This window comes from Acidocella aluminiidurans (assembly GCF_055383125.1).
On record NZ_AP031589.1, the window covers coordinates 2,516,893 to 2,628,049 of the forward strand.

At 63.7% G+C, this 111,157-nt stretch carries 104 protein-coding genes, 4 tRNA genes, 3 rRNA genes and 3 pseudogenes (2 of these 114 running past the window's edge); 74 read left to right on the top strand and 40 right to left on the bottom strand.

Annotated elements, in window-relative coordinates; translation table 11 throughout:
• The 3 genes in view from leuS to holA are tightly spaced (each overlapping or abutting the next) and all read left to right on the top strand, a layout consistent with a single transcriptional unit that may run on beyond the window.
• Positions 1-1,451, top strand: partial view of a leucine--tRNA ligase gene (gene leuS / locus ACZ46S_RS12500; RefSeq protein WP_464061982.1) — the 3' portion only. It extends 1,111 nt beyond the left edge of the window; only the last 1,451 of its 2,562 coding nucleotides appear in the window; its start codon lies beyond the left edge, outside the window; the stop codon is at positions 1,449-1,451.
• Positions 1,435-1,947 carry an LPS assembly lipoprotein LptE gene (locus ACZ46S_RS12505; RefSeq protein WP_464061983.1) on the top strand — a complete coding sequence of 171 codons (513 nt, stop codon included), beginning with the start codon at positions 1,435-1,437 and terminating at the stop codon, positions 1,945-1,947. The genes leuS and ACZ46S_RS12505 overlap by 17 nt, the downstream gene beginning before the upstream one ends.
• Entirely contained in the window at positions 1,944-2,954 is a 1,011-nt protein-coding gene (holA, locus tag ACZ46S_RS12510) for a DNA polymerase III subunit delta (protein ID WP_464061984.1), read from the top strand. The genes ACZ46S_RS12505 and holA overlap by 4 nt, the downstream gene beginning before the upstream one ends.
• A 195-nt stretch (positions 2,955-3,149) precedes the next feature.
• On the opposite strand, the gene ACZ46S_RS12515 is transcribed toward holA, so the two are convergent.
• The 5 genes and pseudogenes from ACZ46S_RS12515 to mnmG all read right to left on the bottom strand — a co-directional run bounded on the left by ACZ46S_RS12515 (position 3,150) and on the right by mnmG (position 9,230).
• Positions 3,150-5,045, bottom strand: coding sequence for a methyl-accepting chemotaxis protein (locus tag ACZ46S_RS12515; protein ID WP_464061985.1), 1,896 nt, complete (start codon positions 5,043-5,045; stop codon positions 3,150-3,152).
• Between the two features lie 251 nt (positions 5,046-5,296).
• Positions 5,297-6,175, bottom strand: coding sequence for a ParB/RepB/Spo0J family partition protein (locus ACZ46S_RS12520; RefSeq protein WP_295742108.1), 879 nt, complete (start codon positions 6,173-6,175; stop codon positions 5,297-5,299).
• Positions 6,172-6,968: pseudogene (locus ACZ46S_RS12525) on the bottom strand (ParA family protein). Before ACZ46S_RS12525 ends, ACZ46S_RS12520 begins: the two are co-directional and overlap by 4 nt.
• Positions 6,952-7,524 carry a 16S rRNA (guanine(527)-N(7))-methyltransferase RsmG gene (gene rsmG, locus ACZ46S_RS12530; protein ID WP_464061986.1) on the bottom strand — a complete coding sequence of 191 codons (573 nt, stop codon included), beginning with the start codon at positions 7,522-7,524 and terminating at the stop codon, positions 6,952-6,954. Before rsmG ends, ACZ46S_RS12525 begins: the two are co-directional and overlap by 17 nt.
• On the bottom strand, positions 7,521-9,230 hold the full coding sequence (mnmG, locus tag ACZ46S_RS12535) for a tRNA uridine-5-carboxymethylaminomethyl(34) synthesis enzyme MnmG (RefSeq protein WP_464061987.1): 1,710 nt from the start codon (positions 9,228-9,230) through the stop codon (positions 7,521-7,523). Before mnmG ends, rsmG begins: the two co-directional genes overlap by 4 nt.
• Before the next feature lie 212 nt (positions 9,231-9,442).
• Here mnmG and ACZ46S_RS12540 point away from each other — a divergent pair, with 212 nt between their 5' ends.
• From ACZ46S_RS12540 to ACZ46S_RS12550, 3 genes are read left to right on the top strand one after another with little or no spacing between them, the layout of a single operon-like run.
• Entirely contained in the window at positions 9,443-10,039 is a 597-nt protein-coding gene (locus ACZ46S_RS12540) for a DUF1285 domain-containing protein (protein ID WP_464061988.1), read from the top strand.
• Positions 10,040-10,057: 18 nt separating this feature from the next.
• Complete coding sequence (locus tag ACZ46S_RS12545; RefSeq protein ID WP_295742123.1) at positions 10,058-10,615, top strand: NUDIX hydrolase; 558 nt, start codon at positions 10,058-10,060, stop codon at positions 10,613-10,615.
• Between the two features lie 50 nt (positions 10,616-10,665).
• Positions 10,666-11,748 carry a CCA tRNA nucleotidyltransferase gene (locus tag ACZ46S_RS12550; protein WP_464064286.1) on the top strand — a complete coding sequence of 361 codons (1,083 nt, stop codon included), beginning with the start codon at positions 10,666-10,668 and terminating at the stop codon, positions 11,746-11,748.
• A 56-nt stretch (positions 11,749-11,804) separates the two neighbouring features.
• Here the strand turns inward: ACZ46S_RS12550 and ACZ46S_RS12555 are convergent, their stop codons facing one another.
• The 3 genes from ACZ46S_RS12555 to ACZ46S_RS12565 form a co-directional block, all read right to left on the bottom strand.
• Entirely contained in the window at positions 11,805-13,697 is a 1,893-nt protein-coding gene (locus ACZ46S_RS12555) for a potassium transporter Kup (RefSeq protein WP_464061989.1), read from the bottom strand.
• Between the two features lie 110 nt (positions 13,698-13,807).
• Positions 13,808-14,917 (bottom strand): murein transglycosylase A, encoded by a 1,110-nt coding sequence (gene mltA / locus ACZ46S_RS12560; RefSeq protein WP_464061990.1) that lies wholly within the window; start codon positions 14,915-14,917, stop codon positions 13,808-13,810.
• Position 14,918: 1 nt separating this feature from the next.
• Entirely contained in the window at positions 14,919-15,593 is a 675-nt protein-coding gene (locus ACZ46S_RS12565; protein ID WP_464061991.1) for a Tim44/TimA family putative adaptor protein, read from the bottom strand.
• A gap of 127 nt (positions 15,594-15,720) precedes the next feature.
• Between ACZ46S_RS12565 and ACZ46S_RS12570 the strand changes: the two genes are divergently transcribed.
• Genes ACZ46S_RS12570 through ACZ46S_RS12585 form a run of 4 tightly spaced genes read left to right on the top strand, consistent with a single transcriptional unit; the run spans position 15,721 to position 20,190 of the window.
• Complete coding sequence (locus ACZ46S_RS12570; protein WP_464061992.1) at positions 15,721-16,251, top strand: histidine phosphatase family protein; 531 nt, start codon at positions 15,721-15,723, stop codon at positions 16,249-16,251.
• A complete protein-coding gene (locus tag ACZ46S_RS12575; protein WP_464061993.1) occupies positions 16,251-17,009 on the top strand; it encodes an N-formylglutamate amidohydrolase in 759 nt (252 codons plus the stop codon). The genes ACZ46S_RS12570 and ACZ46S_RS12575 overlap by 1 nt, the downstream gene beginning before the upstream one ends.
• On the top strand, positions 17,006-17,656 hold the full coding sequence (locus ACZ46S_RS12580) for a cysteine hydrolase family protein (protein ID WP_464061994.1): 651 nt from the start codon (positions 17,006-17,008) through the stop codon (positions 17,654-17,656). Before ACZ46S_RS12575 ends, ACZ46S_RS12580 begins: the two co-directional genes overlap by 4 nt.
• Positions 17,657-17,661: 5 nt before the next feature.
• The gene (locus ACZ46S_RS12585) at positions 17,662-20,190 is read left to right on the top strand and encodes a glycosyltransferase family 2 protein (RefSeq protein ID WP_464061995.1); all 2,529 of its coding nucleotides are present in this window, start codon (positions 17,662-17,664) and stop codon (positions 20,188-20,190) included.
• Between the two features lie 44 nt (positions 20,191-20,234).
• Here the strand turns inward: ACZ46S_RS12585 and ACZ46S_RS12590 are convergent, their stop codons facing one another.
• Complete coding sequence (locus ACZ46S_RS12590; protein ID WP_026438922.1) at positions 20,235-20,567, bottom strand: helix-turn-helix domain-containing protein; 333 nt, start codon at positions 20,565-20,567, stop codon at positions 20,235-20,237.
• Positions 20,568-20,667: 100 nt separating this feature from the next.
• On the opposite strand from ACZ46S_RS12590, the gene ACZ46S_RS12595 reads away from it, so the two are divergent.
• The 32 genes from ACZ46S_RS12595 to ACZ46S_RS12750 all read left to right on the top strand — a co-directional run bounded on the left by ACZ46S_RS12595 (position 20,668) and on the right by ACZ46S_RS12750 (position 46,428).
• Positions 20,668-20,958 carry an AsnC family protein gene (locus ACZ46S_RS12595; RefSeq protein WP_295742152.1) on the top strand — a complete coding sequence of 97 codons (291 nt, stop codon included), beginning with the start codon at positions 20,668-20,670 and terminating at the stop codon, positions 20,956-20,958.
• Positions 20,955-21,359 carry a DUF6362 family protein gene (locus ACZ46S_RS12600; protein ID WP_464061996.1) on the top strand — a complete coding sequence of 135 codons (405 nt, stop codon included), beginning with the start codon at positions 20,955-20,957 and terminating at the stop codon, positions 21,357-21,359. Before ACZ46S_RS12595 ends, ACZ46S_RS12600 begins: the two co-directional genes overlap by 4 nt.
• A gap of 147 nt (positions 21,360-21,506) precedes the next feature.
• Positions 21,507-22,826: a phage terminase large subunit gene (terL, locus tag ACZ46S_RS12605; RefSeq protein ID WP_464061997.1), complete on the top strand. Its 1,320-nt coding sequence runs from the start codon at positions 21,507-21,509 to the stop codon at positions 22,824-22,826.
• A gap of 20 nt (positions 22,827-22,846) precedes the next feature.
• On the top strand, positions 22,847-24,241 hold the full coding sequence (locus ACZ46S_RS12610) for a phage portal protein (RefSeq protein WP_464061998.1): 1,395 nt from the start codon (positions 22,847-22,849) through the stop codon (positions 24,239-24,241).
• The gene (locus tag ACZ46S_RS12615; protein WP_464061999.1) at positions 24,238-24,627 is read left to right on the top strand and encodes a hypothetical protein; all 390 of its coding nucleotides are present in this window, start codon (positions 24,238-24,240) and stop codon (positions 24,625-24,627) included. Before ACZ46S_RS12610 ends, ACZ46S_RS12615 begins: the two co-directional genes overlap by 4 nt.
• Positions 24,628-24,714: 87 nt before the next feature.
• Positions 24,715-26,037 carry a DUF4043 domain-containing protein gene (locus ACZ46S_RS12620; RefSeq protein WP_464062000.1) on the top strand — a complete coding sequence of 441 codons (1,323 nt, stop codon included), beginning with the start codon at positions 24,715-24,717 and terminating at the stop codon, positions 26,035-26,037.
• Between the two features lie 12 nt (positions 26,038-26,049).
• Positions 26,050-26,358: a hypothetical protein gene (locus tag ACZ46S_RS12625; RefSeq protein ID WP_008494737.1), complete on the top strand. Its 309-nt coding sequence runs from the start codon at positions 26,050-26,052 to the stop codon at positions 26,356-26,358.
• Positions 26,358-26,753, top strand: coding sequence for a hypothetical protein (locus tag ACZ46S_RS12630; RefSeq protein ID WP_464062001.1), 396 nt, complete (start codon positions 26,358-26,360; stop codon positions 26,751-26,753). Before ACZ46S_RS12625 ends, ACZ46S_RS12630 begins: the two co-directional genes overlap by 1 nt.
• A gap of 1 nt (position 26,754) precedes the next feature.
• A complete protein-coding gene (locus ACZ46S_RS12635; RefSeq protein WP_464062002.1) occupies positions 26,755-27,399 on the top strand; it encodes a hypothetical protein in 645 nt (214 codons plus the stop codon).
• Complete coding sequence (locus tag ACZ46S_RS12640) at positions 27,399-28,229, top strand: hypothetical protein (RefSeq protein WP_464062003.1); 831 nt, start codon at positions 27,399-27,401, stop codon at positions 28,227-28,229. The genes ACZ46S_RS12635 and ACZ46S_RS12640 overlap by 1 nt, the downstream gene beginning before the upstream one ends.
• A gap of 7 nt (positions 28,230-28,236) precedes the next feature.
• The gene (locus tag ACZ46S_RS12645) at positions 28,237-28,377 is read left to right on the top strand and encodes a hypothetical protein (RefSeq protein WP_008494732.1); all 141 of its coding nucleotides are present in this window, start codon (positions 28,237-28,239) and stop codon (positions 28,375-28,377) included.
• A gap of 3 nt (positions 28,378-28,380) precedes the next feature.
• Positions 28,381-29,934 (top strand): phage tail protein, encoded by a 1,554-nt coding sequence (locus ACZ46S_RS12650; protein ID WP_464062004.1) that lies wholly within the window; start codon positions 28,381-28,383, stop codon positions 29,932-29,934.
• Positions 29,935-29,949: 15 nt separating this feature from the next.
• The gene (locus ACZ46S_RS12655) at positions 29,950-30,378 is read left to right on the top strand and encodes a hypothetical protein (protein ID WP_008494730.1); all 429 of its coding nucleotides are present in this window, start codon (positions 29,950-29,952) and stop codon (positions 30,376-30,378) included.
• The gene (locus ACZ46S_RS12660) at positions 30,378-30,680 is read left to right on the top strand and encodes a hypothetical protein (protein WP_464062005.1); all 303 of its coding nucleotides are present in this window, start codon (positions 30,378-30,380) and stop codon (positions 30,678-30,680) included. Before ACZ46S_RS12655 ends, ACZ46S_RS12660 begins: the two co-directional genes overlap by 1 nt.
• 26 nt (positions 30,681-30,706) lie before the next feature.
• A complete protein-coding gene (locus tag ACZ46S_RS12665; protein WP_464062006.1) occupies positions 30,707-30,865 on the top strand; it encodes a hypothetical protein in 159 nt (52 codons plus the stop codon).
• Positions 30,862-31,548: a hypothetical protein gene (locus tag ACZ46S_RS12670; RefSeq protein WP_464062007.1), complete on the top strand. Its 687-nt coding sequence runs from the start codon at positions 30,862-30,864 to the stop codon at positions 31,546-31,548. Before ACZ46S_RS12665 ends, ACZ46S_RS12670 begins: the two co-directional genes overlap by 4 nt.
• Positions 31,548-31,733, top strand: a complete 186-nt coding sequence (locus tag ACZ46S_RS12675; protein WP_026438911.1) for a LysM peptidoglycan-binding domain-containing protein — start codon at positions 31,548-31,550, stop codon at positions 31,731-31,733. Before ACZ46S_RS12670 ends, ACZ46S_RS12675 begins: the two co-directional genes overlap by 1 nt.
• Entirely contained in the window at positions 31,723-32,697 is a 975-nt protein-coding gene (locus ACZ46S_RS12680) for a hypothetical protein (protein WP_464062008.1), read from the top strand. The genes ACZ46S_RS12675 and ACZ46S_RS12680 overlap by 11 nt, the downstream gene beginning before the upstream one ends.
• On the top strand, positions 32,698-33,240 hold the full coding sequence (locus ACZ46S_RS12685; protein ID WP_464062009.1) for a phage baseplate assembly protein V: 543 nt from the start codon (positions 32,698-32,700) through the stop codon (positions 33,238-33,240).
• Complete coding sequence (locus ACZ46S_RS12690; RefSeq protein ID WP_295744189.1) at positions 33,240-33,602, top strand: hypothetical protein; 363 nt, start codon at positions 33,240-33,242, stop codon at positions 33,600-33,602. Before ACZ46S_RS12685 ends, ACZ46S_RS12690 begins: the two co-directional genes overlap by 1 nt.
• Positions 33,603-33,609: 7 nt before the next feature.
• Positions 33,610-34,734 (top strand): baseplate J/gp47 family protein, encoded by a 1,125-nt coding sequence (locus tag ACZ46S_RS12695; RefSeq protein WP_464062010.1) that lies wholly within the window; start codon positions 33,610-33,612, stop codon positions 34,732-34,734.
• 1 nt (position 34,735) lies between these two features.
• Positions 34,736-35,392, top strand: coding sequence for a hypothetical protein (locus ACZ46S_RS12700; protein WP_464062011.1), 657 nt, complete (start codon positions 34,736-34,738; stop codon positions 35,390-35,392).
• A gap of 10 nt (positions 35,393-35,402) precedes the next feature.
• On the top strand, positions 35,403-36,656 hold the full coding sequence (locus ACZ46S_RS12705; RefSeq protein ID WP_464062012.1) for a glycine-rich domain-containing protein: 1,254 nt from the start codon (positions 35,403-35,405) through the stop codon (positions 36,654-36,656).
• Between the two features lie 10 nt (positions 36,657-36,666).
• Positions 36,667-37,149: a phage fiber-tail adaptor protein gene (locus ACZ46S_RS12710; RefSeq protein ID WP_295744178.1), complete on the top strand. Its 483-nt coding sequence runs from the start codon at positions 36,667-36,669 to the stop codon at positions 37,147-37,149.
• Positions 37,150-37,162: 13 nt separating this feature from the next.
• Positions 37,163-39,724, top strand: a complete 2,562-nt coding sequence (locus ACZ46S_RS12715) for a right-handed parallel beta-helix repeat-containing protein (RefSeq protein WP_464062013.1) — start codon at positions 37,163-37,165, stop codon at positions 39,722-39,724.
• A 43-nt stretch (positions 39,725-39,767) separates the two neighbouring features.
• Positions 39,768-41,924: a beta strand repeat-containing protein gene (locus ACZ46S_RS12720; protein ID WP_464062014.1), complete on the top strand. Its 2,157-nt coding sequence runs from the start codon at positions 39,768-39,770 to the stop codon at positions 41,922-41,924.
• Positions 41,925-41,928: 4 nt separating this feature from the next.
• Positions 41,929-44,070 carry a hypothetical protein gene (locus ACZ46S_RS12725; RefSeq protein ID WP_464062015.1) on the top strand — a complete coding sequence of 714 codons (2,142 nt, stop codon included), beginning with the start codon at positions 41,929-41,931 and terminating at the stop codon, positions 44,068-44,070.
• A 12-nt stretch (positions 44,071-44,082) separates the two neighbouring features.
• Positions 44,083-44,409 (top strand): hypothetical protein, encoded by a 327-nt coding sequence (locus ACZ46S_RS12730; protein WP_464062016.1) that lies wholly within the window; start codon positions 44,083-44,085, stop codon positions 44,407-44,409.
• Positions 44,402-44,914 carry a glycoside hydrolase family 108 protein gene (locus ACZ46S_RS12735; RefSeq protein WP_464062017.1) on the top strand — a complete coding sequence of 171 codons (513 nt, stop codon included), beginning with the start codon at positions 44,402-44,404 and terminating at the stop codon, positions 44,912-44,914. The genes ACZ46S_RS12730 and ACZ46S_RS12735 overlap by 8 nt, the downstream gene beginning before the upstream one ends.
• Before the next feature lie 11 nt (positions 44,915-44,925).
• Entirely contained in the window at positions 44,926-45,225 is a 300-nt protein-coding gene (locus tag ACZ46S_RS12740) for a hypothetical protein (protein WP_295744160.1), read from the top strand.
• Positions 45,226-45,248: 23 nt separating this feature from the next.
• Positions 45,249-45,560, top strand: coding sequence for a hypothetical protein (locus ACZ46S_RS12745; protein WP_464062018.1), 312 nt, complete (start codon positions 45,249-45,251; stop codon positions 45,558-45,560).
• A gap of 25 nt (positions 45,561-45,585) precedes the next feature.
• Positions 45,586-46,428 carry a hypothetical protein gene (locus ACZ46S_RS12750; RefSeq protein ID WP_464062019.1) on the top strand — a complete coding sequence of 281 codons (843 nt, stop codon included), beginning with the start codon at positions 45,586-45,588 and terminating at the stop codon, positions 46,426-46,428.
• A 43-nt stretch (positions 46,429-46,471) separates the two neighbouring features.
• Here ACZ46S_RS12750 and ACZ46S_RS12755 read toward each other — a convergent pair whose 3' ends face one another.
• Positions 46,472-47,023, bottom strand: coding sequence for a regulatory protein RecX (locus ACZ46S_RS12755; RefSeq protein ID WP_464062020.1), 552 nt, complete (start codon positions 47,021-47,023; stop codon positions 46,472-46,474).
• A gap of 226 nt (positions 47,024-47,249) precedes the next feature.
• On the opposite strand from ACZ46S_RS12755, the gene rpmI reads away from it, so the two are divergent.
• From rpmI to ACZ46S_RS12770, 3 genes are read left to right on the top strand one after another with little or no spacing between them, the layout of a single operon-like run.
• Positions 47,250-47,450, top strand: coding sequence for a 50S ribosomal protein L35 (gene rpmI, locus ACZ46S_RS12760; RefSeq protein WP_008494707.1), 201 nt, complete (start codon positions 47,250-47,252; stop codon positions 47,448-47,450).
• A gap of 14 nt (positions 47,451-47,464) precedes the next feature.
• Positions 47,465-47,833: a 50S ribosomal protein L20 gene (gene rplT, locus ACZ46S_RS12765; RefSeq protein WP_008494706.1), complete on the top strand. Its 369-nt coding sequence runs from the start codon at positions 47,465-47,467 to the stop codon at positions 47,831-47,833.
• A 55-nt stretch (positions 47,834-47,888) separates the two neighbouring features.
• A complete protein-coding gene (locus ACZ46S_RS12770) occupies positions 47,889-48,785 on the top strand; it encodes an EcsC family protein (protein WP_464062021.1) in 897 nt (298 codons plus the stop codon).
• Between the two features lie 75 nt (positions 48,786-48,860).
• On the opposite strand, the gene ACZ46S_RS12775 is transcribed toward ACZ46S_RS12770, so the two are convergent.
• Together ACZ46S_RS12775 and ACZ46S_RS12780 are read right to left on the bottom strand one after the other, a co-directional pair.
• A complete protein-coding gene (locus ACZ46S_RS12775; protein WP_035178977.1) occupies positions 48,861-49,226 on the bottom strand; it encodes an FKBP-type peptidyl-prolyl cis-trans isomerase in 366 nt (121 codons plus the stop codon).
• A 52-nt stretch (positions 49,227-49,278) separates the two neighbouring features.
• Positions 49,279-49,662, bottom strand: a complete 384-nt coding sequence (locus ACZ46S_RS12780) for a hypothetical protein (RefSeq protein WP_295744138.1) — start codon at positions 49,660-49,662, stop codon at positions 49,279-49,281.
• A gap of 214 nt (positions 49,663-49,876) precedes the next feature.
• Here ACZ46S_RS12780 and ACZ46S_RS12785 point away from each other — a divergent pair, with 214 nt between their 5' ends.
• The 3 genes from ACZ46S_RS12785 (at position 49,877) to ACZ46S_RS12795 (ending at position 52,488) form a co-directional block, all read left to right on the top strand.
• Positions 49,877-51,079 (top strand): pyridoxal phosphate-dependent aminotransferase, encoded by a 1,203-nt coding sequence (locus ACZ46S_RS12785; RefSeq protein ID WP_464062022.1) that lies wholly within the window; start codon positions 49,877-49,879, stop codon positions 51,077-51,079.
• A 334-nt stretch (positions 51,080-51,413) separates the two neighbouring features.
• Complete coding sequence (locus tag ACZ46S_RS12790) at positions 51,414-52,277, top strand: hypothetical protein (protein ID WP_464062023.1); 864 nt, start codon at positions 51,414-51,416, stop codon at positions 52,275-52,277.
• Positions 52,261-52,488, top strand: a complete 228-nt coding sequence (locus ACZ46S_RS12795) for a hypothetical protein (protein ID WP_464062024.1) — start codon at positions 52,261-52,263, stop codon at positions 52,486-52,488. The genes ACZ46S_RS12790 and ACZ46S_RS12795 overlap by 17 nt, the downstream gene beginning before the upstream one ends.
• Before the next feature lie 117 nt (positions 52,489-52,605).
• Here the strand turns inward: ACZ46S_RS12795 and ACZ46S_RS12800 are convergent.
• A tRNA-Ile gene (locus ACZ46S_RS12800) sits at positions 52,606-52,681 on the bottom strand.
• 126 nt (positions 52,682-52,807) lie between these two features.
• On the opposite strand from ACZ46S_RS12800, the gene ppa reads away from it, so the two are divergent.
• Positions 52,808-53,332: an inorganic diphosphatase gene (gene ppa / locus ACZ46S_RS12805; RefSeq protein ID WP_026438894.1), complete on the top strand. Its 525-nt coding sequence runs from the start codon at positions 52,808-52,810 to the stop codon at positions 53,330-53,332.
• Positions 53,333-53,401: 69 nt separating this feature from the next.
• On the opposite strand, the gene pstA is transcribed toward ppa, so the two are convergent.
• The 3 genes from pstA to pstS are packed head-to-tail and all read right to left on the bottom strand — an operon-like array spanning position 53,402 to position 56,287.
• Complete coding sequence (gene pstA, locus ACZ46S_RS12810; RefSeq protein ID WP_464062025.1) at positions 53,402-54,271, bottom strand: phosphate ABC transporter permease PstA; 870 nt, start codon at positions 54,269-54,271, stop codon at positions 53,402-53,404.
• On the bottom strand, positions 54,252-55,175 hold the full coding sequence (gene pstC / locus ACZ46S_RS12815) for a phosphate ABC transporter permease subunit PstC (protein WP_295745747.1): 924 nt from the start codon (positions 55,173-55,175) through the stop codon (positions 54,252-54,254). Before pstC ends, pstA begins: the two co-directional genes overlap by 20 nt.
• Positions 55,176-55,234: 59 nt before the next feature.
• Positions 55,235-56,287: a phosphate ABC transporter substrate-binding protein PstS gene (pstS, locus tag ACZ46S_RS12820; RefSeq protein WP_008494697.1), complete on the bottom strand. Its 1,053-nt coding sequence runs from the start codon at positions 56,285-56,287 to the stop codon at positions 55,235-55,237.
• A gap of 337 nt (positions 56,288-56,624) precedes the next feature.
• Between pstS and ACZ46S_RS12825 the strand changes: the two genes are divergently transcribed.
• The 10 genes from ACZ46S_RS12825 (at position 56,625) to ACZ46S_RS12870 (ending at position 65,932) form a co-directional block, all read left to right on the top strand.
• Positions 56,625-57,365: an acetoacetate decarboxylase gene (locus tag ACZ46S_RS12825; RefSeq protein WP_464062026.1), complete on the top strand. Its 741-nt coding sequence runs from the start codon at positions 56,625-56,627 to the stop codon at positions 57,363-57,365.
• 15 nt (positions 57,366-57,380) lie between these two features.
• The gene (locus ACZ46S_RS12830; RefSeq protein WP_464062027.1) at positions 57,381-58,166 is read left to right on the top strand and encodes a 3-hydroxybutyrate dehydrogenase; all 786 of its coding nucleotides are present in this window, start codon (positions 57,381-57,383) and stop codon (positions 58,164-58,166) included.
• Between the two features lie 115 nt (positions 58,167-58,281).
• On the top strand, positions 58,282-58,869 hold the full coding sequence (locus tag ACZ46S_RS12835; protein ID WP_464062028.1) for a D-sedoheptulose-7-phosphate isomerase: 588 nt from the start codon (positions 58,282-58,284) through the stop codon (positions 58,867-58,869).
• Positions 58,866-59,828 carry an NAD-dependent epimerase/dehydratase family protein gene (locus ACZ46S_RS12840; protein WP_464062029.1) on the top strand — a complete coding sequence of 321 codons (963 nt, stop codon included), beginning with the start codon at positions 58,866-58,868 and terminating at the stop codon, positions 59,826-59,828. Before ACZ46S_RS12835 ends, ACZ46S_RS12840 begins: the two co-directional genes overlap by 4 nt.
• Before the next feature lie 492 nt (positions 59,829-60,320).
• Positions 60,321-61,805 (top strand): 16S ribosomal RNA (locus ACZ46S_RS12845).
• A gap of 196 nt (positions 61,806-62,001) precedes the next feature.
• Positions 62,002-62,078 (top strand) — tRNA-Ile (locus tag ACZ46S_RS12850).
• A gap of 92 nt (positions 62,079-62,170) precedes the next feature.
• Positions 62,171-62,246, top strand: a tRNA-Ala gene (locus ACZ46S_RS12855).
• A gap of 512 nt (positions 62,247-62,758) precedes the next feature.
• A 23S ribosomal RNA gene (locus ACZ46S_RS12860) occupies positions 62,759-65,494 on the top strand.
• A gap of 176 nt (positions 65,495-65,670) precedes the next feature.
• Positions 65,671-65,785: ribosomal RNA gene (rrf, locus tag ACZ46S_RS12865) — 5S ribosomal RNA — on the top strand.
• Together the 16S, 23S and 5S rRNA genes with 3 tRNA genes alongside form the textbook arrangement of a ribosomal RNA operon.
• 70 nt (positions 65,786-65,855) lie before the next feature.
• Positions 65,856-65,932: transfer RNA gene (locus ACZ46S_RS12870), tRNA-Met, on the top strand.
• A gap of 140 nt (positions 65,933-66,072) precedes the next feature.
• Here the strand turns inward: ACZ46S_RS12870 and tnpC are convergent.
• The 3 genes from tnpC to tnpA are packed head-to-tail and all read right to left on the bottom strand — an operon-like array spanning position 66,073 to position 68,439.
• Positions 66,073-67,653, bottom strand: a complete 1,581-nt coding sequence (gene tnpC, locus ACZ46S_RS12875) for an IS66 family transposase (protein ID WP_464062030.1) — start codon at positions 67,651-67,653, stop codon at positions 66,073-66,075.
• Positions 67,654-67,663: 10 nt separating this feature from the next.
• Positions 67,664-68,020, bottom strand: a complete 357-nt coding sequence (tnpB, locus tag ACZ46S_RS12880) for an IS66 family insertion sequence element accessory protein TnpB (protein ID WP_464062031.1) — start codon at positions 68,018-68,020, stop codon at positions 67,664-67,666.
• The gene (gene tnpA, locus ACZ46S_RS12885) at positions 68,017-68,439 is read right to left on the bottom strand and encodes an IS66-like element accessory protein TnpA (protein ID WP_464062032.1); all 423 of its coding nucleotides are present in this window, start codon (positions 68,437-68,439) and stop codon (positions 68,017-68,019) included. The genes tnpB and tnpA overlap by 4 nt, the downstream gene beginning before the upstream one ends.
• 262 nt (positions 68,440-68,701) lie before the next feature.
• On the opposite strand from tnpA, the gene ACZ46S_RS12890 reads away from it, so the two are divergent.
• Together ACZ46S_RS12890 and ACZ46S_RS12895 are read left to right on the top strand one after the other, a co-directional pair.
• On the top strand, positions 68,702-69,016 hold the full coding sequence (locus ACZ46S_RS12890) for a type II toxin-antitoxin system TacA family antitoxin (protein ID WP_464062033.1): 315 nt from the start codon (positions 68,702-68,704) through the stop codon (positions 69,014-69,016).
• Positions 69,016-69,537 carry a GNAT family N-acetyltransferase gene (locus ACZ46S_RS12895; RefSeq protein WP_464062034.1) on the top strand — a complete coding sequence of 174 codons (522 nt, stop codon included), beginning with the start codon at positions 69,016-69,018 and terminating at the stop codon, positions 69,535-69,537. Before ACZ46S_RS12890 ends, ACZ46S_RS12895 begins: the two co-directional genes overlap by 1 nt.
• Position 69,538: 1 nt before the next feature.
• On the opposite strand, the gene ACZ46S_RS12900 is transcribed toward ACZ46S_RS12895, so the two are convergent.
• From ACZ46S_RS12900 to ACZ46S_RS12920, 5 genes are all read right to left on the bottom strand, one after another.
• The gene (locus ACZ46S_RS12900; protein ID WP_464062035.1) at positions 69,539-71,551 is read right to left on the bottom strand and encodes a UvrD-helicase domain-containing protein; all 2,013 of its coding nucleotides are present in this window, start codon (positions 71,549-71,551) and stop codon (positions 69,539-69,541) included.
• Between the two features lie 10 nt (positions 71,552-71,561).
• Positions 71,562-71,981, bottom strand: coding sequence for a DUF6508 domain-containing protein (locus tag ACZ46S_RS12905; protein WP_464062036.1), 420 nt, complete (start codon positions 71,979-71,981; stop codon positions 71,562-71,564).
• 72 nt (positions 71,982-72,053) lie between these two features.
• Positions 72,054-74,936: a site-specific DNA-methyltransferase gene (locus ACZ46S_RS12910; RefSeq protein ID WP_464062037.1), complete on the bottom strand. Its 2,883-nt coding sequence runs from the start codon at positions 74,934-74,936 to the stop codon at positions 72,054-72,056.
• On the bottom strand, positions 74,936-76,804 hold the full coding sequence (locus ACZ46S_RS12915; RefSeq protein ID WP_464062038.1) for a GmrSD restriction endonuclease domain-containing protein: 1,869 nt from the start codon (positions 76,802-76,804) through the stop codon (positions 74,936-74,938). The genes ACZ46S_RS12910 and ACZ46S_RS12915 overlap by 1 nt, the downstream gene beginning before the upstream one ends.
• Positions 76,801-79,803, bottom strand: a complete 3,003-nt coding sequence (locus ACZ46S_RS12920; RefSeq protein WP_464062039.1) for a BPTD_3080 family restriction endonuclease — start codon at positions 79,801-79,803, stop codon at positions 76,801-76,803. Before ACZ46S_RS12920 ends, ACZ46S_RS12915 begins: the two co-directional genes overlap by 4 nt.
• Before the next feature lie 210 nt (positions 79,804-80,013).
• On the opposite strand from ACZ46S_RS12920, the gene ACZ46S_RS12925 reads away from it, so the two are divergent.
• From ACZ46S_RS12925 to ACZ46S_RS12935, 3 genes are all read left to right on the top strand, one after another.
• Positions 80,014-81,459 (top strand): DUF6880 family protein, encoded by a 1,446-nt coding sequence (locus ACZ46S_RS12925; protein WP_464062040.1) that lies wholly within the window; start codon positions 80,014-80,016, stop codon positions 81,457-81,459.
• A gap of 119 nt (positions 81,460-81,578) precedes the next feature.
• Complete coding sequence (locus ACZ46S_RS12930; protein WP_464062041.1) at positions 81,579-81,992, top strand: MbcA/ParS/Xre antitoxin family protein; 414 nt, start codon at positions 81,579-81,581, stop codon at positions 81,990-81,992.
• Positions 81,989-82,708: an RES family NAD+ phosphorylase gene (locus ACZ46S_RS12935; protein WP_464062042.1), complete on the top strand. Its 720-nt coding sequence runs from the start codon at positions 81,989-81,991 to the stop codon at positions 82,706-82,708. The genes ACZ46S_RS12930 and ACZ46S_RS12935 overlap by 4 nt, the downstream gene beginning before the upstream one ends.
• Before the next feature lie 81 nt (positions 82,709-82,789).
• Here ACZ46S_RS12935 and ACZ46S_RS12940 read toward each other — a convergent pair.
• From ACZ46S_RS12940 to ACZ46S_RS12950, 3 genes are all read right to left on the bottom strand, one after another.
• Positions 82,790-83,738 (bottom strand): IS630 family transposase gene (locus tag ACZ46S_RS12940; RefSeq protein WP_464062043.1). Its coding sequence is split into 2 segments (ribosomal slippage): positions 82,790-83,395 and positions 83,397-83,738, totalling 948 coding nucleotides; the frame shifts between segments, so codons are not numbered across the junction.
• Between the two features lie 113 nt (positions 83,739-83,851).
• Positions 83,852-86,401, bottom strand: coding sequence for a cation-translocating P-type ATPase (locus ACZ46S_RS12945; protein ID WP_464062044.1), 2,550 nt, complete (start codon positions 86,399-86,401; stop codon positions 83,852-83,854).
• Entirely contained in the window at positions 86,395-87,495 is a 1,101-nt protein-coding gene (locus ACZ46S_RS12950; protein WP_464062045.1) for an AI-2E family transporter, read from the bottom strand. Before ACZ46S_RS12950 ends, ACZ46S_RS12945 begins: the two co-directional genes overlap by 7 nt.
• A gap of 129 nt (positions 87,496-87,624) precedes the next feature.
• On the opposite strand from ACZ46S_RS12950, the pseudogene ACZ46S_RS12955 reads away from it, so the two are divergent.
• Positions 87,625-88,319 (top strand): annotated as a pseudogene (locus tag ACZ46S_RS12955) (VIT1/CCC1 transporter family protein).
• Positions 88,320-88,577: 258 nt separating this feature from the next.
• Here the strand turns inward: ACZ46S_RS12955 and ACZ46S_RS12960 are convergent.
• The 5 genes from ACZ46S_RS12960 to pcaD are packed head-to-tail and all read right to left on the bottom strand — an operon-like array spanning position 88,578 to position 92,210.
• Positions 88,578-89,645, bottom strand: coding sequence for a 3-carboxy-cis,cis-muconate cycloisomerase (locus ACZ46S_RS12960; RefSeq protein WP_464062046.1), 1,068 nt, complete (start codon positions 89,643-89,645; stop codon positions 88,578-88,580).
• A gap of 4 nt (positions 89,646-89,649) precedes the next feature.
• Entirely contained in the window at positions 89,650-90,279 is a 630-nt protein-coding gene (pcaG, locus tag ACZ46S_RS12965) for a protocatechuate 3,4-dioxygenase subunit alpha (RefSeq protein WP_464062047.1), read from the bottom strand.
• A 3-nt stretch (positions 90,280-90,282) separates the two neighbouring features.
• Complete coding sequence (gene pcaH / locus ACZ46S_RS12970; protein WP_464062048.1) at positions 90,283-91,026, bottom strand: protocatechuate 3,4-dioxygenase subunit beta; 744 nt, start codon at positions 91,024-91,026, stop codon at positions 90,283-90,285.
• Positions 91,019-91,423: a 4-carboxymuconolactone decarboxylase gene (gene pcaC / locus ACZ46S_RS12975; RefSeq protein ID WP_464062049.1), complete on the bottom strand. Its 405-nt coding sequence runs from the start codon at positions 91,421-91,423 to the stop codon at positions 91,019-91,021. The genes pcaH and pcaC overlap by 8 nt, the downstream gene beginning before the upstream one ends.
• Positions 91,416-92,210 carry a 3-oxoadipate enol-lactonase gene (gene pcaD / locus ACZ46S_RS12980; RefSeq protein ID WP_464062050.1) on the bottom strand — a complete coding sequence of 265 codons (795 nt, stop codon included), beginning with the start codon at positions 92,208-92,210 and terminating at the stop codon, positions 91,416-91,418. Before pcaD ends, pcaC begins: the two co-directional genes overlap by 8 nt.
• A gap of 105 nt (positions 92,211-92,315) precedes the next feature.
• Here pcaD and pcaQ point away from each other — a divergent pair.
• Positions 92,316-93,253, top strand: a pseudogene (gene pcaQ, locus ACZ46S_RS12985) (pca operon transcription factor PcaQ).
• Here pcaQ and pcaF read toward each other — a convergent pair.
• Genes pcaF through ACZ46S_RS13000 form a run of 3 tightly spaced genes read right to left on the bottom strand, consistent with a single transcriptional unit; the run spans position 93,254 to position 95,803 of the window.
• Positions 93,254-94,456: a 3-oxoadipyl-CoA thiolase gene (pcaF, locus tag ACZ46S_RS12990; RefSeq protein ID WP_295739970.1), complete on the bottom strand. Its 1,203-nt coding sequence runs from the start codon at positions 94,454-94,456 to the stop codon at positions 93,254-93,256.
• A complete protein-coding gene (locus tag ACZ46S_RS12995) occupies positions 94,453-95,094 on the bottom strand; it encodes a 3-oxoacid CoA-transferase subunit B (protein WP_026440467.1) in 642 nt (213 codons plus the stop codon). The genes pcaF and ACZ46S_RS12995 overlap by 4 nt, the downstream gene beginning before the upstream one ends.
• Position 95,095: 1 nt before the next feature.
• A complete protein-coding gene (locus tag ACZ46S_RS13000; RefSeq protein WP_464062051.1) occupies positions 95,096-95,803 on the bottom strand; it encodes a CoA transferase subunit A in 708 nt (235 codons plus the stop codon).
• Positions 95,804-95,876: 73 nt separating this feature from the next.
• Between ACZ46S_RS13000 and ACZ46S_RS13005 the strand changes: the two genes are divergently transcribed.
• The 4 genes from ACZ46S_RS13005 to ACZ46S_RS13020 all read left to right on the top strand — a co-directional run bounded on the left by ACZ46S_RS13005 (position 95,877) and on the right by ACZ46S_RS13020 (position 100,300).
• On the top strand, positions 95,877-96,674 hold the full coding sequence (locus ACZ46S_RS13005; protein WP_464062052.1) for an IclR family transcriptional regulator domain-containing protein: 798 nt from the start codon (positions 95,877-95,879) through the stop codon (positions 96,672-96,674).
• A 10-nt stretch (positions 96,675-96,684) separates the two neighbouring features.
• On the top strand, positions 96,685-98,088 hold the full coding sequence (locus ACZ46S_RS13010; RefSeq protein ID WP_464062053.1) for an MFS transporter: 1,404 nt from the start codon (positions 96,685-96,687) through the stop codon (positions 98,086-98,088).
• Between the two features lie 470 nt (positions 98,089-98,558).
• A complete protein-coding gene (locus ACZ46S_RS13015) occupies positions 98,559-99,467 on the top strand; it encodes a Gfo/Idh/MocA family protein (RefSeq protein ID WP_464062054.1) in 909 nt (302 codons plus the stop codon).
• Between the two features lie 20 nt (positions 99,468-99,487).
• On the top strand, positions 99,488-100,300 hold the full coding sequence (locus ACZ46S_RS13020) for an IclR family transcriptional regulator (protein WP_464062055.1): 813 nt from the start codon (positions 99,488-99,490) through the stop codon (positions 100,298-100,300).
• A 9-nt stretch (positions 100,301-100,309) separates the two neighbouring features.
• Here ACZ46S_RS13020 and ACZ46S_RS13025 read toward each other — a convergent pair whose 3' ends face one another.
• Genes ACZ46S_RS13025 through ACZ46S_RS13045 form a run of 5 tightly spaced genes read right to left on the bottom strand, consistent with a single transcriptional unit; the run spans position 100,310 to position 106,000 of the window.
• Positions 100,310-101,995 (bottom strand): FAD-dependent oxidoreductase, encoded by a 1,686-nt coding sequence (locus ACZ46S_RS13025; protein ID WP_464062056.1) that lies wholly within the window; start codon positions 101,993-101,995, stop codon positions 100,310-100,312.
• Positions 101,992-102,807 (bottom strand): sugar phosphate isomerase/epimerase family protein, encoded by an 816-nt coding sequence (locus tag ACZ46S_RS13030; RefSeq protein WP_464062057.1) that lies wholly within the window; start codon positions 102,805-102,807, stop codon positions 101,992-101,994. Before ACZ46S_RS13030 ends, ACZ46S_RS13025 begins: the two co-directional genes overlap by 4 nt.
• Before the next feature lies 1 nt (position 102,808).
• Positions 102,809-103,630 carry a shikimate dehydrogenase family protein gene (locus ACZ46S_RS13035; protein ID WP_464062058.1) on the bottom strand — a complete coding sequence of 274 codons (822 nt, stop codon included), beginning with the start codon at positions 103,628-103,630 and terminating at the stop codon, positions 102,809-102,811.
• A gap of 27 nt (positions 103,631-103,657) precedes the next feature.
• A complete protein-coding gene (locus ACZ46S_RS13040; RefSeq protein WP_464062059.1) occupies positions 103,658-104,269 on the bottom strand; it encodes an NIPSNAP family protein in 612 nt (203 codons plus the stop codon).
• A gap of 3 nt (positions 104,270-104,272) precedes the next feature.
• Positions 104,273-106,000, bottom strand: a complete 1,728-nt coding sequence (locus ACZ46S_RS13045) for an FAD-dependent oxidoreductase (protein ID WP_464062060.1) — start codon at positions 105,998-106,000, stop codon at positions 104,273-104,275.
• 319 nt (positions 106,001-106,319) lie between these two features.
• Between ACZ46S_RS13045 and ACZ46S_RS13050 the strand changes: the two genes are divergently transcribed.
• From ACZ46S_RS13050 to ACZ46S_RS13065, 4 genes are all read left to right on the top strand, one after another.
• Complete coding sequence (locus ACZ46S_RS13050) at positions 106,320-107,570, top strand: ABC transporter substrate-binding protein (protein WP_464062061.1); 1,251 nt, start codon at positions 106,320-106,322, stop codon at positions 107,568-107,570.
• A 19-nt stretch (positions 107,571-107,589) separates the two neighbouring features.
• Entirely contained in the window at positions 107,590-108,459 is an 870-nt protein-coding gene (locus tag ACZ46S_RS13055; RefSeq protein ID WP_295740000.1) for a branched-chain amino acid ABC transporter permease, read from the top strand.
• The gene (locus ACZ46S_RS13060) at positions 108,456-110,957 is read left to right on the top strand and encodes a branched-chain amino acid ABC transporter ATP-binding protein/permease (RefSeq protein WP_464062062.1); all 2,502 of its coding nucleotides are present in this window, start codon (positions 108,456-108,458) and stop codon (positions 110,955-110,957) included. Before ACZ46S_RS13055 ends, ACZ46S_RS13060 begins: the two co-directional genes overlap by 4 nt.
• Positions 110,958-111,070: 113 nt before the next feature.
• Positions 111,071-111,157 carry the start of a carbohydrate porin gene (locus tag ACZ46S_RS13065; protein WP_295740007.1) on the top strand. Its footprint extends 1,197 nt past the window's final position, so only the first 87 of its 1,284 coding nucleotides appear in the window; the start codon lies at positions 111,071-111,073; its stop codon lies off the right edge, out of view.

A 111,157-nucleotide genomic window follows, 5' to 3' on the forward strand; every position in this document is an offset into this window, starting at 1 on the left:
ACAGCACCCCCGAGATCGGCAATAAGGCGCTGGATGGCGATGGCTTCATCGTCAATTCCGGCTTCCTCACCGGCCTGACCACCAAGGAGGCCAAGCCCCGCGCCATCGCGGAGCTGGAGGCGCGCGGCTTTGGCAAGGCGGTGCAGAATTGGCGCCTGCGCGATTGGGGCATTTCCCGCCAGCGCTATTGGGGCTGCCCGATCCCGGTGATCCATTGCGAGGCCTGCGGCGCGCAGCCAGTGCCGGCGGACCAGCTCCCCGTCACCCTGCCGGCGGATGTCAGCTTCGAGACGCCCGGCAACCCGCTGGACCATCACCCGAGCTGGCGCCACGTGAACTGCCCCGCCTGCGGCAAGGCAGCGACGCGCGAGACCGACACCTTCGATACTTTTATCGACAGCTCCTGGTATTTCGCCCGCTTCACCGCCCCGCGCGCCACGACGCCCACGGTGGCGGCGGCCGCGAAGGCCTGGCTGCCGGTGGACCAGTATGTCGGCGGCATCGAGCACGCGATTTTGCATCTGCTCTATGCCCGCTTCTTCACCCGCGCCATGCACAAGACCGGCCATCTGGCGGTGGACGAACCCTTCGCCGGGCTGTTCACCCAGGGCATGGTCACGCATGAATCCTACAAGGATGAAAACGGCGCCTGGCTCTACCCGGACGAGATCACCCGCACCGCCGATGGCGCGGTGCTGAAAGCCACGGGCGCGCCGGTGACGGTGGGCCGGGTGGAGAAAATGTCCAAATCCAAGCGCAACACCGTGGACCCGGGGGCCATTGTCGGCCGCTTCGGGGCGGATACGGCGCGCTGGTTCGTGCTCTCTGACAATCCGCCCGAGCGCGACGTGGAATGGACCGAAAACGGCGTGCAGGGCTCTTTCCGCTTCCTGCAGCGCCTGGCGCGTGTGGGTGAGGAGATCGCCAAATCCGGCAACGCGCAGGTGGAGGGCTATGGTCCCGAGGCGAAGAAGCTGCGCCAGCTGGCGCACCGTTCTATCGAGGCCGTGACCCAGGCGCTGGAAAGCTTCGCCTTCAACCTCGCCGTGGCGCGGCTCTATGAGCTGCTGAACGCCGTCGCCACCCCGGCCGAAGGGGCGGATATGCAGGCGGCGCGCTTCGAGGCGATGGAGATATTGGTGCGCCTCGCCAGCCCGCTGGTGCCGCATCTGGCCGAGCATCTCTTCGCCAGGCTGCGCCCCGGCGCCGGTCTGGCCGCCCAGCAGCCCTGGCCGAAGGCCGACCCGGCTTTGCTGGTGGTGGATGAGCTCACCGTCGCGGTGCAGGTGAATGGCAAGCTGCGCGGCACCATATTGGTGCCGGCGGGGGCGGGCGAGGATGTCGCCATCCCGCTTGCCAAGGAGGCCGTGGCGGGCACTATAGGCACGCAGACCATCGTCAAGCAGATCTACGTCCCAGGTAGGATCGTGAATTTTGTCGTCAAACCGTAAAGCCTTCGCCGCCCTCGCCCTGCTCGCCCTCTCCGGCTGCGGTTTCACGCCGCTTTATGGCGGGGCGCAGGGGGCGGCCGCCAGCGACAAGCTCGATAGCGTGTTCGTGCAGAACCTGCCCGAGCGCACCGGGCAGATGCTGCGGCTGAGCCTGCAGCAGCATCTCTACACGGATGGCCAGCCGGTGGCCGAGCATTACCTGCTCGCGGTGAATTACAGCATCGGCCAGACCGGCGAAGGCGTGCAGCAGGACAGCTCCACCAGCCGCACCCGCTTTGACGCGCGGGCGAGCTGGACGCTTTCCCCCATCGGCCATCCCGAACAGGTTCTGGCCTCCGGCAATGCCATCGCCGCGGATGCGCTGAACGTGATCGACCAGCAATATTTCGCCGCCAATCTGGAAACCGCCAAGGTGAACCAGACGCTGTCCGACGAGATTGCCGAGCAGATCACCGTGCAGCTCGCCGCCTGGTTCCGCACCCATCCTGCTGCATGAAGCTTGAAGCCAGCCGGGTCGAGGCGTTTCTGAAGGCGCCCAATGCCCGCCTGGTGCTGCTGCACGGGCCGGATGCCGGGCTGGTGGCGGAACGCGGGCTGGCTCTGGCGCGCAGCGTGCCGGGTGCGCTGAATGACCCGTTCCGCTTCGCCGAGCTTTCCAACCCCAGCCCGGACACGCTGCTGGCGGAGGCGACGGCGGCCTCGCTTGGCGGCGGAGAGCGCGTCGTGCGGGTGCGGGACGCGCATGAGCCGCTAACAAAATCGTTAGAATCACTAACTAAGTCGCCGCCCGACGCGCTGGTGATTCTGGAAGCCGGGGAGCTGACGGCGAAATCCAAGCTGCGCGGTCTGGCGGAAAAAGCGCCTGGGATTGTCAGCATCGCCTGCTATGCCATCGATGCCGGGCGCTTGCCGCACGTGATCACGGCGCGGCTGCGGGCCCAGGGGGTCAGCATCGACCAGGACGCCGCCGCCTGGGCCGCGCAAAATCTCTCCGGCGAGGAAGGCCCGCTCGGCCAGGCGCTGGAAATTCTGGTGCTCTATGCCGGGGCGGAAAAGCGGCTTTCTCTGGCGGATGTGTCGTCATTGCTGGCGGATGGCGGCGAAACTTCGGTGGGCGATGCGATCGACGCGGCGCTGACCGGCGATCTGGCGGCGACGGATAAGGCGCTGAGCCTGGCTTATGAGGAAGGCGCCTCGCCGGTGGCGCTGGTGCGGGTGCTGCTCTCGGAACTGTCCAAGCTGCGGCTGGCGGCGAGCGCCATGGCGCAAGGGGCTTCGGCGCAGGAGGCGATGGCCGGCATGCGCCCGCCGGTATTTTTCAAGCGCCAGCCGGTGGTGCAGAAAATGCTAAGGCTCTGGCCGCTGCGCGCGGTTGAGCAGGCCTTGCAGGCGGCGCTGGCGGCGGAAATCGCCTGCAAGACCACCCATATCCCTGACGATGATTATTGCCGCCAGACCTTGCTGGCCCTGGCCAGCCGGGCGCGCTCGGCCGGCCGGCAATAAGGCGTGACCCGCCCCGGCGCGCTTGGCCGGGCCGGGGACGCGAAGAGGCTGTTTGAAAAGCCACTCTGGCGGCCGCCAAGCGGCGATTTGCTGCGCTCCGGTGCTCACGTACCTCAAGTACGCTGCGCTCCAGTGCTCGCAAATCACCACTTGACGACTCACCATAGCGACTTTTGAAACAGCCTCTAAACTGCTCTAACTATGTACTTCGCCCGGAAGCGGGCGGAAATTCCCGGTGAGGATTTTGGCCTGGGCCTGTCCCTCTGGTTTTCCCCTTGCCGGTTGGGCGGTTTTTCCAGGTGCGGCGGTGATGTTGAACTGGGCGATCAACTGGTCCAGCTGCCCGGCATTCTCCGCCAAGGCGTGGCAGGCGGCGGTGCTTTCCTCGACCATGGCCGCGTTTTGCTGGGTGACCTGATCCATCTGCCCCATCGCCGCGTTCACTTCCGCCAGCCCCATCGATTGCTGGGTGGCGGAGCTGGAAATCTTTTTCACCATCTGATTCAGCTCCGCCACCTGGGTGACGATTTCGGCCAGCGCCGTCCCCGTTTCGCCCACCAGCCGCACGCCGGTTTCCACTTGCGCGCCGGAGGTCGAGATCAGCGTTTTAATCTCCTTCGCGGCTTCGGCGGAGCGTTGCGCCAGCGCCCGGACTTCGGTGGCGACCACGGCAAAACCCCGCCCCGCTTCGCCGGCGCGCGCCGCCTCAACCCCGGCATTCAGCGCCAGCAAATTGGTCTGGAAGGCGATTTCGTCGATCACGCCGATAATATTGCCGATCTGCCCGGATGAGGCTTCGATCTCGGTCATCGCTTCCACGGCATTGCGCATCACCGTTCCGGATTGGCTGGCCTTGTCATGCGCCTGGCCGACCACACGCAGCACGCGCTCCGCATCCTCGGCGGTTTCCTTCACGGTACGGGTGACGCCATCCAGCGCCGCGACGGTTTCCTCCAGCGCCGCCGCCTGATGTTCCGTCCGGCGGGAAAGATCGTCCGCCGCCTCCATCATTTCCGCCGTGCCGGCCCGGACATTGCCGACACTTTCGCCGACCGCCGCCATGGTGGCGCGCAATTGCTTCAGCGCGGCGTTGAAATCCGCGCGCAGGGATTCGTAATCGGCGGCGAAGACGGTATCGAGCGTCTGTGACAAATCCCCTGCCGCCAGCCGGCTCAGCCCGCCGCCGAGCCCGGCGATCACCGCCGATTGCTCGGCGGCGCGGCGTGCGGCCTCGGCCTCGGCGAGACGGTGCGTTTCCTCGGCCTGGCGCCGGATGGTTTCGGCCTCCGCTTCCAGCTTTCGCTTCTCGATGGCGTCGGCTTTGAAACTGGTGAGGGAGGTCGCCATGATGCCGAGCTCGTCATGCCGGTCGGTGGCGGGGATCTTGGTGTTGAGATCGCCGGCGGAAATCCGCTTCATCGCCTGGCTCAACCCGGTCAGCAGCCCGGAGATTTGCCGGCGCGCCGCAAATACCGCGACAAGGTACAGGCCCAGCAAGGGCAGGAATATGGCCGAGAGCGTGAGCAGATGGGAGATCATCATGCTGTCGACATCGTCGATATAGACGCCGGTGCCGACCACCCAATGCCATTCCGGCACCAGGAGCAGGGAGCTCATTTTAGGTTCCGGCGTCGCGCCGGCGGTGCGGGGCCAGACATAATGCGCGAAATAGACATGGCCCTCGATGGCCTGACGGAACATCTCGGGATTGAACAGCTTGCCCTTGGCGTCCGGCACGTTCATCCGGTTTTTGCCGATCAAGGATTTGAACGGAATCTGCAGCATCACGCCGTTGGTGTCATAGACGAAAATATAATTCGTCGAATCATAGCGGATGGCCCCGATGGCGGCCAACGCGGCTTTCTGTGCCTCTGGCGTGGTCATGCTGCCAGCCTTGGCCAGACCGACATAATATTCGGCGATGCTGGCCGCGGCCTCATCCATGGAGCGGATCTGGAATTTTTTCTCAGCCATCTCGGCATTGTAGGATTGGCGCAGAGAGACGGCGGTGCCGGAGACCATCAGCAGCAATGCAAAGGCAGAGAGCAGGTTGAACTGCCAGGTAATGGAGAGGCGGCGCAGAAATGACATGTCCAGTTCCTTCAAGCATGGTCGCGGCGCGGCGTGGGCGCAGACGGAGCATGACGGAACAGGCTTAAAAATCTGTTTAGAGCGGCTTCATGGCTTTGGCGGGGCGATGTTCCACGTGGAACATAGGGGCTTGGGTGGTGGTCGATGTTCCACGTGGAACATAGGAGGCTGGATGGGATGGAGATGTTCCACGTGGAACATAGGAGGTCGCCGGGCGGGCCGATGTTCCACGTGGAACATCGGCGGCGGCGTCAGTTGTTCAGCAACGCCAGGACGGTATCGAGCTGGTCGAGGTCCGAATAATGCAGGATCAGGGCGCCGCCCTGGCCATTGAATTTGACCTCAACTTTGAGGCCGAGTTTTTCGGACAGGCTGTCCGCCAGCGCGGCGATTTCCGCATTATCGCCGGTCGGCCGAGGGGCGCGGGTGGTTTCCTTGGGCGCGATGGACTGGCCGAGATTTTTCACCAGCGCCTCGGTCTGGCGTACCGAGAGGCCGCGCTTGACCACATCGTTGGCGGCTTTCACCGGGTCCGGATGCGCCATCAGCGCCTTGGCGTGGCCGGTGGAAATCTCGCCGTCCCGCAGCAGCCATTGCACCTGCGGCGGCAAGGAGAGCAGGCGCATGACATTGGTGATGTGCGAGCGGGATTTGCCGACGGCCTCGCCCAGCTTGTCATGGCTCAACTTGAACTCATCGGTGAGGCGCTTATAGCCCTCGGCCTCTTCCACGGGGTTGAGGTTTTCGCGCTGAAGGTTTTCCACCAGCCCGGCGGCCATGGCGTCCGCGTCCGACAGATCGCGCACCAGCACCGGCACTTCATGCAGCTTGGCGCGCTGGGAAGCGCGCCAGCGGCGCTCGCCGGCGATGATCTGGTAATGGCCGGCGACACCAGGCTTCGGGCGGACCAGAAGCGGCTGCAGAATGCCGCGCTGGGCGATGGAATCCGCCAGCTCCTGCAAAGCGGTTTCGTCCATTTCCTGGCGCGGCTGGAAGGGGCTGGGTTCCAGCATTTCAACCGGCAGGCGCTGCACGCCCGGCGCGTTCGGGCTGGCGGGCACCGCGACGGCATCGCCCATCAGGGCGGCCAGGCCCCTTGCCAGAGGTTTGCGTGTTTCCTTGCCGCTCATGCCAACTCCTTCCGTGCGCGCGCCCGGCGCAAAAATTCCGCCGCCAGGGACAAATAAGCCTGCGCCCCGGTGGAGCGGAAATCATAAAGCAGGACCGGGATGCCGTGGGAAGGGGCTTCGGTGATGCGGATATTGCGGGGGATGGCGGTTTCGAAGACCTTGTCTTTGAAATAGGTGCGGACATCGCCGCTGACCTGTTCGGAGAGGTTGTTGCGGCGGTCCGTCATGGTCAGCACGATGCCCTCGATTTCGAGTCTCGGGTTGAGGCTGCGCTTGACCATTTCCACCGAGCGCATCAGCTGCGAGATGCCTTCCAGCGCGAAGAACTCCGCCTGCAGCGGGACCAGTACGGCATCCGCCGCGGTGAGGGCGTTGAGGGTGAGCAGAGCCAGGCCGGGCGGGCAATCGATGAAGACGATGTCTGCATCGCAGCCTTTGGCCAGCGCGTCCGTGAGCAGGAAGTTGCGGCGCTCATGGGCGCTGAATTCCATATCCGCCCCCATCAGATCCGCGACGGCGGGGACCACTGAGAGGTTTTCGACATTGGTGGGGACGATGGAGTCCGCGAGGCTGACATCCCCGGCCAGCAGCGCGTAGCTGCCGCCATTGCGGGCCTCATGCTCGATGCCAAGGCCGGTGGAGGCGTTGCCTTGCGGGTCGATATCGACCAGCAGCACTTTCAGCCCCCCACCGCCAGCGCGGCGGCGAGGTTGATGGCGGTGGTGGTTTTGCCGACCCCGCCTTTCTGGTTGGCGATGGCGATGATGCGCGGTTTTTTATGCGGCTCCGGCATGGCGGATCTGGCTCACTTTCAGGATGCAGCTTTCGCCCCAGTCCGGGGCGGAAATATGGTCTGTTTCCATGTGCCAGAGGGGGGCGGCGAGCGTCAATTCAACTTCCACGCCTTTGCCTTTCGGGAACAGGCAAAACCCCTCGGGTTTCAGCAAAGGCGCCGCCAGGCCCAGCAATTTATCCAAGGGCGCCAAGGCTCTGGCGGTGATGAGGGACGCGGGTTCGACACGGGCGGCTTCGATGCGGCAATTGTGAATTTTTGCCGGTGCGCCGGTCTGGCGCGCGGCTTCCATCAGGAAGGCGGCCTTGCGGGAATCTGATTCGATCAGCTCGAACGGGACATTGCTGGCGATGCACAGCACCATGCCGGGGAAGCCGCCGCCGGAGCCGAGATCGATGGCGCGGTCGAGGTCTTTCGGCAGATAGGGAAGCAGGCGCAGAGAGTCCCGGATATGCCGGTCCCAGACATGGTTCAGGTCCGATTTGGAGACCAGGTTGATTTTCGGCGACCATTTCAGCACCAGATCGGCGAAGGCGCGGAGCTTGTCCTCATTCATGCGGCGCGGCCGGCCTTGCGCAGGGCGCCGAAGATGGCGCCCAGGGCGGCGGGGGTCATCGCCTCGATGCGGCCGGCGGCGGCGAGGGTTTGCGGGCGGGTGCGTTGCAGTTTTTCCCGCAGCTCGGCGGAGAGGCCGCCAATGGCGCTGTAGTCGAACGCCTCGGGGATTTTCACCGCCTCGTCTTTTTCGCGGGAGCGGATTTCGGAATTCTGCCGGGCGATATAGCCGGCATAGAGCAGGTCCGCGCGCAGGATATTGGCCGCCCTGCCCTCGCCTTCCGGCTTATTGTTGAAGCCGGCGATTTCGGCTTGCAGCGCGGCGAAGGCGGCTTCGCGTTCGCTGCCGACGCAGCCCCAATCCAGGCCTTTCTGGGTCAGGCGCAGCTCGGCATTGTCGGCGCGCAGCAGCAGCCGGTATTCGGCGCGGGAGGTGAACATGCGGTAGGGCTCGGTCACGCCTTGCGTCACCAGATCGTCGATCAGCACGCCGATATAGGCATCGGCGCGGGAGAGCTGAACCGCGTCCGCCCCCCCTGCCCGGCGCGCGGCATTCAGCCCGGCGATGAGGCCCTGGGCGCCGGCTTCCTCATAGCCGGTGGTGCCGTTGATCTGGCCGGCGAGATAGAGGCCGGGGAGCGCTTTCAGCGCCAAAGCGTGGTCCAGGGCGCGGGGGTCGACATAGTCATATTCCACCGCGTAGCCGGGGCGCAGGATTTTGGCTTGTTCCAACCCTGGAATGGTTTTGATCATCGCCTCCTGCACGGCCAGAGGCAGCGAGGTGGAGATGCCGTTCGGGTAGATCGTATCGTCATCCAGACCTTCCGGCTCCAGGAAGATCTGATGGCCGGGTTTTTCGGCGAAGCGCACCACCTTGTCCTCGATCGAGGGGCAATAGCGCGGGCCGCGCCCGGCGATGTTGCCGCCATAGACCGCGGATTGGTGCAGATTGTCGCGGATCACCTGATGCGTCGCCTCGGTGGTGCCGGTGATGCGGCAGGAGATTTGCGGGTTGGTGATGCGATCCGTGAGCGCGGAGAAGGGTTCCGGCGGGTTTTCGCCTCGATCCTCCGGCAGGCTCTCCCAATCGATGCTGGATTTGGAAAGCCGCGCCGGGGTGCCGGTTTTCAGGCGGCCCAAAGGCAGAGCCAGGCGGTGCAAATCCGCCGCCAGGGCGCGGGAGGGGGCGTCGTCCACCCGCCCGCCGGGCTGCATGACGGGGCCGAAATGCAGCACGCCGTTGAGGAAGGTGCCGGTGGTGAGCACGGCGGCGGCGCAGGTGAGGCGCGCGCCGGAGGCGAGTTTGATGCCGGTGAGGATGCCCTCGCGCGTTTCCAGACCGGCAGCCTCACCTTCCAAAATGGTAAGGTTGGGTTGTGCGGCGAGCAGGGCCTGGATGGCGGCGCGGTAGAGCTTGCGGTCCGCCTGGGCGCGGGGGCCGCGCACGGCGGGGCCCTTGCCGCGATTCAGCAATTTGAAATGGATGCAGGCGGCGTCTGCGGCTTTGCCCATCAGCCCGTCCAGCGCGTCGATCTCGCGGACGAGATGGCCCTTGCCGATGCCGCCGATGGCGGGGTTGCAGGACATCTCCCCGATGCGCGCGGCGCTTTGGGTGATCAGGGCGGTGCGGGCGCCGAAACGCGCCGCGGCGGCGGCGGCCTCGGTACCGGCATGGCCGCCGCCTATGACGATGACATCGTAATCCATGCGCGGGGTTTAGCGAGTTTGCCTGAAAAACGCCAAGGCTTTCAAAGCCGCAAGAAAGTTTTGGGGTCGAATAAATTAAGGATTCATCAGATTGGCGCTGCGATCATGCGGAGATGTGTCTATTTCGTCGCGAAAAGGCTTGCCGGCGCGCTTGCCTCTTTGATCCGTTCCAGATGCAACCTATATCCGCTGGGAGAGAGGAGTGTGGTCAGGTGACGTATGAGGTGAAAGGGGGGCTGCGGCAGGGTGTGAGCGAGAGTGCGTCCGCACGTCCCATCGCCGATTGCGGGGATTTGCCCTTTCTGATCCGCCGCGACGGAACCTGGCTGTATAAAGGCAGCCCGATTACCCGCAAGCCGATGGTCTGCCTGTTTTCCACCGTGCTGACGCGCGACGAGGAGGGCCAGTATATTCTGCAGACGCCGGCCGAGCGCGGCAGGATCGAGGTGGAGGATGTGCCGTTCCTGGCGGTGGAGCTGCAATGGAGCGGCGAAGGCCCGGCGCAGAGCCTGTGTTTTCGCACCAATGTCGATCAATGCGTGACGGCGGGGCCTGAGCATCGCATCCGCATCGCGCATGATTTGCTCAGTTGCGAGCCGACGCCCTATCTTCATATCCGCGATGGCAAAGGCAGATACCCGATCGAGGCGCGGATCAACCGCGCCACCTATTATGAGCTGGTGGCGCTGGCGGAGCCTGGCATCGTCAAGGGCCGCAAGGTCATGGGGGTGTGGAGCGAGGGGGTGTTCTTCCCGCTCGGCGATCTGCCGAATTGCTGTTCCGATGCGGAGTGCGATCTGGACGAGTGAGATCCGGGCGGTGTGGCGATGAAGGCCGCGCAGCTGAGACGGGCTTTTCCTGAAAATCTGGGCTTTAACGCGCTGGCTTTGGGGCGGTTGCGCCCGGCCGCGGTGCTGGTGGCGCTGGAGCCGGGGCGGGGTGTGTGGCTGACGCGGCGCAGCCGGCGGATGAGCACCCATGCCGGGCAGGTTTCGTTTCCGGGCGGCAAGATCGACGGGATCGGCGAGACGCCGGTGCAGGCCGCCTTGCGCGAGGCGCAGGAGGAGATCGGGCTCGATCCGGCCCAGGTGGAGCTGCTGGGGCGGCTGCATGACCATGCGACCGGGACCGGGTTTCACATCACCCCGATTGTCGGGCTGGTGCCCGAGGGGGTGGCGCTGCGCCCGGCCGATGACGAGGTGGAGGAGATTTTCGCCCTGCCCTTTTCCGTGTTGCTGAACGAGGATTACCCGCTGCGCCGGCAGGCGATGTGGCGCGGGCGGGAGGGCGCGTTCTGGGTGTGGCCGCATCCGGACCATGTGATCTGGGGGGCGACGGCGGAGATTTTGCGGTTGCTGGCGCTGCGGCTGCGGGGGGTGGCGTGATCGATCTGCCGGGCCTGGCGCAGCTTTGGGCGGCGCTGCCGGAGGCGCGGATGGTGGGCGGCGCGGTGCGCGACATGCTGGCCGGGCGGGCGGTGGCGGATGTGGATATGGCCTCGCCGCTGGCGCCGGAGGAGGTGATGAGGCGGGCCAGGGCGGCGGGGTTGAAGGCGGTGCCGACCGGGCTGGCGCATGGGACCGTGACGGTGGTGGCGGCGGGGCATGGGTTTGAGGTGACGACGCTGCGCCGCGATGTGGAGACGGATGGGCGGCATGCGGTGGTGGCCTTTACCGATGATTGGCGCGCGGACGCGGCGCGGCGGGATTTCACGATCAATGCGATGAGCTGCACGCAAGCCGGCGAGCTGTTCGATTATTTCGGCGGACAGCAGGATCTGGCGGCGGGGGTGGTGCGGTTTGTCGGCGAGGCGGCGGCGCGGGTGGCGGAGGATTATCTGCGGATTTTGCGGTTTTTCCGGTTCTTTGCGCGCTATGGGCGCGGCGCGGCGGATGCGGCGGCGCTGGCGGCGATTGCCCAGGGGCGCGAGGGGCTGAAACAGCTTTCGGCGGAGCGTGTGTGGAGCGAGGTGAAGAAGATTTTGGCCGCCCCTGCCCCGCTGCGCGCCGTGGAGCTGATGGGCGAGACCGGGGTGCTGGATGTGGTGCTGCCGGGGGCCAGGGTTGAGCGTTTGGCGGCGCTGCTGGGGCGGGGGGCGCCGGTGGAGCCGTTATTGCGGGTGGCGGCGCTGAGCGATGAGGATCTGGCGAAGCGGCTGAAGCTGAGCGGGGCGGAGGCGGCGCGTTTGGCGGCGTGGCGCTTGCCGTTGGGGGTTCGGCCGGGGGATGACGATGCGGCGTTGCGCCGGGCGTTGGCGGTGGCCGGGCATGAGGCGCTGACGGGGCGCAGCTGGCTGCAAGGCGGGGATGGGCCGGATTGGGACAGGCTGCGGGGGCGGCTGGCGGCGATGGCGCGGCCGGTATTTCCGTTGCAGGGGCGCGATCTGGCTGGGGTGGTGGAGGCCGGGCCGCGCATGGGTGAGGTGCTGGCGGCGGTGCGGGCCTGGTGGCTGGAAAGCGGGTGTGTGGCGGATAAGGATGCGTGTTTGGCTTTTGCCGAGACGCTACCCAAACCCTGAGGAGCAAAAGTTTTTGGGGGTGTGGGGACTTTTTTCAAAAAGTCCCCACGACTTACTTACACCGCGATCCGCACGCCCAATTCCACCACCCGGTCCGAGGGAATACGGAAGAATTCCGTGGCGGTGACGGCGTTGCGGGCCATGAACAGGAACAGCCAGCGGCGGATGAAGCGCAGTTTCGGCACCGAGGCCGGGACCACGGTTTCGCGGCCGAGGAAGTAGCTGGTCTGCATGGCCTTGAACTCGATCCCCTGCCCGGTCAGGCTTTCCAAAGCGCGCGGCACGTTCGGGCTTTCCATGAAGCCGTAATAGAGGGTGACTTTGTAGATGCCCGGCGAGGCTTCATCGAGATGCACGCGCCCGCCAGGGTCGGCCTGGGGGACGTCCAGGTTGCGGACGGTGACGAAGAAGACCTGCTCATGCAGCACCTTGTTATGTTTGAGGTTATGCAGCAGGGCGTTGGGCACGTAGTCGAGATTGCCGGTCATGAAGACGGCGGTGCCGGGGACGCGGACGATGCGCGATTGCGGCAGCCGGTTGAGGAAGGTGGCGAGCGGCAGGCTGTCCTGCATCCAGCGGGCCATGATCAGGCTACGGCCGCGCCGCCAGGTGGTCATGATCAGGATGATGCTGAGGCCGATGGCCAGCGGCACCCAGCCGCCTTCGAAGATTTTCAGCGAATTGGCGGCGAAGAAGGCGAAATCGACAATGCCGATGGCGCCGAAGACCAGGATGGTGGCCAGGCGCGACCAGCCGAACTGGCGGCGATAGACGAAGGCGGCCAGGGTGTTGTCGCACAGGAAGGTGCCGGTGACGGCGATGCCGTAGGCCGAGGCCAGAGCTTCCGAGGAGCGGAAGGTGAGCACCAGCAGCAGCACGCCGATGGCGAGGATGGTGTTGATCTGGGGCACGTAGATCTGCCCCTGCTCGCTTTCATTGGTGTGGCGGACCTCCATGCGCGGCAGCAGGCCGAGCTGCACGCACATGCGCGAGACCGAGAAGGCGCCGGTGATGACCGCCTGGCTGGCGATGACGGTGGCGAGCGTGGCGAGCACGATCAGCGGCACCTGCAGCACGTGCGGGGCGAGCTTGTAGAAAGGGTTGTCGGCGGTGTTGGGGTGGGTGATCACCAGCGCGCCCTGGCCGTAATAATTCAGGAGCAGGCAGGGCAGCACGAAGAACATCCAGGAGATGCGGATGGGGCGGCGGCCGAAATGGCTCATATCGGCATAGAGCGCCTCCGCCCCGGTGACGGCCAGGACGACGGCGCCCAGGGTGAGGAAGGCGATCTTGTCGTGCCGGATGATGAAGCTGGCGCCGAACCAGGGGTTGAGGGCGACCAGCACCTCAGGATGCTGGACCAGCTGGAACAGGCCGAGCAGGCCGAGGCAGAGGAACCAGAGCACCATCACCGGCCCGAAGGCGCGGCCGACCATGGCGGTGCCGTGGCGCTGCACCAGGAACAGCCCGGCGATGACGGCGATGGCGATGGGCAGCACGGCCTCGCTCATCGAGGGGGCGACGACCTCGATGCCTTCCACCGCGGAGAGGATGGAGATGGCCGGGGTGATCACGCCGTCGCCGAAGAACAGCCCGGCGCCGACGATGCCGATGATGCCGGCGGCGGCACGGGTGCGCTCGCTGCGGGCGACACGGCTGGCCAGGGCCATCAATGAGAGGGTGCCGCCTTCGCCGTTATTGTCGGCGCGCATGATGAAGGTGACATATTTCAGGGTGACGGTGAGGATCAGCGCCCAGGTGATCAGCGAGAGCACCCCCAGCACGTCCACCGCCTGCAGATGCGGGCCCTTGAAATAGGCGATACAGGATTGCAGGGCGTAGAGCGGGCTGGTGCCGATATCGCCATAGACGACGCCAAGCACGCCGATCAGCGCGGACATCTTGAGTTTTTCCGGCACGCCGCCGGAAGAGGTTGCGCTGGAAGTCATTCAGATTGTCCCTGTCGGCATTGTGCAGCCTGTAGCCGGTTGGCTGGCGCTGAACAAGCCAGGCGGGCGGGGGCCGCGCGGCCTCGGGAAAAAGGCCGGCGCGGGGCGCGTCATGCGGCGGGTTGGGGCTTGGGCAGCAGCAGATAGAGTGTCCCGGCCTGGCGCATCGAGCCGGCGATCTGCTCGGCATCGGCGCCGGCGCCGAAGAAGATGTCGGCGCGGTCCGGGCCGTGAATGCCGCCGCCAGTGTCCTGGATGATGGCGAGCTGGTCCATCGCGCGGCCGGTCACCGGGTCGGTGGTGGCGATGAAGAGCGGGGCGCCGAGCGGCAGGGCGCCTTTGTCCACGGCCACCGAGCGGCCGGCGGTGAGCGGCACGCCGAGCGCGCCGGGGGCGCCCTCATTCGCCGGCAGGTTGCCGAGCGGGCGCATGAAGACATAGCGCTGATTCTGCTCCATCACCTCGCGCGCCTGGTCGGGATGGGATTTCAGCCAGGCGGAGATGGTCTGGTAGCTGACATCGTCGGGTTTCAGCGCGCCCCTCTGCACCAGCACGCGGCCGATCGGCGTGTAGGGCTGGCCGTTCTGGCCATCGAAGCCGACGCGCAGGATGCGGCCATCGGGCAGCAGGATGCGGCCGGAGCCCTGGATCTGCAGCATGAAGGCATCGACCGGGTTGGTGACATAGGCGGTGACCGGCGCCTTGCGGGTGAGCGCGCCATCGTCAATCTCGGTGCGGGTCAGGTTGGCCAGGGCGGCGACCGGCGGCTTCGCGTAGAGCGGCACCTCATAGCCGGGGCGCTGGTTCTTGGAGCCGGGGAATTCCGGCTCGAAATAGCCGGTGACCAGCGCCTGGCCGGGGATTTCATAGGCCTGGAACCAGGTGGTGAAGAAGGCGCGGGCGGCGGCGAGATCGCCGGGGGGCACGGCCTTGGCGGCATTGCAGGCGGGCTGCCAGAGCCCGGCCTGGCCGGCGCGCTCCTGCGCCAGGCCGGTGCCGCCCAGGGCGCTGTCCGGCGGCATCAGCGCCAGCTGCTTGCAGCTGATGACGAAGCTGGCCAGGGCGGCTTCCTGATTATCCTGCTGCCAGCCGGGCAGGCTGTTCAGCGCCACAATGCGGCCGGGGGCGGCGTTGGGGCCGGTTTGCGCTTGTTGCTGGGGGATCGCACAGGCGCTGAGGGCCAGGGCGCTGGCGAAGGCGAGGGCGTGGCGGAGCTTCATGTTACGCGCTGCGGGCCGCGGCCAGGCGCCAGTTTTTATCCGGCCCGCGCAGCTGCCGCTCGAAGGTCCAGAGATCGCTGACATCGCCGGTTTCGGCGCTGCCGGGGATGGGGGTGCCGGACGGGTCCAGCTTCTCGTTGGTCTGGGTGGAGATGAAACGCACCACCACCCCCGCGAGATCGCCGCTGAGCTGGGCGTCCTCGATGCTGATCGAGGGGATGGATTTGATTTCGGTGCGCTGGCGCTCGCCGGCGGCTTCGCGCGCGGCGATGGCGGCGGTGAAGGTCTCGTACACGTGCGGGGTGAGCAGGGCCTGCAGCGCCGCGCGGTCGCCATTGGCGAAGCCGGTGACGATGGCGCGGAAGGCGGCCTCAGCCTGGGTGATGAAGTGCGGCGGGTCGAATTGCGGGTCGTTATTGACGATCTGCATCAGGCGCTGGCCGAGTTCGGAGCGCGGGTCCGGCACGTCGCGCCCGGTTTGCGGCGGCAGGGCCTGGCCCTCGATCACCGGGGCGGCGGCGCGGCCGGGCGGGGGCGATTGCGGCTTTTCGAAGCCGACGCGCTTGCCGAGCACGGAGCGCAGCCGCAGCACGAGGAAGATCGCGATGCCCGCGAAGATCACCAGGGCGACGGGATACCCGCCGAGCGATTGGAGTGCGTTATCGGCCACTGTCATCCTCTATTCATAGACCAGACTGGCGCAACCGGTTTCGCTGCGCAAGGAGGGGCGCCTGTTGGCGTGGGGGCAGACATATGTTGCAATGGGCCATCCCGGCAAGCCGGGCAAATTTGAAGGAAGTTTCATGTTCCTGCTCCGCCATGGGCAAAGCTATTTCAATCTGCATTTCACCGCGACCAAGCGCGACCCAGGGATCGAGGATCCGGAGCTGACGGAGCTGGGGCATCAGCAGGCCCGCGCGGCGGCGCAGGCGCTGCAAGGGGCCGGGATCACGCGGGTGATCGTCTCGCCCTATACCCGCGCCTTGCAGACGGCGGAGCCGTTTCTGGCGCTGCCGGGGGTAAAGGCCGAGGTGCTGCATGAGGTGCGCGAGCGCACCGCGTTCGTGTGCGATATCGGCTCGCCCCCTGCCCTGCTGGCGACGCGCTTTCCCCATCATGAGTTCGGGCATCTGCCGGCGCGCTGGTGGCATGAGGAGACCGAGAGCGAGGCGGCGACAGAAGAGCGCGCGCGGGCCTTCCGGGCGGCGATGGCGGCGCGGGAGGACCATGCGAACACCTTGCTGGTGAGCCATTGGGGGTTTCTGCTGGCGCTCACCGGGCGCTCGGTCGCGAACGGGGAATGGCTGGACTATGACCCGGCGGAGGGGCGTTGATGGGGCTGCTGCAGGCGGATGAGCCGCCGGTTTACGAGATTTTGCGTGAGGACGGGGCGAGCCCGTTTCTGCTCACCGCCGACCATGCCGGGCGTGCGATCCCGCGCGCGCTGGGGGATCTGGGGGTGGGGCCAGAGGATATGGAGCGGCATATCGCCTGGGATATCGGCATTGCCGGGGTGACCAGGCGCTTGAGCGCGGCGCTGGATGCCACCGCGATTTTGCAGAGCTATTCGCGGCTGGTGATCGATTGCAACCGGCAGCCGCATTGGGCCAGCGCCTTTCCGGAGGTGAGCGAGGCGACGCCCATTCCCGGCAATATCGGGCTGGATGAGGCGGGCCGTGCGGCGCGGCGGGCGGCGATTTTCGACCCGTATCACGGCGCGATCGGCCGGATGATCGCGGCGCGGCCGCGCACGGTTTATGTGGCGATGCATAGTTTCACCCCGGTATTTCTGGAAAAGGCGCGGCCGATGCAGGTGGCGGTGCTGTATAACCGCAATCCCCGGCTCTCCAAGGCGCTGGCGGATCTGCTGCGGGCCGAAGGGGACCTGGTGGTGGGGGAGAATGCGCCTTACCGGGTGAGCGATGAGAGCGATTACGGCGTGCCGGTGCATGCCGAGGGCAATGGGCTGGATTATCTGGAAATCGAGATCAGGCAGGATCTGATCGCGCAGGAGGCCGGGCAGGTTGAATGGGCGGCGCGGCTGGCGCGGCTGCTGCCTCCTGCCCTGGCATCGCTGGAGGCGCTGGCATGAAGGATTTTGGCCTGAGCCGGGATGTGCCGGTGGTGCCCGCCCAGACCGCGCTGCTGGTGATCGACGCGCAGAATTATATAATGGAGGATGGCGGCGAATATGCCGGCATCGACCCGGCCGAAAAGCAGGCGAAATACGGTTTCTTCTTCAAGGAGATGCGGGCGCGGGCGATCCCCAACATGCAGAGGCTGATCGCGGCCAGCCGCGCGGCGGGGATCGAGGTGATCTATACGGTGATGGCGGCGCTGACCCGCGATGGGCGCGATCTCAGCCTGGATTACAAGATTACCGGGTTTTTCTGCCATCATCAGAGCTGGGATGCGCAGGTGATCGAGGAACTGGCGCCAAGGGGCGATGAGATCGTGCTGGCGAAGGGCTCGTCCTCGGTATTCATTTCGACCCACATCCATTATCTGCTGCGCAATATGGGCAAGAGCCAGCTGATCATCACCGGCGCGCTGACCGACCAATGCGTGGATTCCGCCGTGCGGGATGCGTGCGATCTCGGCTATCTGGTCAGCCTGCCGGTGGATGCGGTGGCGACCCAGACCCAGGCCCGGCATGACAGCGCGCTGTTCAACAACAAGGGCTATTGCCGGCAGCTGACCACGCGGGCGCTGCTGGACGAAATCGCGAAGGCAGGGTGAGGCGAATGGCGCGCAAGATCGTGAAGGCTCCGGCGGTGCGGCCCGAGCGTCAGCTGCTTTGTTTTCTGGATGTGATCGAGACATCCCGGCTGGAAGGCTGGGCGGTGGATTTCGACAAGCCCGCCGAGAGCCTGAAGCTGCGGGTGATGATCGACGATGCGATCGAGGATGTGATCCTCTGCGATGGGCATCGCGACGATGCGCGGCTGGTCAACCAGGCGAATAGCCGGATTGGTTTCACCTATGACATTCCCGAGCGCTATTGGGACGGGGTGCGGCATCGCATGCGCTTTGTGACGCTGGACGGGGCGCTGCTGCCGGTGAGCACGCGCGCCGGCGGGGCGGTGGAGGAATATAGCTTCGTGCTGAGCAAGCCGGTGCGCTTGATGGCCACGGTGGATGGCATGGTGGACGGGCTGATCCAGGGCTGGGCGCTGCGGGTGGATGATGCGGCCGGCACCAAGCTGGGCGGGGTGCGGGTGCTGGTGACGCATGAGGGCCAGCCGATTGCCGAGCTGCTGGCGGACCAGTTCCGGGGCGATGTGGCGCAGGCGGTGGGCGGCGATGCGGCTTGCGGCTTCGCCTTCGCGCCGCCGCCGGCGCTGCGCCGGCGCGAGCAGGTGAGTTTGAAATTCTTTGCCCTGCCGGAACGCGAGGAGCTGACCGGCAGCCCGCTGGAGATCTCCTTCCCCGGGGATAATGCGCGCGAAAAGATCGAACAGCTGATCCAGCGCACGGATGAGCTGTTCAGCTTCGCTTATCATCTGAAGAAGGAGTTGAAGGCGGCGATCCCGCGGGAGCGTTATCTGCTCGCGGATTATCCGCGCTGGGCGCTGGAGAGCCGGCCGCTGGCCTTGCCCCGCGCCCGCGCCACATACGGGGTGCGGGATGTCTCCGGGGTGAAGGTTTCGGTGATCTGCCCGGTTTACCGGCCCGGCGTGGGCGACTTCCTGGCGGCGGTGGATAGCGTGAAGGCGCAGACCCATGAGAATTGGGAGCTGCTGCTGATCGACGATGCCGGCGGGGACAAGACGCTGAGCGCGGTGATGCGCGACCTGGCGGCGGCGGATGCGCGCATCAGGCTGATCGAGCGCAGGAAGAATGGCGGCATCGCGCGCGCGACCAATGACGGGCTGAAGGCGGCGAAAGGGGCGTTCATCGCGTTTTTCGACCATGATGATCTGCTGGAGCCGGGGGCGCTGGAGATCATGCTGCTGGCGCAGGCGGCGAGCGGGGCGAAGCTGCTTTATTCCGACGAGGACAAGGTGGAGCGCGGCGGGGCCTTCAGCGAGCCGCATTTCAAGCCGGATTTCAATCATCGCTTCCTGCTGGAGGTGAATTATATCTGCCATCTGGTGCTGGTGGAGGCGAAGACCCTGCGCGCGGCGGGCGGGCTGGATGCGGCTCTGGACGGGGCGCAGGACCATGATCTGCTGTTGCGGCTGGTTGAGGCGCTGGAGCCTGGCGAGATCCATCACGTGCCGGAGATTCTCTACCATTGGCGCAAGACCGCCAGCTCCACCGCGGCGGCCGGGACCGGAGCGAAGCCGAAGGCGGCGCTGGCCGGGGCGGCTTCGGTGGCGGCGCATCTGGAGCGGCGCGGGCTGCCGGCGAAGGTGAGCCCGCGCGGCGGGCTGACAATGTATCAGGTGGATTGGAAATTCCCGGCGGCGCAGGTGAAGGCGCAGGGTGTGTCGATCCTGATTCCGTATCGCGACCATGTCGAGATGACGCGCGAATGCGTGGAGGCGATCCGCGCGCATACCAAGGGTGTCACCTACGAAATTCTGTTGCTGGATAACTGGTCGACCAGCCCGGAGGCGGCGGCATTCGCGGCGGAGCAGGCGAATATCGAAGGCACGAAGGTGCTGCGGATCGCCGAGCCGTTCAATTATTCGCGGATCAATAATCTTGGCGTGGCGGCGGCGAAATATCCGTTCCTGCTGTTCCTGAATAACGACGTGTTTGTGGGCGAGCCGCGCTGGCTGCGGCGGATGCTGGATGAGGCGCTGGCGGATGCGGCGGTGGGCGCGGTGGGCGCGAAACTGCTTTATCCTGACGGGACCGTGCAACATGCCGGCGTGGTGCTGGGGGTTGGCGGCGTGGCCGACCACGCGTTTCGCGGGTTGGGCGGCGAGGCGCCCGGCTATATTGCCCACGCCATAACGGCGCAGGAGGTTTCGGCGGTGACGGCGGCCTGCATGTTAGTGCGCAAGAGCGCCTTCCTGCAGGTGGGCGGCTTCGATGAGCATGAGCTTTCGGTGGCGTTCAACGATGTGGATCTCTGCGTGAAGCTGCGCCAGGCGAAACTGAAAATCATTTTCATGCCGGATTCAGTCGCGGAGCATCGGGAAAGCATCAGCCGCGGCGATGATTTCGACCAGGCCAAGCTGGCGCGCTTCATGTTTGAGAATGAAGTGATGCGTCAGCGCTATGAAAACGTTTTACCGTTCGATCCTTATTACAACCGGAATTTTTCACGGGAGAGCGGCGTCTACCGCGAGTTGCGGTTGTTGCGGCCGGGCGAAGGCTGAGGGCGTTGGGTTGAACTGTACCGATTTGACACAAATCGGAAAGTTCAGCTGCGCGCCAGCCGGCGTGCGGTGAGCAGCAACATGCGTCGGTCCTCGGCCGAGCAGGCGCGGTAGAGGCGCATCAGGGCCAGCTCGTCCCCGACCAGGGAGCCGGTTTCCCCGGAGACCAGATAGCCCAGCGAGGTGTTGAGAACCTTCGCGATTTTCTCCATGTTTTCTCGAATTTGCCCGGCGCGGTCGGTCTCCCACTGGGCGATGGCCGAGCGGGAGACATTCAGTTTCGCGGCGAATTCATCTTGAGTCATGTTGGCGGCGAGACGCAACGCCCTGATCCGTGCCCCGACTGTTTCAGCGGGAAGCTGCTTCTTTGCTGGCATAGAGACACTCTAACAGGATGACGCCCAAACTCAATGTTAGTATTTCTTGACATAAAAAGTTAGAGGTAATAACAACACGCAACGACCAGAGGAGGACGGGATGCCATTGCCGAGACTATGGAAACCTGAGGCCGACCAGGTGATTTGCGAGATGCGCGGACAGGGCGCGACCTGGGCTTCGATTGGGAAGATCCTGGGATTGTCGCGCAATACCGTGATTGAGCGGGGGCGGCGGTTGCGCGCGGCGCTGCCGCCGCGTGCACCGCAAATGCCTCGCAACCGCGACGAGGAGGGGCTGGATGACCCTAACCGGCCGCCCTTGCGCGCTGGCCATCCGTTAACCTGGGGATTGCTGACCGATGAGCCTTATCCGCAGGGAGATGAGCGATGATGACGGAAGGTGAGATCATCGCGCGGCTGGAAGAGGCCGGGGCGACGGTGCTGGCGATGCCGGGGCGGGGCTATTCCACCGGGCTGCGCACGACCCGGCTGGAGGTGGTGCATACCGCGCTGGATGCCTATGGCTGGCAGACCCCGCGGCTGCGCGCCCCGGCCCCTGACGCGGCAGCACTTGGCCGGATGGATGAAGCGTTTTCCTGGCTCGCTTTCATTCCTGAGCAGAAATATGTGATCCGCAGAATTGTCGGGGCGCGGGCATTGGTGCATCCGCTGACCGGGCGGCATCTCTATCCCTGGCGGCGGCTGGGAGAGATGCTGGGGGCGGACCATAAATCCATCCAGCGTTGGCATAGGCAGGGGATCGGGATGATCGCGGCGACCGGGATTAAATAATTTTTCTAACATTGCGTTATTTTGTTATTGCCCATCCGCCCCGTTTTGGATTAGGAATGTTTATATACTGGTTATCCGAAACAAGGCGGGGCCTTCATCGAACAGCAGAGCGAGGCGGCGGGGTTTCTGGGCTTCGCGCGGCGTGCGATGGAGGAGCTGGAGCAGAGGCCGGCAAAGCATCATCAATGGCTGATCGGCCATTTGCAGGATGTGGCGGATGGCGGATGCGACCGGCTGATGGTGCAGATGCCGCCGGGGGCGGCGAAATCCACTTATGGATCGGTGCTGTTTCCGGCCTGGTTTCTGGCACGGCAGAAAAACGCGCAGGTGATCGCGGCGGCGCATACCGCCTCGCTGGCGCATTATTTCGGGGCGCGGGTGAAGGCGGTGCTGGCCCGGCACGGCGCGGCGCTGGGGGTGGAAATCGCCAGGGCGGCGAAAGCCGCCTCGCGGTTTTCGCTGGCGGGGGGGCAGGAATATTTTTCCGCAGGGGTGCGTGGGCCGATTACCGGGCGGCGGGCGGATCTGATCATCATCGATGATCCGGTGAAGAGCTGGGCGGAGGCGGAGAGCCAGGCGCAGCGGGACATGTTGTTCGACTGGTACCGGGCCGAGCTGACGGCGCGGTTGAAGCCGGGCGGGCGGATCGTGCTGATTATGACGCGCTGGCATGAGGATGATCTGGCCGGGCGGCTGCAGGCCACCGAAACGGGGTGGCGCTGTTTGCGGCTGCCGGCTTTGGCGGAGGCGGGCGATCCGCTGGGGCGCGCCCCTGGCGAGGCGTTGTGGCCGGAGCTGTTGAACGCGGATGCGCTGGCGCGCCGGCGCGCGGAAGTGGGCGAGCGTGCCTTCGCGGCGATGTATCAGCAGGCGCCGCAGGCGAAGAATGCGGGGCTGTTTCGGGTGTCAGGCATTGCCCGGCTGGCGGCGGCGCCGGAGGTGCGGTTGTGCGTGCGGGCCTGGGACCTGGCGGCGAGTTCTGCCGGGCTGGGGCGGCGGCCGGATTATACGGTGGGGTTGAAGCTGGGGCTGACCGAGGAGGAGCGGCTGGTGGTGCTGGATGTGCGCCGCCTGCAGGGCTCGCCAGCCGAGGTGGAGGCCGCGATCAAGGAGACGGCGCGGCTGGATGGGGCTGGGGTGGTGATTTCCTTGCCGCAGGATCCTGGCCAGGCGGGGGCGGCGCAGATTGCGCTGCTCTCTCGCGGGCTGGTGGGGTTTCGGATCATTTCCAGCCCTGAGCGCGAGGCCAAGCTGGTAAGGGCGATGCCGGCGGCAACGCAGGTGGATGCGGGGAATCTGGCTTTGGTGGCCGGGGGCTGGAATGACGCGTTGCTGGCGGAGATGCGGGAATTTCCGCATGGCGGGCATGATGATCAGATCGATGCGCTGTCGCGCGCGGTGAATAGTTTGGCAATTTTGGTGCCGCCGCCTGCCAGGCGGCTGAATGTGCCGTTGCTCAGCCGATAACGGAAGGGTTTGCACGCTTCATGTTCGATATGATTTGCAGCACCATGCCGGTGGATGCGGCGCTGCCGACGCGCGTGGCGCGGTTGCAGGCGCTGAAGCGGGTGTTGGATGGCACGCTTTATGACGATCTGCCCTATCAGTTTCACGAGGAGCGGAACGGGGCGGGGGAATATATTCCGCTGCGCTTGCGCCGGCCCTCGGTGCGCTACGGGCTGTGCCGGGTGGTGGTGGAGGATTCCGTGGCGCTGCTGTTCAGCGCTGGGCATTTTCCGACCATCGAGGCGCCGGAGGCGGCGTTGGGGCGGGTGCTGGCGGATATTTTCGCCGAGGCGCGGCTGAATGAGGTGATGATCGACGCGGCGTTGCGTGGGGCGGTGGGCTCGGTGGCGCTGCTGTTCCGGGTGCTGGGCGGGCGGGTGTTTTTCTCCGTGCTGGAGAGCTTGTATCTGACGCCCATCTGGCGGGTGGATGTGCCGGATGAGCTGGCGCGGGTGAGTGAGCGCTACAAGGTGAGCGGCGCGGATTTGCTGGCGCAGGGCTATGAGGATGTCGACCCGCTTGGGATTTACTGGTTTCAGCGGGTCTGGGATGCGCAGGAGGAGATTTGGTATCTGCCCTGCCCTGTCGATGATCCTGCTGCGACGCCGGTGAAGGATGAGGCGCGCAGCGTGGTGCATGGGTTGGGGTTCGTGCCGGTGGTGTGGGTGCGGAATCTGCCCGGTGGCGAAGGCATTGATGGGGCCTGCACGTTTCGGGCGGCGATCGAGACGAATATCGAGATTGACTACCAGCTTTCGCAGGCCGGGCGGGGGTTGAAATATAGCTCCGATCCGACGCTGCTGATCAAGGAGCCGGCGACCAGCGACAGCGAGATCGTGAAGGGTGCGGGCAACGCCTTGGTGGTTTCCGAGAAGGGCGATGCCAAGCTGCTGGAGATTGGCGGCACCGCGGCGGAGGCGGTGATTGCTTATGTGCGCACGCTGCGGGAGTTCGCGCTGGAAAGCGTGCATGGCAACCGGGCGAGTGCGGAGAAGCTGGCGGTGCCGCAATCCGGCCGGGCGCTGGAGATGATGAATCAGGGGCTGATCTGGCTCGCCGATAATTTGCGGATTTCTTATGGCGAGGGCGGCATTCTGGCGCTGGCGCGGATGGTGGTGAAGGCGTCCGCGCTGTTTGCGTTGAATGTGCGCGGCGCGCCGGTTGGGGTGCTGGATGAGACGCAGCGGCTGAGCTTGCGCTGGCCGCGCTGGTATCCGCTTTCGGCCGATGACCGGCTGAAGGAGGCGCAGGCGGTGGCGACGCTGGTGGGGGCGGGGCAGATGTCGCGCGAGACGGCGGTGCGCAGTGTGGCGGCGAGCCATCAGGTGAATGATGTCGAGGCGGAGCTGAATGCGATCGAGCAGGATGAACCATGAGCGATGATGTGAATGAGGGTGAGGCCTGGAAGCTGCGGGCGGAGGCGGCGGAGGCGGCGCTGGCCCGGGCGGAGGAGACGGCCAGGGCCAGGGTGGTGCAGGCGGAGTTGAAGGCGGAGGCGATCCGGGCGGGGATGATCGATCTCGATGGGCTGAAGCTGATCGACCCCGAGACTCTGCGGATGAATGAGGAAGGCGGGGTGGAGGATGCCCCTGCCTTGCTGGCGGATCTGAAGCGGGCGAAGCCGTGGTTGTTCGGGGCGGGGAAATCTTCCTCGGCGGCGGCGCGTGCGCCGCGGCCGGAGCCGCCGCGCCAGCGCCATGCCAATGAGATGAGCCGCGAGGAGTGGCTGAGCGCGCGCGCCGCGTTGCTGCGGCGGCGCTAACGAAACGTTATTTTTGATCGTTGCCTCGTCGCGCCTGGCGCGGCGGGCTTGGTGGTTCACGTCTGAAATCTGGAGATTTACGAGGCAATGGGGATTCAGAATTTCCCGGCTGCGCTGCAGCCGATCATTCAGCAGGGCTTTCTGGAGCGCGAGTTTGAGACCGCGCTGAAATCCAGGCTGGGCTATCGCATGATCGCCGATCGCGAGGAATTCGCGGTGGGGATCGGCGAGACGCTGACCAAGACAAGGGCGGGGTTGAAGCCGAGCGTGACCACGCCGCTGGCCGCCGCCAGCAACACCAATCTGGATAATGGGCTCACCTCCAGCAATTGGGGTGTGGAGCAATATACGATTTCGCTGAATTTCTATGCCGCGACGCAGGACCTGAATATGGTGACATCGCGCGTCGGCATCGCCTCGCAGTTTTTGCAGAATGCCGCGACCAATGGCGAGCAGGCGGCGCGCAGCCTGGATGAGCTGGCGCGCAACGCGCTGTTCGCCCCCTATTTCGGCGGCAATACCAGGGTGCTGACCACGCTGGGGGCGGCGGGGCCGAGCATCGAGGTGGATGATATTCGCGGCTTCCAGACCGTGTTCGTCAACGGCGTACAGCAGGCGGTTTCCGCCGCCAATCCGCTTTCGGTGAGCGTCGGGGCGGATCTTTATTCGCTGGTGGGGGTGGTGGCGGATGCGACCAATATTTCGAGTGCGCCGAACGGGATTTCCGGGCAGCTGAGCTTCTCGACCAATGTGAGCGTGGCGGATGGCGCCGCCGGCAATGCGGTGCAGGCGGCGACGGCGAGCCGCATCGTGCGTCCGGCCAGCCGGCTGACCACCGCGGCGCTGCAGGCGACCGACACGCTGGCGATGGCGAATTTGCTGGACGCCGTGGCGCTGCTGCGGCGCAATGCGGTGCCGACGGTGGATGGGGTTTATAATTGCTATCTGGACCCGGTTTCCGCCCGGCAGCTTTTTGCCGATGCGGATTTCAAGCAGCTTTTCCAGGGCGCGACATCGTCCAACGCGGTGTTCCAGCAAGGGATGGTGAGCGACTTTCTGGGCTTGCGCTTCATCACCACCACCGAAGCCTATGTGCAGGCACATCCTTCGATCACCGGGCTGAATGTGCGCCGGCCGATCGTGTGTGGGCAGGGGGCGCTGATTGAGGGCGACTTTGCCGGGATGGCGGCGGATGATGTGGCGCCGAAGGACAGCCTGGTGCAGGTGATCGACGGGGTGGCGATGGTGACGCGCGAGCCGATCGACCGGCTGCAGCAGATCATCGCGCAGAGCTGGTATTGGATTGGCGGATTCTGTGCGCCCTCCGACACCACCACCACGCCGACCACTGTGCCCACCGCCACCAACGCGAATTTCAAGCGGGCGGTGATGCTCGAGCATGTGGGCTGAGGAGGCGGCGCCATGGCAAGCGGTGCAACCCAACCTTTCCGCCCGGCCGGGACCGTCGCGGCCAGCGCCTCCACCAGTGCGGTGAATGTGGCGCTGGCGGGCGGCGGCCAGGCGGTGCTGGTTTATAATGCCAGTGCCGCCACCGCCTTCTTCCGGCTGGGCGGGGCCAGCGGGCTTTCCGCCAGCGGCAGCGATACGCCGGTGCCGGCGGGGGCAAGAATGCTGGTGGATGCCGGGCCTTTCGTGACCAACGCGGCGGTGCTGCTGAGCAGCGGCACCGGCACGGTCTATTTCACCCTTGGCGATGGGGATACCTACTGATGAGCGGCACCCTGCCCACCGGCTTCAGCGATGCGCAGAAGGCCGATCTCAGGCGCTTTTGCGGCTATCCGGCCTATGGCGCCGGGGCGGCGGGGTTCAGCTCCTGGCGGTTCTTTCAGGCCTACGGCACGCTGGAATACCGGATGAATAATCTGGCGCCGGCGGAGGTGGCGGTGAGCCTGCAATATCTCTCCACCCTGGCGACGCTGGAGGCGGCGATCCCGCCGACCTCCGATAATCTGGACACGGAGAGTGCCGCGGCCTGGACGCATAATGCCGATGAGCTGCGCGACCGCACCAATCTGTTCGATGGCTGGCGGCGCCGGCTGTGCGGGTTTCTGGGCGTGCCGCCCGGCCCGGCGCTGGCGCAGGCCGGCGTGACCTTGGTGGTTTGAGATGGACGGGGTGCGGCTGGCGGACCGGCTGGCCTATGGGGCGGGGCTGGCGGCGCGGCGTGTGGGGTTTCTGCATGACGCGTTTCGCCCGGCCGGGCCGGTGGCGCCGCTGGCGCTGGAAAACCGCTTCCTGCGGCTCTGCGTGGCGTTTGTGACCCAGGCGGGCAGCGTGGGGGAGCCGAGCGGGTTTGGGGTGCCGTATCGCCAGGCCTGGGCGGATTGGTCCTATCTGCGGGTGGGCGATTATCTGGCCGGGCCGGAGGGGATTGGTTTCATCGCCAGTATCGAGCCGCCGAAGCCGATGCTGGTGGTGATGGGCAATGGCGCGCTGACATTGGTGCGGCCAGGTGGGCAGACGCAGCCGGGTCTGACCGGCTATGGCGCCGTGCAGGTGGCGACGGAGACGCCCTTATTCACCGGCTTTCCCGCCAGCCTGCTGGCCGGGGGGCTGGGCGACCGCACGCGGGACGGGCTGCCCGATGATGGCCGGGTGCCGGGCTTTGTGGCGCTGCTGCCGGTTGTGGACGCGGTGGTGCCGCAGGTGGCGGATATTCTGATCAATGAGCGGGGCGAGCGTTATGCGCTGACCGGCATCGAGGCGGTTGGCGGCATCTGGCGGCTCTCCTGCGTACAGGCGGTGCGCTGATGGCGGATCTGGCGGATGTGGAGGCGGCGCTGGCGGGGGTGGCCGCGAATGCAGTCTATCCCAACGGCACGGCGGGGCCGAGCGTTCTCGGCGTGGACTGCAAGATTTATCGGGGCTGGCCGCTTTCGCCGCTGCTGGATGCGGATCTGGCGCAGGGCATGGCGCATGTGAGTGTGAGCGCCACCGAGACGCCGGCGAAGATCACCACGCGCTATCCGCGGATCTGGCAGACGCTGAGCCCGGCAAGCGGCAGCTTGAGCGTGGCGGTGAGCGGGGTGAGTGCGAGCTTTTCCGGCAGCTGCTCGACCGGTCTGCTGGCCGGGGTGCTGGTGGACGGGCAGAGCTATGCCTACGCGGTGCAGGCGAATGACAATGCGCAGACGGTGGCGAGCAATCTGGCGGCGCTGCTGCGCCAGGGTGGCTGGATTGTGAATTATGCCGCCAGCACCATCAGCGTGCCGCAGGCGGTAAGGTTTGTCGCACGGGTGGTGGCCGGCGCCGGGGCGCTGCAGGAAATCCGCAGGCAGATCCAGGAGATCAGGGTGGCGATGTGGTGCCCCTCCCCTGCCCTGCGCGATGCGCTGGCGCCGGTTCTGGATGCGGCGCTGATGGCGGATGAGTTTGTGGCGCTCGCCGATGGGTCCTCGGCGCGGATCAAATTCGCCAATACGCTGAGCAGCGACAATGGCGGCAATGCCGCACTCTACCGGCGCGACCTGGTCTATGCGCTCGAATACCCGACCACGCTGGCGCAGCAAGATCCGGCGATGCTGTTCGGAACCATGGCGGCCACCGTCAACACGGTTGTGCTGGGAACTTATCAAAGCTGAGGCAGACATGAATTTTCATCTGGTGGTGTTGAAGCCGTTTGGCACGTTCAAACGGGGCGATCTGATTACGGATGCCGCGACCGTGCTGAAGGTGCTGGGCGGCGGCAATGCGGCCTCGGTCGTGCGCGTGTTGGCGAAGGGGGCTTGAGGGATGCCGATTGTTCAGCAAGGGGCGATCAATACCACCGCCCTGGTGGTGCCGGATCTCTATGTGCAGATCGTGCCGCCGCAATCGCTGCTGTTGAATGGCGTGCCGACGGATATGCTCGGCGTGGTGGGCACGGCGAGCTGGGGGCCGGTGGGTGAGCCAACGGTGATTGGCAGCATGAGCGATTATGCCGCCGCCTTCGGGCCGGTGATGGCGCGCAAGCATGATATGGGCACCCAGGTGGCGACCGCCGTGCAGCAAGGGGCGGCGAATTTCCGCTGCGTGCGGGTGAGTGACGGCACCGATACCGCCGCCAGCCTGACCGTGCTGGGGGCGATCACCTTTACCGCCGTGCATACCGGCAGCACGGGCAATCAGCTGACCCTGACGCTCTCGGCCGGGTCCGCCGCCAATAGCTGGCGGCTGACGGTGGCGCTGCCGGGGCAGAGCCCGGAGGTGTTCGACAACCTCACCGGCAGCGGCGCGCAATTCTGGCAAAATCTGGCGAATGCGGTGAATAGCGGCAATGGCGTGCTGCGCGGGCCCTCGCAGCTGGTGGTGGCGAGCGCGCAATCCGTGCAGGCGACGCCGACGCCCGGCAGCTACCCGTTCGCGGGCGGCACGCCGGGCAGCGACGGCGCCAATGGCGTGACCGCGGCGACGCTGGTGGGCTCTGACACCGCGCCGCGCCTGGGCATGTATGCGCTGCGCGGCCAGGGCTGCGCGATCGCGCTGCTGGCGGATACCGATGATCCCACGCAATGGAGCGTGCAGATGGAATTCGGCCTGTCCGAAAGCGTCTATATGATCCTGACCGGGCCGGCGGGCGATACGATCGCCAACGCGGTGGTGGTGAAGGGCGAGGCGGGGGTGGATTCCTATGCCGCGAAGATGATGTTTGGCGATTGGATCTATTGGTTCGACCAGGCCAATGCGGTGATCAGGCTGGTTTCGCCGCAGGGTTTCGTGGCGGGGCGGCTGGCCAATCTTTCGCCGGAGCAGTCTTCGCTGAACAAGCCGCTTTATGGGGTGGTGGGCTCGCAGAAATCCGGCCAGCCGGGGAGTGCGACGGCGACGACCTATGCGAGCGCTGATCTCGCCGCGCTGCTCAGCGCGGGGATTGACGTGATCGCCAATCCGCAGCCGGGCGGGGCCTATTGGGGGGTGCGCGGCGGGCATAATTCGTCCTCGAGTGCTGCGGTGAATGGGGATAATTATACGCGGCTGACCAACTATATCGCCGCGACCTTGCAGGCCGGCATGGGCGGGTATGTCGGGCAGCTGGTGAACAGCACGCTGTTTCAGAAAATCCGTGCCACGCTGCTGGCCTTTCTGAACGGGCTGCTGCAGCAGGGGATGCTGGGCAGCACCGATGGCAGCACGCCCTTCGCGGTGATCTGCGATGTCAGCAACAACCCGCAGAGCCGCACGGCTCTGGGCTATGTGCAGGCGGATGTGCAGGTGCAGTACCAGGCGATCAACGAGAAATTCATCGTGAATGTGCAGGGCGGGCAGACGGTGCAGGTGAGCGTGCAGACCGTGCCGGTTTCGGCCTGAAGAGAGGGATGAGACATGCCGTTTAACACATTTTCCGTTGGCAGCGACTGCCAGATTGTGGTGATGGGGCCGTTCGGGCGGGTGGATCTGTCGCATGTCACCGGCTTTGAGGCGAGCCAGGTGACGCTGCCCTTGCGGGTGGACCGGCTGGATGGGGTGCAGCTGGGGGCGGAGCTGCCGAAGGGCTGGAATGGCAGCTTCATGCTGGACCGTGGGTCCTCCGCCGCCGATGATTTCATCGCGCAGATCGAGGCGGCCTACCTGAACGGGCAGAGCATCAATGGTGGCACGCTCTACCAATATGTGAATGAGCCGGATGGCTCGACCTCGACCTACCAGTTCAACAACGCCGTGTTCAAGCTGGCCTCCGCCGGGTTGTACAAGGGCGATGCGACGGTGACGCAGCGTTTGGATTTCTTCGCCTCCAGCCGGACCAAGGTGTGATGGCGCAGAGCGTGACGGATGCGAAGGGCCGGGTGATCGAGCTGCGGCGGATGGGCGTGCTGGAGCAGCTGCGGCTTTATAAGCTGCTGGGGCCGGAATTGTCCGAGAACCGCGCTTATATCGGGCTGGCGCGGATTGCCGCCGCGGCTGCCTGCGTGGATGGCGTGCCGTTACCGTTTCCGGGCAGCGAGGCGGGCATCGAGGCGGCGCTGGAGCGGCTGGATGAGGAGGGCGTGGCCGCCGTGGGCGAGGCGCTGCTTGCGGCTGAGCCGGCTGATCTGGCGGCCGTGGCGGGAAACTGAGCCGGCACCCTGGGCTAACGGATTGTTTGTATCTGGTGCGCTGCGGGGTGCCGTTCGAGATCGCGTTCGGGCTGGATGAGGCGGAGCGGCTGGCCTTCATCGTGACGATGGGCACGCTGGAGGGGCATCGCTTCGACTGGGCGGCGTTGCGCTGGCGGGACGAGGAGACAGGAGGGCGGGGATGAGTGATGTCGTGCTCTCTTTGGGCAATGTCGCGTTTCGCGACATGGAGGTGCCGGAGAAGATCCGCTTTGGCGGCCGGCAGCGGCTGGCGGTGCAGAATATCATCGGCGGCGGGCGGGTGGTTGGCGCGCTGGGGCTGGACGATGGGGAGATTTCATTCTCCGGCATATTCTCCGGCCAGGATGCCGCCGCCCGGGCGCAGCTTTTGGATATTGCCCGGGCGCAGGGCAGCCAGATGCCGCTGGTGTGGGGCGGGTTTTATTATCTCGTTGTCATCAGCAGCTTCGTGGCGGAATATCGTCGGCCGAACCTGATTCCGTTTGCGGTGAGCTGTGTGGTGGTGAGCGACCCGCTGGCGGATGTGGCGGCGGCGCTGCCGGTGGCGACGCTGATTGGCAACGACATCGCGGCCGCCACGGGGTTTGCCGGACAGGCGGGGCAGGTGCTGGCGGGGACGAGCCTGGCGGCGCTGGGGGCGGCGCAAGTCAGCATCGCCGGGGCGATGGGCACGGCTGGAACCGCTCTGGGGGAAGCCGGCGCGGCCCTGGCGGGGGCGGCGACGATTGTTGCCGGCGTTAACGCGCTGACGCAGATCAACGCCTGTAGCGGGCAGCTGGCCGGGTTGGCGGGGATGTCCGGCTATGTGAACCGGGCGGTGGTGAATTCGGCTCTGGAGGCGGTTTGATGCGCACGGTCATCGTTGTGGCGGGCGGCAATCTCTTCGCCATCGCCGCGCAATATCTGCAGGATGCGACACAATGGATCCGCATCGCGCAGGCCAACCAGATCAGCGATCCGGTGCTGCGCGGGGTGACGACCTTGGTGATCCCGGAACGCAACCCCTCGGCCGGAGGCGGCATTGCCGGTTGAGCAGCCGCGCGCGCGGGTGAGCCTGGGCGGGGTTGAGCTGGGCGGGGTGGTGGAGCTGGAGGTGGAGGCGGCCGGGTTGTACCAGGCCGGGCGCTACCGGCTGGTCTGCGCGGCCAGTGCGGCCGCCTTGCTGCCGCTGGCGATGGAAGGCGGCGCGCCGGTGCCGATCCTGCTGGAAATCGGCGCGGACGGGTTTGGGTTTGTGCCGCTATTGTCGGGGTTGGTTGAGACGCTCCGGTTCGATCTGGCGCGCAATGTGGCGGTGCTGCAGGGGCGCGATGAGACGGCGCTGCTGATCGATACCGAGATTTCCGAGAGCTTTGTCAACCAGACGGCCAGCGATGTGGCCTTGGCGGTGGCGCGGGCGCATGGGTTGGCGGCGAATGTGACGCCGACGCAGACGCTGATCGGGCAGTATTATCAGATCGACCATGCGCGCAGCGCGTTGACGGTGGGGGCGCGGGCGAGCACGCAATGGTCGCTGCTCTGCGGCCTGGCGGAGGCGGCGGGGTTCGCGGTTTCGGTGGTGAACGGCACGCTGAATTTCGGGCCGATGCTGAACGGAACGTCGCGGATGGTAACGGCGCGGAATTTTCTGGGGCTGGAGGTGGATCTGATCACGGCGTTGCCGGCCAGTGTCACGGTGCGGTCCTGGAACTGCCGGGAGAAGCAGGTGGTGACGCAAGCGGCGGGGAGCGGCAAGGCGACCAATCTGGTGCGCCCGAACCTGACCACCCAGCAGGCCGGGGATTATGCCAGCGCCTATTTGCAGAATGTACAGCGCCATGCGCAGCTTTTACTGGGGCGGATGCCGGGCGACGCCAGCTATGCGGTTGGCGATACGCTGCTGCTGAGCGGCACGCAGACCGGGCTGGATGGCAGCTATCAGGTGGCCGCCCTGCAATGGCGGCTGAATGACAGGGATGGGTTTGTGCAAAGCCTCAAAGCCTACGGGGTGGTGTGAATGGACCAGCTGCGGAATATGATCAAGGCTCATGCCGGGGGGCTGGACGGCATGGCGGGGACGCTCCGCTTCGGGCTGGTGGCCAGCTTCGACCCCGTCGCCTATGCGGCGAAAGTGCTGATCCAACCTGAAAATGTTCTGAGCGGCTGGTTGCCGGTGATGTCCTGCTGGGTGGGCAATGGCTGGGGGCTGGCGGCACCCTTGCCGCCGGGCACGCAGGTGCTGGTGCTGGCGCAGGAAGGCGATGCGGAGCAGGGCGTGGTGGCCGGCGCGGTATGGTCCGCGCAGGACAAGGCCACCGGCGCGCCGGCCGGCGAATTATGGTTGCTGCATCAAAGCGGCAGCGTGGTGAAACTCGCCAATGACGGCAGCATTCTGCTGCAGGCGCCGACGGTGAAGGTGCAGGGCAATCTTGTCGTCAGCGGCGATATTTCTGACCAGGGCGGCGCGCATGGCACGTTGGCCACGTTGCGCAACGCCTATGACGGGCACGAACACCAGGCGCCGAACGGCATGACCGGGCTGCCGACGGAGATTGTGTGATGGCTGATCTGGCCTTGCAGTTTGGCGGCGATCTGATGGTGAGCGCCTCGGGCGATCTGGCGACGCTCGATGATCAGGCGTTGGTGCGGCAGCGGGTTTTGCGTCGGCTGCTGACCAATCCCGGCGATTATATCTGGCAGCTTGGCTATGGGGCGGGGCTGGGGCAGTTTATCGGCCAGCCGGCGGCGTTGAGCCTGATGGCGGGGCTGGTGCGCACGCAGATGCAGCGCGAGCCGCAGGTGATGCAGTCCCCGCCGCCAACGGTTTCGATGAGCATGGCGGATGACGGTAGTGTCAATGCCACGGTTTCATATGTCGATGCCGCAACCGGGCAGACCGCATCGCTTTCATTTTCCATATAGGACGGACATGCGATTATCGTTGCAGAATTTCTCCACGCTGGTGGAGGGGATGGCGGCGTCTGTTCAGGGGGCCGCGGCGAATTTGCTGGATCTGACGGTCGGTTCCGTGCTGCGGGCGATTTTGGAGGCCAATGCGGCGCTGGCGCTGTGGATGCAATGGCTGATCGTGCAGACGTTGAGCGCGACCCGGTTGGCGACCAGTGCCGGTGCGGATTGCGACAGCTTCGGCGCGGATTTCGGGTTTACGCGGCTGCCGGCGACGGCGGCCAGCGGGGTTGTGATGGTGTCGCGATTTACGCCCAGCCTGCAGGCCTTGATCCCGGTGGGGGCGAGTTTCGGCACGGCGAATAATCAGCAGAGTTTTATTGTTGTCGCGGACAGCGGCAATCCGGCCTACAGCGCCACGCTCGGCGGCTATGTGCTGGCGGCGAATATCGCCGCGGTGAGCGTGACGGTGGTGGCCGCCATGGCCGGGCAGGCTGGAAATGTGCAGGCCGGGGCGATCTCGCTGTTGAGCGCGGCGATTGCCGGGGTGGATGTCGTGAGCAATCCGAATGCCTTGACCGGCGGGCTGGATGCCGAAAGCGATGCCGCGTTCAAGCAGCGCTTCGGCATGTATCTGGCGGGATTGTCGAAGGCGACGACGGTTTCGATCGCAAGCGCCATTGCCGGCATCATGCAGGGGTTGAGCTACGCGATTGCGGAAAATCTCGACCAGACCGGCGCGCCCCAGATGGGGTTTTTCGTGGTGACGGTGGATGATGGCACCGGCGCGCCGCCGGCCAGCCTGCTGGCGACGGTGCAGCAGGCGGTGGAGCAGGTGCGCCCGGTTGGAACGAGCTTCGCCGTGCAGGGGCCGGTGGTGACGCGGGCCGATATTTCTTTGACCTTGACCACGGACAGCCTGGCCGACCATCCGGTGGCGGTGGCCGCCGTGGCGGCGGCGCTGGCTGGTTATATCGCGGCGCTGCCGGTGGGCGGCACCTTGAGCTACACAAGGCTGGCGCAGCTGGTTTACGATGCTTCCAGCGCCATCAACAATATTTCCGGATTGCTGCTGAATGGCGGCACCGCTGATCTGGTGCCCGGCAGGTTCGGCGCGGTGCGCGCCGGCGTGATTGCGGTGGCCTGACATGATCGGCGATGTGTCCGATATGGCCGCCCGTCTCGCGCAGCTGCTGCCGACCGGCTGGTTTGCCGATGAGGCGCCCAATCTCGCCGCGCTGTTGAACGGGCTGGGGCAAGGCTGGGCGAATATCTACGCGCTTTTGCAGCAGGCGCGGGCGCAGTTGCGCATCGCCACAGCCAGCGGGGTGTTTCTGGACATCGCGGGGCAGGATTATCTGGGCGCGGCCCTGCCGCGCCGGCCAGGCGAGGCGGATGCGGCGTTCAGCACCCGGCTGCGCGCCGCACTGCTGGCGCCGCGCGCGACCAGGGCGGCGTTGAGCACGGCGTTGACGGTGCTGACCGGGCGCACGCCGGTGATTTTTGAACCGCGCAACCCAAGTGACACGGGCGGCTATAATCTCAATGCCGGATATAACAGCGCGGGCGGCTATGGCAGCCTGGCGATGCCCTACCAGTTTCTGTTGACCGCCTACCGGCCGAATACCCTGCCGGCCAACCATGCCGGCGGTTACGGCATCGGCCCCGGCGGCTATGGCGTGGCGCCGATGGCGTATAGTTCCGCGGCTGAGCTGGCCGGCAATGTCAGCGATGCGGAGATTTATCAGACGATCGCCGGCTTCATTCCGACATCCAGCATCGCCTGGACGCGGCTTACCAACTGAAGGCTCATTCATGGATCGCAACATCGTCTATCCCGGCAGCATTCCGCTCGATAGTGATATTCTCTCGACCAATCGCAATGCCATGGTGGGGCTGGCGGCGCTGAGTGCCGCGACGCTGGGTACCGGCACGGTGGTGGATGGGCTGGCTTGCACGCCGACCGTCCCGGCCTCGCTCGCGGTGGTGGTGGGGGCGGGCAGCATTACCCAGCTCTCCAGCGTGGATGCCACGTCTTACGGGTCCCTGGCGGCGGATCTGACCGATCAGATCGTCAAAACCGGGATCAATCTGCAGGCGACGAGTTTCCCCCTGGCGGCGCCGACGGCTTCCGGGCAGTCGATCAATTATCTGATCGAGGCGGCGTTCGCGGAGAGCGATGCCGATCCGATGGTGCTGCCCTATGTCAACGCCGCCAACCCGACCCAGCCTTATTCCGGCCCGGCCAATTCCGGCACCGCGCAGAACACGATGCGGGTGCAGCGCGTGCAGCTGCAGGTGAAGCCCGGGGCGGCGGCCTCGTCCGGCACGCAGACCACGCCGGCGGTGGATGCCGGCTGGGTGGGGCTTTATGTGGTGACGGTGAATTACGGGCAGACGGCGGTGACGGCGGCGAGCATCGCGCTGCTGCCGCAGGCGCCGTTTCTGTCCTACAAATTGCCGGCGCTGCGGCCGGGCTTTGCCAACCAGCAGGTCTTTACCGGGTCTGGCACGTTTGTGGTGCCGAACGGGGTGAGCGTGGTGAAGGTGACGGCGATCGGCGGCGGTGGGGCGGGCGGCTATCACAGCACCATGCCCAGCGGCGGCGGTGGCGCCGGGGCCCATGTCACCGGGATCATTTCCGGGCTGATTCCGGGCCAGGCGATTCTGGTGACGGTCGGGGCCGGGGGCGCTGCGCCGGGCGCGTATGGCAATGGCGGCAGCGGCGGCGCCTCGAATTTCGGCGGCTTCATCACCGCGGGCGGCGGCACCGGCGGCAATGGCGGCACCGCGACGAATTTCGCCAATGCCGGCGGCGCCGGCGGGCAGGGCTTTGGCGGGCAGGTGAATATGGCGGGCGCGGTGGGAACGGATTCCATCGTCGTTGCCTGCCGCGGTGGCGATGGCGGCGGTCCCGGCAATGGGCGCGGCGCCAGCGGGCCGCTCTCCGGTGTCGCGGCGCCGGGCTATGGCGGCGGCGGTGGCGGCGGCGGCTGTTCGGCCGGCGGTAGCCCGGTGGGTTCGCCGGGCGGCGGCGGCGGTGCCGGCATCGTGATCGTGGAATATTGAGGAGCTGGAGATGAGCACACAGGCAACGCAGCTCTGGCGGCCCTCCAATGCGCGCTATCTGCAGATTGACGGGTTTGTCGCCACACCGCGCGGCCCGCAAATTCCGCCACCGCAGCCTTTGGTGTGGCCGCAGAAAGACCCGGGCGACACGCTGGATTATGTGTTCGATCTGGCGCCGGCCCTGAGCGGCAATCCGGGCGATTCGATCAGCACGCTGAGCGTGACGGTGAGCCCGCAAAATCCAGGGGATTTGACGCTGGTTTCGGCGGCGGCGGATGGGCCGCGCGTCGTATTGTGGCTCAGCGGCGGCGTGGCGGGGACGGTTTATACGGTGACGGTGACGGCCGGCACCACGGGCGGGCGCAGCCTGGCGCGCAGCCTGGCTTTGCCGGTGGTGGCGCTGGCCAACATTCCCGCACCGGCGGATGCGCTGACAACGGCCGGCGGCCAGCCGCTGACCGACCCGACCGGCACCCCGCTCACCACCCTCTGAGAGAGGACAGCCTATGACCACGATTGGCCAGTTGCCGCTTGCGGCGTCGGTTTCCGACAGCGCGCAGGTTGCGATCTTCCAGAATAACCAGACCTTGTCGGCGACGCGCGCGCAGATGCTGGCAGGGACGCAGGCGGCGTTGAGCCTGCCGCAGAATACGCTGCTGGGCGGGGTGGGGCCGGGAACGGCGGCGCCGCAGCCCATCACTATCGGCGCCAATCTGGCGCTTTCGGGCAGCACCTTGTCGGCCACGGCGGCGCCCTTCGTGATTGCCGGTTTGCCCACGGGAACAGTGCCGGGGGCCAGCGATCTGGTGGCGCTGGGACAGGCGGGTGCCAACCAGGCGGTGTCCTACGCCAATTTTCTGGCCGGCATGGCGAATGTATCCGGCCTGCCGGCGGGCGGGCTGACGGCGACGGCGGCCGGGGGCAGCGTGGCGCGGACCATCGCGGCGCTGGCCGGCAATGCCGTGTCGATCGAGGATTATGGCGCGGTGGGCGACGGGGTGACCGACGATAGCGCGGCGCTGCTGGCGGCGATTGCCAGCGGCCATCCGGTGCGGCTGGGGGCGAAAACCTACGCGATCGCCGGGGAGACCGACATTACCGGCACCACATGCTGCCTGGTGGGCACCGCGGGGGTTTCGATTCTGAAGCGGCCCGCGCAATCCAGGACCGGAAGTGCCAGTACGGCGACCTGGCTGAATATCGCGGCGACGAATTTCTATGCCGATGGCGTGGTGTTCGATGCGAATGCGTCGATCACCGCCGATACGCTCGCGGTGGCGGTGCAGCCTGGCTGCACGCGCTCATTGATCACGCGCTGCAGTTTTCAGAATGCGCAGGGGCCGAATAACGGCAACGGCCTTACCTATCTGGCCAGTGATCCGACGCTGGTGGGGCATCATGTCGATGATTGCGAGTTCACCGGCAATGCCAATAACGGGCTGATGATTTTCGCGACCGATGGCATCAGCGTTACCAATTCGCGCGCATATGGCAATAAAAGTAACGGGATCTATGCGGACAGCCATGATCCGGCGTTTGTATTAAAGGTTCGCGCCCTGCAGATCGTCGGCAATAGCTGCTGGGACAATGCCGTTGGCATCCTGGTGGGTAATTTTGTCGCCAATAATGTGTTTACCCAGCCTTTCCTGTACGGCAATGCCAATCCTGACATTCTGGGCGCGGTGGTCGCCGGCAATAATTGTTATGAGAACGGCATCTACGGCATCTATGTCTCCGGCCGGAATATTCTCGTCTCGGGCAATTTGTGCGCCAATAACAGTACGGCGGTTGGGTTCGGGGCGGGGATTCTCTGCGATACCGGGTACTGTAAAATCTCGGGCAATATGATCACCGGCGCCACCGCCTTCGGGATCGATTGCGGCGGGTCGATCTATACCGAGGTCGACAGCAACTACATCAATGGCGCCTGGATGGGGTTGAATATCGGCGGCGGGCAATATTGTACCGCGCGGTCGAATTTCATTCAGGACTGCACCGGCGCGGGCATCGCCGTGCAGAATGTCGAAGCCGACGGTTCGGGGGATAATTTCGGCCTCGCCTGCACGGGGCTGTCGATCTGCGGAAACTGGATCAATTACAGTGGCAGCGTCACGGGGATTTTGATCCGGGATGCGGCGCAGAATACCCGGGTCGAGGACAATGTCATCATGGTCAATGCCGGCGGCAATCTGGCCACGGCGCTGTCGGCTTATACGGATTCGATCATCCTGCGCCGCAATGTGGTGAATTTCACCACGCGCTGGGCAGTGAATCCGGCGAGCGTGAATGGGGTTTATACGCTGACCGTGCCGGATCTGGCGGATGCGGTGAGCATCTCCCAGGCCAGCGCGCCTGTGGCGCAGATCCTGACCGCGCAGGGCGCGCTGGCGGCGGGGACGGTGACGTTCATAAAAGTCACCGCGCCGGGAGCGGGGTACACGACCGCGACGGTGACGATTTCGGGCACTGGCACCGGGGCGGCGGCGCGTGTCTGGCTGAGCGGCGGCAAGGTGATCGGCATTCAGATGTCGGCCTTCGGCAGCGGCTATGGCAGCGGCACCACCGCCACGATTTCCGGCGACGGCTCCGGGGCGACGGTGAGTGTGCAGGTGGGGTTGCCGAGCTGGCAGGACCGCGAGCTGACCGTGGATTGCCTGGCGGCGGTGAGTTTTGCGCCCGGCGGCAGCCCGCCTTTGAACAACTGGACGGGGACGACGATGACCGTGCCGGCGGGGGCGAGTGTCGATTGGGTCGGCATGGGGGCCGGCGGGTGGCGGGCGGCGCGGTTCAGCCAGAGTGATTATGTCTCGCCGAACGGCGATGGCAGCGTCGCGCTGAAATCCCGCGCCGGGGATGTTTCCCTGCATCCGGCCGGGAGCGGCATGGTGCGGATCATCTCGGATACCGAACCGACCGGGGCGGTGGAGCTGATCGGCCGGGGATCGCCACTGAATGTGGTGTCCGCCCCGGCGGGCTCGACCTTCCGCAACCTCAATGGCGGCGTCGGCAGCACCTTCTGGGTCAAGCAATCCGGCACCGGGAGCGGCAACTGGGTCGCTGTCGCCTGAGCCTTCACGGCCTGGATAAGGGCCAAATCACAAGGTCGTTTTCATGACAACGATTGCGCAACTCCCCTCGGCGGTAACCGTCGGGGCCAGCGATCTGCTGCCGATTTCGCAGAATGGCTCGGTTTATTCGGCGACCGTGGCGCAGGTGACGGCGAGCCTGCAGCCGCTGATCGAGGTCTCGTCCGGGGCGTTGCTGGGGCGGGTCAGTCTGGGCACGGGCACGCCGGAAGCGGTGGCAGTGGGGACGGGGTTGGCCCTCTCCGGGGGCGTGCTGGCCGCGAATGGCGCTGACCATGCAAGCTATCCGGTGCAGGCGGCGCTGGCGCTGACCGACGAGCTGGTGATCAACACCGCCGCAGGGCCGGGGTTGTTGCCGGTGAGCGCGCTGACCGGGCTGTTCAGTGCCGGACAGAATGTATCCATCACCGCTGGCGGCGTGATTTCCGTGAATGTGAGCGCCGTCGCGGGGCCGGTTGGGCCGATGGGGCCTGCCGGCCCGGCTGGCCCGGCCGGTCCAACCGGCCCGACAGGGGCCGCCGGGGCCGGGCTGCAGGGGCCGGCGGTCGGGACCGCCACCAGCAGCGTGAGCAGTGCCGATTATCTGCCGCTCTGGCAGAATGGCGCGCTGGCCTGGATCCCTTATGGTCAGTTGCTGGCGGGACAGACCGTGGATGAACTGCCCGCCGCCGCCCCGGCCACCGATGGCGATGAGCTGCTGGTGGCCCAGGGCAGCAATACGCTGAGCGTGCAGAGTTTCGGCTCGATCTGGACCTACGTGCAGGGCAAGCTGCCCAGCGTGCAGTCCGGCGTGGTGGAGCTGACGACGGCGACAGTGCTGGATTCGACCGCGCATAATCAGCGCGTGCTGGTGGCCAGCGCACCGCTGACCCTGACCGCGAATTTCGCGAATACCGGGGCTGGGTTCGCTTGCACGCTGATCAATCTCTCCGCCGGCGCGGTGACGATGGGCACCGGGATCAGGTCCGGCACGGGTGGCACGGTGTTGCCACCGGGGGCCTCCACTCAGCTGGTCGGCATCAGCTATTCGGGAGGCTCGACCGTCTGGTGGAGCGGCATCGTGTCCAACACGCCGACCATCACGGTGGGGGCGATCAGCGCGCCGGCCGCGAATACGGCCTTCGTGGTCGGCGGCGGGATTTTCAATGATGCCGTGACGGCGCTGGATTATTCGACGAATGGCGGCAGCAGCTGGACCGCCGCGCCGAGCCCGGTGATTTCGGCCAATGCCTACAGCTTCACGCTGCCGGGCCTGGCGGCGGGAACCTACACGGTGCAGGTGCGCGACCATGGCAACCAAAGCGTTGTTGGTGTGTCCAACAGCTTTACCGTGGCGGCGCCGACGATTGCCTTCACCACCATGCCAACGACCGGCCAGATCAACGCGGCGCTCAATATTGCCGGCACGGTTTCGCCGGGCGGGACGGCGGTGCAGGTTGGCTTGTCCAGCTCTGCCACTACGGCGCCGGGCAGCTGGAACAGTGCAACCGTCAACGGCACTGGCTGGAGCGCCAGCCTGACGCCGAGCGCGGCGGGGAGTTTCTATGTCTGGGCGCAGCAGACCGCCGATATCGCGGTTCAGGTGGTCTCCGGCGCGGTGAATGTGACCCAGGCGAGCCTGACGATTTCAGCGCCGGCCAGCGGGACGGCGGGGAGCGCGCTCAGCCTGTCCGGCGCCGTGACGCCGGTTGGGGATGCGGTGAATATCCAGCTCACCACCAGCAACAGCACGGTGCCGACCAGCGGCTGGGTGGCGGCGGCGAACAATGCCGGGGCGATTTCCGGCGCGCTGACGCCGAGTGCCGCGGGCACCTATTATGCCTGGGCACAGGACCCGAGCAGCGGCCTGACGGCGGTGTCCTCCGCGATTACGGTGACGGCGTCGGCAGCGGTGAGTTTCGGGTTCAATAATCCGGGCGGCAGCTATACGCATGGCTCTGGGACGATCGGGCTGAATGGCGCGATTTCCCCGGCACAGGCGGTCTCGGTGCAGGTGGCGCTGTCCACCTCGAACAGCACGGCGCCGACAAGTGGCTGGCAGGCTGCGTCGGTGATCGATTCCAATACGCTTTGGGCCATCTATTACACCAGCCCAGCCACGGCCGGCGCCTATTATGTGTGGGTGCAGACCACGGCCGGTGCCGCGACGGCGGTGAGCAGCTTTACCGTGACGGTGAGCTGAGCCGATGGTGATGTTGTTCAACCAGCCTGGCTCGCCTTTGATGTCGGGCTCGGGAAAGCGGGTGCTGATCGGTGCGTTGCCCGCCGGGGCGGTGCCGACAGGGTTGTTTGCCGGCCCCTACCCCAGCGCGATCAGCGGCTTGTCCGGGTGGTGGGATGCGGGGTTGCTGGGCAGCCTGTTGGATGGCAGCGGCAATCCGGTGGGCGGCAGCAACAGCGTGGTTGGCAGCCTTCAGGATAAATCCGGCGCCGGCAAGGCGCTGACGCCCTACCATGTCAGCGCCGACACCGCGCCGGTGGCGACGCTGGCGGCCCCTCGGGTGAACGGGTTTCTGGGCGCGGTGGGCGCGCCGGATGCCAGCATCGTGCATTACGGGCCGAGCCTGGATCCGGATTGGGGGCTGTCGCATCCCGGGCTGGAGTTTGGCGCCGGACAGGCCTGGACGCGCTACCTCGTCTGGACGCGGCCGAACTGGCGGCAGGGGACATATTATGTCGACCAGTCGCCGATCCCGCTGATCCATACGCTGAGTGGCGCGGGAATCACGATTTTGCAGGCGGATAGTGCTGAGGGCAGCAATCTGACCCTGTTTCCGACGGCGGCGAGCCCGACGGTGCTGACCGCAAACCTGGCGCGGCGCCATACCCATGCGGTGATCCTGCGTAACACGCCTGGTGTGGGGGTGGATGTGTGGCTGGATGGGGTGCAGGTGGCCAGCGCCGTCGCCAACCCGTTGCCCGCCAGCGCCCAGGCGCAGGTTTTGTGGCTGCATGACGCGACCATCCAGGGCAGCGCGCAATGCTGGTTTCATGAGGCGGCGTGCTGGGAGCGGGCTTTGTCCAGCACGGATATGCAGACATTGATTGGCGCCCAGGGGCGTTGGGTGCTGGGCGCGCGGCGGGGCGTTAATCTGCTGGTGATGGGCCAGTCCAACGCCGCCTGGTTCATCAATGCCGGCGGGCCGTTGGCGTTGGCGCAAGGTGTGGCCTGGTATCTGGGCGCCGCTTCCTATGCCTATACGGCGGAAATCTCTGGGACCTATCTCTCACCGGCGCGCTATTCGGTGATCTCTGGCCATCCGATCTCGAACTCCTCGCCGCCGCTGTTTCCGCCTGGGACGGGGAGTGGCACCTTCCTGACCAATCCGGGCGATGGATCGGATCCATCCACCTGGAGCGGTGGGCCGGATTTTGCCGCACTGAGCGCCTATCTCACCGGCGGTTCGGCGTTGGTTTCCAGCGTTGACGAGGCGGACATCACCTTCCTGCTTTGGCCCTGGAGCGAGCAGGACAGCACGATGCCGTATGCGAACAAGGCGCTGTATAAAGGCACCGTGCTGCGGCTGCTGGCGCTGACGCGGGCCTTGCTGGGACGCACGGCGGCGCAATTGCCGTTGCTGGTCTGGAACGCGATTCCCTACGAGACGGCGGACGGCGTGCAGATGGTGCGCGAGGCGATCGAGGATCTGGCCAGTGTGGCCGCGAATAATATCACCATCTTCGCGGCGCAGACGGCGGATTCGAACCCGCTGAATTCCACCTATGACGCGACCACGGGGCTGTTTAGCGGTGGCGATCCGGAACATCGCGACGAGGTGGATCTGCTGCGATATGGGCGGGTGGGTGCGCATGCGGCGGGGCGGCTGGCGATTGCGTCGGGCTGGAGTGATTCGATTCCGGCCAGCACCCTGCCCGCCGCCGGCCTGCCGGCGAAGGGCGGGCCGTTGATCTCGCATGTCTATCGCGCCTCCAATACTGAATTGATCCTGACGGTGACGCATGATTCAGGGGATGATCTGATCGTTCCCCTGCAGGCCTTGAATGGTGCGGGGTTTGCGGTGATGGATGGCGGGTCCGTTGCCAGTCCCGGGACGATCATCACCGCCGTGGCGGCGGCGCGGGTGGATGCGACGCATATTGCGGTGACGTTGGCGCAGGCGATCAGCAATCCCTCCGCCGCCGTGCTGTTTTTCTACCCTTATGGCAGCACGCAGATCGGCCGGGGCGATGCGGTGACGGATAACAGCGCGCTGCGTCCGCCGCCGACAAACTGGAATATCGCGAACGATCTGGGGTCGGGCTGGGCCATCAACATGCCGCTGCAGGCGACGACATATCCGATCACCTTGTCGGATGTGCCGGCCTGAAAAGGATCAGGAATGGATCAGGATTTGGTGGCGGCGCTGCGCGCCGATGTGGCGGGAATCAGGAATGATATCGGCGCCGTGAGGCAGGATCTGCGGATTCTCGAAGCCAAGGCGGAATCGCTGGAGAGTTGGCGGGTCCGTTATCTGGCGCAGGAGGATCTGGTGGTTGCGAAGATCTTTTCGAAAGTCGACGAATTGGTCGGCGGACTTGGCGATATGCGCGCGGATCTCGCGCGGATTCGCGGCGAGCGGGATGTGGAGCGGCGGCTGAGTCTGATGATCGTCAGCCTGCTCTCCGCGGTTTGTGGTGGTTTGGCGACGAGTTTGTTTCATGGATAATTTTGCCAGCTGTATTGCCTTCACCTTGCAGGCGGAAGGCGGATATTCCGCGAATGCCGCCGATCCGGGAAACTGGACCGGGGGAGCCGTGGGCATGGGCGTGTTGCGCGGGACGAAATGCGGGATCAGTGCCGCCTCCTATCCGGATCTGGATATCGAACATCTGACGCAGCCGCAGATCGAGGCGATTTACCGTCGGGATTATTTTGAAAAAATCCAAGGTGATCTCTTGGCATTGCCGTTGGCGATGGTGGCGTTCGATGCCGCGGTGAATGCGGGGGTGCGCCGATCCATCGTCTTTTTGCAGCAGGCTGGAGGGGTGCCGGGCGATGGCATTCTGGGCCCGCACAGCCTGCAGGTTTTGACCGCCGGACATGCCGGCACCCTGGCGCTCGAGGCGCTGGTGAGGCGGCTTGATTATTACGCGAAATTGCCCGGCTGGAGCGTGTTCGGCCTGGGTTGGGCGAGGCGCATTCTGCAGCTTGCCCGGATTGTTGGGGTGTGAAGGAGATCGGCATGAGTGTGAAAAATTTTCTGCAATCGCCGCAGAACCGGACCGGGCTGGCGATCTGGCTGGGCACGGCGATCACGGCGTTGATCCAGTGGGGTGTGCTGCATCAGCAGCTCCCGGCTGTGGATATTCTGGGGCTGGTGGTGGGGTTTTTGAAAATCGTCGAACCGGAGACGAGTGTCACCACGGCGCAGCTTGAGCAGGCGGTGAGCGATGTGAAGACGCTGCTGCAATCGGGCGATGTGACGAAGGTAGCAGCGGTGGCATCCGATGTTGGCGCTTTGGCGCATGAAATCTTGAAGTGAATCTCAAAACAGGAGAGTTGGCGATGAGCGATACGACGCAGATCAATGCGGGTTTGGCGGTGGCTTCCGTGGCGGGCGAGGCCATTGGCGGTGTGGTGGGCAATGAAGTTGCGGCCGGTGCGGCGGCGGCGGGTGCGGTGGTGAAGGCGGTGGTGGCGGATCAATCTGCCCATGCCTCGGCATTGGCGACGGCGCAGGATGCGGTGACGGCCTTGGCCTCGGCGGCGGCGCCGGCTCTGGCCGCCTTGCCTTCCGCCACCGCGCAGAAAGCAGTTGCCGGGCTGGGGCTGTTGCAGACCATTCTGGCCGAGCTGAAGGCGGTTTTCGCGCTCTGAGGCTGATGGGGTGGAGCGTGTGAGGATGACAGAGGCGCAGCGCGACAAGCTGGCGGGGTTCAGGGCGGCGTTGCGTGGCGCCCGCCACAGGGCCAGGGATGCGGGCGGGCGTTTGCATCGTCTGGCGCTGCGGGTCGGCGTGCAAATGCCGGGCGGGTTTGCGCCTGTGCGTCGCGCCGCGGGCCGGGTGCGCCGGCCGAACCGGCGCCGCGAGATGGATTTCGCCACGCTGGCCGTGCGGGCCTCTGCACCCGTCGGCTGGCCGAGGGCGTTGGGGATGGCTGGCATGGTGATGTCTGGAAGGCGTCAGGCGCTGGCGATGCAGAGGCGGGGCAGCGCGTTGCCGGGTTGGTTGCGCAGGGGCGTTGGGGGGCCGTCGGCCCGATCCTGGCCGGTGCCGCGTCCTGCGATCTGGCGTCCGGCTGGTGCCTGGCCTCCTATGTCCAGCCTGGCTTATGGAGTGGGGCCGGCCTTTGGAGATGGGGAATCGGCGGCTGGGCTCCGCTTTGCCCAAGGCCGGCCGATGGCGCCGGTGCCGCGCGGGCAGCGGCGGCGGCATTTCAGCGGGCCTGAGAGCGGGATGAAGAGCCCGCCGGGCAACGGGTTTGAGCCGATTCCGGACGAGGCGGCCATGCTGATGAGCGCGGATGAGATCCAAGAGGCGTTGTCACCACCCGGCTTGGGTCGTTCGGGATCGGTGGCCGCAACGCTTTCGCGGGTGAGGAGTCCGGTATGGATGGGCGGTTTGGAGCTGGCCGATGCGCTGGATGAGTATTTTTTCCAGCAATCCAGGTTGGCGCCACGGGGGGCGGCGTCGTTCGACCCACGTGTGAGTCCGCTTTGGGCCGGCCTTAAATTGCCTGGATAGGGTATGCGTCAGCCGCCGGTACGGAGACTGGTGCATATATTGTCTAAGGCAGATTTTCCAAGGATTTGATCAGCTGCTCCGCCTCTTCGCGCGGAAGGGACAGAGCCTGGCGGGCTGTTGCCTGGGTGAAGCCGCCACGGGCCATGGCGGCGAGGAGCTTGTCGCTGGGTGCCTCACCGAAGGCGCCGCCGCGGCGGCGGCGCAGAAAGGCGCAGGCGGCGGCGAGTTCGCGGTCGGGGTCGTCTGGCAGATCGGGCTGGTGCACCCCTTTGGCGGCAAGATGCGCCAGGGTTGCGCGCCTGGATTTGCCGGCACGGGTCAGCCGCCTGGCGCGGGAGGCGGCGAAGGCGCTATCGTCCAGCGCGCCCAGCGCCTTGAGCCGCGCCAGTACGCCCGGGATCGCTGCTTTCGCCAGCCGCGAAAGGCGCGCGATTTCGGTGGCATCCGCACCTTCTTCAAGGGCCTGTTTTTGCCCCCAGCGGTCGATGCGCCGGGACAGCACGCGGGCCAACCCGGCTTCCGTGGCCGCGTAGCGCGCCAAATGGTTCATCGCTGCCTCGTACAGGCTGTCGGCATCCGGCGGTTTTGCTGGCATTATGCGACTCTGCGCTGCTTTGCGCCTCTTGTCACGGGGCGCAACTGGCTCTATAGGCGCGCCTTCACCGTGGGCAGGCCCAAGGCGGAGTGGCGCGACTGCTCGGCTTTTCAGGCTTGTCTCGCGTTGAAGCGTGCGTGTCCGGGCCTTTAGGCATGCCTGGCCGCCGCCCCGATTTCCGGGACCCCGTGCCGCAAGGTGCGGGTTATGCGATCAGGAGACTGAAATGCCGAAGCTGAAGACCAAATCTGCGGTCAAGAAGCGCTTCAAGATCACCGCCACGGGCAAGGTTCTGGCCGGCCCGGGCAAGAAGCGCCACAACCTCTATGCCCGTTCTCAGAAGGCCAAGCGCCAGAACCGCGGCAGCCAGACCCTGACCCACGCTGACGGCCTGACCGTGAAGCAGTGGGCACCGTACGGTCTGTAAGGAGGAGATAGAAAATGGCACGTGTGAAACGCGGTGTGACCACCCACGCCCGCCACAAGAAGGTCCTAGAGCTTTCCAAGGGCTATGTTGGCCGGTCTTCCACCAATTATCGCATTGCGATGGAGCGCCTGGAAAAGGCCCTGCGCTATGCGTATCGTGACCGTCGCGTCAAAAAGCGCGAATTCCGCTCGCTCTGGATCCAGCGTATCAACGCTGCCGTGCGTGAGCATGGGCTGACCTATAGCCAGTTCATCTACGGCCTGAAGCAGGCTGGGCTGGAGCTGGACCGCAAGGTGCTGTCTGCCATTGCGTTCGATGATCCGGCGTCCTTCGCCGAGATCGTGCAGGCTGTGAAGGGTGTTTCCGCCGCCGCCGCGGAGTGAAATTTCCTTAAATTCTCTTGAGTCATGGCCAGGCTGAGCGCATCTCAGTCTGGCCATGATCGTTTTACCCCCCCTGCCCCAGAGCCTGGTCGATGAAACCGGCTTTTTGACCGAGTCCGAGCGTTGGCAGCTTTGGGAAGCGGCCGTGCTGATGGCTGATTCCAGGGGGCTGCTGGTCAGGCTCACCGCTCTGTTCGGCCGGCAGGTTGAGGGCGTGCAGGCGGCCATTTCGCAGATTGGCGCCAAATTTGGCGGCGAAACATGGGCCGGGCTTTCCGGCAAAATCCAGGATACCGTGGAAGACGTGCTGTGGAGCAGCTACAGCTACGCGACCTTCGGGCTGGATGCCGCGCCGCATTTCATTCGCCCCAAGGCGCCGCGCAAGAACAGGCTGCACCGGGCGGCGACCACGATGAGTGGCGTTGTCTCAGGCTTTGCCGGGCTACCGGGCGCGTTTGTCGATATCCCCTTCACCACCGCGACCATTCTGCGTTCCATCGCCGAGGTGGCACGGGATTCTGGAGAGGATCTGGCGTCCGAGGAGACGCGGCGCGCCTGCCTGGAGGTTCTCGCTTTCGGGAGCCCGAGCGAGACGGGGGAAGCGGCGGAGAGCGGCTATTGGGCGGCGCGGCTTGGGGTGAGCCATCTCACGATCAATCTGCTGATCCGCAGCGCGGCCGGGCGGTTTGGGCTGATTTTGTCTGAAAAGCTGATGGCGCAGGTGGTACCCGTGGCCGGGGCGGTGACGGGCGGGCTGCTGAATTACAGCTTCACTGATTATTATCAGAGCATGGCAAAAGTGCATTTCTGCCTGCGGGCTCTGGAGCGGCGCACCGGCGATAGCGAGGCGGTGCGGCTCTCTTTCGAGACGATGGTGCGGGCCGCCAGGGATCGCCGCCGTATCGGCCGACGCCGGCGTGGCGCGCCGACCATTTTGTTGCCGGCGCGCTGAATCAAAAGGGCGAATAGAGCGAGATGGGTTGACACCCACGCGCTCTATTTATGCTTTGGCGAGCAATTTCAGCGATTATTTGAAGCTGATCAGCTCGACATCAAAAATCAGGGTCGCGCCCGGCGGAATCACCGAACCGGCGCCGCGCTGGCCATAGCCGTGCTCCGGCGGCAGCAGCAGGGTGCGCTGGCCGCCCGCCTGCATGGTGGCCACCCCCAGATCCCACCCCGAAATCACCTGGCCGACACCCAGCTTGAAGGTGAAGGGCTGCCCGCGGTCGCGCGAGGAATCGAACTTGCGGCCCTTGGCGCCGTTCTCATCAAGCCAGCCGGTGTAATGCACGGTCACCATCTGGCCCTGCTTCGGGGTTTCACCCGTACCGACGACATGGTCCTCATACTTCACGCCGGAAGGGAGGGTGACATAGTTGGTTTCGGCCAAGGGGAGTTCCTTTCAAAAAAACGGGGCGGTGTTTGCCGCCCCGTTTGTTAGCTCAGTTCTTGGCCTGGTGAAAACCGGCGGCGTCCAGATCGGACTTGCAGGCATAGGCGCCGTGCTTGGTCTTGCCATACAGCTTGGAGGCGCTGGCATGGTAGCTCTTGCTGTGGCTCAGCGCGGTCCATTCCACTGTGCTGTTCGGGCAATGCGCGGCGGCGGCGCTGGCGGTGGAGAATTTCTCATCAGCCGGCAGGCCGCCGGCCTTGGTCTTCTCCTTGGACGCCTTCGCCATCGGGGAGGCGGAGTGGCTCATATTGTTGGGAGACATCGGCGCCATGGTGCCGGAATTGGCCGGGGCGGTCTGCGCCATCGCGGGCAGCGCCATGGCACAGGCGAGACCGACGGCGGGGAGCAGCTTGGCGAATTTGGTGACGGTCATTTTTGGTTCTCCTGAAAAGAAACACGCCATAGTCTCTTGGCTGGCGCGATAGGTGAGGCTCGTGACGAGATCCTTCCGGATCGTCCACGATTTCGCCCTATAAACAAATGTTTCGCGAAAAAGCGTGGCAGTTTTGCGGCAAAAGAGGTTTGCGCCGATGGCGGTGGAGGTTTAGGACTTTCGCCGGCTTCAAACTTCTTTGAGATAGAGACTTATGACCCTGATCGCCGACCGGCTGAACCGCATCAGCCCGAGCCAGACCATCGCCATCACCACCAAGGCGCGCGCGCTGAAGGCGGAGGGCCGGGACATTATCAGCCTCTCCGCCGGTGAGCCGGATTTTGATACCCCGGACCATATCAAGCAGGCGGCGATCAAGGCGATCAACGAGGGTGAGACGCGCTATACGGATGTCGCCGGCACCCCGGCGCTGCGCAAGGCGGCGGCGGCGAAGTTCAAGCGCGATAGCGGCATCGACTACAAGCCGGAAGAGATCATCGTCTCCACCGGCGGCAAGCAGGTGATCTTCAACGCCATGCTGGCCACCGTGCAGGCGGGCGATGAGGTGATCATCCCGACCCCGTGCTGGGTTTCCTACCCCGATATCGTGCAGCTGGCCGAGGGCAGCCCGGTGTTCGTCTCCTGCTCGCCGAATAACGGCTTCAAGATGCGCGCCGAGGATCTGGAAGCGGCGATCACGCCGAAGACCAAATGGGTCTTCCTGAACTCCCCCAGCAACCCGACCGGTGCCGCCTATTCCGCCGCGGATCTGCGCCCGATCTGCGATGTGCTGCTGAAGCATCCGAATATCTGGGTGTTCACCGACGACATCTATGAGAAGCTGACCTATGACGGCTTCAAGCCGGCGACCATCGTCGAGGTCGAGCCGAAGCTGAAGGACCGCACCATCACCATGAATGGTTGCTCCAAGGCGTACGCGATGACCGGCTGGCGCATCGGCTTCTGCGGTGCGCCGGTGCAGTTGATCAAGGCGATGGACAAGCTGCAGAGCCAGTCCACCTCCAACACCTCCTCCATCAGCCAGGCGGCTGCCGTGGCGGCGCTGGAGGGCCCGGAAGAGGCGCTGCACGAGATGGTGAAGGTCTATCAGGCCCGCCGCGATCTGGTGGTGGAGATGCTGAACCAGGCGCCGGGCCTGAACTGCCAGAAGCCGGAAGGCGCGTTCTACGTGTTCCCTTCCATGCAGGGCTGCATCGGCAAGACCACCGCGAAGGGCAAGAAGATCGAAACCGACGAGGATTTCGTGATCGCCCTGCTGGATGAGGAAGGCGTGGCCGCGGTGCATGGTTCGGCCTTCGTCTATCCCGGCCATTTCCGCATTTCCTACGCCACCTCCACCGAGGCGCTGGTGGAAGCCTGCACCCGCATCCAGCGTTTCTGTGCGGCGCTCAGCTAAGCTGACGCGAGTTTAAATAAAAAACGGGGCCGTGAGGCCCCGTTTTTTATGTCTGGTGCGCCGGGAGGGAATTGCCCCCCAACCAAACCGTTATGACGGGTGAAATTCGAGTTTTCGACATGCTGGGCGAGAAAGTAGGGTTGCGGCGGTTTGCACCGTTGATTGAACAAGTCGCCTAAGACGACTTTTGTTGGGAATAAATGCCCAAAACACGCTTCCTTATCCAACGAAAAACTAGATAATGCGGCTCCCCTTTGTTTTGACGAAGAATTGACTTGACGTCATACGAATCGCCCTGATTCGATCCTTTTAGCTTGAGAAATGGGTATGTGCTTTGACAATTGCCATCGCAGTGCAAGTTCATGATGGCGTAGTTTTAGCATCAGACAGCGCATCCACACTGATCGACACCGCCACGGGTGCATCAAATGGTATCGTCAATGTCTACAATAATGCGAACAAGATCTTTAACCTCGTAAAGGGTTTGCCCATTGGTGCTGTTACCTACGGAAGTGGCAGTATCGGCACATCTTCAATCTCCACCCTGGCAAAAGATTTGCGCCGCCGCTTTTCAGGTAAAGACAAAAGCCACACAGATTGGCATTTAAATCCAGACGCTTACACTATCGAAGAGGTCGCGATCAAAGCCAGGGAGTTTCTATATGAAGAGACCTACAAGGCTTTGCCCGGACCCGTACCGGGTATGTACACGGGCTTTCTTGTTGTCGGATACTCATCTGGCGCTGGTTTGAGCGAAGGTTGGCTAGTTGAACTGCGGGAAAACGACAGTCCAGCTCCGGTAAAAGTGATCGCTCAGGGTGACGCTAAAATTCAATGTGGCGGGGATCCAGAGGTTTTTAGCCGTTTAGTCTTGGGCCACAGTTTAAAGCTGCGCGACGCCCTGGTAGAGGGGGGAGTGCCTGAATCTACTGTGGATACTGTGTTAGCTGGTTTGCGCGCCAAAATGCATATTGGGTTAGTCGAGCATCCAATGCCAATTCAAGATGCAATAGAGTTGGCGGAATTCCTTGTTAACACGACTTCTACCTTTACGCGTTTTAAACGTGGTGCAGCAACTGTGGGTGGCCCAGTTGAAAGTGCCGCAATTACCAAGCATGAGGGCTTCAAATGGGTCCGCAGGAAGCATTATTTTAACAACACGCTTAACCCAGGAGGGTTACATGACGAAGCAGAGTAAAGATCTCCGGCAATTGTTGGTGTCTCCGAAAACGGACCAAATAAAGCGTGAAGACTACTCTCCTGCTGCTTGTGTCCCTGGAGAGTATCATTATCAATCGGAGCCGGTGAGTTCTGCTTCAACTACAGGGGGGCTGACCGATCTCGCCCTTGAAATGTCTAATTTTGCAGGTGAATTAGCAGGCCTTTCTGGGCGTTATGTGATATCATAATGCCTTTTTTGGTCAGTACGTCGGTTCAACAGGGGCCGCATTTAGGCATTTGTTGCCCCCAGACCGTGGATAGCGACCGTAGCACGGTTAAAATTATAAGCAAGTTATTGAATTTATTGGTGCGCCGGGAGGGACTCGAACCCCCAACCAAACCGTTATGAGCGGTCCGCTCTAACCATTGAGCTACCAGCGCATCCGCTGCCGCTTTTAAGTGGCGTTGCCGCGCCGTCAACCTCGCAGCGTTGCGAAATGCCGCAATCTGGCCAGTTGCGCCGCAGCAAGCTATATCCCAGCCGCCTTCTATCAGGGAGTTCTGGCAATGGATGTGAGCAAGCTGTCGCCCGGCAAGGATGTGCCGCACGATATCAATGTGGTGATCGAGATTCCGGCCGGGTCCGGCGTGAAATACGAGGTGGACAAGGAGAGCGGCGCCCTGGTGGTGGACCGCGTGGTGTTCACCCCGATGACCTATCCGGCCGCTTACGGCTTCATCCCCGGCACTCTGGCCGATGACGGCGACCCGGCCGACGCGCTGGTGCTGCTGCCCACCGCCGTGGTGCCGGGTGCCGTGATCCGCTGCCGCCCCATCGGCATGTTGGAGATGGAAGACGAGTCCGGCAAGGACGAGAAGATCGTCTGCGTGCCGCATGACAAGGTGCACCCGCTCTATACCGATGTGAAGGAGCTGTCTGATCTGCCCGCCATCACCCGCGACGTGATCAAGCATTTCTTCGAGCATTATAAGGATCTGGAAAAGGGCAAGTGGGTGAAGGTCACCGGCTTTGCCGACCGCGCCGCCGCCGAAGCCGCGATTTCCGCCAGCCTGGCCGCCGCGTCCAAGTAAAATGTCCGATAAAAAAGGCCCCTCCCGGTACGCCGGGAGGGGCCTTTTTTGTGTCCGTGTGTCAGCGTTTCAGTTGAATTTGGTCCGGCGCACGGTCAGGCGCACCCCGATATTGATCGCCAGCACCACCATCATCACCAGGAAGGCCGCCGCGAAAGCGAGGGCGTGGGATTTTGCGTCCGGCTGGTCGATGAAGGTCCAGATCACGTAGGTCAGATAGCCAACCGGCGAATGGGTGAAATGGCCGCTCCAGCCATAGTTGGACCAGCCGGCGGTGTAGATCAGCGGTGCCGTCTCGCCGACCGAGATCGCCAGCGCCAGCAGCGCGGCGGTGATGACGCCCGAGGCCGCCGCCGGCAGCACCACCTTGAACACCACGGTGGAGTCCTTGGCCCCCAGCGCATAGGCGGCCTCGCGCATGGTGTTGGGCACCTGCTGCAGCGAAAGCTCGGTGATGCGGGCCAGATAAGGCACGATCAGAATGGCCAGCGTGATTGCCGCGGCGGCGAGGGAGAAGCCCCAGCCGAAGCCGATGATCATCACGATGTAGGAGAAATAGCCCAGCACGATGGAGGGCGTGCCGGTCAGCGTGTCCGACATGAAGCGAATGACGCTGCCCAGCCGGTTCTTGCCATATTCGGAGAGATGGATGCCCGCCCCCACACCCAGCGGGATGGCGATGAGCATGGCGAATAGGGTGATCAGCAACGTGCCTTCGATGGCATTGAGCAGGCCGCCATTCGGCCCGGTGGTGTTCTCTGTGAAGAGATGCCAGGAAAAGGCCGAGAGGCCGCGCCAGGCGACGACACCGACGATATCGAGCAGCGGCGCGATCACCAGCACCAGCCCGATGCCGCAGAGAACCCAGCCGATCTGGCTGGTGATGATCCGGCGCAGCTCGTGCGCCGAGCGGGGGGATTTAAGCGCGCTTGCGGACACGGAGGGCTCCTGTCGAAAGAAGTTTGGCGCAGGCATTCACGCCCAGCGTGATGAAGAACAGCACCAGGGCGATTTCAGAGAGCGCCCGGACCGACATATTGGTGGAATCAGTCTGCGCGCTGTCCAGCTGGCCGGCGACGAAGGAGGCGATGGTGGAGATGGGCGAGAACAGCGAGGTGGGCAGGATGTTCAGCCCGCCGCCGGAGACCATCAGCACCGCCATCGTCTCGCCGAGCGCGCGGCCGAGCGCCAGGACGATGCCGCCGATCAGCGTGGTGCGGACCATCGGCATCATCGCCTTGGTCACCACCTCGAAATGGGTGGCGCCCAGCGCGAAGGCGGATTCACGGTTTTCCTTGGGCACCTGCAGCAGCGCGTCCAGCAGGGTGGAGGCGATGATCGGCGTGATCATCAGCGCCAGTACGATAGAGGCGGCGAGCAACCCATAGCCGCTGCCATTCGGCGCCAGATAATGGCCGATGAGCGGCACCAGCACCGCGATGCCCCACAGCCCGAACACCACGGAGGGGACGACCGCGATCAGCTCGACCAGCATGGAGAGGATCGGCCGGATCTTGGGCGAAACCACTTCCGCCAGGAAGATCGCGGCACCCATGGCCAGCGGCACGGCGATGAGAATGGCGATGGCAGAAGAGGCCAGAGTACCGACGATAAAGACCAGAATGCCGTAATTGGCGCCGGATGGAACCTGCACGCCGCGTACCGTGACCGGATCGCTGTACATATCGCCGAGATTCCAGCTGATCTGGGTCAGGAAATGCAGCCCGTTGAAGAAAATGGCCTGCCCGGAATAGATCACCAGAAACAAAACGACCGCGCAGAGCGCGGCGGGAATCAAGAGGCTGAGGCCAAGCACGGCAAGGCGGAAGGGGCGGAGTTTCATGAGTCACCCTTTGACGCGAAAACCCCCTCCCGGCCAGAGCCGGAAGGGGGCGAAAGGCATTACTTGATCTTCGCGATCTGAGCCTTGGAGAGCTCAACCACGGCCGGCGGCAGCGGCATGAAGTGCACCTTCTTGAGGAAGCTCATGCTGTTGCCATCGGTGATCGCCCAGGTCAGGAACTCGCGGACCGCCTTGGCGACGGCGCCGGAAGCCTGGTGGGTGTTGATGATCGCATACTCGTAATTCACGATCGGGTAGGCCTGCGCGCCCGGCGCGAAGATCATGGAGACGCGCTCATCGGCCGGGGTGCTGTTGGCGAAGCTGTCCGCGGCGGCGGAGATGGTCGCTTCGGTCGGCAGCACGTAGTTGCCGGCCTTGTTCAGCAGTTCGGCCTGGCCGAGGCCGGCCTGCGCAACCTGGTCGGCGAAGGAGACGCCGATATAGGCGATGGAGTACGGGTTCGCCTTGGCGGCGGCAACCATGCCCGGGTTGCCGTTGGCGCCCAGGCCACCGGCGACCGCCGGCCAGGACACGGAGGTGCCGAACTTGACGGTGGAACCCCAGCTGGCGTCGGAGTCAGAGAGGTACTGGGTGAAGATGAAGGTATCGCCCGAACCGTCCAGACGGTGGATGGGGATGATCACGTGGTCCGGCAGGGTGACGCCGGGGTTCGCGGCGGCGATCGCCGGGTCGTTCCACTTGGTGATTTTGCCGGTGTAAATGCCAGCCAGGATCGGGCCGGACAGCTTCAGATTGGTGATGCCGGGCAGGTTATAGTTGATGGCCTGCGACGCGATGGCGAGCGGGATGCTCAGCATGTTCGAGTGCGCCTTGACCATGGAGTCAGACAGATAGGCATCGGACGCACCGATATTCACCAGGCCCTTGAGGGACTGCGCGATGCCAGCGCCCGAGCCGGTGGAGGTGGTGGTGATGTCAGCGCCCGGGTGGCTGGCGGTGTAAGCCGGAACCCACAGGTTGAACAGCGGGTAGAGCAGGCTGGAGCCCGTCTCGACCAGCGGCACGGAGGTGGTGTCGGCCTTCGCCTGGACAGCGCCAACAGCGGCGGTAATGGCCAGCGCGGCGGCGCCGGCGCGGAGGAGGTTCATCATCTTCACGTTCGCGTTCCTTTTGTTCAGGCTCTTCTCGTCAGCCCAGCGTTTCGGTCAGCGTGGGAGAGCAACCCCCAGCCTCGCCTCGCAATAATTGAACATTGTGACAATGGCGACGGGCATTGCGTTGCAATTCTATGACATTTCCATCTGGTAAGGCGCGCTTGAACGTGGTCTGCTTCGCTCGCGTCGATGAGGACAGCCGCTTGTTCTGTGTTTGTTCGCTTGCGTTGACAGGTTGGTATGTCACGATCCCGTTGATGACATGGTGACAGAAACGTCATGTGAAATCACAGGCAGCTGTTCTACATAAACGTGACTTATTTGGAGGGTTTGCATGACGAGAGACGAAATTCTCAAAGCTACCTCGATGCCATTGGCTTCGCCCAGCTATCCCAAAGGGCCCTTCCGGTTTTATAACCGGGAATATCTCCTCATCCATTATGAAACCGATCCCGACATGTTGCGGGCCCTGCTGCCGGAGCCTTTGGTGCCGGATGGCAACGACGTCTATTTTGAATGGATGAAGATGCCGGATTCCACCGGCTTTGGCGATTATGAGGAAAGCGGTTGCGGCATCGCCGCTCTTTATAACGGCATTCCCTGCAATTACTCCGTCATGATGTATCTCGACGATGAAAGCCCCACCACGGGTGGCCGCGAGATCTGGGGATTCCCGAAAAAATACGGCATCCCCGAGCTGAAGACGATCCACGAAACCCTGACCGGCACGCTGAAATATGACAATGAACGCGTCGCCCTGGGCACGATGACATACAAGACCAAGCCGCTTGACCATGCGAAGGTGGTCGAGGGGATGAAGAAACTCAATGTCAATCTGAAATGGATTCCTGACGTTGATGGCAGCGCCAAGATCGCGCAGCTGGTTGGCTATCATCTTGAGGATATCGATCTGAAATTCGCCTATTCCGGCGATGCGCGGCTGCATTTGGTGCCGCATGCGAATTGCCGGCTGGCGGATCTTCCGGTGAAAAAGATCCTTTATGGCACTCATCTCTGCGCTGACTTGACCTTGCCCTATGGCAAGGTGCTGCATGATTATCTGGCGGAAAAGTAAGGAAGGACGCTCAAAATGGCTCTGAAGGATAAAGTCGCCCTGGTCACCGGCTCCACCAGCGGCATCGGCCTCGGCATCGCCCGGGCGCTGGCCGCCGAGGGTGCCGACATCATGCTGAATGGGTTCGGCGATGCCGGCGAGATCGAAAAGCTGCGCCAGGATCTGGAAAAAGAATTTTCCGTGAAGGTCCGGTACGATGGCGCCGATCTGAGCAAGCCGGACCAGGTCGCCGCGATCGTCAAGAAAACCCAGGATGAGCTGGGCAGCCTGGATATTCTGGTGAACAATGCCGGCATCCAGTTCACCGCTCCGGTGGAGGATTTCCCCGAGGCGAAATGGGACGCCATCATCGCCATCAATCTCTCCGCGGTGTTTTACGGCATGAAGGCCGCCATCCCGGGGATGAAGGCGAAGAAATGGGGCCGCATCATCAACATCGCCTCCGCCCACGGCCTGGTCGCCAGCCCGCACAAGGTCGCCTACGTGGCCGCGAAGCATGGTGTTGTCGGCGCCACCAAGGTTGCCGCGATCGAGACGGCCAATGACGGCATCACCGTCAACGCCATCTGCCCGGGCTGGGTGCTGACCCCGCTGGTGCAGAAGCAGCTTGAGGACCGCGCCAAGGACGCCGGCACCGATGTCGAGACCGAGAAGAAGAAGATGCTGCAGGAAACCCAGCCGATGCTGAAATTCTCCACCCCGGAGGAAATCGGCGCGCTGGCGGTGTTCCTCGCCTCTGACGGTGCGGCGACCATTACCGGCACGCCGATCTCCATCGATGGCGGCTGGACCGCGCACTGATCTTCCGCCGCGATCGAAGCGTCTTGCTGCAGCCGCCCGGTTCCCCGGGCGGCTGTGAGCTTTTTACGGGCTGGCGTATAAACCTCGCATCGACATCGTGGAGTGACTCTGGCCCATGCAGACCGACGAAAAAGCCCGATATGCCGCCATGCTGCGCCGGGGTGCCGAGCTGAAACTGGCCTTGGCCGAGCAGGCCGAGCCGGTGCTGGCGATTGTGGATGTGTGCGAGCGGGCGCTGCGCCAAGGCGGCAAGCTGATCTTCTGCGGCAATGGCGGCTCGGCGGCGGATGCCCAGCATTTGGCCACCGAGCTGGTGATCCGCCTGCGCGGCGCGGTGCCGCGCGCGAGCTGGCCGGCGATCACGCTGGCGCTCGATACCTCGGCGGTGACGGCGGCGGTGAACGATTTCGGCATCGACGAGATGTTTTCCCGCCCGCTGGAAGGGCTGGGCCGTGCGGGGGATGTGCTGTTCGGCATCACCACCTCGGGCAAATCCGCGAATGTTCTCGGCGCGCTCAAGAAGGCCAAGGAGATGGGCATCGTCTCTGTTGGCCTGCTCGGCGGCGATGGCGGCCCTGCCCTGCCCTTGTGCGACCTGGCAATCATGGTGCCGGATACCGAGACGGCGCGCATCCAGGAATGTCACATCGCCCTCGGCCATGCGATCCTCACCCTGATGGAAGACCGGCTGGTGCGCCAATGAAGGCGCTGGTCACCGGCGCGGCGGGCTTCATCGGCTTCCATATTTGCGAGAAATTGCTGGCCCGCGGCATCGAGGTGGTCGGGGTGGACGATCTCAACCCTTATTATGACATAAGGCTGAAACAGGCGCGGCTGGCGCGGCTGGGCCAGGGCTTCAGCTTCCACCAGCTGGACATCGCGGACCATGACGCGCTGCTGAAGCTGGGCGACGGGGTGGAGGTGATCTTTCATGTCGCCGCCCAGGCCGGGGTGCGCTACTCGCTGGAAAACCCGTTCGCCTATGCGTCCGCCAACCTCACCGGGCATCTCTCGATCCTGGAGCTGGCCCGGCAGACAAGTAGCGTGAAGCATCTCATCTATGCCAGCTCGTCCTCAGTGTATGGAACCGGCTCCACCCTGCCCTATTCCGAGCGCGAGCGGGCGGACCAGCCCTCTTCCCTCTATGCCGCGACAAAGCGCGCCGATGAGCTGATGAGCGCTTCCTATACCCATCTCTTCGGGCTGAAGCAGACCGGTTTGCGCTTCTTCACCGTCTATGGGCCCTGGGGGCGGCCGGATATGGCCTATTTCGGTTTCGCCGAGGCCATCACCGCCGGGCGTCCGATCACATTGTATGACGAAGGCGCGCTGAAGCGGGATTTCACCTATATCGACGACATCATCGCCGGCATCATCGGGGTATTCGAGCATCCGCCGGGCGATGAGCGGCGCCACCGCGTATTCAATATCGGCAATCACCGCGCCGAATATGTGCGTGACCTGGTGGCGCTGCTGGAAACCCATCTCGGCCGGAAGGCGATCACGGTCAGCCAGCCAAAGCCGGCCGCCGACCCGGTTGAGACCTGCGCGGATATCTCCGCCCTGAACGCGCTCTGCGGCTACGTGCCCTCGACCCGGCTGGATGAGGGGATCCCTCGTTTTGTCGAATGGTATCAAGGCTGGAAGCGCCATTCGGCCTGAGAAGTTGAGATAAAATATAATTAAATCAAGCATTTAAAACAAATATTCAATTTTCTTGAAAAACTTTGCCTGGTCGAGTTGACGGCCTTCGAAGGGTGGAATAGAAGCCCGTCCACCGCTGCGGTCTGCAGGCTTGATCTTCGGAACTTGGGCGGTTAGATTGGATGCCTTCGCGGCGGGATAAATTCCGCCGCTTTGTTTTTGATCTAGCTCTTTGACAATTGCATAGGCTGGGAAGGGATACGCTGGTGGCGTTTCCGGGGATTGGTTTTACTGATCTCTGCTGGGTGGTTTGACTATCCAGGTGATGATATGAGGGTCGGGTTAAGTTCTGTTTTTACCTCTGTCGTTTGGAAGCGTTGTCTTGTGTATTTCTTTTGAAATTACGTACAGAAACGCTTCGAATATTCTTGGTTGAAAGACTGAGGAACGACATGTTTGAGCAGGGCTTTCTTCATTTATATTTAGTGCCGGTTAGGCGCTGGGTAGGATGAACTTGAGAGTTTGATCCTGGCTCAGAGCGAACGCTGGCGGCATGCTTAACACATGCAAGTCGCGCGGTCAGCAATGGCAGCGGCGGACGGGTGAGTAACACGTAGGAATCTATCCTGGGGTGGGGGACAACAGCGGGAAACTGCTGCTAATACCGCATGATACCTGAGGGTCAAAGGCGCAAGTCGCCTTGGGAGGAGCCTGCGTCTGATTAGCTTGTTGGTGGGGTAAAGGCCTACCAAGGCGACGATCAGTAGCTGGTCTGAGAGGATGATCAGCCACATTGGGACTGAGACACGGCCCAAACTCCTACGGGAGGCAGCAGTGGGGAATATTGGACAATGGGGGAAACCCTGATCCAGCAATGCCGCGTGTGTGAAGAAGGTCTTCGGATTGTAAAGCACTTTTGGCAGGGACGATGATGACGGTACCTGCAGAATAAGCCCCGGCTAACTTCGTGCCAGCAGCCGCGGTAATACGAAGGGGGCTAGCGTTGCTCGGAATGACTGGGCGTAAAGGGCGCGTAGGCGGCATGTACAGTCAGAAGTGAAATTCCTGGGCTCAACCTGGGGACTGCTTTTGATACGTGCGAGCTAGAGTGAGGAAGAGGGTTGTGGAATTTCCAGTGTAGAGGTGAAATTCGTAGATATTGGAAAGAACACCGGTGGCGAAGGCGGCAACCTGGTCCTTAACTGACGCTGAGGCGCGAAAGCGTGGGGAGCAAACAGGATTAGATACCCTGGTAGTCCACGCTGTAAACGATGTGTGCTGGATGTTGGGGAACTTAGTTTCTCAGTGTCGTAGCTAACGCGATAAGCACACCGCCTGGGGAGTACGGCCGCAAGGTTGAAACTCAAAGGAATTGACGGGGGCCCGCACAAGCGGTGGAGCATGTGGTTTAATTCGAAGCAACGCGCAGAACCTTACCAGGATTTGACATGGGGAGGACCGGTACAGAGATGTACTTTTCCCGCAAGGGACCTTCCGCACAGGTGCTGCATGGCTGTCGTCAGCTCGTGTCGTGAGATGTTGGGTTAAGTCCCGCAACGAGCGCAACCCTCGCCTTTAGTTGCCATCATTTAGTTGGGCACTCTAGAGGAACTGCCGGTGACAAGCCGGAGGAAGGTGGGGATGACGTCAAGTCCTCATGGCCCTTATGTCCTGGGCTACACACGTGCTACAATGGTGGTGACAGTGGGAAGCTAGGTAGTGATACCGTGCTGATCTCTAAAAGCCATCTCAGTTCAGATTGTACTCTGCAACTCGAGTACATGAAGGTGGAATCGCTAGTAATCGTGGATCAGCATGCCACGGTGAATACGTTCCCGGGCCTTGTACACACCGCCCGTCACACCATGGGATTTGGTTTGACCTTAAGTAGGTGCGCTAACCGCAAGGAGGTAGCCTACCACGGTCGGGTCAGAGACTGGGGTGAAGTCGTAACAAGGTAGCCGTAGGGGAACCTGCGGCTGGATCACCTCCTTTCAAGGATATGATCCTGAGCATTGGCTGGCTTTTGCTGGCTGATTTGGGATTTTCCTGAAAAAAAGACCTAGATCGGATGATTTAGGCAACACATCCTGTCCGGATGTTGTCATGAAGCGCCATCAACGTATCCCTTTCCTGTAACAGCGGCGGTGTCGGTTTTTGTCGATACCAACCGATGCGGACTTTAGATCTCGGGCTAGTAGCTCAGTTGGTTAGAGCACACGCTTGATAAGCGTGGGGTCGGAGGTTCAAGTCCTCCCTGGCCCACCATGATTGGTGGTGGTGTTTGAAAGAACGCCATGCCTGCCGATGACGGAGCGGCTTGCTGCGAAGTCTGGATCGGCCAGGCCAGATACCATGCTGGGGATGTAGCTCAATTGGTAGAGCACCTGCTTTGCAAGCAGGGGGTCGTCGGTTCGATTCCGTCCATCTCCACCAGATTTGGTTGGTTGTGGTGAGCAGGGCTTGGCGGCCTTGCGCGGATGTCTGTTACAGGTAAGCACGAGTTTCGAGCTGATTTACCTTGTTCCTGAAAAGGTCAAGGCGAAGAGGCTTGGATGTTTGTTCCCAGCTGCAATGTCGGGAACGAATTTGTTCTTTGTCATGGTGAATAGGTTTTGGTGCATCTGGATGCGCGCATTGATTTTTGGGGTTTCGGCCTTGAGGATCGGTCCGGGCTTCTTGTGTTGGGTTGTCTGACCCGTGGAGAGCGTAAGCTTGAAGCGAGACACAAGATGGTTCGAGTGTTCAGTGCATGTGTGATCTCATCTGCCTAACAGTCAAACGCTGTTGGAAGTTGGGTTTGCCTGGTGAAGTTGTTTTGACGATTGCTGTACCTAGCGGCGATGTTGAGATGATGGAGGGTGAGCCGGAACGCCGATGGATGGTTCCTGTTTATGGTGGGTAGCGCGTTATTGTGTGTTCAATGCGATAGCGTGTGGTGAGAACGAATTGAACGACAAAAGGGCATTCGGTGGATGCCTTGGCACCAGGAGGCGATGAAGGACGTGGCACGCTGCGTAAAGCTTTGGGGAACCGCGAGCAGGTTTTGATCCAAAGATATCCGAATGGGGAAACCCCTCCGCAAGGAGATCTCTATCTGAATTCATAGGGTAGAGAGGCAAACCCGGGGAACTGAAACATCTCAGTACCTGGAGGAAAAGACATCAATTGAGATTCCGCTAGTAGTGGCGAGCGAACGCGGAGCAGGCCAGTGCCTCAAATGACGTTAGCAGAACGGTCTGGAAAGTCCGGCAATATGGGTGATAGCCCCGTATGCGAAGGCAACATTTGAGGACTTGAGTAAGGCGGGGCACGTGAAACCCTGTCTGAACATGGGGGGACCATCCTCCAAGCCTAAATACTCCCTGGTGACCGATAGTGGACAAGTACCGTGAGGGAAAGGTGAAAAGCACCCCGACAAGGGGAGTGAAAGAGACCTGAAACCGGATGCCTACAAGCAGTCGGAGCACCTTTTGGTGTGACGGCGTACCTTTTGTATAATGGGTCAGCGAGTTTCTGTTCGCGGCAAGCTTAAGTCGTTAGACGTAGGCGCAGCGAAAGCGAGTCTGAATAGGGCATTCAGTCGCGGGCAGAAGACCCGAAACCAAGTGATCTAGCCATGGCCAGGCTGAAGGTGGGGTAACACCCACTGGAGGGCCGAACCCACGCCTGTTGAAAAAGTCGGGGATGAGCTGTGGCTAGGGGTGAAAGGCCAATCAAACTTGGAGATAGCTGGTTCTCCGCGAAATCTATTGAGGTAGATCGTCGTATGTATGCCCTGGGGGGTAGAGCACTGGATGGGCTAGGGGGTCCCAAAGACTTACCAAACCTAACCAAACTCCGAATACCCAGGAGACTTGTACGGCAGACAGACGGTGGGTGCTAAGGTCCATCGTCGAGAGGGAAACAGCCCAGACCACCAGCTAAGGTCCCCAAATTATGGCTAAGTGGGAAAGGATGTGGGAATTCCAAAACAACCAGGAGGTTGGCTTAGAAGCAGCCATCCTTTAAAGAAAGCGTAATAGCTCACTGGTCTAATAGAAATCCTGCGCCGAAAATGTAACGGGGCTCAAGCCATATACCGAAGCTGTGGGCTTGGCATTAGCCAAGCGGTAGCGGAGCGTTCTGTAGGCCTGCGAAGGGATACGGGTGACCGGTCCTGGAGGTATCAGAAGTGCGAATGCTGACATGAGTAGCGACAAACAGAGTGAGAAACTCTGTCGCCGTAAGTCCAAGGGTTCCTGCGCAAGGTTAATCCGCGCAGGGTGAGCCGGCTCCTAAGGCGAGGGCGAAAGCCGTAGTCGATGGGAAACAGGTGAATATTCCTGTGCCTGCTAGAAGTGACGAATGCGAGATGTTGTCAGGTCTTATTGGATTGATCTGGCTTTTTAAGCATTCCAGGAAATAGCTCTAGCATATAGACCGTACCCTAAACCGACACAGGTGGACTGGTAGAGTATACCAAGGCGCTTGAGAGAACTATGCTGAAGGAACTAGGCAAATTACTCGCGTAACTTCGGGATAAGCGAGACCCAATTGTGGGCAACCATGATTGGGTGGCACAAAAGAGGGGGTAGCGACTGTTTAGTAAAAACACAGGGCTGTGCGAAGTCGAGAGACGACGTATACGGTCTGACGCCTGCCCGGTGCCGGAAGGTTAAGAGGAGGTGTGCAAGCACTGAATTGAAGCCCCGGTAAACGGCGGCCGTAACTATAACGGTCCTAAGGTAGCGAAATTCCTTGTCGGGTAAGTTCCGACCTGCACGAATGGCGTAACGACTTCCCCACTGTCTCCAGCGTAGGCTCAGCGAAATTGAATTCCCCGTGAAGATGCGGGGTACCCGCGGTCAGACGGAAAGACCCTATGAACCTTTACTGCAACTTTGCAGTGGTATTAGGAGAGTGCTGTGTAGGATAGGCGGGAGGCATTGAACCCGGGGCGCTAGCTCTGGTGGAGCCAACCTTGAAATACCGCCCTGAACTCTTCTGATATCTAACCGAATCCCGTTATCCGGGATCGGGACCCTGCATGGTGGGCAGTTTGACTGGGGCGGTCGCCTCCCAAAAAGTAACGGAGGCGCGCGATGGTGGGCTCAAGCCGGTCGGACATCGGCTGTTGAGTGCAATGGCATAAGCCCGCCTGACTGCGAGAGTGACAGCTCGAGCAGAGACGAAAGTCGGCCATAGTGATCCGGTGGTTCCGCATGGAAGGGCCATCGCTCAACGGATAAAAGGTACTCTAGGGATAACAGGCTGATCTCCCCCAAGAGTCCACATCGACGGGGAGGTTTGGCACCTCGATGTCGGCTCATCACATCCTGGGGCTGGAGCAGGTCCCAAGGGTTCGGCTGTTCGCCGATTAAAGTGGTACGTGAGCTGGGTTTAGAACGTCGTGAGACAGTTCGGTCCCTATCTGCCGTGGGTGTTGGAGGCTTGAGAGGATCTGTCCCTAGTACGAGAGGACCGGGATGGACGTACCTCTGGTGTACCGGTTGTCGCGCCAGCGGCACAGCCGGGTAGCTAAGTACGGAAAAGATAACCGCTGAAAGCATCTAAGCGGGAAACTTACCTCAAAACTAGGCCTCCCTGAGGGTCGTGGTAGACCACCACGTTAATAGGCCGGGTGTGGAAGCGCAGTAATGTGCGAAGCTAACCGGTACTAATCACCCGATAGAGTTCAACATCGTCTCACCAACCCCATAAGCAGCAATCATCCATCCGGACGAAAAGCTGATTTGGACAAAAGCAAACGAGATCACACAAAGCTGCTGATGACAAAGCGTTAGCGAAGTCTGAAGCAGCCAGCTCAAAAAAGCACCAAAACCTCAACCACGACAGCTTAAATTGATAGGCTGGACGACCTGGTGGCTTTGGCGGGGAGCCTACACCCGATCCCATCCCGAACTCGGACGTGAAAATCCCCAGCGCCAATGGTACTGTGTCTTAAGGCACGGGAGAGTAGGTCGCCGCCAGGTCTTCCAGCCTATCAATACCAAATAACAAAAACCGCCCAAGGGACACCAAGGGCGGTTTTTTACTCGGTGACGCGGGGTGGAGCAGCCCGGTAGCTCGTCAGGCTCATAACCTGAAGGTCCCTGGTTCAAATCCAGGTCCCGCAACCAGAATTACAAACGAAATCAACACACTGAAGCCGCCGCAAGGCGGCTTTTTGCTGTCCGCTGCACTAGGGCAGTCTTAGGGTAATTTAACTCGAAATCCCAAACCTGATGGCCTATGGTAAGCGTTGCTTTGAAACCCTTTGTCAGAATGATGCGGGCTGCTTCATGCGCCATGGCATGAGTTCGTCGATGCGAGCCTGGGGCCAGCCGTTGACGAGACGGGTGAGGAGTTCGGTAAGGTAGGCGTTTGGATCGACGGCGTTGAGCTTACAGGTCTCGACCAGTGAAGCGAGGGAGGCCCAGGTCTCCCCACCTTCATCGCTGCCGGCGAACAGGGCGTTTTTGCGCGAGAGAATCACTGGCCTGATCGCGCGCTCGACAGTGTTGGTGTCCATCTCGATGCGGCCGTCATGGAGAAACTGTTCAAGGCCCTCCCAATGGTTGAACGCATAGCGGATGGCTTCTGCGGTCGGTGCCCAGCTTGGGAGTTCCACGATCTGCTCGTCAAGCCAGGTGCGCAGATCGGCGACCAATGGGCGGCTTTGCGCCTGGCGGACGGCAAGCCGCTGGTCCGGGCTTTGGCCGCGGATACGAGCCTCGATGCGGTAAAGTGCCGTGATACGCTCAAGCATCTCCGTGGCCAGCGGTGCCGTTCCCTTCTTCGCCTCATCGTAGAACTGGCGGCGCAGATGGCTCCAGCAGAAGGCGAGCACCGGCGCAACCTGGCCGGCTTGCCTGACGAATGACTTGTAGGCGCCATAACCATCACATTGCAGGATGCCGCGATAATCGCCCAGCAACTCACCGGCGTAATGATGCGCCCGGCCGGGCGCATAGCGATAGACCACCGCCGGCGGATCAGTGCCGCCCCAGGGGCGGTCATCACGCGCGATGGCCCAGAAATATCCTTGCTTGGTGCGCCCGCGGCCGGGGTCGAGCACCGGCACCACCGTCTCATCGGCGAAGATGCGCGGTGAGGCCAGCACAATCTCGCGCAACCGTGTCACCACCGGCGCCACCTCCGCCGCGGCGTATCCCATCCAGAAGGCCAGGGTTGAGCGATCGATCAGAATGCCCTGGCGAGCCATCATCTGCGCCTGGCGATAGAGCGGCTGATGATCGGCATAGCGTGCCACCGCGATCTGGGAAACCAACGCCTCGGTCGGCAGCCCGCCTTCGATCAGGCGGGCCGGCGCCGGGTGCTGCACCACCACGCCCGCGCACGAACGGCAGGCAAATTTGGGCCGCCGCGTCACGATCACCCGGTACTGCACAGGCACCGCATCGAGCCGCTCTGTGCGGTCTTCACCAATCTCCACCATCGGCGCGCGGCAGCACGGGCAGGCGGTGTCCTCCGGCGCAAGCGTCACCTCAACTCGCGGCAGATGCGCGGGCAGCGCACCGCGACTGGCCCGCCGCTTCGCCGCACGCTCCTCGCGCAGTGCGGGGCGCTGCTTCTCCTGCTCGGCCTCAATCGTGGCGATCGCGGTCTCAACATCCTCCAGGCCGAGCTGCAATTGCGCCTCGGGCAGACGCTCCGATTTACGGCCGAACTGCAGCCGCCGGAGTTTGGCGAGCAGATGCTCAAGACGCTGGTTGTGAGCTTGCAGCGCGTCACGTTCGGCTTTGAGTTCGTCGCGTTCGGCCATCATCGCCAGCACCAGCGCCTGCAATGCAGCGGGATCGGTAGGCAGGCGCGGCGATGTCTCGGCGGCATGCGTCATGCCGTGAAGCTTACGCGATCCGCACCGGCGCCGGAATCCCCTTGGCGCCTTGCACCTTTGTCCAATCGATTCCGTCGAGCAGTGCGGCCATCTCCACCGGGGTGAGCCGCATCACGCCGTCGGCAACCGGCGGCCAGCGGAAATTCCCATCGCGCAACTGCTTCCAGATCAGCACCAGGCCGCTGCCATCCCAAACCAGAAGCTTCAACCTGTCGCTGCGCTTTGCACGAAATACCACGACCGTGCCGGAGAACGGATCCTCACCCAGCACCTCCGCGGCCAGTGCCGCGAGGCCGTAAGTCCCCTTGCGGAAATCAACTGGGCGCGTCGCGATCAGAATCCGCGTCCCCGACGGGATGCCGATCATGACCGCCGCCCTGAATTGCGCACCGCACGCAACACCATGGCGAGCTGATCTGCATCCAGATCCGGCGGGACACGCACAAGCGCGCCGGCAAGCTCAATCTCGACCCGCGATGCCTTCGGCCGCTCCACCGCGGCGTTCACCTCGGTCGCAACAATCGGCACAAAAGCCGGAACATCGCCAGCCTCCGCCTCGCCCACCAACACCATTCCAGCAAGGCGCGCCGCTCGCCGCCAGCCAAACAATTGTTGAGGACAAATCTGCCACCGCCGTGCCACCTCAGCAACGCGTCGGCCAGGCTCAAGGCTCTCCGCTACAATCCGTGCCTTCTCTGCCACCGACCATTGCCGCCGTCGGCCAGGTCCCGTCAGAACCTCAATCCGCCGATACACACCCTTCGCGTCGTCATTAACGTCGTCCATAATGATAGCTCGAAGCCTCCCACTCCAAGCCACCAAGGCAAATCAAGCCTCAATTGGGAAGAACGGCCGCAAAGCAACGCTTACGGCCTATGGTCGTGGTCTGCCAATGATCCTCAACCGGAGCGCGTTATGCGCAAGGGGGTGTCATGCCGACCGTCGAGCTGTTGGGTGGAAAGGTTCACCGGCAATCGCGGGGGCGCGGGCGGTGACGGCAGTGCTAGTCCGTATTGCATAATGCGCTACAATCAACTATATCCCGGTCATGACAAGAACCACCGCCATGACCGCCTCGCCCAAGCGCAAAGACCATCCGCTCTCGATGCGGCTGCCGGAAGGCGATATCGCGATTATCGACCGTGCGGCGGATTTGCGCGGGCGCTCGCGCACGGATTTTGTGCGTGAGGCCGCGGTGCGGGCCGCCGAGGAGGTGCTGATGGAAAGCACGCTGGTGCGCATGAGTCCGGAAGGGTTTGAGGCGTTCGTTCAAGCCGTCTCCGCCCCTGCGGCGCCCGTGCCGGAAATGGTGGCCTCTCTGCGCCGCAAGGCGCCATGGGAAAAAGATACCACGAAGCGTTGATGGGGGAGGTATTGCTCTCCGCGCCGGAACTTCTGCATGCCGGGCATGATGTATCCTCGTTCTCCTGCGGCAAGCCCTCCCTCGATCACTGGCTGAAGACGCGGGCGCTGTCCAATCAGCACAAAGGTTTCTCTGTGGTCATGGTGGTCCATGTGGCGGGCCGGGTGGTGGGCTATTACGGTCTGGCGCCAACAGCCGTTGTGCCCGCCGCGCTGCCGCGCGCGATCCGCACCGGTCAGCCGCCGAACCCGATGCCGTGCATTTTGCTCGGCCAGCTTGCCACCGACACGGCCTGGGCGGGGCAGGGGATTGGCGTTGGGTTGCTCAAGCATGCTCTAGCCCGCAGCGTGAATGGGGCCGCGCTGATCGGCGGGCGGGCGCTGATGGTCAATGCCATCGATGATGACGCCGCCGCGTTCTGGCGCCGTCGGGGGTTTATGCCCTCGAAAGACAATGCGCTCATCCTGTTCCGAGCGATCGGCGATATCGCAGCTTCGCTGGAGGTGGCCAGAGAGGTGTGACTTACGGCGTAAAATCGGCCAAATATTCGGATGCCGGCGTTGTGCCAGTCAACAGGAGGTGCTCCCGCGCCCGTGTGCAGGCAACGTAGAGCAGGCGCCGCTCGGTCTCGTAAATATCATCGAGTTCTGCTTCGTCCGCCGCATCCGCGACCCGTTCATCGAGCGGAAGAATGCCCTGGTCGCAGGCCATCACCACCACGGCTCGGAATTCGAGGCCTTTTGCAAGGCTCATGGGTGCTGTAACCGTATCTTCAGTTCCTGCAATTCCCATAATGGCTGCCCTTGCCCTGGGGACAAGCTGCGCCGTGCGGACAAATAGGCCAATTTCACGGGGTGCGATGCCCGCCTCAATCCATCCCCCAATTTTCGTGCGGACAAAGCCGGCTTCGGCTTCAGTACCGGCGAGTGTGTGCACCTCCGGTACCGGGCCATCGAAAACCGAAACGATTCCCCGCCGTTCGTCTTCGAGCCCATCGGTATCACGCAGTACCATCGGCAAAAGCCGGTCGGCGGCGCGCCTGATTTGCTGTGAGGTACGGTAGCAGACTTTGAGCGTGGATGAGCGGCCCCGAACATCCACGCCAAGGCTCGCCCAAGAATAAGGATGCTGGAAAATACGCTGCCCTACATCCCCGGCCAGGAACAAACCATCCGCCTTTGCCGGCGCGAGTGCTGCGAAGAATCTTAACTCGGCGGGGGCAAGGTCTTGTGCCTCATCGATGATGACGTAATCGAACGGCTTATGCTCCCGCTGGGCAAGTGCCGCCGCGAGGCCGGTGAAAACTTCCGCCCATGTCGTGTATCGTTCAACCGCCAGCGCCTCCCGTACGGCCTGGAACACGGGCCACATGCTGGCGCGTTGGTTGGGCCCGAGCCTGCTTTTCCGCCCCATGCGTTGAACCGTGGCATAGGCATCCGGCGAGTTAATACCCCAGGCATCGATGACGTTGGTCCATTCGGATAATAAAAACCGTTCCGAAAACCCCTTGAGATTCGCCCCGGCATCCCGCAGCCGCTCGCGCAGTACAATGTCCGATGCGATACGCGGACGCACGCCATGTTCGAGCTGGTACATCTGCTCGGCAATGCCCTGGAAGGATGCGGTGGTGATGCGTGGCACGATGCCGCCGGTTTCAGGCGCCAGCACCAGCAGCTTTTTCGCCATGGCATCGGCCAATGGCTGCGAGAAGCTGGCCAGCAGGATGCGCGCCTTGGGGTTTTCGCGTGCCAGCCGCACCGCGCGGTGCAGTGCCACGATGGTTTTGCCGGTGCCAGCCGAGCCCGCCACCCGTGCCGGGCCGGAGAAGCTGCGCGTGGTGAGCGCACGCTGGGAGGGGTGCAGAAACACGCCCCATTTTTCCCAAGGGTAAGAGAGTGCTTGCTCCAGCTCCTCCTGGTCGGCAATGGGCCTGATCCGCCGCAGCGCATCGGGATGGGTGAAGGGGGTTGCGGCGGCCGGGGCCGGGGTGGTCAGTCTGCCGGTTGCGGCATATTCCAGCAGGGCTTCGGCGGCTTCGGCGGGCAAGTGCTGGGCGAGGGCGAAGAATCCATCCTCCGTCGCGGCACGTACATCGGCCAGCCAGTCGGCTGGCACGCCAATGGAGAGCAGGGCATTGTCATCGAGACGGGCGAACAAAGCCGGAGCGGGCATTGCCTGTGGCGCCGCTGGGATAGGCGCCTCGGTCAGTTCACGCACTTCGACAATCTGAATGGCGCCGGTGCGCGGGTGCGCCTCTATCCGCCGCCGCTCCGCCCAGGCGTAGGCATCATCGTGATGCCCGACATAGGCAACCAGCAGGCTCTCCCCGGTTTTATGGATGATCAACCGCACATCGCGGTTGACGCGGGCGGACCAGAAATGCCTGTCCTTGCTTTTGTCGATCCGGTGCAGTTGCAGCCCGTTGCCGGAGGGGTCCATCTGCAAGTCGAATACGCTGGCTTTCACCGCCTTCTGGTCCTGGCCAGAGAGGCGGTTGAACGATGCGGTGAACGTTTCGGAGATGAGGAAGTTCACGTGTCGCCTCTCAAGGGGTTTTAGAAATAGGCTCACGATCGGCGAGCGCCTTCGCGCGCCGTACAATACGCAGCATCAAGCCGGAATTGAACGATTCCAACAACGAGCCATCAGAAAACCGCTCCTGCCGTATCAATACTGTGAGCAACTGGCAGACTTCCTCTGCAGTAGCATGTTCAATTGCGCTTTCTTCGTCACGCAATTGCATTGCTCTTTCTGATTGAGCCCACGTGGGCCAATCAAAGCCCGTCAACACCCACTTATTTCGGTATGCGGCGTCAAGCAAGGAGTCTACGATCGGGTCGTAGACGACATATGGCCATTGGCGAATTTCTTCCTCTGCTGCATTGTCGATAATCATCTCTCCCGCCTTGAAGCCTGGATCTTCAAGCAAGGGAAGGAAGGCGGCCAGCTCTGAAATTTTCTCCATGGCTAGACTTCCAGCTCATTATTCATACTTGAAACACCTTCATCACCTCATCACCAAAGTGATTAATCACCTTCACCGCGATGCGCCCACCCTCCGGGCGCGCGAAGGGCGGGAGGTGTCGCCGTAGAGCGTGGCCCAGGCATCTTCGTCAATCTCGGCTTTCAGCGCGGTTTTCAGGCTCTTGTATGGATCATTGGCGCCGAGGAAATAGGCGTGGCGGACGAAGAAGCTTTCCTCGTTATAATCCGTGTCGATGAACCAAGCGGCGATGCCCGATGTATCGTTCGAGCGTATGTCGCCCGTATTGGGGTCGAACACATCCACGCCGTTTACTTTCACGCGCAGTTCCGGCCCACCATCGTCAAGGATTTCCACATCCGGCTCGCCAAATACCACGAACATATTGCCGCGCCCGGTGTTTTTCAGCTCGTCGGACATATGCATGTCCGGGTTGATGCGCGCTTTGATGATGTTCAGGCTGCCGAGCTTGTCCAGCTCGGTGGAATGGGCATCGAAATTGAAGGCGCAGGCGATCAGCACGTCAAACCTTGCATCCGCCGCCTCGCGCGCGGCGCGCACCACGTCCTGGCGGCCCACCGTGCCATATTCCGGACCGATGAGAATGGCGGCGCGGCGCTCCGGCCCATTTTCGCCCTCGATGAAAATGCCGCTCGCGCCGATATACTGGCCGGGCCAGGGGGTGAGGCTTTCAAACACGATGCGGTCGGCCTTCTTCGCCTGTTTCACGCCTTCGGATTTCAGATAATCAATGACGATGCTGGAAAAATCCTGGCCCGCGCGGGTGGTGTCCGCAGGTGTGGCATCGCTGAGCAGTTCTTCTTCGCTGGCGGGCAGTACGCGGTGGGGCGAGAGGCTTTCCACAGTGAAGGGGCCGGCGACGCGCACGCGGGCATTGTCGGTATAGGGTTTATCGTAGAGATACTCCACATCCGCGCGGGCGGCGATGCTGGCATCAATCTCGCGCTGGCGGGCGATGCGAGCTTCCCACCATTTTTCATGCGCCGTGCGCGCGGTGGCGGCGGCTGTTGCGGGCAGGCCGCGGGGGATTTGCCATTCCTCCCATTTTTGCTTCAGCGCCGTGTTGAGCGTGGCGCGCAGTGGTTCCAGCACGGCTTGCCATTTTTCCCAAATCTCATCGATGAGCTGGTTGTTGGCGATGGATTTGAGGGTGATGTGCGGCACGCGCTCATACACAAAGCCTTGGCGGATGTCGTTCTGCACAGGTGTTTCCGGCGGCAGGCGCTTGGTCAGTTCGGCTTCCTTGGCGCGGCCTTCGCGGCTATCGGCCAGCAGATACCAGGGGTAGCGCGCGGCCATCAGGCGGGTGCGAGCCAAAGCGAGGGCGACGCGGCTGGTATCCATGGTGATCCAGCGCCGCCCCCATTGCTCGGCGACATAGGCGGTGGTGCCGGAGCCGCAAGTGGGGTCGAGCACGAGGTCGCCAGGGTCGGTGGCCATCAAGATGCAGCGCTGGATTACGGTGTTGTCTGTTTGTACAACGTAACGTTTCGGATCGCTGTTGGAGTATCCGGCACTTCCCGTATCCATCCACACATTGTTGATGCGCTTCGTACGATTGTCGTTAAATAACCGGATATAGTTTAGCTGGCTCGCCAGTCCATGTAACCTTCCAGCTCGGCCAAGAGTCTTTAGTCCGTCTGGGTTTGTCGTTTTCCAATGACGACCTTGTCCACAATCATACTTTTGTCCTCTGAATTCAAAATAACGCTCCTCAGGCTTGCCCGGGTCCTGGGACACAGCAAAACTCAACTGAGCGAGCATACGATTAGCGTCGGCTAAAATTTCCTCCTTTTTGTCTTTTCCCAGTCCAGTTACACAAGTCAGCAATCTATCAACTACATATTTATAGCTTGTAACTTCTGCGGCATCCTTCTCGACCAGAATAGGCCTGAATTTGATCAATTCTCGGTTTTTGCAAAAAAAAAGGATGAGGTCATTTTCAGTTGCTATTAGAGTATCTGGTCGGCCAGTCGTGGTTGAGTAGGATATTTGAGCGACGAAATTAGCTGAACCAAAAACCTCTTCCATTACAGCCCGCACGCGATGCGCGTTTTCGTCGCTAATCTGGACAAAGATCGAGCCGCTATCCGTCAGCAAATCACGCATCACGGTCAGCCGGTCGCGCAAGTATGTAAGGTAGGAGTGAATCCCGTCCTTCCAGGTATCGCGGAAGGCTTTCACTTGTTCCGGCTCGCGGGAAATATCGGTCTGTTTGCCGTCCTTCACATCGCGCGATTGGGTGGAAACCTGCCAGTTGGAATTGAATTTTATGCCGTAAGGCGGATCGAAATAAATGCACTGCACTTTGCCGCGCAAAGCCTCCCGCTCGGCCAGGCTGGCCATTACCTGAAGTGAATCACCCAGGATCATGCGGTTGGACCAATGCTGGTCGTGCTGGTAAAATTCCGCGCGCTGCTCCGGCGTGATGCCGTTGAAATCGGCGAACAGATCCGGCATTTCGCTCTGTGCCTCGCGCGTTTGCGCGGTGCGGCGCTTGAGGTCGTCAATGATCGCCTTGGGGTGGATTTTCTCCTGAATATAAAGCGGTGGCACGTTGACTACGAGGTCGGACCAGTCCTGCCTGTCCTTGCCGCGCCAGACCAGCTGCGCGTCAGACAAAGTGAGCGTGCCGGTGCGCGCCAGCTCTTCCATCTGCGCGTCAGATATGGTGATGCGCGCCCCGTTCCAGATGAGTTCCGGCTGTGAAGGCTCCTCCGCCGTGCGGGTCTGCCCTTCAGCCAAAGGCCGGGCGCGCGGGTAACGCACCGGCGGGCGTGGCGCAGAATCCTCATCGCGCTGGAAAAAGCTTTCCATCTCGGCGGTGGGAATGTTGCGCCGTGTCGCCGCCTCATGCTTCAGCGCGTCGATCTGTTTTGAGGATTGTTTGGCGGGGGATTTGGGAGCACGGGCCATCAGGCGGCAACCTCGCTCTCGGGAGCGTCGATCAGTTCAGCCTCACGTTCCTCATCGCTGTATCCGTCATCCGGATCGGGAGGAGCTACATCCTCGCGCACAGCGGATTTACCCATGGCCGCTTCGATCATGGAAAGCAATTTTTGGCGGCGAGCGTCGAAGAAACTCTGGAAATCGTCTGACTGGAGAAGGTTGACGTCGATAAAATGCGTATCGAGGATGGCGTTCAACTGCTCGGCGGCAATGGGCGGGTTTTGGGCGTTACCCTTTTCAAGCCTAGTCAAATAGGTGGACGGCGCTACGCCGCCGATGATGCGATTGGTGCTCGCAGACAGTGGCGTTTTGTTGATGATGCTATTGTAGGTTTCGGGAGCTATGCCTTGCTTCTTGCACCATGCTTCCGGGAAAATATGGTGGATATCGACATTTTCCTCGAAGAAGACGGTCTGATCGAAAGGCTGTCCTGAGCGGAAATCCTGTGCCCCGGCGCGCATGAGCAGAGCATTCACGCCTTTATAGGCGGCAGAGAGGCGGCTTCGGAGCGTCCGCAAGCGTTCTTCACGGAAATCGGCCCGTTCGATGGTCTGCGGCGTTGCCCCGCCATCCAGCCAATGCCCGATGTCGCGAATATCCTGAGCAAAGCGTGATTCAATCGCGGAGCCGTAGAGCTCACCGAAAACACCGCACCAGAACCATTGTGATAAACTCTGTCGGACCGACGCATTCTCCCACTTGCCATCGAGCTCAGCCAAAACCGCCGCCAGAGGTACAAGCTGGGTCTGATATGGCAGATCATGCGAGCGGAAAATCTTCAGGCTGTACAGGAATTTAGCAGCCCGCTTATACCCTTCCTCGACGCGATCGGCATATTGACGATAAGCAGAAAGCGGCAGTTGCAGAAGGCTGTTACGATTGGCGCTGATCGCCGGGGGCTCTCTGCCCTCCGCTTCGGCTGCTTCACGAACGGCTTTGGTGTGAAGAAGTGAAATCGCTTGCAGAAATTCAACGGGCTCAATTTTTTTCAGAACAGAGTGTTGCAATAGCCGTTCTCGGCGCACTTTCCAGTCGTCACGCAATTTGAAATCTTCCCCGGCATAAATGGCAGTGACGAGTTCGAATGCGTCGAGGGCCTTTCCGCCGGTATTTACCTTTTCAAACACGAGGCATACTGCAGCACGGCTGGTGTCCTTGCCAAGTGTGATGACCGGTACATCATAATCATTGAAATTCGTGATTACCGTCTTCGAGAACTGCGAGAACAGGTTCATGTGTTCCTTCCGGTCACTCCCCCCGTTCGCGGCCCAGCCGAAAGCACTTACGATCCAGCTCTGTGAGTCAAATATGCGGTCGATGGGGAAATAGAGAGCGGCAAACTCCCCCTCCTCATTCGAAAGATCAAGAACAATATCCCGCCCGTATTTTCCGCGGATGATACGGTCTTCAGGGACGGCAACAATTGCATCACTTCGTGAAATGGCAGGATCGAGCGCGGCTTTGATATCGAAATAAAAATGTAGGCGGGCTGGCCGCTTTCTTGTGGTCTGCGTCAGAACCGGAGCACGGGTTGACGTGGACTGGTAGAGGGACGTCATCCGTTGCTGGCCGTCCAAGAGATAGGATTCGAGACGCTTGCTCGCTGAAGGCGCGCCCTCGACTGGTCGAACGGCAAAAGCGACCTCGCCTGATGCGTCCAGCGTCATCAGAGCGCCGACAGGGAAGCCCTCCGAAATAGAGGCGAGCAGATCAATGATCCGGTCTTGATCCCATACCCATCCCCGCTGGAAATCCGGAAGCTGCATTTTTCCTTCGTGGCAATCCCTCATTAGGTCTTTGAGGGAGACGGGGTTCGTTTTGAACGACGTTGTCATTTGTTTGCCTCTATCAATCCATCGACCATCGAAGAGAAGTCATCTTCCATCAGCGCCCAATCCCGGAATTCGGCGAATTCCCAGCGGCCAAAGCCGCCCAGCGCGTTGACGCCCGGCACCCATAGCTCGTGCATGGTTTGCGCCTTGGCTTTGTCTGCTTCATCGCGCAGGCCTTTTATCTCCAGCACGAGGTTGAGGGGCGCAGCGCCGCCAGTGTCGAGCCGGACCAGGAAGTCAGGGGTGTAACGGCGCATGGTGCCGCCATCGAGATAGGGGATTTCAAACCCCAAAGCTTGGTTTTTGGCATAGGCCAGTACGCGTGGGTGGTTCTCCAGCGCCAGGGCCAGCGGCTGCTCCCATGTGCTGTCCAGCACCACGTGGCTGATATGGGATTTGGGCGGGCGGGCGCCGGTGGCCCAGCAGGGCTTGGTGGTGATGAAATTGACATGGCGGGTGGAGCCGCTGGGGTTGTACGGATCCAGCACGGCAAGCACCGGCTCGTCGCTGCCTCGGGTGAGGGCAAGGTCGATCTTGGCAGCGGCGCGGGCGAGCTGGTCCTCATACAAAATCGCGCCAATCGGCACGCCTTTGGTGACAAGGTAGCCGCCGTCCAGCCAGGCGCGGGCGAGGCGCTGGATTTGCGGGAACAGATGCTGCTTGGGAACGTTATCCTCATCGCGGAAATGCGCGTAGAGCAAGTATTTGGCGAGGTTGAAGCTGATCTCTGAGGGGCGCAGCCGCTCCAGGACTTTGGGCGTGATGGTCACCCCCGCGCCGACGATACCTTCCAGGACCACTGAGGTGGGGCCGATATCGGCGGGGGTGATTTCCAGCCGGCTATCCTCGGTGAATTTGGGTTCCAGCTTTTCACCCGGCAGCTCGCGCCGGTAGCCGCTGACGCGCGGAAAGGTAATCTCCAGCGCCGCGCGTTCCTTGATGGCGTGCACGCGGGTGAGCGGCTTGGGCTTGGTTGGCTTGGTTTTTTGCGGGGAGGTAGTGAAGTCGAACGGGATGCCCATGATGTCGGCATATTCAACGTCGAACAGGCCGGTTTCAGGGTTGATGTCATAAGATTGGCGGCGCAGGCCACGGCCCACCACCTGCTCGCACAAAAGCTGGGTGCCGAAGGCGCGCACGCCGAGAATATGGGTGACGGTGTTGGTGTCCCACCCCTCGGTCAGCATCGAGACCGAGACAACACAGCGTATCTGTTCACCCAGCCGGCCTGGGCGGCCGACCGTGTTCATCACCTCACGCAGCAGCTCGGCCTCGCTGGCCTCGCCCTGGGCGGCTCCGGCCCCCTCGCGGGTGGCAAGTTCGCGCTTGAACTGCGCGATTTCTGGTGCGGCGGCGGCGGCGAAGCCTTTATCCAGCGCCTCGCCAGATTCAATTTGGCGGGAATCGATCAACAATGTGCGGGGTTTGGGCAGGCGGCCGCCTTGGTCGTCATAATTGCGGAACAGTTCAAGGTGTCCGGCATTGAAGGTGGCCCGTTCACCGGCATCGGCGTCGCCACGCTCGAACCCGGCGATCCACTCGAATACCAGTTTCGAGATGGCCGTATTCTGGCAGACCACGATGAATACCGGTGGAACTTCGATACCCGCGCGCTGCCAGCTCTCGAACTCGCCCTCGTAATGGCTATAGAGGGCGTTGAGCGCGGTTTTGAGCGTATTGGGCAGATCGAACGGGCTGAGCTTGGCGGCGCCGGCGGCGGTTTTGGGTAAATGCTTGCCGATTTCCTTCCACAAGTCACGGTAGACGACAGTATCGGTCTGCACCAGATTGTCGGTGACTGGCACGCGCGGGAGTTTGACGATGCCGCTCTCGATTGCGTCAATCAGGCTGAAATCCGAGACAACCCAGGGGAAGAGGTAACCTTCAGGGTAGCCTGAGCCGCGGAGGAAGAAGGGCGTGGCGGAGAGGTCGTAAACCGCACGAACGCCTTTTGAGAGTCTACGCCCCAGCGCCTCGATACCGTTGATCCATAGGCGGGCGGCTTCCTCGTTCTCGGCGGCCTCCTTTTTGTCGTCACCTGTCAGCGTGCCCTCAGCGTCGTCGCCCACCTTGTGCCGGTAGCAATGATGCGCCTCGTCATTGATGACGTTGACGTGGGGGAATTTGAGCAGCTTACCGCAAGCGCGCTCAAGCATCTGGGTGTCGGTTTCAGTTGTCTTGACCGGCTCGGGCGCGTTGCCTTGCAGGAAGCTGCGCGCGACCTTGGGCAAGGACATGGTCTCGCGGTGCTGGAAGGCGTGATAGTTGGTGATCACGATTTCCGCGCGGCGGATATCGGGCAGCATTTCCGGGGGAACAAGCTCGCGGGTTTCGTAATAATTATCCGGATCGCTTGGCTGCAGCACGCGCAGGCGGTCCTTGATCGTAATACCAGGGGCGATGATGAGAAAGGCGCGCGAAAAATCTTTCGAATCCTTGCGCGCGGCGTTCACCGCCTGCCAGGCGATGAGCATAGCCATAACAGTGGTTTTGCCGCTGCCCGTCGCCATTTTCATGGCGAGCCGGAACAAAGCGGGGTTTGCCTCCTCGTTGGCAGCCGCGAGCCTTTCGATGAAAGATTTACCGGTACCGCGCTTTGGGGCCACCTCGGTCAGCCAGATGATTGTCTCTACCGCTTCGACCTGACAGAAAAATGGTTGGGGGCCGTTGAATTTGTGATGCCGCCAATGCTCCAGGAGCCGTTGGGTAACCGAAGTGACGCCCCATTTCGCCGGGTCCGGCTGGCGCCGCCACTCATCCACCTGGCGGCGGATATCGTTGATCAGCGGGTTTTCTTCGTAGGTTTCCAGCCCTAGCGACGCCTGGGTAGATGCGGCTCTTTTGCGCGCTGCAGGTACCGGGACGATGAAGCGTGACGGCCGGCGCCCGGCAAGGGGGGAGCCACCGACTGGCTGGCCTTTATCGTCGAGCGGATGGTGCCATTCTGGCGCCCGGTAGGGCGAATTAAGAATCGGCCGTTCGTAAAAGCTGCTTTCGGTCATCGTTTCGCCCCGCTCACCTGATTCCGGCTATAGCATCTGCGCCTTGGGGTCAATTTATGGGGGAGTGAGTCTGGCCAATTAAAGCAAACAGAATCAAATGCTTGTGTGGATATTTGGTGCGGTGTGGGCTCAAAATTTGTGCCGTGCCCGCATGGCTTGCCAAGTCAAAGCCGATCATGCCACGACAAGATAACATCGGATGGACATTGCATGGCCAAGACGACAACGCTGAACGCCAAGAACCTGGAAGCGCTCGGGGCGGAGCGTCTTGCCGCGCTGCTGATTGAGATCAGCACGGGTGATGCCGTGGCGAAGCGCCGGCTGCGGATGGAGCTGGCGGGAGCGCAAAGCCCTGCCGAGCTGGGCAAGGAGGTCCGCAAGCGGCTTGCGGCCATTGGCCGGGCGCGGAGTTTCGTCGATTGGCACGCCATCAAGCCCCTGGCGGTCGATCTCGAAACCCAGCGCGCCGCCATTGCCGGCGCCATCGCCCAGCGTGATCCGGCGGAAGCGCTTGACCTGCTCTGGCGCTTCATGGAGCTGGCCAACCCGGTGTTTTCGCGCTGCGATGACAGTAATGGCCATATCAGCCCGATTTTTCACCAGGCTTGTGAGGATCTTGGCACCATCGCCGTGCTGGCTAAGCCTTCGGCGCAGGCGCTGGCGGAGCAGAGTTGCAGGGCGTTGCTTGCCAATGATTACGGCCAGTATGATGGGCTTATCGCGGCCCTGGCCAAGGCGCTGGGGAAGGCGGGGCTGGACCATTTGAAGCAGCTCATGATCGATCTCTCCAAGCGGCCCGTAGAGAAACCTGCGGCGAAAGACCGCATCAGGATCGGCTATGGCTCGGCCGGGCCGATTTATCAGGATGAGATGGAAGAAAGTTCCCGCGTCAGCACCGTGAAACTGGCTTTGCGGGAAATTGCCGACGCCCAGGGGGATGTTGACGCTTTCATCGCGCAGTATGACGCCAAAACCCGCAAGGTGCCGGCCATTGCCGCCGAGATCGCCCAGCGCCTGCTGGCGGCTGGGCGGTTGAAGGAAGCCTGGAGCGCCATCGAGGCGGCTGAATCGCGCTCGCGTGCCCGGGAAGATTGGCTGGATTTTGAGTGGGAGGATGCCCGCATCGCGGTTCTGGAGGCGATGGGCCGTGCCACCGAGGCCCAGGATGCGCGCTGGCATTGCTTTGAGCGCGGGCTCTCGTCCTCGCATTTACGGGACTATCTGAAACGCCTGCCGGATTTCGACGATGTCGAGGCCGAGGATAAGGCGCTGGATCTTGCCAAGAAGGATAAGAATTTTTCCCGTGCGCTTAGATTTCTTATCTCGTGGCCGGATCTGAACCGCGCGGCGGCCCTGGTAATGGAGCGCAGGCGCGAATTGGACGGCGATCGGTATGAAATCCTGACCCCGGCATCTGAGGCGCTGGCGGGCAAGCACAAGCTGGCGGCCGTGCTGGTGCTGCGGGCGATGATCGATTTCGCGCTCACCCACAACCGTTCCAGCCGCTACAAGCACGCCGCCCGGCATTTGCTGAGCTGCGCCAGCCTGTCGGCCCAGGGGGAGGCGTTCGGGGGCTTGGAGCCGCACGATGCCTATGTGGCCCGGCTGCGGCGGGAGCATGGACGCAAGAACGCGTTCTGGAGCCTGGTGGCGTAAGGCCCGGCCCAGCGGTGTATAAGTCTGAGGATTGACTTCGCTAAGTGCCGCCAGGGAAGAGGAGTTATTGCCATATGGCGTTATATGTCGTATATATAGCCATATGACAGGAGCCGCTCATGTCTGTGCTTAGCCAGATCACTGTTGCGCCGAAGCCCTTTTCCCCTGCCCCGATCACCGATGAAGAGGCAGGCGCCATGTTCCGCGCGGCCTTGAACCTCTTCCGCCTATGGGCGGTGACAGACGACCAGGCCGCGATCATCCTCGATTTGCCCCGTCGTACCTTTGCCCGCTGGAAGGCAGGCGAGATTGGCCGGATTGGCCGTGACGGCAAGGCCAGGCTCTCCAACCTCATGGGGATCCACAAAGCCTTGCGGATCATTTTTAAGGAGCCGGCGCGCGGCTATGGCTGGATCAAAGCCCCAAATGCGGCATTTGGCGGCCGCTCGGCTTTGGATGTCATGCTCCATGGCGAATTAACCGATCTCATGCGGGTGCGGCATTATCTGGATGCGGCGCGTGGCGGCTGGTGATCGATCCGTCGATCGTCCCCATCTCGCCGGTTCATTGGGTTGGCGCCAGACGGATCATCCGCAGCCTGTATCCGCCTGTCGATTTGTTCGAGGATATCGCCGCTCCAGAAGATTGGCCCTTATTGATCGCCGCCGAGCAGAAGACCAATCCGCGCCTCATGGAAACCATCGGCGCCCTTGATCTGGTGCCCGTGACGCGGCGTGTTTCCGGGCCGGGGGCGAGCTACCTCATGGCCCCCTTCACGCATGTCAGCCCCGATCGGCCGAGCCGGTTCAGCGCAGGGGCTTATGGCGTGCTGTACGCCGCGCGGACATATGAGACGGCCCTGTTTGAAACCATTCACCACCACGCCCGCTTCATGGCACAGACCGACCAACTGCCTGGCTGGACCTCGCAATTCCGGGAGCTGGTGCTGGATATTCGGGCTTCACTCCATGACCTGCGGGCCGGGATTGCCGCGTTCCTGCCTGCGTTGGACCGGGATGATTACACCACGGCGCAACAACTGGCGGTGGCGTTGCGGGGCAGTGGATCTGAGGGGCTGGTCTACCCCAGCAGGCGCGACCCTGACGGTGTTTGTGTAGGGCTGTTTTATCCGGACCTGGCAACGCCGCCTTCGCAAGGGCGCCATCTTGATTATCACTGGGATGGTGCTCGTGTTGATTTGGTCCGTGATGCGGGGACAGGGGAGGTGTTTCGGCTGAAGGAATGCTGAAGGGGGCGGGAGCAAACGAGGGCCAGATCTGTGCGTCCGCCGTGAGGAACGGTGATTTCATTGATTTAGAATCTTCTGTGATTAGGTTGACGCATATCCTGCGTGTTTGAGGTAATTTGTGCATTCTTCTGGCGGGAAGTGATCGAGCAGTGACCCGATGCGCCGCCATGTGGCTTCGACGGTTCTCTCGGCGGCTTTTCTGAGTAGGGTTTTGAGCTTTGCGAAGACCTGCTCGATGGGATTGAGGTCTGGGCTGTAGGGCGGCAGGAAGAAGAGTTTGGCGCCGGCTTTTCTTATGGCATCGCGCGCTGTCTTGGCCTTGTGGCTGCCGAGATTGTCGAGGATGACGACATCGCCGGGGCGCAGCGTCGGCACCAGAAATTGCTCGACATAGGCGGTGAAGCTGCGGCTGTTGATGGGTCCATCGAGTACACAGGGCGCGGTAACCTTGTCGGCCCGCAGGGCGGCGATGAAGGTCAAGGTTTTCCAATGCCCGTGCGGCACCTTGGCGTGCAGCTTTTGCCCACGCCGGCAGCGCCCATGGGTGCGGGTCATGTTGGTTTTGGCCCAGGTCTCGTCGATAAACACCAGGCGAGACGCGTCAATTTTTCCCTGATACCGCCGCCAGCGCGCCCGCTTGAAGGCGATGTCAGGCCGGTCCTGCTCGGCGGGCAGCACGGTTTTTTTTGAAGCTGATGCCCTCAGCGCGGAAGAACCGCGACAACATGCCGGTGTCGGCGCGCACGCCACGCTCTTCCCACAGGCGCACGCTCAACGCCGCCAGCGTGATGTCGGCCTGCTCCTCAATGACCGCCAAAAGCCAGGCGCGCTCAGGCTTCACCTTCGAGGGCCGGTGGCCACCAGTGCCAGCGCTGCGTCGGTCACCAACCCGATGCAGGCGCTGAACCCATTTGATGGCAGACGATGCGCTCACGCCAAAACGCCGCGCCGCGGACCGGCAAGTCTCCTCACCGCTCTCCACAACCGAAATCACGCGTTCACGAAGATCAGAAGAATAAGCTCGGGGCATCAGCGCTGGCCTCCTCAACCAGTCCTAATCGTGAATCACATCAGCCCCGCGTCGGTAAAGAGATAGGATTCAAGCTATTCACAGAGGACTCTAGCCACCCGCAATGGCGCGGCTCAGCCCCGGTGCAGTCTCTGCCATGAGGCGATGGCCGCCATGTTCACGGCGAGGCAAGCGCCAGCAGCGAGACTCGCCACGGATAGATCGCGCGCGCTGAGCGGTGAAAAGCCAAATAGATGGCGCAGTTGCGGCACTGTGACGGCGGCAGCCAGGCCAGCGACGGCAACCGCCGTGACAATGCCCAGCGCGCGGTTCGGCCGGCGCAGTGCCGTAAGCCCCTTGGCGCCCAGCATCCTGTTGCTTACCACAAGGCCAAGATTACCTATCACCAACGTGATGAACGCCAAGGCGCGGCCGGCGCTCTCTCCGGCCGCGCCTTGTGCGCCGAGCAGGAAGATGAGCAATGACGCCGCCAGAACCACGCCGCCTTGCAGCAGCCCGCCGACGAGCAGGGCCAGATTGAACAAGGGCGCACCCGGCCGGCGCGGCGGGCGGGACATGCTGTCTATGTCCTCTTGTTCGGCTTCAAACACAATCGATGAAGCCGGATCTATGATCATTTCCAGGAAGACAACATGCACGGGCCCAAGCATCAGCGGCCAGCCGAGCAGCACGGGAATCAGGGACATGCCGGCAATCGGCACATGCACGGCGAGGATATAGGAAAAGGCGCGGCGCAGATTGGCGTCGATCCGCCGGCCGAGACGGATGGCCGCCACCAGGGAGGTGAAATCATCATCCAGCAGCACCAGCGAGGCAGCCTCACGCGCCACATCCGTACCGCGCCCGCCCATCGCCACACCGATATGCGCGGCTTTCAGCGAGGGGGCGTCGTTCACGCCGTCGCCGGTCATCGCGACAATCTCACCATTGGCCGCGAAAGCCTGCACCAGGCGCAATTTCTGCTCCGGCATCACGCGGGCGAAAACCCGCGTATCCAGCACCGCTTCGCGCAGCGCGGTGTCGTCCAGCCCCGCCATCTCGGTGCCGGTGAGCACATGGCCGGTTTGGATGCCGGCCTGGCGGGCAATGGCGAGGGCTGTCACCGGATGGTCGCCGGTCACCATCGCCACACTGATGCCAGCCTTCCGGCAAGCCGCCACCGCTTCCGCCACGCCAGGCCGCAACGGGTCGGCGAGACCTGCGAGGCCAAGGAAGGTGAAATCGAAATCATGCTGGCGCTCCGGCCAGCCTGGCTTGGCGTGAAGGCCCTTGGCCACGGCCAACACGCGCAGGCCGGCCGCCGCCATCTGCGCGACCTCGCGGCGCAGCGCGTTCAGCCCGGCTTCGTTCATATGGCAAAGATCGGCGATGGCCTCCGGCGCGCCCTTGGCGGCGATGACATGAGCGCCCTTGGCGCCGCCGCGCCAGCCTTGCGACATCGCCAGCATGTCCGGCTGCAACGGGTAGCTATGCGCGAGCACCCAATCGGCGTGCAGATGTTCCGTGCTGGCGAGCCCCTGCTGCCCGAGCCGGTGGAACGCCCGCTCCATCGGGTCGAACGGGTCCGGCCGGCTGGCCAGGATCGAAAATTCCACTAACTCATGGAAGGCTTCCGGCAGTGTCGCCGTGGCCTCGTTCACCTGCAAAATTTCCCCTCCCGCGGCCAGGCACGCCACGGACATGCGGTTTTGCGTCAGCGTTCCGGTCTTGTCCGTGCAGAGCAGCGTCGCCGTGCCTAACGCCTCAATGGCGGCGGCGCGGCGCGCCAGCACGTGCTGGCGCGCCATGCGCCAGGCCCCCAGCACCAGAAAGATGGTGAGAACGAGAGGAAATTCCTCCGGCAGCGTGGCCATGGCCAGGGTGATGCCGGCCAGCACGGCCTGCAGCCATTGCCCGTGCAGCAGCCCGTAGGCCAGAGCCAGCAGCGCCGAGGCGCCGATGCCGATCGCCGCGAACAACCAGACCAACCGGCGCATCTGCACCTGCAAGGGCGGAGGGGCCGATTCCACGCTGCTCAGCGAATGGCCGATGCGGCCAATGGCGGTGCGTGGTCCGGTGGCGATGACACGCGCCATGCCGCTGCCGCCCGTAATCAGGCTGCCTGCCCAAACGAAAGGCGCGTCCTCGCCGCCTGGCATGGCATCAGCCAGTGGCGGTGTGCGCACGAGCTTGCGCACGGGGACAGATTCGCCGGTGAGCAAGGCTTCATCCGCCTGGAGGGCGGCAGCCTCCAGCAACACCGCGTCCGCCGGCACGCGCTCGCCTTCCGCCAGCCCGATGAGATCGTCGACGACGAGTTGCCGGGCCGGGATGCGGATTTTCTCCCCATCGCGCCACACCTGCGCGTGCGGGCTGGCGAGTTCGCGCAGGGCCGCCAGCGCGGATTCCGTGCGGGCTTCCTGAACAACGACCATGACCACATTGAGCACGGCGAAGCCGAGCAGGATCAGCGCTTCGGCGAGGCTGCCCAGGAGCAGATAGATGAGCCCCGCCGCGAGCAGCAATTGCAGCATCGGCTCGCGCACCGCATCCCACGCGATGCGCGGCAAATGGCGGCGCTGGTCCTGCGGGAGCTCATTCGGCCCATCCTGGCGCAAACGCGCCGCGGCTTGGGCTGCTGTCAGGCCATGAGGAGGCGTTGAGCTGCCGGCGGCGCCTAGCATGAGCCAGACATTTCAGGCGCGGAGAGGATATCCGCGCGCTGCTGCGGCGCCGCGCCGAGGATGGCTTCGACATAGAGCACCTCGACGATGACCAGCACCAGCAGCATGAGCGGCGTGGCCAGCAGCACCGCCGAGATGCCAAAGAGAATGCTGAAGCCGACGGTGGAGAGCAGCGAAAGCACCGGCGGCAGCGCGGTGGCCTCGGCCTGCACCAAAGGCGTGATGAAATTGCCTTCGATGAAATGCACCCCGGCATACATGGCGATGACCCAGAGCGCATCGAGCGGCGATTGGGTGAGGGCGACAAGTGTTGCCGGCACCGCCGCCATCACCGCGCCGAAATAGGGGATGAAGGTCAGCAGCCCGCCGACCAGCCCCAGCGCAACCGGCGCTTCGATGCCCAGCGCCCACAGGCCGAGGCCGGACAGGATGCCGATCGTCAGCATCACGATGAATTGCCCCAGCAGCCAGCGCAGCAATACCTGCCCGATCTGCTCATAGAGTCTGGCCGCCACCGCGCGCTGCCCCGGCGGCACGAGGCGCAGGAGCAGGCGCCGGTAGAGTGCGGGCTGCGCCGCCAGATAGATGGCCACCAGAAAGACCAGAACGGCATAGCCGGCGGTCGTCACCGTGGATTGCACGATCACCGCGGCGGCATGACCGGCCATTCCGGTGACGTCGGCCGGGGCGATGCCACGCGCCTGGGTCAGGATATACGGGCCGTAAGGCTGCTGGCGCAGCCAGTCGAGCGCGATTTTGCTGCCCAGGGGAACCTGGCGGGCCAGCTCGCCGAATTGTCCGGCCGCGACGGTGCCAAAGAAGCTCAGCGCCGCCGCGAACGCCAGGAGGAAGACAAGCACAGCCACCGCCAGCCCGCCGGCCGGGCCGATCCTGGTCCATTTGCCGATTCCGCAGGCGGCGCGGCGCAGACCGATGGCGATGAGAACCGCGCCAAACAGCAACAGCCCGAGATCGGCCAGCCGCCATGCCGCCACCGCCAGCGCCGCAAACAGGGCGATGATGAGGACCCGCTTGGTGAAACAGGCAAGCCCGCCATCGTCTGCCGCCCGGCTGTTATCATGTGCCTGGTCCAATGGACGCACCTCACGATATGACCCGCGTCAGCAATGGCATGCGCGGGCCATCCATCACCTTGATTTAGCGCAACATGATTTCGCGGTTTATCGCTTATGCTGTGGTCCTGAATGGCGTAGGGTCTCAAAATGCAAAGCGCTCACACGGAAAACCACCTGATCGAGCGGACCGGCTGGCTGCGGGCCGCGGTGCTCGGCGCCAATGACGGGATCATCTCGACGGCGAGCCTGATTCTCGGTGTCGTCTCCGCTGGCGGCGGGCGTCACGAGGCGCTGGTGGCGGGTGTGGCGGGGCTGGTGGCCGGCGCCATGGCGATGGCGGCGGGCGAGTATGTGTCCGTCAGCTCCCAGGCCGATACAGAAGCGGCCGCTTTGGCCAAGGAACGCCACGAGCTCGCCACCGACCACGCATCCGAGCAGGCGGAGCTCGCGCATATCTATGAACAGCGCGGCGTGGATACGGCGCTGGCGCAGGAGGTGGCCCGCCAGCTCATGGCGCATGACGCGCTGGGCGCCCATGCCAGGGACGAGCTGGGCCTCTCCGAACACACCAGCGCCAATCCCATCCAGGCGGCTTTGGCGTCGGCGCTGACCTTCTCGGCTGGCGCGGCCGTCCCGCTCGTTCTCGCGGCCGCCATCGCGCTGCCATGGCTGATGGGGGCATTGGCCTCGGCGCGCTGCTATGCCTGGCCGTTCTCGGTGCCATCGGCGCCAAGGCCGGTGGCGCGCCGGTGCTCAAACCGGCGCTGCGCGTCACCTTCTGGGGGATTCTAGCGATGGCGGCCACCGTCGGAATCGGCCGGCTGTTCGGCACGCTGGCCTAGCAGGAAGTGTAAAATGCTAGAGCAATATGTGTTTAGGTTGACGCGCTAGCGTCAAAATAAACACATGAAATTGCTCGCTAAAACAAAACTTAGAGCATCAAGCTAAAAGCTTGATGCTCTAAGGGATCGCGTTCCTGGGATCAGGCCGGCGTGGTCTCGCGCGCGGGGATGAAGGTCGCAGGGGTGAGCCTGCTATCCTCGCGTGAGGTCCAGCAATCGGCCTCGTTAAAAACCCTGGGGTGAGCGTTCATTTACATCTCAGGCATGATCATCGCCGGGCTCGGTGCGGTCGATGAAATGCAGCCGCTTAATCAGCCCCAGCCCGGCTTGCAGCGCCGCCCCGCTGGCACAGACCAGCTGCGGCAGCACCAGCCATTCCAGCGTCCAGGCCGCCCCGGAGCGCTCATTCTCATGCACCAGCGCCTGGTTCAGCGTTCCCGCCAGCCCGCCGGCAAAGCGCGCCAGCGCCACCAGATGCTCCGCCGTCACCGGATTCACCTTATGCGCCATCGCCGAGGACGCGCCGCCCCCCTCGATCTTCAGCGCCCCATTCTCGCTCTGCGCCAAAATCGCCGCATCCTGGCCGATCTTGCCCAGCGCCCCGGCGATCATCGCCAGCCATTCGCCGAACTCTACGATAGTATCCCGCGCCGTGTGCCAGCAGGGCGCATCGCCCAGCCCCAGCCGCGCCGCCAGCCCGGCGGCGACAGCATCCGCCGCCTCCCCCAGTTCGGCCCGGTTGCCCACCGGCCCGCCGAGCTGGATCACCAGCAGACGCGGCGCCAGATCCGCCAGCCGGGCCAAGTGCCGGTGCAAAGGCTGAACCCAGCTGGCGATCTTGTCGCGCGCCAGGATCGGCAGAGCCGCCTGCATCCGGGTTTGCCCCATCAGCCGCACCCCGCCCTGCGCCGCGCTCAAAGATTGCAGCGCTGCGATCAACGCGGTCAGCCGTGCGTCGAAAATCTCCAGAACGCGTTTCAGGCGGCATGTCAGAGCTGTATCCGTAACATCCTGGCTGGTCGCGCCCAGATGCAGCGCCTTTTGATGCTCAGCCGGCAGCGTTTTTCGTAGCGCTGCGACAAACCCTGGCCCGAGCACCCCATCCTTGAACAGCCCAGCGCGCAACGCCGCCTCGTCCGGGGTGAAGGCCGCGCAGGCTTGCGCGATGGCCGCAGACGCGGCGGCGGAGATCATCCCCGCCTCGGCCTGGGCGGCGGCCAAAGCGGTTTCGAAATCCAGCATGGCGCGCAGCTCCGCCGCGGGGGCGAAGAGCGGCGCCAGCTCGGCATCGTCGGTCAGGGCGGCGGTGAAGGGCAGGGCGGTCATGGGCTCAGATATCGAAGAAAATCGTCTCTTTGTCGCCTTGCAGATGGATGTCGAAGCGATAGACCGGCACGCCATCCTCCTCACCATCCCGCGCCGCCACCAGCGTCGCCAGCCGTGCCTTCAGCTCGAAGCGGGTGAAGATCGGGTCCGCCTCGTTCGCCTGCGCCTCATCCGGGAAATATATCCGGGTATGCAGCCCGATATTGATGCCGCGCGCGACGATCCAGAGTGTCACATGCGGCGCCATCTTCCGCCCATCGATGAAGGGCACGGCGCCGGGCTTGATCGTCTCGAACCGGTAAATGCCGCTCACCCCATCCACGGGCTGGCGGAACCAGCCGGGAAAATGGGGGTCCGCCGCGCCGCGATGCTCGCCCCGGCCGGGATAAAGCCCGTCCGCATCCGCCTGCCAGAGCTCCAGCAGCGCATCCTTCAGCACCGCGCCGGAGCCATCGAAAATCTGCCCGGTGATGATGATGCGCTGCCCCTTGGCCTCGGCCGGGCAGGGTGCCAGGCCCAGATCCTGCGCATAGACATGGTTGATGCCGATGAAGTTCGGCGTGGTGCCGATATGCACATAGGGTCCGGCGGTCTGCGAGGGGCTTTCCTTCAGCCGGCTCAGCGATTGCACCATGGCTCAGTTTCCTTCCATGCGGTTTTCGAACATCGTCGAGCGGCGGCCGCGCAGCACGATGTCGAATTTATAGGCCAGCGTGTCCATCGGGATGGTCGCTTCGCGGTCCAGCGCCGCCACCAGCTGCTCCACCGCCGCCTTGTCGGGGATGCCCATGACGATCGGGCATTGCCAGATCATCGGGTCGCCCTCGAAATACATCTGGGTGATCAAGCGCTGCGCGAAGGCATGGCCGAAGATCGAGAAATGGATATGGGCCGGGCGCCAATCATTCACCCCGTTTGGCCAGGGATAGGCGCCGGGCTTGATGGTGCGGAACCAGTAGCGGCCTTCCTCATCGGTGATCGAGCGCCCGCAGCCGCCAAAATTCGGGTCGATGGCGGCAAGATAGCTCTCCTTCTTGTGCCGGTAGCGCCCGCCCGCATTGGCCTGCCAATATTCCACCAGCGCGCCCGGCACCGGCCTTGCATCCTCATCCAGCACCCTTCCATGCACGATGATGCGCGGGCCGATCGCATCGCCGGTGGTGGCGTAATTGCGGATCAGGTCGTTATCCAGCTCGCCCAGCATGGCATGGCCGAACACCGGCCCGGTCATTTCGGAGAGCGTGTTGTTGAGCGAGAGCAGCGCGTGTTTCGGGCTGCGCAGCACCGAGGTCTTGTAGTTCGGCGTGAGGGCCGGCGGATGCCAGGCGCGGTCGCGCTGATAGAACCCGCCATTATGGTTTGGCGCGGGGGCGTTACGCATTTCTGTCCTCCTTATTGGCCGCCATTTCCGCATAGGTCTGGGCGGCGATCTTGAATGCGTGGTTGGCGGCGGGCACGCCGGCATAGATGGCGACGTGCAGCAGCGCCTCCTTGATATCCTCCATGCTGGCACCGGTATTGGCGGTGGCGCGCACATGCATCGCCACCTCGTCATGATGGCCAAGGGCGGCCAGCAGCGCGATGGTGAGCATCGAGCGTTCGCGCAGCGCAATGGTGCCGCGCGACCAGACATTGCCCCAGGCGGCCTCGGTGATCAGCTCCTGGAAATCCGCGGTGAAGGGCGTGGTGTTGGCCACCGCCACATCCACATATTTGTCGCTCAGCACCTTGCGGCGCGTCTTCATCCCCTGGGTGTAGCGGGGGGAGGGGTCAGACATGCAAATGTTCCTCGAAATGCCGCGCCAGCAGCGCCAGCAAGGCGGCAGGCTGCTCGGCGGGGGGGATATGGCTGCAATTCTCAATCAGCGCGAAGCGCGCGCCGGTGATCAAAGCCGCCGTGGCCTGCACCAAAGCGGGCGGGGTGGATTGGTCGCCATCGCCGCAGACCACGAGGGTCGGGGTGCGGATGGCGGCGATTTTGTCGGTCAGATCCGCCGCGCGCAGCGCCGCGCAGGCGGCGGCGTAACCGTCATTCGGCGTGCCGCACAGCATCTGAATCCAGCCCTGCAGCTCCATTTGCCTTTCGGTATGGAAGGCGGGGGTAAACCAGCGCTCCATCACCGGCCCGGCGATGCTGGCCAGGCCGTGTTCCGTCACCGCCTTGATGCGGGCATTCCAGCTCTCATCATTGCCGATTTTCGCAGCGCTATCACAGATGACCAGGGCGGTGAGCCGCTCTGGCGCCTTGAGCGCGATCTGCTGGGCGATCAAGCCACCGATGGAGAGCCCGACAAAGGCGAATTTGTCCAAACCGAGATGGTCCGCCAGCGCCAGCGCGTCATCCGCCAGCATCTCGATGCTGTAGGGGCCGGGGGCGTTTTCCGAGAGGCCGTGGCCGCGCTTATCGTACAGCACCACCCGGTAGCGGCCAGAGAGGGCATGGGCGATTTCATCCCAGAGCCGGCAATCGGTGCCGAGCGAGTTGGCGAAGATGATCGCCGGGGCGTTGGCCGGTCCGCTCTCGCGCCAATGCAGCCGCACATTGTTCAGCTTGGTGAATGCCATGTTTCATTTCCTCCTGGGCGCGTGGCCCCGTTGCGATTGACTAAAATACTTTCAGAGTTTCATGTAAAATGAGATATTCCGCATGAAACATAACCTGGGGGTTATATGCCGAATCTGCGTGGCGAAGGGCTCGACCCCCGTATCAAGCTGCGTCACCTTAGCGTGTTTCTGGAAGTGGTGCGCACGGGCAGCGTGGTCCAGGCGGCTTCGGCGCTGGGGCTGACCCAGCCGGCCTTGTCCAAGACCATCGCCGAGCTGGAAGAGATATTGCAGGTCAAACTCTTCGACCGCGCCGGCCGCAAGCTGAGCCTGACCAGCTTTGGCGAGGTGTTTCAGCGTTATGCCGGCGCCAGCCTGACAGCGCTGAAACAGGGCATGCGCTCGATGGCGCAGGCGCGGGACGATCAGGCGGCGGCATTCTCCATCGGTGCGCTGCCCACCGTCTCGGCGCGCATCCTGCCGCGCGCGGCGGCGCGGTTCATGGCGCAGGGTCTGGGGTTGAAGCCGCGCATCGTCACCGGGCCGAACGGCTATCTGCTTTCGCAGCTGCGGCTGGGGGAGGTGGATCTGGTGATCGGCCGGATGGCGGAGCCGGAGATGATGCGCGGCTTTGCCTTTGAGCATCTGTATGAGGAAACCATCGCGCTGGTGGTGCGGCCGGCGCATCCGCTGCTGGAATCGCAGCGCTTCGATCTGGCGGCGATCAGCCAGTACCAGCTCCTGATGCCACCCCCGGCTCGATCATCCGCCCGACCGCGCAGCGTTACCTCACCGCGCATGCGCTGGGCCCGTTCGCCGGGGAGATCGAGACCATCTCCGATAATTTCGCCCGGGCCTATGTGCGGGCCTCGGATGCGGTGTGGATCATCTCGGAAGGGGTGGTGGCGGAGGAGCTGGCGCATGGGTTTCTGGCGAGGCTGCCGGCGGATACCAGCGCGACGCTGGGGCCGGTGGGGCTGACCACCCGCACGGATGTTCAGCCCTCTCTGCCGGCCCAGCTTTTCGCGCAAGCGGTGCGCGAGGCGGTGGCGGCGCTGGGGTGATCAGACCCTCTCCAGCGCCAGGGCCAGCCCCTGGCCGACGCCGATGCACATGGTGACCAGGGCGCGCTTGGCGCCGCGCGCCTCCATGCCATGCACCGCCGTCATCGCCAGGCGGGCACCCGAGCAGCCGAGCGGATGGCCCAGCGCGATGCCGCCGCCATGCGGGTTGAGATGCTCCGCCGCCGGGTTGACGCCGAGCTGACGCAGCGAGGCGATGACCTGCGAGGCGAAGGCCTCGTTGAACTCGATCAGATCGAAATCATTGATGGTCAGCCCGAGCTTCGCCATCAGCTTGCGGCTGGCCGGCACCGGGCCGATGCCCATCACATCCGGCTCCACCCCGGCCGTCGCCATGCCGAGGATGCGGGCGCGCGGGGTGAGGCCGTGCTGTTTCGCCGCAGCTTCGGAGGCGATGATCATCGCCGCGGCGCCGTCATTCACCCCGGAGGCATTGCCGGCGGTGACGGTGCCATCGGCGCGGACGATCGGCTTCAGCTTCGCCAGACCCTCCAGCGTGGTCTCGGCGCGGGGATGCTCATCGACGCTGATGCTGATCTCGCCTTTTTTGCTTTTCACGATCACCGGGGTGATCTCGGCGGCGAGATAGCCGGAGGCTTGCGCGGCGGCGGCGCGCTGCTGCGAGCGCAGGGCGAATTCGTCCTGCTCCGCGCGGGTGACGCCAAAGCGCTGGGCGACATTTTCGCCGGTTTCGGGCATCGAGGCGGTGCCGTACATCTGGTGCATTTTCGGGTTGACCAGCCGCCAGCCGACCACCGTGTCCTCGATCTTCATATCGCGGGAGAAGGGCGTGGCGGATTTCGCCATCACGTAGGGGGCGCGGCTCATGCTCTCCACCCCGCCGGCGATGGCGAGGTCGATTTGCCCGGTGATGATGGCGCGCGCGGCGGTACCGACCGCATCCGCGCCGGAAGCGCAGAGGCGGTTCATGGTGGTGCCGGGAATGCTCACCGGCAGGCCGGCGAGCAGGGCGGCCATGCGGGCGACATCGCGATTATCCTCGCCGGCCTGGTTGGCGCAGCCGAAGATCACCTCGTCGATCGCTTCCACATCCAGGCTTGGATTGCGGGCGATCAAAGCGGCGATGGGAATGGCGGCGAGATCGTCGGTGCGGGTGGTGGCGAGGCCACCGCCGAATTTGCCGATCGGGGTGCGGATGGCGTCGCAGATGAAAGCCGCGGTCATGCCGCCACCTTCACCGGCGCGGCGGTGCGGGCCTGCACATCCTCGGCGGTGATGCCGGGTGCCAGCTCCACCAGCGTCAGCCCGCCATTGATCTTGTCGCAGGCGAGCACGCAGATATCGGTGACGATGAGATCCACCACCCCGGTGCCGGTCAGCGGCAGGTCGCATTTTTCCTTGATCTTGGGCGAGCCATCCTTGGCGTTATGGTCCATCACCACGACCACGCGCTTGACGCCTGCGACCAGATCCATCGCCCCGCCCATGCCCTTCACCATTTTGCCGGGAATGGTCCAGTTGGCGATGTCGCCCTTGTCGGACACTTCCATCGCCCCCAGCACCGCCATGTCGATATGGCCGCCGCGGATCATCGCGAAACTATCCGCCGAGGAGAAGAAGCTGGAGCTGGGCAGGGTGGTGACGGTCTGCTTGCCGGCATTGATCAGATCCGGGTCGGCCTCGCCCTCATAGGGGAAGGGGCCGATGCCGAGCAGGCCGTTTTCGCTTTGCAGCGTCACGTTCACGCCCTCGGGGATATAGTTCGCCACCAGCGTCGGGATGCCGATGCCGAGATTGACGTAGAAACCATCCTGCAATTCGCGCGCGGCGCGGGCCGCCATCTGTTCACGGGTCCAGGGCATGTCAGGCGGTCTCCCTCTTGCGCTCGGTCAGTTTCTCGATGCGCTTTTCATTGATCGTGCTCTTGATGATGCGGTCCACATAGATGCCGGGCGTGTGGATATTTTCCGGGTCGAGGCTGCCGACCGGGACGATCTCCTCGACCTCGGCAATGGTGATCTTGCCAGCCGTGGCCATGTTCGGATTGAAATTGCGCGCGGTCTTGCGATAGACCAGATTGCCCGCCGCATCCGCCTTCCAGGCCTTGACGATGGCGAGGTCGGCTTTCAGCCAGGTCTCGCGGACATAGGCGATGCCATCGAATTCCTCGACCGGCTTGCCCTCGGCGACCACGGTGCCGACACCTGTGCGGGTATAGAAGGCCGGAATGCCCGCCCCGCCGGCGCGGATGCGCTCGGCCAGCGTGCCTTGCGGGTTCAGCTCCAACTCCAGCGCGCCGGAGAGATAAAGCTGCTCGAACAGCTTGTTCTCGCCAACGTAAGAAGAGATCATTTTCTTGATCTGCTTGTTGTTGAGCAGCATCCAGAGGCCGAACCCGTCCGCGCCGCAATTATTCGAAATCACGGTGAGGTTTTTCACCCCGGCATCCCGGATCGCCGGGATCAGGCTTTCGGGGTTGCCGGAGAGGCCGAAGCCGCCGGACATGATCGTCATCCCGTCAAACAACACGCCCTTGAGGGCGGCTTCAGGACTCGCGTAGATTTTTTGCATATTCCCTCTTGCGTCCAATCCCGGAATAACCGATTATCGGTTAAACTGTTCGTTAATCGGAGATATCGCGCCGATGGCTGAGGAAGTCAAGGAAAAAGCCGAGGCGCTCGACCCGCGCTTCATGACCTCGCTGGCGCGCGGGCTGGAGGTGCTGGCGGCGTTCGAGGGGCAGGAGGGGTTGAGCGTCACCCAGGCGGCGAAACTGACCGGGCTGCCGCGCTCGGCGGTGGGGCGCTGCCTGTTCACGCTGGAGCGGCTTGGCTATGTCGCGGCGGAGGGGACGAGCTACCGGCTCTGCCCCGGCGTGCTGCCGCTGGGCCGGGCCTTTCTGCTGGGCGACAGGCTGGCGCGGGCCGGCCAGCCCGTGGTGGAGGCGCTGCGCGACCGGCTGGGGGAATCCAGCTCGCTGGCGATGTTCGATACGCGCAGCCGGCACCGGGCGGTGCTGTATGTCTGCCGGGCGGAGACGATGCGGATCATCTCCGTGCCGCTGCTGATCGGCAGCATGTTGCCGAGCTACTGCACCTCCAACGGGCGGGTGTTGCTGGCCGCCCTCGCGCCGGATGCGCTGCGGGCCTATCTGGCGGGGGCCGAGCTGGCCGCGCGCACGGCCAAGACCCTGACCAGCGCAGACGCGCTGCAGGCGGAGCTGGCGCGGGTGCGCGATCAGGGCTGGGCGATGACGGATGGCGAGCTGGAGCCGGGCTTGCGCTCCATTGCCGTGCCGGTGCGCGGCCCGGATGGGCAGGCGCTGGCGGCCCTCAACCTCGCCACCCAATCCGCGCATCGCGACCAGGGCTGGCTGCTGCACACCGCCTTGCCGGAATTGCAGGCGGCGGCGGCGCATCTGGGGCGGGTGGCGTTCCGGTAGGGGGGTGAGGATGCAGCCCGGGCCGCCGCCGCGGATCACCATCCTGGCCCTGCTGGTGGCCGGGACGAATTTCATGGAAAATCTGGACGCCACGGCGATCACCCCGGCGGTGCCGCAAATGGCGCGAAGCTTCGCGGTGCGGCCGGTGGATCTGAATAGCGGCGTCAGCGCCTATATGCTGACCCTCGGCATCTTCATGCCGATCAGCGGCTGGATGGCGGAGCGCTTCGGCGCGCGCCGGGTGTTCGGGCTGGCGATCGCGCTGTTCACCCTGGCCTCGCTGCTGTGCGGGCTGGCGCGGGGGCTGGATGAGTTCGTGCTGTTGCGCATCCTGCAAGGCATTGGCGGGGCGATGATGACGCCGGTGGGCCGGCTGGTGGTGCTGCGGGTGACGCCGAAGGCGCGGCTGATCGATATTTTCGCGTGGCTGGTCTGGCCGGCCCTGGTGGCGCCGGTGCTGGGGCCGCCGCTGGGCGGGCTGCTGGTGGAGCATGGCGGCTGGCGCTGGATCTTCTTCCTCAACCTGCCGCTGGGCGCGGTCGCGTTCGGGCTGGTCTGGTGGCTGGTGCCGGATACGCGCGGGCCGCATCCGGCGCGGTTCGACAGGCGGGGCTTTCTGCTGTCCGGGCTGGCGCTGGTCTGTCTGCTGACGATGGCGGAATTGTTCAGCCGCGCGCTGATCCCCTGGCGCGAGGTGGCGGGGCTGGCCCTTGCCGGGAGCGTGCTGCTGGCCGCCGCCCTGCTGCATATGCGCAACCATGAAGCCCCCTTGCTGGATCTTTCCGTGCTGCGGGTGAAGAGCTTCGCGGTGACCATTCTCGGCGGCGGCCTGTTCCGGATGAGCGTGGGCGCGGTGCCGTTCCTGCTGCCGGTGATGTTCCAGATCGGGCTGGGATATGACGCGTTCACCGCCGGCACCTTGCTGATGGCGGTGTTCGCCGGAAATCTGCTGATCAAACCGGCGACGACGCCGATCCTGCGGCGCTTCGGGTTTCGCGGCGTGCTGATCGTCAACGGGCTGCTGAACGCGCTGGCGCTGGCCTGTTGCGCTGGGCTGGGGCGGTTCATGCCGCTGCCGGTGATCTGCGCGATTCTGTTTCTGGGCGGGGCGACGCGCTCGATGCAGTTCACGGCCTTGAATACCATCGCCTTCGCGGATGTGCCCCAGGCGCGGATGGCCGGGGCGAATACGCTGTTTTCCACCGCCGCGCAGCTGGCGATGGGGCTCGGCGTGGCGGTGGGGGGCATCGCCTGGCGGCTGGGCGAGGCGGTGGCGCCGGCGGGGCCCGCCTGGCCGTTCCGCATCGCCTTTCTGGTGGTGGCGCTGCTGGCGCTGCTCGGGGTGCTGGATTGCCTGTCCCTGCCGCGCGGCGTGGGGGCCAATGTTACCAAGGGAAAACCCGCGAAGGGGTGAGCGGATTGAGACCGCTGTTGGCTCAATTCGACGTCATCGCGCTCTAGCTTTCGTTTTGACGAGCAATTTCATGTGTTTAAATTGCCGCTGCCGCGTCAACCTAAACACATATCGCTTTAGCGCGAGGTTGGTTTATACAAACTCGCTATGATTATATTTTTGCTAGTAATTTCATATATTTGTTGTGATTCTTCCGGGTCAACCTAAACGCATATTGCTCTAACCGCGGAAGGCGCGGATGCGGGCTTTACCAAAGCGTGTGGCGGCAGTATATTGGAATTAAATTCCAACAAAGAACTACAATCAACAAAGTGAGGGGGTATGTCCGGTCTATCGATTGCAGTGTGCGGTGCTGGTGTTATCGGCCAGGCGCATCTCAGGCTGATTCAGGCGTTGCCGGCGGCGCAAGGGCGGCTGGCGGGGATTATCGACCCCGCCCCCAGGCCAAGGCGCAGGCAGCGGCGCTGGGGGTGCGGCATAGCGAAAATCTGGCCCAGGCGCTGGATGAATGGCGGCCGGATGCGGTGATTATCGCCTCGCCGAACGCGCTGCATGTGCCCATGGCGCGGGAATGTATCGCGCGGGATATTCCGGTGCTGGTGGAAAAGCCGCTGGCGGATGATGTGGCGGCGGCCTTTGCCCTGGCGCGGCTGGCGGCGGAGAAGAATGTGCCGCTGCTGGTGGGGCATTTCCGCCGGCATAATCCAGTGATGCGCGCGGCGCGGGAGCTGCTTGAACAAGGCGGGCTGGGGCGGCTGGTCTCGGTGAATGCCGATGTGACCGTGTGCAAGCCGGAGGCCTATTTCAACATTACCTGGCGTACCCAGGCGGGCGGCGGGCCGGTGTTGATCAACCTGGTGCATGACATCGATGCGCTGCGTTATCTGTGTGGCGAGATTGAGAGCGTGCAGGCGGTGACGAGCAATGCGGCGCGCGGCTTTGCGGTGGAGGATACAGCCGCGGTGCTGCTGCGCTTTGCCTCCGGCGCGGTGGCGACGCTGACCTTGTCCGACGCCACGCCCTCGCCCTGGTGCTGGGACCAGCTTTCGGGCGAGAACAAGGATTTTTCGCAGCATCAGGGGCAATGTTACCGGCTGTGCGGGACGGCAGCGGCGCTGGAGCTGCCTGGGCTGATCCGCTGGTATTATGCGGGCGGGCGGGGCTGGGCGAATCCATTGACCGCCGAAGCGCTGGCGTATCAGCCGGGGGACCCGCTGGCATTGCAACTGCAGCATTTCATCCGCGTCGCGCGGCGGGAAGAGGCTCCGCTTGTCTCGGGGGCAGATGGGGCGGCAACGCTGGCCGCGACAATGGCGGTGCTGGAGGCGGCGCGTACCGGCCGGGCGGTTAGACCCGCGCGCGATTGCCAGCATGTCTGAAATTTGGAAAGGATCAGAGCATGTCCTCCGTGCTCGACCGTGCCCTGAATATTCTGGAATGCCTGGCGCATAGCCCGGGTGGCTTGCAGCTTTACGTGCTTGCCGAGCGGCTGGATATGCCGCGAAGCGCTGCGCATAGGCTGCTGGCCGATCTGGCGCGGCTGGGTTATGTGGAGCAGGACCGCGTTTCGGAAATTTACCGCCTGACGCTGAAAATTTCGGCGCTGGGGCAGACATTTTTGTCCCTGAACGGGATTTTGGACATTGCCCAGCCGATTTTGGAGACTCTGGCGGACAAGGCCGGGGAATTGGTGCGGCTCTCCATCGTCAGCGATGAGCGGCTGACCTGGGTGGCCAAGGCGCAAGGGGCGCGGACCGGATTCCGTTACGACCCTGACGCGGGTGCGGAGGCGCATCTGGCCTCGACCTCTTCCGGCCATGCGTGGCTGTCCACCCTTTCCGATGAAGAGGCGGTGCGGCTGGTGAGCCGTCAAGGCTTTGGCGATGCGCGCGAGCTGGGGCCGAATGCGGTGAAGACCGTGCAGGCCTTGCTGACGCAGATCGAAATTGCCCGGCGGGATGGCTATGCGTTGGTCGTGGAAAGCTCCGCCCCTGGCCTCTCGGCGATTTCCAGTCCGGTGCGGACCCGGGAGGGGACGCGCACCATCGGCGTGCTGAGCATCGCCGGCCCGTCCATGCGTCTGCCGGAGGAGCGGCTGCGGCGGCTGGCGCCGGATTTGCTGGCGGCGGCGGCGGAGCTGTCGGCGGCCAGCCTCGGCTCCGCCTATTTTGGCGGCACCTGGCGGCTGGGCCAGGAAGCGGCGCCGGGCTGAGCGGTTTCGCTACAGCGCGCCGGTGAGATGGGTGGCGGCGGCGTAGGCGAAGGCGAGGCCCGGCCCGATGGTGATGCCCGGCCCCGGATAGACGCCCCCCATCACCGACTGCATATCGTTACCCACCGCGTAAAGGCCGGGCAGGGTGGTGCCGTCGCCCCGCATCACCTGGGCATATTCATTGGTGACCAGCCCGGTGGCGGCGCCGATATCGCCGGGCAGCAGCCGCACCGCATAAAAGGGCGCGGTGGCGAGGCGGCCGAGATTGGGGTTGGGGGCATGCGCGGCATCCCCGTTCACCCGGTGATACGCGGTGCTGCCGCGGCCGAATTCCGCATCCATCCCGCTCGCGGCATAGTCGTTCATCCGGGCGACGTTGGTTTGCAGCCCCTGCGCGTCGATGCCGAGCTTGCCGGCGAGGGCGGCGAGGCTGGGGGCTTCGACCAGATAGCCATCCGCCAGAAAGGGTTTCAGCCCGCGCCCGCCGGGGCGCACCATGCCCAGCCCGTATTTGCGCAAGGCGGTGGCATCCGCGATCAGGAAGGCCGGGATGCTGGGGCTGTGGCGATGCGCTGCGTACATGGCGCGGGTGAAGAGATGATAGGAGGTGGCTTCGTTGACAAAGCGCCGCCCCGCCGCATTCACCACGATGGTGCCGGGCTTGCCGCGATCGAGCACGAAATGCGGGAAGACGGCGATGCTGCCATCCGCCCGGCGGCGGGTGGAGACCGGGGCCCAGAAGGCATTGTCCAGCGCACCTTCGCCATAATGCGCGCCCAGCGCCAGGGCCATGTCGTGAATCCGGCCGGTATGGCCCGGCGCGCCGGGAGAAAACGCGGCGGTGGGCTGGGGCAGCATCTCCGCCCGGCGGGTGGGGTGGCGGTTGAAGCCGCCGGTGGCCATCACCACGCCGCGCCTTGCCGTGATGTCGTATATGCGGCCGTTCTGGCGCAGCTTGATGCCGGTGACGCGGCCGTTTTCGGTGAGCAGCGTTTCGGTTTCGGCCTGGGTGACGAGATCCGCCCCCGCCGCGTCCAGCGAGGCCAGCAGCCGGCCGATCAGCGCGTTGCCCATCACCAGCCGGGTGCCGCGACGATGGGTGAGGCGGTCTAGGCCGTAGCTTCCGATGAGTTTGGCGGCGTAGAGGAAGCTCTCCGCGGTTTTCGTCATCTTCAGCAGATGCGCGATATCGTCGCGGTCGATCATCAGCCCGCCGAGAATGGTGAATTCCGGGATGGGCGGGCGGATGAGACCCAGTTTTTTGCCAAGTTTGCGGCCATCGAAGGGCAAAGGTTCGAGGGCGCGGCCGCGCAATGTGGCGCCCTGGGCTTCCTGGATATAATCCGGGTGCAGGGGCCGGGCGCGCAATTGCACCTGCGTCTCGTTCTGCAGCCGGGCGATGGCTTGCGGGCCCCAATGCAGAAAAGCGTCGCGCATGGCGGCACTGGAATGGTTGCCGACGGTTTCATTCAGGAAGGTCCGGGCGTGCGCGATATCGTCCGGCGGCGCGCCGACGCTGGCGGCGAGCGGCGAGCCCGGCACCCAGATGGTGGCGGCGGAAAAGGCGCTGGTGCCGCCGAGATGTTCGGTGCGCTCCACCAGCAGGGCGGAGAGGCCATTCAGGCGGGCGAACAGGCAGGCGGCCATGCCGGCGGCGCCGGCGCCCAGCACGATGACATCGTAGGCGGATTTCATGCGACAGCCTCCTCGGCCAGTTTCTTCGAGGCGGTCAGGCAATCCTTCGCCCAGTTCAGCGGGCCGCGCGCCGGGGCGAGGCGGATATTGGGCATCTCGACACTCAACGGCAGATCGGCCGGCAAGGCGCGGAGCATGCCGGTAATGTCGATGCCGCCCGTGCCGGGGAGCAGCCGCTCCTGCCGGGCGGTGTGGATGAGGCCCTCGACCGTGGCGGGGATCTCCGCCGGGGCATCGCAGATCTGGCCGTAATGCAGCAGCCCGCGCGGGATTGCGGCCACGGCGGCCGGGCCGCCGGGGCTGCGGGCGTAATGCAGCGCATCCACCAGAATGCCGGCATTGGCGGGCTGGCCGGCCTGCGCCACCAGCCGGCGCGCGGCGGCGATGTCCGGCACCGCGGTCCAGGGCATGAACTCGATATCGGCGGTGAGGCGGCGCGCGGCGGCGGCGGCGCAGAAGGCGGCGTAGCTGGCGGCGAGGCGGGAGGGGTCGGGATCGTCCCCCGCCACCAGAACGGCGCGCGCGCCCAGCGCGGCGGCGGCGTCCAGAACGGGCAAAGCCGGTTCGAGCTGGAAATCCGGGCCGAGGCGGATGATCTCGACATCGAAGATCGCGATGCCGGTCGCCCGCAGGCGCGCGCGCGTGTCGCGCAGCAGCGCGGGGCTGGCGGCGAGATCGTGGAACAGGCCGCCAGGTGCGGCGGGGCGCAGCCGCAAGCCGGCATGGCTGTAGCCGGCGGCGGCGGCGGTTTCCACCAGCGCGGGCGGGGCCAGCTCCAGCAGGGTGAGATGGGCGAGGGAATAAGCACGCATCTCAGGCCCCCCGGTTTTCGTGGCCGGGCGGCGTGTAGAAATCCAGCATCAGCGCGCATACGCCGTTGAACATCTCCACCCCGGTGCGGGTCCGGCAGCCTTGCGCGCGGGCGGCTTGCAGGAAGGGGGTTTCCTCCGGGGCGGTGATCACGTCGGCCGCGACCATCGCGGGGGAGAGGCGGGTGGTGTCCACCGGCAGCGGGTCATCGGCGCGCATGCCGGCGGGGGTGGCGTTGACGACGATGTCGAACCCGGTGGGGTCGGCGCTGCCGGGGCAGGCGCGGCCATTGGCGGCGGGGGCGAGCAGGTTGAGCAGCGTCGCGCGCCGGGCGGGATTGTCGTCATGCACCGCCAGCGCCGCGACTCCGGCCTCCAGCAGCGCCAGCGCGATGGCGCTGCCCGCCCCGCCGGCGCCCACCAGCAGCACCCGCTTGCCCGCCGGCGCGCCGCCGCCGTCGATCAGCGAGGCGACAAATCCCTCGCCATCGAAAATATCGCCGTACCAGCCGCCATCCGGGCTCCGGCGCAGCACATTCACCGTGCGCAGCAGCCGCGAGCGCGCGGAGGTGCTGGCGCACAGCGTATAGAAGGCGAATTTATGCGGCACGGTGACGATGAGGCCGGCGAGGTTTCTGGCCAGCGAGATGCCGGCGACGAAGCCGGTGAGATCCTCCGGGGTGACGTGGAAGGGCACGACGACGCTATTCAGCCCGCGCGCCATCAGCCCGGCCGTCATCCCGGCGGGGGATTTCACCTGGGCGATCGGGTCGCCGACGATGCCGATGACCGCGCTGGCGCCGCTGAGCAAAGAGAGAGTGGTCATTTTGGATGTTTCCTTCGGTCGGGAGGCTCAGCGCAGCGGTGAGATGGCGGTGGGCACGTAGAGGCCCGCTTGCATCTCCGGCGTCAGCCAGACCGCGCTGCGCGGCGGCCAGACCCCGGCGGCGACCGATTCAGCCCGCCTGGCGAAGCGGGCATTGGCATCCGCGTAGGGCCAGATATGGGTGATGCGCGGCGTGCCATCCAGCCCGTAGAGCGCGATGGTGAGCGGGGAGATGGCGGTGCGCCCCGGCAGTGTCTCCGCCCAGCCCTCGAAGGTCGGCAGCAGCCCGCCAGGTTTCAGCACATAGCTGCGGATTTCGTAAATGGCGCCGAACATGCCCGGCGCCACGGGCGGCATGTTGGGGAAGGGGGCGTAGCTTTCCATCTCCAGCCGGGTGAGGAAGTCCGCCGCGCCGAACGGGTTGGCGGCGGTGAGGCCGCGCTGGCGCTCACGCAGCAGGTCGGCGTCGTCTTCGAATTCACGCAGGATGGCAAGCTTGTTGAGGCTGCCGACATCGCAGAGCCAGGCGCCGAGCAGACGGCCCTTGCCGTCTTTCATATAAGCCTCGGCCGCTTGGATGAATTTTGGCGCGCTGCCGATCTGGATGGAGAGGGTGGCGAGTTCGTAGCGTTTGCTCATGGTCTAACTTTCCTGATGATCGGCGATGAAATGCGCGGCGAGCCAGCCGAAGGTCATCGCCGGGCCGAGGGTGATGCCGCCGCTGGGATAATGCCCGCCCATGATGCTCGACATGTCGTTGCCGGCCGCGAACAGGCCGGGGACCGGCTGGCCGGCCGCATCCAGCACGCGGGCATGCTCGTCCGTGTTCAGCCCGGCGAAGGTGCCCAGGCTGCCGGGGACGATTTTCACCGCATAGAAAGGCGGTGTGGCGATGGCGGCGAGGCAGGGGTTGGGGCCGATCCGCGCATCGCCGCCGGCGCGCTGGAACGGGGTGCCGCCACGGCCGAAGGCACGGTCCTCACCGCTGGCGGCATCCGCGTTATGGGCGGCGATGCTGTCCGCCAGGGACGGCGCATCGATGCCGCAGGCGGCGGCGAGGGCGGCCAGGCTGTTGCCGCGCTTGAGATAGCCGCTGCGCAGATAAAAGCCTTTTGGCACCGGAAACGGTTTCACCGCGCCCAGCCCGTAGCGATGCAGAAACCGGGAATCACAGATCAGCCACGCCTCCACGCTCTGGCCGGGCGGGGTGGCGGCGAACAAGGCGCGCATGAAATCATGATAGGGCCCGGCCTCGTTGACGAAGCGCCGGCCATCGGCGGTGACGGCGATGAGGCCCGGCTTGGCGCGGTCGATCAGATGCGGATACCGGCCGACGCTGCCATCGCGCCGCGGCGGCAGGGAGACCGGCGCCCAGGCGCCGGCATCCGCGAGATCCGCGCGGACCTGCCCGCCCGCCTGTTCGCCAAGCCGCAAGCCCGCCCCGTTATTCTCCACCGGCGCCGCCGAGGTGTGCGGGGTGCCGGCGCGGACATGGCCGAACAATGTTTGCTGGCGCAGCGCATCATGCGGAAAGCCGCCCGTGGCGAGAATCACCGCCCGGCGGGCGCGGATGGCGCGGGGGCCGTGCGGCGTGTTGAAGAGCGCGCCCGCGACCCGGCCTTGTTCGATGATCAGGCGCTGGGCTTCAAGATTTTCATACAGGCCGATCTCAAGATCCGCCGCCGTGCGCAGCAGCCGCGCCGCCAGGGCGTTGCCGTTGACCAGCTGCATGCCGCGCCCATGACGCAGGCGCTGCGCCAGATGCCGGCCGAGGCGCCGGGCCACATGCAGGAAGGAGGCGAATTTTCGGGTGGCGTGCAGGAAATGATAGAGATCCGCGCCGGCGGCGATGCCCATGCCGCACAGCGTCGTCTCCGGGATCGGCCGGCGCAGACGGGGCAAAAGCGGCCCCAGTTCGCGGCCATCATAAGGGGCGGCGACCATGGAGCGCCCGCCCTTCACGGCGCCGGGCAGATGGCCGTGAAAATCCGGCACCGACATGCCGGGCAGGAATTTCACCGCGGTCTGGCCGGCGAAAAACGCCGCCATGCGCGGTGCGGCGCGCAGATAGCTGTCGATCTTGCGGTCGTCATACCGGTTGCCCAGCACCGCGCGCAGATAAAGCCGGGGCGCATCCTCGGGCTCCTCGAAGCCGTCGGCGCGGACGGCTGGATTATGCGGCACCCAGAGCCAGCCGCCGGAATAGGCCGTGGTGCCGCCAAATTGCGGCGCCTTTTCCGCGACCAGCACCCGCAGCCCGCGCGAAGCGGCGGTGATGGCGGCGGCGAGCCCGGCGGCGCCGGAGCCGATCACCAGCACATCCACCTGCGCGGGCAGGGGCGGCGATAGATGGGCGGATGTCTGCTGCATGTCTCCTCGATCCGGCCCACAATGAACCTTACGTTTAATTATTTAATGGCCTAGTATCAGGTTATAATCTGGAATACAATTCCAATTTAGCGGCGATCATGAACGATGAAACTGAGGTGAGGCGAAATTCTCTGTTGTAATCTGGTTCCCTCCTGTGATACGGGCGAGGAAGGGTTAAACAATAAGCAATCAACGCAAAGGGAGCGCGCCGAAAAATAACTAAACAGGTGTTACATAAAATGGGCTGAAAGCCCGATCATCCGCTGACCAAAGACGATTTAGTACAAACCATAAAGCAATAAAATCAAGCGAGGGAACCATGGACCAAGACCAGATTCAGCCTGTTTTCACCACCGGCCGCCGCCGCCTGCTGGGGGCCGCCGCCGGGGTCGCGACGGGCTGCGCGCTGGCGATGCCGCATATCGCGCGTGCCGCCGCGCCGATCCGCATTGGCCTGTTGCAGGCGAAGGAAGGCTCCATCGCGGTGCAGGCGGAATATCTGCAGCGGGGTACATTCCTGGCGCTGGAACAGATGAACAATCAGCTGCTGGGCCAGCCGGCGGAGATTGTGTGGGTGGACGAACCCTCCGCCCAGGGTGCCGCGCAAAATGCGTTGCAGCTGATCCAGCAAAATAATGTCGTGGCATTGCTGGGCGGGTCGCTGAGCTCCAACGCGCTGGCGGAGGAGGCTGTTGCCGGGCAGCATAAGATTCCCTTCATGATCAATAACGCCGCGGCGGAGGAGATCACCGGCGCGAAATGCAATCCCTACACGTTCCGGCTGCAGCCGCCGGTGCCGGTGCAGGCGGCGGCGATGCTGCCTTACCTGCAAAGCATAGGCAAACGCTGGTACTTCCTGACCTCCGCCTACGCATTCGGGCAGGATATCGCGGCCTCCTTCAAGACGCTTCTCAAGGGCATCGGCGGGACGGTCGTCGGCGATGATTCGGTGCCGGTGGGCAGCAGCGATTTCAGCTCCTATATTCTGAAAATCCGCGAGGCGAAGCCGGATCTGGTCATTGGCGGGCTGACCTCGGCGGATCTGTCGAATTTCCTGAAACAATGGAAGCAGTTCGGCCTGGCGGACAAGATCCCGTTCACGGAAATCGCGGTGGGCGATACCGATCTCTGGGCCGTGGGCAAAAACAATGTCGCCGGAACCTACACGACGCTGTGGTATTACAACGATCCGAACAACTCGCCCGCCGACAAGGCGTTCGCCGCCGCCTTCCAGAAAAAATACGGCAAGCCCGCCGCCGACAAGGCCTGGATGGGCTGGTATTCGGCGAAGATCATGTTCGAGGCGATCAACAAGGCCGGCTCCACCGACCCTGACGCGATCGTTCATGCCCTGCAGAACTGGCAGGAACAGGATGGCGGCATCACCGTGCATTTCGATAAATGGAACAACCAGCTGGTGCATCGCTTCCTGGTTGTCGGGGTGAAAAAGAACATCCCCGACGATTACGATTATTTCGATGTTCTGCGGTCGATTCCGGACTCCGACGCGGCGGCGCAAAAGGCCTTCGGCACCGCGGCCGACAGTGCCTGCCACATGACGCCGCTTTAAGGCCGAGGGAGCTGGCGCCATGCTCGATATGATGATCATGCAGGCCGGAAACGGCCTCGCATTGGGGTTTCTGTACGTTCTTATCGCCCTCGGGCTGTCGATTATTTTTGGATTGCTCGGAATCGTCAATTTCGCGCATGGCGTGTTCTTTGCCCTGGGCGCGTATTTTTCGCTCACCCTGTTCAATCTGATGGGCTGGTGGGGCGTGCCCTTGGCGCTGGCGATCGTCTGCGTCATCGGCATGATCACCGAAGTTCTGCTGATTCGCAGGCTCTACGACAAAGAGCCGCTGGTGAGCCTGATCGTCACCTTCGCGCTGGCATTGCTGGCGCAGGCGGTCATTCGCGCGGTGTGGGGCGCGCAGGGGCAGCCTTTCAACGCGCCGGGCTGGCTGAATGGCGTGATCATCGCCGGGCCATTCATCATCGCCAGCTATCGCATCGCGATCATGGTCTGCGCGGTGGTGATTTTGCTGGCCTTCTGGGCGTTCATGAATTTCACCCCGTTCGGGCGGGTGCTGCGCGCCGGCTCGCGCGATCCGCAGATGGTGCAGCTGCTGGGCATCAATCTGCCGCACGTGCTCACCGGCACCTTCGGGTTGGGATGTCTGCTGGCGGCGATTGCGGGTTTGCTGGCCGCGCCGATCTGGACGGTGGCGCCGACAATGGGCACGGATGCGATCATGCCGGCCTTCGTGGTGGTGACAATCGGCGGGCTTGGCTCCTATGCCGGGGCCATCGTCGCCGGGCTGGCGGTGGGGCTGGTGCAGGCCTTGACCATACAATTCATGCCGGATGCCTCGACCGCGGCGATGTACGTGCTGATGGCGATCATATTGTTGCTGCGTCCGCGCGGCCTGTTCGGCGAGCAATGGGAGCGTTTTGAATGAACGCCGCGATGAAACATCCTGTCTTGATTCTGACCGCGGTGCTGGTGGTGCTGGGCATCGCGGCACCCAGCCTGGGCATGCCGCTGAGCAAGCTGACCGAGATCGTGATCTATGTTCTCTACGGGCTCGGCGTGAATATGCTGGTGGGCTATACCGGGCTGGTGCCGTTCGGCGCCTCCGTGTTCTTTGGCTGCTCCACCTACTTCGTCGCGATCTTCATGCTGCGCACGGGGGGCAATGAGGTCGTGGCGCTGGGCGTCGCGGTGCTGGGCTCTCTGCTGCTGGCTTTGTTGCTGGGGCTTTTGATTTTACGTCGGCGCGGCCTGTATTTTTCGCTGCTGACTCTGGCGGCCTCGCAGATCGCCTTCGAGGTGGCGTTCAAATGGACGGCGCTGACGGGCGGTGAGAACGGCTTGCAGGGCGTCTCGCTGAGCCTGCTCACCACGCCGCTGCGGCTTTATCTGTTCACCGCGGGGGTCGCGGTGGCCGTGGCCTGGGGGCTGTGGCGGCTCGCCCATGCGCCATTCGGGCGGGCCTTGCAGGCGTTGCGCGACAATGAGCAGCGCATGTCCTGCCTGGGCTATAACACCGCGCATCTGAAACTTTCCGCCTTCTGCCTGTGCGGCGCGGTGGTGGGGCTGGCCGGCGGCTTGCTGGCGCTGCTGCTGCAGGGCGCCTACGCGGATAATCTCGGCTGGGAACATGCCGGCGATGCGCTGCTGATGACGGTGCTGGGCGGGGTGCATCAATTTCTCGGCCCGCTTTGGGGAGCGATCGCGTTCGTCACCTTGCAGGACCGGCTCTCGCTGTTCACCGCCAATTGGTGGCTGATTTTCGCGCCGATCATCATGGGCTTCGCGTTGGCGTCGCCGGAAGGCATTCAGGGTCTGGCGCAACGTCTGCTGGGCCGGCAGAGCTGGACGCTGACCCGCAACCAAATCCCCAACCGCCCGGATGTGATCGCGCCCTACCAGCCGCGTGTGAAGCAGATGGATCTGAGCCAGCCGGTGCTGACGGTGCGCAACCTCACCAACCGCTTCGGCTCGCTCTACACCGCGCGCAATATCGATCTCGACGTGATGCCCTGCCAGCTGCACAGCTTCATCGGGCCCAACGGCGCCGGCAAGACGACGTTTTTCAATCTGCTCACCGGCCTGCTGCAGCCGACAGAAGGGCGCATCAGCCTGGCCGGGCGCGATATCACCCGGTTGAAGCCCTATCAGCGTGTGCGGCTGGGGCTCAGCCGGTCGTTTCAGATTGTCAGCGTGTTCAAGAATCTGACCGCGTTCGAGAATGTGCGCATCGCCGTGCAGCGCCGCCACAAGCCGCGTTTCGCGCAGCTGCTGGCGGATGCCTACCGGATGGACCAGGTGAATGCGCGCACCTGGACGCTGCTGGCCGCGGTGGGGCTGGAGCAGCGGGCGGCGGAGCAGTGCGTCAACCTCTCGCATGGCGAACAGCGTCTGCTCGAAATCGCGATTTCGCTGGCGACAGATGCCAGTTTGCTGTTGCTGGATGAGCCCCTGGCCGGGTTGGCGCAGGCCGACCGGCAGGTGGTGGGCGCGTTGATCCGGCGTCTGGCGGAAGCGCATGCGGTGCTGCTGATCGAGCATGACATGGACCGGGTGCTGACATTGTCTGATCGCATCACGGTTCTGCACCAGGGCGCCTTGATCGCCGATGGCAAGCCGGCGGATGTGGCGGCGAACCCGGCGGTGATCAGCGCCTATCTCGGGGCTGAGCGGGAGGCGGCGCAGGAGGTGCACGCGCCGGAGCTGCGTGCGCCCGGCAAACCGGTTCTGGAGGTGAAGGCCCTCACCGCCGGCTATGCCGGCAGCGTGATCATCGACAAGGTCAGCTTTACGCTGCGCGAAGGCGAGGCGCTGGCGATTCTGGGGCGCAATGGCGTGGGCAAGACCACGACACTGAAAAGCCTGATGGGCGCTGTGGAGATTTCCGGCGGTGAGGTGCTGCTGGATGGTCAGGCGATCACCGGCCGCAAGCCTTTTGAGATCAACCGGCGCGGCATTTCGCTGGTTCCGGAGGGGCGCAGGCTGTTTCCTAATCTCACCGTGCTGGAAAATCTGCGCCTGGCGACGCGCCCGGGTGGCGCCACGCTCGATGAGGTCTACGCGCTGTTTCCGAAGTTGCAGATCCTGTCGAAGTCCCGCGCCTCGTCGCTCTCCGGTGGCGAGCGGCAGATGGTGGCGGTGGCGCGCGCGCTGATGGTGCCGAGCCGTGTCATTCTGCTTGACGAGCCGTTTGAGGGTCTGGCGCCCGCGGTGGTCAAGGAGGTGATGGAGGCGGTGGTGAAGCTGCGCCGCAAAGCCAGCCTGATCATCGTCGAGCATCACGCGGAATCTGTGCTCTCGATCGTGGATCGCGCGGTGGTGCTGGTGAATGGCGAGGTGGCGTATGACGGCACGGCGCAGGCACTGGCCGCTGACGAAGCCTTGCAGGCGAAACTGCTCGGCGTGGTGAATCCCGAAGCCGCTTAGCGCAAGGCGGGGTCACACCCGTCCGCGTTGAGTATGTTTTGGCGAGACCGGATGCGGGCCACGCATCCGGAAGGTGGGACTCGTCCCTCAATAATCCAATAACAGGAGGTTTTATGAAGAAGACATATCTACGGCAGGCCATTCTGAGCGGCGTGGCGAGCCTGAGCTTCGCCGCGGCGGCGCATGCCCAAACCACGACG

What these genes read in the sequence shown, in the direction of transcription:
- holA (WP_464061984.1), top strand. Translation starts at nt 1,944, where the DNA reads ATGAAGCTTGAAGCCAGCCGGGTCGAGGCGTTTCTGAAGGCGCCCAAT.
- ACZ46S_RS12515 (WP_464061985.1), bottom strand. Translation starts at nt 5,045, where the DNA reads ATGTCATTTCTGCGCCGCCTCTCCATTACCTGGCAGTTCAACCTGCTC.
- ACZ46S_RS12520 (WP_295742108.1), bottom strand. Translation starts at nt 6,175, where the DNA reads ATGAGCGGCAAGGAAACACGCAAACCTCTGGCAAGGGGCCTGGCCGCC.
- rsmG (WP_464061986.1), bottom strand. Translation starts at nt 7,524, where the DNA reads ATGAATGAGGACAAGCTCCGCGCCTTCGCCGATCTGGTGCTGAAATGG.
- mnmG (WP_464061987.1), bottom strand. Translation starts at nt 9,230, where the DNA reads ATGGATTACGATGTCATCGTCATAGGCGGCGGCCATGCCGGTACCGAG.
- ACZ46S_RS12545 (WP_295742123.1), top strand. Translation starts at nt 10,058, where the DNA reads ATGAAGGCCGCGCAGCTGAGACGGGCTTTTCCTGAAAATCTGGGCTTT.
- ACZ46S_RS12550 (WP_464064286.1), top strand. Translation starts at nt 10,666, where the DNA reads ATGGTGGGCGGCGCGGTGCGCGACATGCTGGCCGGGCGGGCGGTGGCG.
- ACZ46S_RS12555 (WP_464061989.1), bottom strand. Translation starts at nt 13,697, where the DNA reads ATGACTTCCAGCGCAACCTCTTCCGGCGGCGTGCCGGAAAAACTCAAG.
- mltA (WP_464061990.1), bottom strand. Translation starts at nt 14,917, where the DNA reads ATGAAGCTCCGCCACGCCCTCGCCTTCGCCAGCGCCCTGGCCCTCAGC.
- ACZ46S_RS12565 (WP_464061991.1), bottom strand. Translation starts at nt 15,593, where the DNA reads ATGACAGTGGCCGATAACGCACTCCAATCGCTCGGCGGGTATCCCGTC.
- ACZ46S_RS12570 (WP_464061992.1), top strand. Translation starts at nt 15,721, where the DNA reads ATGTTCCTGCTCCGCCATGGGCAAAGCTATTTCAATCTGCATTTCACC.
- ACZ46S_RS12575 (WP_464061993.1), top strand. Translation starts at nt 16,251, where the DNA reads ATGGGGCTGCTGCAGGCGGATGAGCCGCCGGTTTACGAGATTTTGCGT.
- ACZ46S_RS12580 (WP_464061994.1), top strand. Translation starts at nt 17,006, where the DNA reads ATGAAGGATTTTGGCCTGAGCCGGGATGTGCCGGTGGTGCCCGCCCAG.
- ACZ46S_RS12585 (WP_464061995.1), top strand. Translation starts at nt 17,662, where the DNA reads ATGGCGCGCAAGATCGTGAAGGCTCCGGCGGTGCGGCCCGAGCGTCAG.
- ACZ46S_RS12590 (WP_026438922.1), bottom strand. Translation starts at nt 20,567, where the DNA reads ATGCCAGCAAAGAAGCAGCTTCCCGCTGAAACAGTCGGGGCACGGATC.
- ACZ46S_RS12595 (WP_295742152.1), top strand. Translation starts at nt 20,668, where the DNA reads ATGCCATTGCCGAGACTATGGAAACCTGAGGCCGACCAGGTGATTTGC.
- ACZ46S_RS12600 (WP_464061996.1), top strand. Translation starts at nt 20,955, where the DNA reads ATGATGACGGAAGGTGAGATCATCGCGCGGCTGGAAGAGGCCGGGGCG.
- terL (WP_464061997.1), top strand. Translation starts at nt 21,507, where the DNA reads ATGGAGGAGCTGGAGCAGAGGCCGGCAAAGCATCATCAATGGCTGATC.
- ACZ46S_RS12610 (WP_464061998.1), top strand. Translation starts at nt 22,847, where the DNA reads ATGTTCGATATGATTTGCAGCACCATGCCGGTGGATGCGGCGCTGCCG.
- ACZ46S_RS12615 (WP_464061999.1), top strand. Translation starts at nt 24,238, where the DNA reads ATGAGCGATGATGTGAATGAGGGTGAGGCCTGGAAGCTGCGGGCGGAG.
- ACZ46S_RS12620 (WP_464062000.1), top strand. Translation starts at nt 24,715, where the DNA reads ATGGGGATTCAGAATTTCCCGGCTGCGCTGCAGCCGATCATTCAGCAG.
- ACZ46S_RS12625 (WP_008494737.1), top strand. Translation starts at nt 26,050, where the DNA reads ATGGCAAGCGGTGCAACCCAACCTTTCCGCCCGGCCGGGACCGTCGCG.
- ACZ46S_RS12630 (WP_464062001.1), top strand. Translation starts at nt 26,358, where the DNA reads ATGAGCGGCACCCTGCCCACCGGCTTCAGCGATGCGCAGAAGGCCGAT.
- ACZ46S_RS12635 (WP_464062002.1), top strand. Translation starts at nt 26,755, where the DNA reads ATGGACGGGGTGCGGCTGGCGGACCGGCTGGCCTATGGGGCGGGGCTG.
- ACZ46S_RS12640 (WP_464062003.1), top strand. Translation starts at nt 27,399, where the DNA reads ATGGCGGATCTGGCGGATGTGGAGGCGGCGCTGGCGGGGGTGGCCGCG.
- ACZ46S_RS12645 (WP_008494732.1), top strand. Translation starts at nt 28,237, where the DNA reads ATGAATTTTCATCTGGTGGTGTTGAAGCCGTTTGGCACGTTCAAACGG.
- ACZ46S_RS12650 (WP_464062004.1), top strand. Translation starts at nt 28,381, where the DNA reads ATGCCGATTGTTCAGCAAGGGGCGATCAATACCACCGCCCTGGTGGTG.
- ACZ46S_RS12655 (WP_008494730.1), top strand. Translation starts at nt 29,950, where the DNA reads ATGCCGTTTAACACATTTTCCGTTGGCAGCGACTGCCAGATTGTGGTG.
- ACZ46S_RS12660 (WP_464062005.1), top strand. Translation starts at nt 30,378, where the DNA reads ATGGCGCAGAGCGTGACGGATGCGAAGGGCCGGGTGATCGAGCTGCGG.
- ACZ46S_RS12670 (WP_464062007.1), top strand. Translation starts at nt 30,862, where the DNA reads ATGAGTGATGTCGTGCTCTCTTTGGGCAATGTCGCGTTTCGCGACATG.
- ACZ46S_RS12675 (WP_026438911.1), top strand. Translation starts at nt 31,548, where the DNA reads ATGCGCACGGTCATCGTTGTGGCGGGCGGCAATCTCTTCGCCATCGCC.
- ACZ46S_RS12685 (WP_464062009.1), top strand. Translation starts at nt 32,698, where the DNA reads ATGGACCAGCTGCGGAATATGATCAAGGCTCATGCCGGGGGGCTGGAC.
- ACZ46S_RS12690 (WP_295744189.1), top strand. Translation starts at nt 33,240, where the DNA reads ATGGCTGATCTGGCCTTGCAGTTTGGCGGCGATCTGATGGTGAGCGCC.
- ACZ46S_RS12695 (WP_464062010.1), top strand. Translation starts at nt 33,610, where the DNA reads ATGCGATTATCGTTGCAGAATTTCTCCACGCTGGTGGAGGGGATGGCG.
- ACZ46S_RS12700 (WP_464062011.1), top strand. Translation starts at nt 34,736, where the DNA reads ATGATCGGCGATGTGTCCGATATGGCCGCCCGTCTCGCGCAGCTGCTG.
- ACZ46S_RS12705 (WP_464062012.1), top strand. Translation starts at nt 35,403, where the DNA reads ATGGATCGCAACATCGTCTATCCCGGCAGCATTCCGCTCGATAGTGAT.
- ACZ46S_RS12710 (WP_295744178.1), top strand. Translation starts at nt 36,667, where the DNA reads ATGAGCACACAGGCAACGCAGCTCTGGCGGCCCTCCAATGCGCGCTAT.
- ACZ46S_RS12715 (WP_464062013.1), top strand. Translation starts at nt 37,163, where the DNA reads ATGACCACGATTGGCCAGTTGCCGCTTGCGGCGTCGGTTTCCGACAGC.
- ACZ46S_RS12720 (WP_464062014.1), top strand. Translation starts at nt 39,768, where the DNA reads ATGACAACGATTGCGCAACTCCCCTCGGCGGTAACCGTCGGGGCCAGC.
- ACZ46S_RS12725 (WP_464062015.1), top strand. Translation starts at nt 41,929, where the DNA reads ATGGTGATGTTGTTCAACCAGCCTGGCTCGCCTTTGATGTCGGGCTCG.
- ACZ46S_RS12730 (WP_464062016.1), top strand. Translation starts at nt 44,083, where the DNA reads ATGGATCAGGATTTGGTGGCGGCGCTGCGCGCCGATGTGGCGGGAATC.
- ACZ46S_RS12735 (WP_464062017.1), top strand. Translation starts at nt 44,402, where the DNA reads ATGGATAATTTTGCCAGCTGTATTGCCTTCACCTTGCAGGCGGAAGGC.
- ACZ46S_RS12740 (WP_295744160.1), top strand. Translation starts at nt 44,926, where the DNA reads ATGAGTGTGAAAAATTTTCTGCAATCGCCGCAGAACCGGACCGGGCTG.
- ACZ46S_RS12745 (WP_464062018.1), top strand. Translation starts at nt 45,249, where the DNA reads ATGAGCGATACGACGCAGATCAATGCGGGTTTGGCGGTGGCTTCCGTG.
- ACZ46S_RS12750 (WP_464062019.1), top strand. Translation starts at nt 45,586, where the DNA reads ATGACAGAGGCGCAGCGCGACAAGCTGGCGGGGTTCAGGGCGGCGTTG.
- ACZ46S_RS12755 (WP_464062020.1), bottom strand. Translation starts at nt 47,023, where the DNA reads ATGCCAGCAAAACCGCCGGATGCCGACAGCCTGTACGAGGCAGCGATG.
- rpmI (WP_008494707.1), top strand. Translation starts at nt 47,250, where the DNA reads ATGCCGAAGCTGAAGACCAAATCTGCGGTCAAGAAGCGCTTCAAGATC.
- rplT (WP_008494706.1), top strand. Translation starts at nt 47,465, where the DNA reads ATGGCACGTGTGAAACGCGGTGTGACCACCCACGCCCGCCACAAGAAG.
- ACZ46S_RS12770 (WP_464062021.1), top strand. Translation starts at nt 47,889, where the DNA reads ATGATCGTTTTACCCCCCCTGCCCCAGAGCCTGGTCGATGAAACCGGC.
- ACZ46S_RS12780 (WP_295744138.1), bottom strand. Translation starts at nt 49,662, where the DNA reads ATGACCGTCACCAAATTCGCCAAGCTGCTCCCCGCCGTCGGTCTCGCC.
- ACZ46S_RS12785 (WP_464062022.1), top strand. Translation starts at nt 49,877, where the DNA reads ATGACCCTGATCGCCGACCGGCTGAACCGCATCAGCCCGAGCCAGACC.
- ACZ46S_RS12795 (WP_464062024.1), top strand. Translation starts at nt 52,261, where the DNA reads ATGACGAAGCAGAGTAAAGATCTCCGGCAATTGTTGGTGTCTCCGAAA.
- ppa (WP_026438894.1), top strand. Translation starts at nt 52,808, where the DNA reads ATGGATGTGAGCAAGCTGTCGCCCGGCAAGGATGTGCCGCACGATATC.
- pstC (WP_295745747.1), bottom strand. Translation starts at nt 55,175, where the DNA reads ATGAAACTCCGCCCCTTCCGCCTTGCCGTGCTTGGCCTCAGCCTCTTG.
- pstS (WP_008494697.1), bottom strand. Translation starts at nt 56,287, where the DNA reads ATGATGAACCTCCTCCGCGCCGGCGCCGCCGCGCTGGCCATTACCGCC.
- ACZ46S_RS12825 (WP_464062026.1), top strand. Translation starts at nt 56,625, where the DNA reads ATGACGAGAGACGAAATTCTCAAAGCTACCTCGATGCCATTGGCTTCG.
- ACZ46S_RS12830 (WP_464062027.1), top strand. Translation starts at nt 57,381, where the DNA reads ATGGCTCTGAAGGATAAAGTCGCCCTGGTCACCGGCTCCACCAGCGGC.
- ACZ46S_RS12835 (WP_464062028.1), top strand. Translation starts at nt 58,282, where the DNA reads ATGCAGACCGACGAAAAAGCCCGATATGCCGCCATGCTGCGCCGGGGT.
- ACZ46S_RS12840 (WP_464062029.1), top strand. Translation starts at nt 58,866, where the DNA reads ATGAAGGCGCTGGTCACCGGCGCGGCGGGCTTCATCGGCTTCCATATT.
- tnpC (WP_464062030.1), bottom strand. Translation starts at nt 67,653, where the DNA reads ATGACGCATGCCGCCGAGACATCGCCGCGCCTGCCTACCGATCCCGCT.
- tnpB (WP_464062031.1), bottom strand. Translation starts at nt 68,020, where the DNA reads ATGATCGGCATCCCGTCGGGGACGCGGATTCTGATCGCGACGCGCCCA.
- tnpA (WP_464062032.1), bottom strand. Translation starts at nt 68,439, where the DNA reads ATGGACGACGTTAATGACGACGCGAAGGGTGTGTATCGGCGGATTGAG.
- ACZ46S_RS12890 (WP_464062033.1), top strand. Translation starts at nt 68,702, where the DNA reads ATGACAAGAACCACCGCCATGACCGCCTCGCCCAAGCGCAAAGACCAT.
- ACZ46S_RS12895 (WP_464062034.1), top strand. Translation starts at nt 69,016, where the DNA reads ATGGGGGAGGTATTGCTCTCCGCGCCGGAACTTCTGCATGCCGGGCAT.
- ACZ46S_RS12905 (WP_464062036.1), bottom strand. Translation starts at nt 71,981, where the DNA reads ATGGAGAAAATTTCAGAGCTGGCCGCCTTCCTTCCCTTGCTTGAAGAT.
- ACZ46S_RS12910 (WP_464062037.1), bottom strand. Translation starts at nt 74,936, where the DNA reads ATGGCCCGTGCTCCCAAATCCCCCGCCAAACAATCCTCAAAACAGATC.
- ACZ46S_RS12915 (WP_464062038.1), bottom strand. Translation starts at nt 76,804, where the DNA reads ATGACAACGTCGTTCAAAACGAACCCCGTCTCCCTCAAAGACCTAATG.
- ACZ46S_RS12920 (WP_464062039.1), bottom strand. Translation starts at nt 79,803, where the DNA reads ATGACCGAAAGCAGCTTTTACGAACGGCCGATTCTTAATTCGCCCTAC.
- ACZ46S_RS12925 (WP_464062040.1), top strand. Translation starts at nt 80,014, where the DNA reads ATGGCCAAGACGACAACGCTGAACGCCAAGAACCTGGAAGCGCTCGGG.
- ACZ46S_RS12930 (WP_464062041.1), top strand. Translation starts at nt 81,579, where the DNA reads ATGTCTGTGCTTAGCCAGATCACTGTTGCGCCGAAGCCCTTTTCCCCT.
- ACZ46S_RS12945 (WP_464062044.1), bottom strand. Translation starts at nt 86,401, where the DNA reads ATGCTAGGCGCCGCCGGCAGCTCAACGCCTCCTCATGGCCTGACAGCA.
- ACZ46S_RS12960 (WP_464062046.1), bottom strand. Translation starts at nt 89,645, where the DNA reads ATGACCGCCCTGCCCTTCACCGCCGCCCTGACCGACGATGCCGAGCTG.
- pcaG (WP_464062047.1), bottom strand. Translation starts at nt 90,279, where the DNA reads ATGGTGCAATCGCTGAGCCGGCTGAAGGAAAGCCCCTCGCAGACCGCC.
- pcaH (WP_464062048.1), bottom strand. Translation starts at nt 91,026, where the DNA reads ATGCGTAACGCCCCCGCGCCAAACCATAATGGCGGGTTCTATCAGCGC.
- pcaC (WP_464062049.1), bottom strand. Translation starts at nt 91,423, where the DNA reads ATGTCTGACCCCTCCCCCCGCTACACCCAGGGGATGAAGACGCGCCGC.
- pcaD (WP_464062050.1), bottom strand. Translation starts at nt 92,210, where the DNA reads ATGGCATTCACCAAGCTGAACAATGTGCGGCTGCATTGGCGCGAGAGC.
- pcaF (WP_295739970.1), bottom strand. Translation starts at nt 94,456, where the DNA reads ATGACCGCGGCTTTCATCTGCGACGCCATCCGCACCCCGATCGGCAAA.
- ACZ46S_RS12995 (WP_026440467.1), bottom strand. Translation starts at nt 95,094, where the DNA reads ATGCCCTGGACCCGTGAACAGATGGCGGCCCGCGCCGCGCGCGAATTG.
- ACZ46S_RS13000 (WP_464062051.1), bottom strand. Translation starts at nt 95,803, where the DNA reads ATGCAAAAAATCTACGCGAGTCCTGAAGCCGCCCTCAAGGGCGTGTTG.
- ACZ46S_RS13005 (WP_464062052.1), top strand. Translation starts at nt 95,877, where the DNA reads ATGGCTGAGGAAGTCAAGGAAAAAGCCGAGGCGCTCGACCCGCGCTTC.
- ACZ46S_RS13010 (WP_464062053.1), top strand. Translation starts at nt 96,685, where the DNA reads ATGCAGCCCGGGCCGCCGCCGCGGATCACCATCCTGGCCCTGCTGGTG.
- ACZ46S_RS13020 (WP_464062055.1), top strand. Translation starts at nt 99,488, where the DNA reads ATGTCCTCCGTGCTCGACCGTGCCCTGAATATTCTGGAATGCCTGGCG.
- ACZ46S_RS13025 (WP_464062056.1), bottom strand. Translation starts at nt 101,995, where the DNA reads ATGAAATCCGCCTACGATGTCATCGTGCTGGGCGCCGGCGCCGCCGGC.
- ACZ46S_RS13030 (WP_464062057.1), bottom strand. Translation starts at nt 102,807, where the DNA reads ATGCGTGCTTATTCCCTCGCCCATCTCACCCTGCTGGAGCTGGCCCCG.
- ACZ46S_RS13035 (WP_464062058.1), bottom strand. Translation starts at nt 103,630, where the DNA reads ATGACCACTCTCTCTTTGCTCAGCGGCGCCAGCGCGGTCATCGGCATC.
- ACZ46S_RS13040 (WP_464062059.1), bottom strand. Translation starts at nt 104,269, where the DNA reads ATGAGCAAACGCTACGAACTCGCCACCCTCTCCATCCAGATCGGCAGC.
- ACZ46S_RS13045 (WP_464062060.1), bottom strand. Translation starts at nt 106,000, where the DNA reads ATGCAGCAGACATCCGCCCATCTATCGCCGCCCCTGCCCGCGCAGGTG.
- ACZ46S_RS13050 (WP_464062061.1), top strand. Translation starts at nt 106,320, where the DNA reads ATGGACCAAGACCAGATTCAGCCTGTTTTCACCACCGGCCGCCGCCGC.
- ACZ46S_RS13055 (WP_295740000.1), top strand. Translation starts at nt 107,590, where the DNA reads ATGCTCGATATGATGATCATGCAGGCCGGAAACGGCCTCGCATTGGGG.
- ACZ46S_RS13060 (WP_464062062.1), top strand. Translation starts at nt 108,456, where the DNA reads ATGAACGCCGCGATGAAACATCCTGTCTTGATTCTGACCGCGGTGCTG.